This window comes from Amycolatopsis azurea DSM 43854, from assembly GCF_001995215.1.
GTDB lineage: Bacteria > Actinomycetota > Actinomycetes > Mycobacteriales > Pseudonocardiaceae > Amycolatopsis > Amycolatopsis azurea.
On sequence record NZ_MUXN01000009.1, the window covers coordinates 1 to 101,627 of the forward strand.

The following is a 101,627-nucleotide window of genomic DNA, read 5'->3' on the forward strand; positions in this document are numbered from 1 at the left end:
CAAGGAGGCCTTCACGGACCTTAGGACGCCCCCACCCCTGACAACTGTCACCCCCAGGTCGTGACGCGTGGCCCACGGCCGGAAAGCCTGAGCGCGACAAGCTCTAGGCATGGGAGAACAAGACATCACCGCGGGGGCGGCGGTACGACTTTCCGGCCTGCGTAAGCACTATGGCGACGTCCACGCCGTCGACGGCGTGGACCTCACGATCGCGCCGGGCGAGGTGGTCGCCCTCCTCGGCCCCAACGGCGCGGGCAAATCCACCACCGTCGACATGATCCTGGGCCTTTCCGTGCCCGACAGCGGCACCGTGAGCGTCTTCGGGCGGAAGCCGGGCGACGCGGTCGGCGACGGGATGATCGGCGCGATGCTGCAGGGCGGCGCGCTCGTCGAGGACCTCACGGTCGCCGAGACCGTCGGCATGGTCGCCGCGCTGCACCGCAAGCCGATGCCGGTGCGCGAGGCGCTGCGCCGCGCCGGGATCGAGGACATCGCGAACCGGCGCTCCACCAAGCTTTCCGGCGGGCAGAAGCAGCGCGTGCGGTTCGCGGTCGCGCTGGTGAGCGACCCGGATCTGCTGATCCTCGACGAGCCGACCGCCGCGATGGACGTCGGCACGCGCCGCGAGTTCTGGAAGTCCATGTACGAGTACACGAACTCCGGTCGCACGGTCCTGTTCGCGACCCACTACCTCGAAGAGGCCGAAGAGTTCGCCGACCGGGTCGTGCTGATGCGGTCGGGGCGGATCGTCGCGGACGGTTCGGTCGCGCAGGTGCGTGCGATGGCAGGGGGCCGCACGATCCGCGCGGCGGTACCCGCTGCGGCGGAGCCGGTGATCGCGGGGCTGCCCGCGATCACCGGGTTCGAACTCCGAGGCGGCCGCGTCGCGATCTCCAGCTCCGATTCCGACGCCACGCTGCGGGCCCTGATGACCGAAGTCCCCGAAGCGCACGACATCGAGATCAGCGCCGTCGGCCTCGAAGGCGCGTTCCTTTCCCTGACCACCGAAGACACCGAGGACGCCGTCCGATGAACCCGACCTATCTCAAGACCGAGATCGTCCGCACCTTCCGCTCGACGCGGTTCGTGTTCTTCGCGGTCGCCTTCCCGGTGCTGATGTTCCTGTTGCAGGCCAACGTTTTCAGCACCGCCAGCGTGGACATCTCCGGGGTGATCATGGTCAACATGATGGCCTTCGGAACCTTCTCCGCCGCGATGACGAGCGGCGCGAAACTGGCCATCGAGCGGTCCACGGGCTGGCAGCGCCAGCTGCGGTTGACCCCGTTGACCGGCACCGGCTACCTCGGTGGCAAGGCGCTGTCGGCGATGCTCGTCGCGCTTCCGTCGCTGCTCGTCGTCCCGCTGGTCGGCGTCCTGGTCCAGGGGGTCCACCTCGACGCCGCCGGCTGGCTGCGGCTGGTGCTCGGCATCTGGCTCGGCGCGATCCCGCTGGTGCTGCTCGGCCTGCTGCTGGGTCAGTTCGGCACGCCGGAGTCGATGCAGCCGATGAACATGATCGTCATGATGGGGATGGGCTTCCTCGGCGGCCTGTGGATCCCGATCGACGGGATGCCGTCGTGGATGGCCGACATCGCCCAGGTGACGCCGACGTACTGGCTGATCCAGCTCGTCCGGCCGGTGGTCACCGACCATCTCACGGTGAGCCTCCCGGCCGCGCTGGGTGTGCTGGCGGCGTGGACCGTGGTCCTCGGGGCGCTGGTGGTCAGGCGTTACCGTAAAGACAGTGCGCGGGTCTGAGAAAAGGGTGACCAGGTGAAGGACTACCCGGGCAGGGTGCAGACGGGTTTGAACAACCGTGAGAACTGGTGGTCGGACATGCCGCCGAGGACCGGCAGCGGACCCCGGCCGGGACGGTGGGCCATCCTCGGCATCGCCTTCATCCTGCCCAGCTTCATCCCCACCGCGGTCGAGCTGTTCAGCGATGGGGTGACCGGTGAAGAGCTGGTGATCGCCGCTCTCATGGTCGCCTACGGCGCCTGCTACGTGCTGTTCCCGCTCAGCCTTTCGCCTTCCCGGCGGAAGACGACCTACACCTTCTCGGTGGTGATGCTGCTCATCGGCATCGCCCTGGTGTTCCTGCACGACAACAACCCGTACATCCTGATCTACGCGACAGCGGTGCTGTCCTTCACCTTGCCGGCGGGGTGGGCGTTGATCCTGGACGGCGGTGCCCTGCTGCTGGTGCTGGCCGTCCACCTGGCCATCGGGAAAGACGACTTCGGTGACCTGGTGGCGACCACGTCGATCACGGCGGCGATGTTCTTCATGGCGAACCTGGTCCGCGCGATACGGAAGCTGGAGGCGGCGAACCGGGAGATCGCGACGCTCGCGGTGGCGGATGAACGCGAGCGACTGGCGCGGGACCTGCACGACATCCTGGGGCACAGCCTCACCACCATCACGGTCAAGGCCGGGCTCGCCCGCCGGATCCTGGAGAGCGGCAAGGACGATCCCCGCGCTCTCCAGGAGATCAGCGACGTCGAGAACCTGACCCGCAGCGCGCTCTCGGACATCCGCGCCACGGTCTCCGAGTATCGCGAGGTGTCGCTTTCGGCCGAGGTCGCCGGGGCGCGGGCGGCGCTGCGGGCGGCCGAGATCGACGCGGACCTCCCGCACGCGGTGGACAACGTCGATCCCGCCCTGCAGCGGACCTTCGGCTACGTGCTGCGGGAGGCGGTCACGAACGTGCTCCGGCATTCCGGGGCGAAACGGGTCAAGGTCCGCCTCGGCAAGACCTGGCTGGAGGTCGAAGACGACGGCGACGGCGGTGAGGTCACGGCCGGAAACGGCCTGCGCGGGCTCACCGAAAGGCTGGAAGCGGTCGGCGGAACCTTGACCGCGACGGCGCCTTCTGCGGGAGGATGGCTCGTCCGCGCGGAGGTACCGGAATCCGCCGTGCGGAGCGGCGCGCGGGCGTCGCTCACCGAACCGGCTGGAGGCTGCGCGTGATCCGGGTCCTGCTCGCCGACGACCAGGCCATGGTGCGTGGGGCGTTGGCCACCGTGCTCGGCCTCGAAACCGACATCGAGGTGGTCGCCCAGGTCGGCACGGGTGACGAGGTGCTCCAACGGGCGCAGGAAACCGCCCCGGACGTCGCGTTGCTCGACGTCCAGATGCCGGGAAAGGACGGCCTCGAAGCCGCCGCCGAACTGCACGGCGCGCTGCCGTCGTGCCGGATCATCATCTGCACCACCTTCGGCAGGCCCGGGTACCTCTCGCGGGCGATGGCGGCGGGCGCGGCGGGATTCGTGGTCAAGGACGCCCCGCCGGAGCAGCTCGTCGACGCCGTCCGCAGAGTCCACAGTGGACTCCGAGTGGTCGATCCCGCGCTCGCCGCCGAATCGCTCGCCACCGGCGCGAGCCCGCTGACCGGACGCGAGCACGACGTCCTCAAGGCGGCCAAGGACGGCAGCACGGTGGCGGACATCGCCGGTGCGCTGCACCTTTCCGAAGGCACCGTGCGCAACCATCTTTCGGCCGCGATCGGCAAGACCGGGGCGAGGACCCGGGCCGAGGCGGTGCGGCTCGCGGAAGAGCACGGCTGGCTCTGAGATCGACTCGCGGCTCTGCGAGAATCTCCCCCGTGAGTACCGCCGAACGGACCAAGCCCACCCGCGCGAACTGGGTGCGCCGGACCTTGGCGGGGTTCCTGCTGATCGTCGTCGCGGTGATCGGCGGGACGGCGTTCCGCGTTTGGCAGGTCGCGCGGGAGGACGTGCGCGACCAGGCAGACGTGATCGTGGTGCTCGGCGCGGCCCAGTACAACGGCAGGCCGTCGGAGATCTTCCAGTCGCGGCTGGCCAAGGCGAAGGCGCTGTACGACCAGGGCGTCGCGAAGGTCATCGTCACTGCGGGCGGCAAGCGGGCCGACGACAACTACACCGAGGGGCAGGCCGGCGCGCAATGGCTGCGCAAACGCGGCGTGCCCGCGTCGGCGACGTTGCCGGTCGGCGAGGGCAGTGACACCCTGCGCAGCCTGCGCGCGGTCGCCGAACAGGTGCAGAAGCGGGGCTGGAAGACCGCCGTGCTGGTCAGCGACCCGTGGCATTCCTTCCGCGCACGGGTGATGGCCGACGACCTCGGGCTGGAGGCCTGGACGTCGCCCACCCACAGCGGCCCGATCGTGCAGACCCGCGAGACGCAGGCCCGCTACATCGTCCGCGAGACCGGCGCGCTGCTGTACTACCGCCTCACGAGGTTCCCGGCGGAAGTCTGAACCCGATAAGTGTCGGTGATCGCGTTTAAGCTGGTCGCGTGGACACCTACACCGGGGCCGACAGGGCGCGCCTGCTGCCCGAGCGGCCCAAGGGCGCGGCGCTGGAGGGCGCGAAGGACGGGCGGAGTGCCTTCGCCCGCGATCGCGCGCGGGTGCTGCACTCGGCGGCCCTGCGGCGGCTGGCCGGCAAGACGCAGGTGGTCGGCCCCGGTGAAGGCGCCGAGGTCAGCGGCGTGCCCCGCACCCGGCTGACGCATTCGCTGGAGGTCGCGCAGATCGGCCGCGGTATCGCGGACGAACTGGGCGCGGATCCGGATCTGGTGGACACCGCCGGGCTCGCGCACGACATCGGGCATCCGCCGTTCGGGCACAACGGCGAGCGCGCGCTGAACGAGGTCGCGCGGTCGTGCGGTGGTTTCGAGGGCAACGCGCAGACGTTGCGGATCCTGACCAGGCTGGAGCCCAAGGTCCTGCTCGAAGGCGGGGCCGTCGGCGGACTGAACCTCACGCGCGCCTGCCTCGACGCCTCGACGAAGTACCCGTGGCCGCGTGAAGAAGGCAATCCGAAGTACGGCGTCTACGCCGACGACGCCGAGGTGTTCGCGTGGATCCGCGAAGGCGCGCCGGACCGTCGCACCTGTCTGGAAGCGCAGATCATGGACTGGTCCGACGATGTCGCGTACTCCGTGCACGACGTCGAAGACGGGGTGCTCGCGGGCCGGATCTCCTTGCGGGTACTGGCCGACGCCGAGGAGCGGGCGGCCGTGGCCGAGGCCGCGCGGCGGTTTTCGGACCAGTCCCAGTCCACTTTGGAGGGTGCGGCGAAGGAACTGCTCGACCTGCCGGTGGTCGCGGAACTCACCGAACCGGGACTCGACGGATCACTCAAGGCCCAGGTCGCGCTGAAGCGGCTCACGAGTGAACTGGTCGGCCGGTTCGCGACGGCGGTCGTCGGCGCGACGCGGGAGGTGTACGGCGAGGGCCCGCTCAGCCGCTACGGCGCGCGGCTGGTCGTCCCGGAGCAGGTCGCGGCCGAGGTCGCGTTGTTCAAGGCGCTCGCGCTGCGGTACGTGATGAGCGACAAACGGCGTCTCGCGATGCAGGACGGCCAGCGTCAGACGCTCGCCGAGCTGGTCGGGGCGCTGTGCCGTCGCGCGCCGGACGCGCTGGACGGCCTGTTCCTGCCCGCGTGGGAGGCCGCCCCGGACGACGCGGCCCGCCTGCGCGTGGTCGTCGACCAGGTGGCTTCGCTCACGGACGCGCAGGCGTACGCGTGGCACGCCTGGCACACCGGCCGCCACGGCTGAGGACGGCTTCGCCCAAGTACATGAAGGCCCCATCCTTGCGCCTAGGTACAGGATGGGGGCCTTCATGTACTGCGAGAGCGTCACCGCGGAACTCATCGACAGGAGACGGACGGGCCGGTCCACGGTACGGTCTGCGGCATGGGCGCTGTCGAAAGCCACCTCCGGTTTGGTCTGGACCTCTATCGGGTGCTGGCGAGCCGCGCGGAGAACGCGTGCTTCTCGCCGTACTCGATCGCGAGCGCGCTCGGCCTGGTGACGCAGGCCGCCAAGGGGAAGACCAGAGAAGAACTGATCGCGCTGCTCGGCGACCCGGACGAGCTCGCCGACCTGCTGGGCAAGGCCTCGTCGCTGCTCGACGACGGCCCTGAACTCGCGGTCGCGAACACGCTCTGGGCCTGGGACGGGCTCCCGCTCGAAGAGTCCTTCCGTGCGGAGATCGCCACGTGGCCGGGCGGCAAGGTCGAGAGCGCCCCGTTCGGCGACGACCCGGAGGGCGCGCGGCGGCTGATCAACGCCGACGTCGCCGAGGCCACCCGCGAACTGATCCCCGAGCTGCTCAAGCCGGGGACGGTCGCGCCGGACACCGTCGCGGCGATCGTCAACGCGCTGTATCTCAAAACCGCTTGGCACAATCCGTTCTCGCGTGACAACACCGCGCCCGCGGACTTCCACGCGCCGTCCGGCACCCGTACGGTGCCGACGATGTGGCTCGAAAAGCAGCTCGACCACACCCACGAGGACGGCTGGCAGGTCGTCCGCCTCGGTGCCGAGGGCGGGGTGGAGGCGATCGTCCTGCTGCCCGACGGCGACCTCGACGACGCCGAGCTCGACGCGGGCAAGCTTGCGCGACTGCTGGAGAACACGCGGTCCAGGACGCTCGCCCTGTCGCTGCCGAAGCTGGATCTGGACGTCGACAGCCCGCTGACGGCGAAACTGAAGGAGCTCGGCGTGCGGACGATGTTCACCGCAGGCGCCGATCTCACCGGGCTCGCCGACGACGACCGGCTCGAAGTGTCCGACGTCCTCCACCAGTCCGTGCTCCGCATCGACGAACAGGGCCTCGAAGGCGCCGCCGCGACGGCGGTGCTGATGCGGCTGACGTCGATCATGGTCGACGAACCGCTCGAAGTCACCGTCGATCGTCCCTTCCTTCTGCTCGTGAGGCACGCCTCGACGGGTGTGATCTACTTTCTCGCCCGCGTTGTCGAGCCGTGAGGATGGTCAGTGAGTCTTTTCCAGGCTGAGGCGGCGGACGTGGAGGCCGACGAGACTCCCACGAGACCCCGCCGGTTCGCGGCCGCCGACGCCGCCATCATGGGCGCCTTCGTGCTGTTCGCCTTCCTGCTCTACAACGGGCTTTGGCTCGATCTCGAAGAGGGCTATCTCTGGAACAGCGCGTCGGACCAGAACCTGTGGGAGTGGTTCTTCTCCGTCACCGCGGACAACGTGCTGCACCTGAGGAACCCGCTCAGCTCGCACTTCCAGAACCATCCGCTCGGCGTGAACCTGATGGCCAACACGGCCATGCTCGGCATCGGCATCCCGCTTTCGCCGATCACGCTCACCTTCGGCCCGACGCTCACCTGGGCCATCGCGCTCACCGGCGGTCTCGCCGGCACGGCGGCGGCCTGGTACTGGGTCTTCTCACGGCATCTGGTCACCCACCGGGTCGGCGCGGCCATCGGCGGCGCGTTCATCGGGTTCGCCCCGCCGATGATCTCGCACGGCAACGCGCACCCGAACTTCGTCGCGTGGTTCGTCCTGCCGTTCATCGCGCTGCTGATCTTCAAGATCGCCCGCGGCGAGCGCCCGGTCCGCAACGGGATCTTCCTGGGGCTGCTGGCGGCGTACCAGATCTTCCTCGGTGAAGAGCCGCTGCTGATCTTCGCGATGGCGTTCGCGATCTTCGCCATCGCCTATTTCGCGACGAACCACCGCGAGTTCCGGCCGATGGCGAAACCGCTCGGGATCGGTGTCGGCATCGGTGTCCTCGTGGCGCTCGTGCTGTGCGCGTATCCGCTGTGGTGGCAGTTCTTCGGTCCGCAGAGCTATCAGGCGATCGAACACGGCCCCGTCGGGAACGACACCGCCGCCTTCACCCGTTTCGCGACGCAGTCGGTCGCCGGGCAGCCGCAGGCCGCCGCGGACGTGTCGATGAACCGGACCGAGGAGAACGCTTTCTTCGGCTGGCCGCTGATCGTGCTGATGGTGGTCATCACCGTCTGGCTGTGGCGCGAGGTGTTCGCGCGGGCGCTGGCGATCTCGATGTTCGTGATGGCCTGGCTCTCGCTCGGCGTGCAACTCGTGGTGGTGCACGAGGAGACCGGGATCCCGGGGCCCTGGAAGCTCCTGTCGGAACTGCCGCTGTTCGAATCGCTGCTGGAATCACGGCTCGCGATGGGCTGCATCCCGCTGATCGGCGCGCTGCTGGCGCTGGCGACCGAGCGCGTCTACGCGGTCGCGTCGAAGCTGCCGGAAGTGCCGGGGGAGCGGCGATTCCCGTTGCGGCTGCTGTGGATCGGCGTCGTCATCGCGGTACTGTTGCCGATCGCGCCGACCCAGCTGATCGTGAAGGAACGGCCGCCGACGCCGAAGTTCCTCGCCGACGGCACCTGGCGGTCCTACGTCGCGCCCGGCGGGACCGTGGTGCCCGTGCCGTTGCCGAGTTCCGGCGAATCCGAGCCGCTGCACTGGCAGATCGACGCGGGCCTCGGCTACTCCATGCCGGAGGGCTACTTCGTTGGGCCGAGCGGTCCGGACGACAAACGTGGCCGCTACGGCGCCATCCAGCGTCCGACGTCGATCATCTTCGACCAGATCAAGCAGACCGGTGTGCCCGCGACGATCACCGAGTCGCAGCGGGTGCAGGCACTGGAGGATCTGCGGTACTGGAACGCCGACGTGCTCGTGCTGATCCCGCGCGAACACCAGGACGCGTTCCGGGCCACGGTGGATCTGCTGCTGCGGAAGCCCGCCGAGTTCGTCGACGGCGTCTGGGTCTGGGACGTCCGGACGATCACCCCCTGAGCATCAGGTCCAGGGGGCGAGCGGGTACCACGGCAGGATCCCCCGGAACTGGAGCATCCGCACGTCCCAGTAGAACAGCGTGAACACGCCGGTGAAGATCAGCGCGCCCGCGGTCAGCGCCACGATCCGCCCCGGCCTGGCCGCCAGCCAGCGCCGCAGCCCGCCGCCCGCGACGTTGACCAGGATCAGCAGGATCGCCATCACCAGGATGTTCCCCACCGATTGCAGCGTGAACGCCGCCGCGCCGTAGAGCGGGTTCCCGCTCTCCGCGGCGTCGCGGAAGATCTGCCGGAACAGCACCCACGGCCGTCCGATCAGGAACGCGCCGATCAGCGCGCCCAGGAACACCGTGCGCGCCCGCGCGGAGAACGGATCGCGGACGTACCCGAGCTGCGCCAATCCCAGGTACGTCAGTGAAACCCCGATGAGCCCGAACACCACCATCGACTGGACGTTGCGCGCGGTCAGCTCGCCCAGCGGCGCCTGGTCGCCGGTGAACTGCGGCATCTTCGTGCCCACCAGGCTGACGACGACGCCGTAGAGCGCGGACACGGCGATCATCCCGGCGGCCAGCAGCCGCAGCGGGGCGAGCGTCGCGCGGAACCGCGCCCAGCGGCCGCCTTCGGAGCCCAGCATCGGCGACATGGCCCCGAAAACCGCGACATTGCAGCCCGTGAACGTCCCCGCGAGACCGGACACGAACGCGTACACCACTCCCGTGACGACGCCGTCGATCGGCGACTGCGCGGGTTTGCCCAGCACGGTTTCGGTGACGCCACCGCCGATCACCGTGTCGACGAACTGCGCGGACCACACGGTGGTCAGCACGAAACCCGCGAGAGCGCTGACGAGCACCACACGCCGCCGGTTCACCTCCGTTTCGAGCGCGGTCATCGCGCACCTGCCGGACGGTGCACGACGAACGGTTCCGTATTGCCCTCGATACCCCAGGTACCACCGGAAACGCCGAGCCCGCTCCATTTCGAGCCCGCGAACGGCTCGTCGAGGGACATGGCCAGATGCTCGTTGACCCAGACCGTCCCGCATTCGAGCCGCATCGCGACCGCGGCGGCGTGCTCCTCGTCCGCACCCCACACCGATCCGCACAGGCCGAACGTCGTGGCGTTCGCGAGCCCGACCGCTTCGTCCACTGTGGAGCATCGTACGACCGGCAGTACCGGGCCGAACTGTTCCTCGGCCACCACCCGCATCCCGTCGTGCGCCTCGGCGAGGATCGCCGGGGCGAAGAAGTACCCGGGGCCGTCGAGCCGCCCGCCGGTGACGATCCGCGCGCCGTCCGACCGCGCTTCCTCGGTGAGACCGATGACGCGGTCGTACTGCGGCCGGTTGTTCACCGGGCCGATCTGCGTCCCGCGCGTCCGTCCGTCGCCCACCACGGCCTTCGCCGCCAAGGCCGCCAGCGCCTCGACGACGCCGTCGTACGCGGACCCGACGGCGTAGACCCGTTTGATCGCCATGCAGATCTGCCCGCAGTTGGCGAAAGCGCTCCAGAACAGTCTTTCCGCGACGACGGCCGGGTCGGTGCCGGGAAGGACGATCGCGGGATCGTTACCGCCCAGCTCCAGCGTCAGGCGTTTCAGATCGGCCGCGGCCGCGGCGGCCACGTGCTTCCCGGTCACGACCGAGCCGGTGAAGTTGATCTTCCGGATCCCGGGATGCGTGACCAGCCGCTCGCCGAGCGGATCCTGTCCGGTGAGCACGGTCAGCACGCCCGGCGGCAGCACCTCCGCCAGCATCCGGCCCAGGTGCAGGGTGGTGAGCGGGGTGTGCGGCGACGGTTTGAGCACCACCGTGTTCCCCGCGGCGAACGCGGGCGCGAGCTTCGCGACGGCCAGCTGCACGGGGAAGTTCCACGGCGTGATCGCGGCGACCGGGCCCAGCGGCCGCCGGTGCACCTCGGTCCGGCCGAGGGCCTGGGGTTCGATCCGCAGCCCGGCGAAGTACCGGAACCGCGCCGCCGCCCTGGTGAACTCGGCTTCGGCCTCCCTCAGCGGCTTCCCTTGCTCTTCGGTCAGCACGGGGGCCAGCACCGGTGCGGCCTCCTCGACGACGGCGGCGCACGACAGCAGCGCCGCGTGCCGGTCCGTGACCCGCCACGCCGGCCAGGCGTCGACGGCGGCGCGTACCGCTTTGTCGACATCGGCCGGTCCGGCGTCCGGGACGGTCGTGATCCGCTGCCCGGTCGCGGGATCCTCGACGGCGAGCATCAGTCCTCCGCGCCGAGCAGTTTGGACGGGTTCACCGAACTCGTCGTGTGGACCTCCTCCTTGGTGAGCCCGAAGGCCTCCATATGCGCGCGCAGCAGCCGCAGCGCCTCGACCGTGTTGGGGAACAACGGTTCCCCGGCGTCGCTGGACAGCGTGACGTATTCGGTGCCGAGCGCCTGGATGGTCCGGCACATCTCGGCCGGGTCGACGCCGAGCAGCGGCGAGATCTCGTCGTAGGTGAAGTTCAGGTAGACGCCCGCGGACGTGAGTTCCCGCATCTGCTCCAGCGAGAGATCGATGAACGGGCTGAACGGATGGTCGATGACCGCCTTCGTGATGCCCAGTTCGCGGACCTGTTCGGCCATCTCGAAGATTTCGGCGTGGGTCGCGTGCGCGAACGAGATCATCACGTCGTGGTCCGCGACCATCTTGAACACCTCGCGGTACTCGGGTTTGAGCTTCCCGCGCTCGTCGAGGGTGTACGTCCCGACGCGCAGCGCCTTGTCCCACGGCAGCGGATCGGTCCACACGCTGGGTTCCTCGCCCCACCAGCTGCTCATGCCGCCGACCTTGCTCAGGGTGTTGGCGCTGCGGAACACCGGCATCCACACCGCCGAGACGCCGTCGGCCAGCTGTTTGCGCGCCTGTTCCGGGATGGACAGGCCCATGGTGTCGGTGGTGATCCAGCCGGACCACAGCCGCGTCGGCGGCACCTCGGCCTCGTCGCACCACTTCCGTAGTTCGCCTTCGACCTCGCGGACGACACCGGCGGGACCGGCGACGTCGGTGCGCGCCCGCCAGACGATGCTCTTGAACAGCAGGCCTTTCACGCCGCTGGCGGACGCGAGTTTCGCGATCGACAGGCCGTCCTGCTGTCCTTCGTGACCGTGGCAGTGGATGTCGACGGCGCCTTCGACGCCGAACACCGCGGGCGGCACGAGGACGTCGCCCCGGTAGCCCATCCGGGCCCGGTAGGAGGACAGGAACCGGTCGTGCGGGGCGTTGTTCCGCCGCCGCAGCTTCGCCTCGGCGAGGTATTCCTTCTCGTCGTCCATCTCGGCCGCGTCGTTCATCTTCTCACCCGTCCTTCGGCGTCGTGGGTCGCGAAATAGCTTTGGGCGAGCCGTTTCCGGCGCGCGTCGAGCACCATGTAGGTGCCGAGCACCAGCTGGACCACGTCGCGCCGGACCTCCCCGGCGCGGTCCCGCACGCGGAGATACCGCAGCAGCAACCGATCCGAGCCGGGACCGTCCACCGGCCGCAGCACGCACGGCCCCCGGTTGGGGATCGAGCGGACGTGCGTCGCCGTGGAACTCAGGAGGTACCGCGACAGCACGGTCTTCGCGACCGCGCGCATCGTGGGCGGCACCATTCCCTTGGCGGGGCACGGACGGTTCGCGGTGACGCCGAACGGGATGTGGTTCGCCCGCGCCGCGCTCCGGTGCTCCCAGCGGTCCGGGTCGAAGTGCTCCGGATCGGTGAACCCGGTCGCGTGGAAATCCGCGTAGTTGAAGCACAGCACCGAACCGGCGGGCAGCGTCGTGTGTTCGTCGACGGTGATCTCGCCCGAGCTGATCCGGTGCGCGATCCCGAACAGCGGGTACCGGCGGAAGGATTCGGACAGGACCCGGTCGAGGTAGGCGTCGCCGGGTTCGGTGCGCAGGCGTGCCTGCACCTCCGGATGGTGCGCGATGGCCAGCAGCAGGTGGGTCATCGCCTCCGAGGACTGCACGACGGCGGTGTTGAAGAAGGTGCCTTGCAGGTACAGGACCTGTTCTTCGGGGGAAAGCCGTTGTGGCAGCGACAAAGGACGCTCGCGCAGCTTCTCCGTCAGATACCGGGTGAGTGCCGCCCGCCTGCCCATGTGCCGAAGCCCCAGGCATTTCAGCGCGGTGACGACGTCGGTCGCGTTGGCCACGATCAGGTCCCGCGCGTGCCGGGGACACGGTTCGCCGAACACCAGCTCGTAGTAGAACTCCGCCCAGATCGGCATCATCTCGTCGCGCAGGCGGACCAGCCGGACGCGCTCCGGCTTCTCGTCCAGGACCCGTTCCGCCGCCCGCGTGGCCCGTTCGGCGCTTTCGGCGTGCGGGCGCGCCAGGAAGCGCCGGGTGGCGCGGGCGACCTCGGCGTAGCGTTCGCCGGGTTCGAGATGTTCCTGGTGGACCTGCGGTCCCGGGGCCAGCCAGTACCAGAAGAGGTCGGACAGGACGGCGCCCTCGCTGCGGCCGTCGGCGTTCGGATGCGCGTAGACCTCGCGGAAGTGCTCGATCCCGACGGTGTCGCCGGGGATCGGCACCGCCTCCTGGCCGTTGACCCTGGCGAAGACCCAGTTGCGGAGCGCGGTCAGCGCCATGGCACCTCCTCCACCAGATCGCGGCGGACGGCGGCCGGGTCGGCGTACCCGCACAAGGTCAGCGCGTTGACGATTTCCCGGCGCAGCAGGTCCAGGACCTTGGTGACACCGGCCTCGCCGTCGTAGGCGAGACCCCAGACGACCGGACGGCCGATCGCCACCGCCCGCGCGCCGAGGGCGAGGGCCTTGACCACGTCCGTGCCTCGGCGGACGCCGCCGTCGAGCAGGACCGGGACGCGGCCTTCGACGGCGTCGGCGATCCGGGGGAGCAGCCGGATCGACGGCGGGGTGGTGTCGAGCTGCCGCCCGCCGTGGTTGGACACGATCACGCCGTCGGCGCCGTGCTCGACGGCGAGCCGGGCGTCGTCGGGATGGAGCACACCCTTGAGCAGGATCGGCAGCGACGTCGTCTCGCGCAGCCACTCGATGTGTCGCCACGAGATCTCGGGCGAGAGCACGACGTTGCGGACCTCGCCCGCCTGCTCGGCCAGGTTCGGGCATTTCATCCCGGGCGGGAGGTCGTGGAAGTCGTTGCGGTCGTTGCGTTCGTGCCTGCCGAGGGCGGGGGAGTCGGCGGTGACCACCAGCGCGCGGCAGCCCGCCGCCTCCGCCCGACGGACGATCGCCTCGGTGAAGCCCAGGTCGGGCTGGAGGTAGAGCTGGAACCAGATCGGCGGTTCGTGCTCAGAGGACACCTTGCGGGCCTCGGCGGCGATGTCCTCGATCGCCACCGTCGACAGCATCGCCGAGATCAGGATCGTGCCCGCGGCCGCCGCCGCGCGGGCGGTGGCGCGTTCGCCCTCGGGATGCGCGAGCTCGTGGAACGCCGTCGGCGCCAGCAGGACCGGCATCGACGCGCGTTCACCCAGGACGGTCACTTCCGGCGACGGCTCGCCCGCGCCGGTCAGGACCCGGGGGACGAGCGCGAGCCGTTCGAACGCGGATTCGTTGTCCCGCACGGTGACTTCGTCCTGCGCGCCGCCGGCGAAGTAGTCGTCGCGGACCTTGTCGAGCAGGGCACGGGCGGCCTGCTCGACCTCGCGGAGGTTGACCGGCCCGGTCACCGGACGGCCACCAGGTCGCGGACCGGGGCGCGGTACTCGGCCTCGCCCGTCCAGTCGTTGGCGACGTCTTCGGGGAGATGCCGCGTCTCGACGAGTTCGCCGTCGCGGTACCGGCGCAGCACGGGGTGCATGTACAGCGACTCGGTCGCGGGGTCGTCCTCCCAGGCCCGTCCCGCGCTGACGTCGAAGGGGTCGATTTCGGGATAGCCCGAGCCGTACTCCAGGGTGATCGTGACGAAACGCGTGCCGGGCCGCTCCGCGAGGGCGAGCCCGACCGGCATCTCCTCCAGCAGCCGGGACGTGCCGTCGTCGTTCAGCACCAGTACGTCGGCGAGGAAGCCGAACTGGTTCCACAGCCCGGAACTGCGGTTCACCCGGGCCAGGATCGCGCCCGCCACGACGTCCGGATCGGCGGGCAGGTCCGTACCCGGCCACGCGGTGCCCTCGTAGCGCTGTTCGAGCACGTGGTGCAGGGCGCGGACGCCGTAGCGGAAACCGTGCAGGACGCTGCTGGTGAACTTGCGGCGGTCGAGGACCTGGGTCAGCGTGCCCGCGAAGTACAGGCCGGGCACGGTCGCCGATTCCCAGGCCGGGGTCAGGTCGGCGAACCGGTCGTTCATCGTCAGGCGGGGGCTCACCCGATCGGTGAAGATGCCGGTGTCCATCCGGAACCCGGTGCAGGTGACGACCCGGTCGTAGACCAGTGTCACGGTCTTCGGCCTGCGGGAATAGCGGAGGGTCACGTGGTATTCCGCGTCGCGGAGCTCGATCCTTTCCACGGTGGCGTCGAGGACCAGGTTCTGCGATTTCAACTGATAGGTGTCGAGGAAGTTGTTGTTCACCGCGCGTAGATCGCCCGAGAAATGCGTGCGCCAGGCGAACCGGAGCGACTCCGGGCCGAGTACGTGGATCAGCGCCGCGTTCGCGACGAGATTGTCGGCGGTTTCGAACGCCGAGTTCCCCTTGCCGAGGATCAGCACCCGTTGATCGGTGAAATCCCGGGGATCTACCGAAACCTCGTCGTACGATTCCGTCGTTTCGATTCCGGGGATGTCGGGGACGAACGGGCGGGCCAGTCCGGTCGCGACGATGACCCGTTTCGCGGAGTAGGTCCTGCCGGTGTCGGTGGCGACCCGGAATTCGGTGTCCCGGTCGATCGAGGTCACCCGTGTCCCGTATTCGACCTGGACGCCCGTTTTTGCCGCGTAGTCGGCGAAGTAGTCGACCAGGAGGTCGGCAGAAGGGAAGTACTCCTCGGTGTAGCGGGTGAACCGCAGGTCCGGATCGTCGGACAGCAGGGAATTCCAGTCCATCCGGAGATTCAGTTCGGGATCGGTCCAGCCGGTGTGCGGTTTGTTGATCGAGATCAGTTTCCGGTGCCGCGGAAATGTGCGGAAGTACGAGCCGGGTGCGTCTTCCGCTTCCAGTACGACGTGATCTCTTCCGGCTCGCTGGAGGAAATGTCCGAGTTGAAGACCCGCCGGGCCCGCGCCGATGACGAGATAGTCCATGTGTTTCCTCCGAGGGGAGAGAGCGGAGGGATCGCCGAATAAACCGATGTGGCGGCACCGGTTTTTCGAGGGGGTTGCTGAACGACAGCGTACCTTCGATGATCGAATGGGGGTTCCGGCGAAAAGGCTAATCGTCACCTACCCGGGCGGACGATGACTAAAGTAGGTTCGACAGCGTACCGACAGTAAGTTCTTCATTTCGTCCCGTTCCCCGGGAATCGCGTTGGGCCGATCCATCGTTTTCCGATCTCTCTCCGTGATCGGAAAGGCCGGGTGGCTCACGTCACCGGCGAGCGGCTGTCACGTCCGCGTCCGCCGTCTCGTCCACCCGGTGATCGCAACCGTAGGAGGAGGACACCATGCCGCGTATTCCCGCCGTCAAGACCGCCGAAGCCGGCTTCCTGCTGAAGTTCATCTACAAGTTCGCCGGGAAGCGGTTCGGCGCCGTGCCCGAGCCGATGGCCGTCTACGCGCACCATCCGGCGCTGCTGCGGGCCAACGGCGTGCACGAGATGCTGGCGGAGAAGGCCAGCAAGACGCTGCCGTCGAACGTGCGCGAGCTGGCCGTGTACCGCGTCGCGACTCGGCTGGGCTGCTCGTGGTGCATCGACTTCGGGACCATGCTGCAACTGCACGAGGGCCTCGACATCGAACGGCTGAAGACCATCGACGACTACGCGAAGTCGCCCGCCTTCACCGCGCAGGAACGGCTCGCGCTCGCGTACGCCGACGCGATGACCGCGAGCCCGGTGACCGTCACCGACGAACAGGTCGCCGAGCTGGAACGCGAGTTCGGTCGCAAGGGTGTCATCGAGCTGACCTACCAGATCGGGCTCGAGAACATGCGTGCCCGGATGAACAGCGCGCTCGACATCACCGCCCAGGGCTTCACCTCGGGCGACGCGTGCAAGATCCCGCTTCCCTGATCCGTCAAGCGCCGACGCGGGCCCGGGCGGTGGTGAGCTTGTCCGGGTTCGCGACGTCGTAGATCTCCACGATCTTCCCGTCGCGGATGACGAAGGCGTCGACGTGCTCGTCGAGCGCCCGGTACCCCTCCGAAGCGGCCTGCGGCGGGATGTAGAGCCCGAGGTCGCCGTTGACCAGCGCGAGCCTCGCCTGCTCGATGCCTGCCGGGTCGTACATCCGCATGAGCCCCTGGAACAGCCGGGTGACCTTGTCGAATCCGGTGACCGTGTGGACCGCCGTGCGCGCCTTGCCGCCGCCGTCCCCGACGAGGACGACGTCCGGATGCAGCACCTCGGCCACCGCCTGGATGTCGCCGGTGAGCATCGCGGTCATGAACTTCTCGATGATCTGCTGCTGCTCGGCGAGCGCCGTCCGGGGCGGCGGGTCGGCGTCGGCGACGGCGCGGCGGCCGCGGGAACCGTGCTGGCGCGCGGCCTCGACCGTGCAGCCCAGGATCTCGGCGATCTCGCCGAACGGCACCGAAAACGCGTCGTGCAGGACGAACGCGACGCGCTGCTCGGCGGTCAGCCGGTCGAGGACCACCATCGCCGCCATCCGCATGCCGTCGTCGCGGACCGCGATGGTCAGCGGGTCCTCCGACGACGGCGTGCCCAGCGGGCCGAGCACCGGCTCGGGCAGCCACTCGCCGACGTACCGCTCGCGGCGCACCACCGCCGAGCGCAACCGGTCGAGGCAGATCCGGCTGACGACGGTGGTCAGCCAGCCCTTGTGGTCCTCGATGGCCGCGCGGCGGCGCTCGTCGAGGCCGCTCAGCCGCAGCCACGACTCCTGGACCGCGTCCTCGGCGTCGGCGAGCGTGCCGGTGAGCCGGTAGGCGACCGACACCAGATGGGGGCGCAACGCGGCGAAGTTCCCGGCGAGTTCGTCCAGGGCGGTGCTCATTCCCCGAGTGTGCCGCACAGCGCTCCGCGAGCGGCAACTAGAGTGATGAGCGTGGCAGGACGGATTCGGGAGAGCGACATCGCGGAGGTGCGCGAGCGCAACCGGATCGACGAGGTCATCGGTGATTACGTGGCGCTGCGCAGCGCCGGCGGCGGCAGCCTGAAGGGGCTTTGCCCGTTCCACAACGAGAAGACCCCGTCGTTCAATGTGCGCCCCACCCACGGCACCTTCCACTGCTTCGGCTGTGGCGAGGGCGGTGACGTGATCAAGTTCATCCAGAAGATGGACCTGATCTCGTTCGTCGAGGCCGTCGAGCGGCTCGCGGACCGCGCGGGCTTCCGGCTGACCTACGAAGGCGGCGGCGGAAGCGTCCAGCGCGATCGCGGCACCCGCGCCCGGCTGATCGAAGCCCACCGCGCGGCCCAGGAGTTCTACGCCGAGCAGCTGCTCACCCCGGACGCGCGCGCGGCCCGGGACTTCCTCTCCGAACGGGGTTTCGACGCCGCCGCCGCGCAGACGTTCGGCTGTGGGTACGCCCCGGCGGGCTGGGACAAGCTCACGAAGCATCTGCTCAACCGCGGGTTCGAGGTCAAGGAACTGCTCACGGCCGGGCTCGCGAAGGAAGGGCAGCGCGGGCCGATGGACCGGTTCAACCGGCGCCTGCTCTGGCCCATCCGCGACGTCGGCAACGAGGTCGTCGGGTTCGGCGCGCGGCGCCTGTACGACGACGACCGCGTCTCGGCGAAGTACCTGAACACCGCGGAATCGCCGATCTACAAGAAGTCGCAGGTGATGTTCGGCCTCGACCTGGCCAAACGTGAGATCGCGAAGCGGCACCAGGTCGTCGTGGTCGAGGGCTACACCGACGTGATGGCGATGCACGCCGCCGGGGTCCCGACGGCCGTCGCGTCGTCGGGGACGGCGTTCGGCGAGGACCACATGAAGGTCCTCCGGCGGCTGATGATGGACGACGACGCCTTCCGCGGCGAAGTGATCTTCACCTTCGACGGTGACGAAGCCGGTCAGAAGGCGGCGTTGAAGGCTTTCGAGGGTGACCAGACGTTCGCCGGGCAGACCTACATCGCGGTCGCCCCCGACGGCATGGACCCCTGCGAACTCCGGCTGGCGAAGGGCGACACCGCGGTGCGCGACCTGGTCGCGCGGCGGATCCCGCTGTTCGAGTTCGCGATCAAGAGCATGCTCAAGGCCTTCGACCTCGACTCCGTCGACGGTCAGGTCGCGGCGTTGCAGAAGACCGTGCCGATGGTCGCCGGGATCAAGGACCGCGCCAGCCGCGACGGCTACGCGTCGAAACTCGCCTGGTGGGTCGGCTGGCAGGACGCGGCCCAGGTGGTGAACCGGGTCCGCGGCAGCGCGGGGGCCACGGCGAAACGCAGCGCCACCGTCGAAGCCCGGCGGCCCGCCCCGGCGGCCACCGCCACCGCCGAGGAGGACCTGCCGAGGCCCGCGCCCGGCGATCCGCGGTTCATCGCGCAGCGCGAGGCGCTCAAGGCGGCGCTGCAACAGCCGATGCTCGCCGGGACCGAGTACGACGCGCTCCCCGAGGACGCGTTCACCCATCCGGTTTACATCGCCATCCACAAGGCGTTGCTGTCGGCCGGGGGAGCGGGTTCCGGGCTGACCGGGCCCGCCCTGCTCGACGCGGCCGCCCCGCACTGTCCGCAGGGGACGGTGCGGCGGGTGCTCAGCGAACTGTCGGTGGAACCCCTGCGCGCCAAGGGCGAGGTCGACTCGCGCTACATCTCCGCGCAGCTCGCGGCGGTGCAGGAAAGCCTGGTCGGCCGCCAGATCAACGAGATCAAGTCGAAGCTCCAGCGGCTGTCCCCGGTCGAGGCGCCGGACGACTACCGCGCGCTGTTCGGCGACCTCGTCGCGCTCGAGCAGTACCGGAAGGCGCTGAAGGAACAGGCCATCGGCGGATTGGACTGAGCATGGGCTGGCTGCGTCACCTGCTGGGTGAGCGTGTCCCGGCGGATTTCGACGGCACGCTGGACGACGGCGAGCACGTCGTCGGCGGCGCGGCGGTCGAAGGCGGCGGATACCTGCTGGTCACGGCGCTGGGCCTGTGGATCCCGGGCCCGCGGCGGGTCGGCTGGCATCTGGTCGGCAAGGCCGCCTGGTCCGACGGCGTGCTCACCCTGACCGAGTCCGAGGAGGCCGGGACCGCGGGGAAGGCCGTCCTGCTGGCCGACAAGACCCCGATCCGGTTCCGGCTCACCCGGCCGGGCAAGGTCCCGATCCTGCTGCGGCAGCGCGTCGATGGCTCGATCCGGGGACGGCACCGCAAGGACCTCGAAACCGGGGGAGCGTGGTTCGTCGAGCGCAAGGTCCCCGGCCAGGACGGCACGGTGTTGCAGGTGCGGCCCGATCCGGGCACGGACGTCGACGTGATCAAGGCGATCGCCGAGGAAGCGGCGGAGAAACTGGCCAAGCCGCGCGGCTAGCAGTACGCTCGTACTGTATCGCTGGGAGGCGCCATGTGGGATCCGGTCAAGTACCTCGACTACGCCGACCTGCGGGCCCGGCCGTTCTACGACCTCGTCGGGCGGATACCGGCCGAGAAGCCGCGCCGGGTCGCCGACCTCGGTTGTGGCCCCGGCAACCTGACCGCCGACCTGGCGGAACGCTGGCCGGACGCGATCATCGAAGCCAGTGACAGTTCACCCGAAATGGTCGAGGCCGCCCGCTCGCGGGGCGTCGACGCGCGAGTCCTCGACGTCAACGACTGGGAGCCCGAACCGGACACCGACGTCGTCATCTCGAACGCCGTGCTCCAGTGGGTCCCGGAACATCGTGTCCTGCTTCGTCGCTGGGTGGACCTCCTGCCGTCTGGGGCGACGCTCGCGTTCCAAGTCCCCGGCAACTTCGACGCGCCGTCGCACGCCCTGGTCCGCGCCCTCGCGCGCACCAAGGAATGGGCTCCGCGCCTGGCCGACGTCGTCTTGCGGGAGAACGAGGCCGTCGACAGCCCGCTCGGCTACGGGAACCTCCTCGCCGACGCGGGCTGTGCCGTCGACGCCTGGGAGACGACTTATCTCCAACGGCTGACCGGCGAGGACGCCGTACTCGAATGGATCACCGGCACGTCGCTGCGGCCGGTCAAGGAAGCCCTCCCCGGCGCCGACTGGGACCACTTCCGCGCGCAGGTCGCCCGCGAACTGGACAAGGCCTACCCGTCGCGGCCCGACGGGACCACGTGGTTCGAGTTCCGGCGCGTCTTCGTGGTCGCCGTCGTACCGTGAAAAGGCCCTCCACGTGCAGGTGGAGGGCCCTTTCGGCTTGTCGTGAGCGGGGTCAGCGCTGAGACCGTCCGAACCTCTCGCCGACCTTGGCGCGAGCGACCCCGGCGGCGCCCTGCACCATGGGGTGGTCAGCGACCTTGCGGTACGTCCGCACGATCTGCTCGTACCGTCCCCGGCCGGCCTTCGCGCCCAACACGTAGCCCGCGGCCGCACCCAGCAGGAACATCTTCATCCGAGTCCACGCCTCCGTTCGATCTTGCTCCGACTGTCATTGTCCCTCAAAACGCGAGCTTGACGAGGTGACGTCGAAAGTGGGGGGTGGGTGCGCGGGCATCCGAGGGCATGGGCTAAAGTTCTCTCATCGGTCGGAGCGATCCGGCTGGTACGGAGCACAATCCCCTGTAGCTCAACTGGCAGAGCATTCGGCTGTTAACCGGAGGGTTCTTGGTTCGAGTCCAAGCGGGGGAGCACAAGGCCTAGGTCATCTGACCTGGGCCTTCTTCGTTTCTGGGGTACGAGGGACGATGCACCTCGCGCTGAGCGCTCCGGTTTGGTGTCCCGGTGTCCCGGCGTCGCGCAGCGTCATCTTGCCTGCCCGTACTTCCTTTGCCATCTCGGCCAGTATCGGGTCCTGCCCCTTGGTCGCCGTCCGGAGCGCGAACTCGCGGACCGCGCCGAGCCTGCTCAGGTCCAGGTTCAGCGGTGGAATCCGGTGGCGTGGTCGTAGTCGCGGTTCTTCCCCTGATGCCGACGATGTCCCAGACCGCCATGACCCAGCCGTCCCCGGCGATCATCGCCACCGCTTCGAAGGGGGCGTCGAAGATCAGAGTGAGGGGTGTGTGGAAATAGAGACGGTGAACGTCCCTATTTCCACACACCCCTTCGTAACCGGACCGGTCACGCGGGACTGTAGTGACCAGAGCTCCGCGACGGCGGTCCACCAGGCGAGCGCGGGCTGACACGCGAAAGGGTTACTGTCCATAGTGGACGGACATGCTTGGGCCAGGTTGGTTCACGATAGGCGAACAGCGATCTGCCCGCGTCGAGGAATGTGCGCACCGCGCCGATGACATGATCCGGTCATGGCTCTCATTGAGGTAGCGCGTGGCGATATCACCGAAGAGAACGTGGACGCTGTGGTGACCGCTGCCAACGAGTCGTTGCTCGGTGGTGGAGGAGTCGATGGGGTCGTCCACCGGGCGGCAGGACCTCGGCTGGCCGAGGCGGGTGCTGCCATCGGGCCGTGTCCGCCCGGCGACGCGATGGCAACGTCGGCGTTCGATCTCGACCCGCCGGTTCGCCACGTCATCCACACTGTCGGTCCAGTCTGGGAAGGCGGTGACCAGGGCGAGGCAGAGACCCTGGCCTCGTGCTACCGCCGAAGCGTCCAGGTCGCAGATGAGCTCGGCGTGCGCAGCCTGGCCTTCCCCGCCATCGCCACCGGCGTATATGGATATCCCGCCGACCAAGCGGCGCACATCGCGGTCGCGACGCTCAGATCCACGCCGACTCACGTTCAGCGGATCCGGCTGGTCGCGTTTGATCAAGACACCTACGAGCACCTCACGGCCGCACTGCGAGGACAATAGACCGAGATCGCTGTCCGGGCCACGTACCGGGCTCGGCGAAGCCTTCTATCCCGGTGGGGACCCGCGGTCAGACTGCTTGAGCTGGTGTGCCCCGAGTGCCGCCCGAACCGATTCCGTTCCAAGGACTCCTGAAATGGCTGTTGGTTTCAACCAAATCGTCAGCCGACTTTGATTTGAAGTCCGATTCTCGTATTCATCACTCGGGTGCGCTGTCCTTACTGACGTCGTCGGTCGTCTCCTCCGGATCTTTTTCGGCGGAGAGCACGTCCGGGTCCGGGAGAGGCCGTCGAGGCTCTCGTACACCGGCCGCTCCGCCGGGACCGGCGCTGCGGAAACGCACTCTGACGCTGTCCCAGCGATACACGTGGTTGCCTGCCGGCGGGTCCTGCTCGGTGATCACCCACACGCCAGGCCAGGTCAGGGCGCCCAGCGGAGGGCCGTCCGGGTCTGGCTGCGCCAGGGCCACTCCAGCCTCGGACGCGACCTGGCGAGCGTCGCTGACCGTCATTCCCACGACGTCCGGAACGACGACGAGGTCCGCATGGCGGTGCCCACCCATGGACGAAGTATGGCGCATTGGGGCGCGCTCTCGACCTTTTGCGAGCCACTTTCGCCTCACCTGACACCCGTTCTGGACTTTTCGGCCGGGTGAGGGGAATAACGGGACATGGCATGAGAGTTCGACTACGCTGGCCACTCGGCCGGTTACGCTCGTGTGTTGATCGAGGGTGACGCGGTCGGGCCGGAGGGGCGGCCAGCAGGGGAGATGTCGGGCGACGGGGAGGGCGAGCCGACGTGTCATTGAATGTGGCCAAGTTGCTGCAGCAGGCAGGTGAGCTTGATGCCGAGCTGGAGCAGGCCCGGTACACCGGTCGATCTGCCGACGGTGTCGCGTCGGCGGTGGTGACCGGTCAGGGCAAGCTGGTGGACCTGACGATCGCGGATCACGTGATCCGGAGTTCTCATCCACAGCGGCTGGGACCGGCGGTGCTGGAGGCGGTGTCCGCGGCCCGGCGTGCGGCCGCTCAGGTCAGCGCCGCCAAGATGCGCGCAGTGGTGGACAAGGACCAGGAGTGGGTGCCCGAGCACACCCCTGGATCAGTGGTCGCGCAGCAGAATGACAGCGCGCCATCACCTGCTTCCCGAACTGCGACGGTGGCCGAGCCGCGCCGAACGCGACCTGAAGTCGAAGAGGAGAGTTTCGATCAGCTCGACTTCCTGGGCGATGACGTGGAGGACGAGGGGCGGGATCGCTGGTGAGCTACGAGAACGAGCTGTATCACCTGGCGAAAGAGATCGACGCGTCAGCGGCTGCGGTGGAGCAGGCTGCGGCGGGTGCGGCGCGCGATCGTGTCACGTGGACGTTGCCGGGCGAGTTGGGGTCGGTGACCGTGACCGGCGCCGGTGAACTGGTCGATGTGTCGGTGGACGTGGCCGCGATGAAGGACTACAGCGCGTCGAGTCTGTCTCGTCAGCTGTTGCTGGGGATTCAGCGGGCTGAGGAGGCCGCGGTCCGGAGGTATGACGCGGCGATCGCGGCGGTCCAAAACGAGGAGCGGCTGGTATGAGTCTTCCGGATCCGTTCGACCCTGGGCCCGGCAAGGGCTATCACGTCTATCCGGAGAAACTGCGGGCCGCGGCCGACGCCATCGCGGACGCGGCGGGCCTGCTGCAGACCTTCGCGGTGGTGAATCTGGCGGATGTCGCGCTCGGCCCGTACGACCTCGGTTTGCCGGGTACCGCGACGAGGCTGATGCCCGGGCTCAACGGCACGGGGACGGTGGACCGGTACAACGCGGCCATCGACACGATTCGGCGGATCACGGCCGAGAATTCGACCCAGCTCGCCGTGTTGAGCGCGGCCTTGGGCAAGGCCGCGAACCATTACGAGCAGCTCGATCAGGAGGCGTATGAGCGGATGAAGAAGCTGGAGGGTGAGATCAAGTGACCACACCCGATCCTGGCCAGGCCGCCGCGGACCTCGCCACCATGAACTACCCGGAGGGTGCGGACCAGAAGATCCGGCAGTACGCGGATCTGATCGGCGCGAACGGGATCATCGGACTGCTCGACAAGCTCCGCGTGTTCGTCGCCGGCGACCTGGAAAAGACGTTGAGGCTGGCCGAAGCGTTTGCCAGGGAGAGCAAGTTGAAGCACGTCGCCGAAATCGTCAACGACGCCAAGCTGTCGTTGACGGCTGCGTGGCATGGTGACGCGTACGATCAGTTCTCCCTGTATTCCGGGATGGTCGTCGACAGCTTGAACAAGGGCCAGGTCTCCATCACGAGCCTGACCAAAACGATGAGCGCGGTCGCTGTGACGGTGATCAGTACCTACAAGAATCTCTTGGTCACGCTGGGGAACTGTGCGGTCAGCTTGTCGGCGCTGGGCGGTAAGGTCGGGATTCTTCTCGGGAGCGCGCTGGTACCGCGCTGGCGCCACTCGCGGTCAAGGATTTCTTCGACGCGGTCAATTCGGCCTTCGAGAAGTTCTGGAATGAGTGCATCAAGTTGATCTCCGGCCTGATCACGGACATCGGGGCGCTGGTCGGGAGCAGCCTCGAGTTCACGGTCGTCGAAACCAACTTCCCCAAGATCCCGGATGTCGGCACGAGTGTCGAGGTGGTCGGGGAACCTCGCCGCTGGCGGGTCAAACCAGGAGCGGATCCTTCGTGAACCGACGACTGATCCGAGGGCTCGCCACGCTGATCGTCGGCGGATTTGCGGTGCTGGCCGGCTGCGGAACGAGCCCGCCGCCCCGGCCACCGGCACCGTCGGTGTCGGTCCCGCCGATCCCCGCACAGCTGAACGGCAACAAGTTCATCGCCGATCCGTGTTCGGCGATCACTGTGGATCAGTTGCAGAGCATCGGCTTCGGGGACGGCAGGCATGAGCAGACCCGGGAAGGCCAGTGCCTGATCGTGTTCGGTTCGTCGGTCGATGTGACCACATCATGGTTCCCGCCGTTGAGGACGAGCATCAGCACGCTGTACAGGGACCGTGTCATAGGCCGCGATACTGGCAATCACTGGGAAGAAGTCACGATCAACGGCTACCCGGCCGTGATCGTGGATGTCGAAGCGAACATTCCGAGCAGGCGGGACAAGGGGCCTCTGGCTTGCAGGCTGGTTCTCGGTGTCGATGACAGCACGTTGGTACACATCAAAGCCAACACATGGGGGAAGATCGAGGCCGGTCCTTGGCAGGCCGATCCCTGCGGCGCGGTCAAGAAGATCGCCGAGTTCGTCATCGACAACCTTCGCAGTTAGAAGCGGTCGCCGCATGTCGAGACGGCCGGATCGGCTCCGACCCCTTCGTGAAAGCGCCGGACAGCGGCGCCTCGGAGGCGAAGGAGGCCTTGCGATGAGCAAGGTGGTGCTGGATGTGTCGATGTCGCTGGACGGCTTCACCGCCGGACCGAACGTCCGGGCCGAGGAGCCCATGGGCGACGGCGGTGAACGGCTGCACGAATGGATGGCCGGGGACGGGCCCGACGCTCGCGCCTTCGAAGAGGTGAACGCGATGGTCGGGGCCACCGTCATCGGGCGGCGCACTTTCGACCTCGGCCTGCGTCCCTGGGGCGGGACACCGTGGCCCGGCGTCCCGGCCTTCGTTGTCACGCACCGGACCAGGGAAGACCTCCTCGGCGACAACGGCGGCACGTTCGCCTTCGACGGCCTGGAGGCCGCGGTCCGGCGTGCCAAGGACGCCGCGGGTGACAAGGACGTGCTGGTGATGGGCGCGGACGTCGCCGGGCAACTGCTCGGCGCGGGCCTGCTCGACGAGGTCCATCTCCACCTCGCCCCCGTGGTGCTGGGGCAGGGGACCGGCCTGTTCGCCGGGCGGCTGGGCGAGTTGATCCCGCAGGGGGAACCCGTCGCGGGGATCGCGACTCATCTGCGCTTCCGTGTCCGGCCCGCCGCAGGCTGAACTTGTCGACGAAATAGGTTCTCTTTCGCTCGGTAGTGCGGATCTTTCGAATTGCCGATACTGGGTGTTAATGACCGCGCCGCGGCGAATACGTCCGGATCGGTGTCCTGCCCGACATCGCCGGGTGACCGCATTGTTGCCGGGCTTCATCCTGCTGGCCGTGTCCGTGTGCGGCGGATATGCGGAATCGTGAATGCGCTCGAAGGGGAGGCGGGAGCATGGAACTGCGTCATTTCAAGTATTTCACGGCCGTCGCCGAGCAGGGTGGGTTCACCAAGGCCGCGAACATGCTGTTCGTCTCGCAACCGACCTTGAGCCAGCAGATCCGTGCGCTGGAAAGAGAACTCGGCGTGTCCTTGTTCCTGCGGGCACCGGACGGAGTCCGGCTGACCGCAGCCGGAGAGGTCTTTCACGGGCACGCCGAAGCCGTGCTGCGGATGGTGGACGAGGCCGCCCGCGCGACCCGGCGCGCGGGCGCGGAGCCGAACACACTGCGGATCGGGTGGTCCCCGCCGATCCCGCGTGCACTGCACGTGCCGATCGCGAGCGCGTTCTCCGCGGTGTACCCGCAGGTGCGGCTGTCGTGGCAGGAGACCACACTGCCCGACCCGGAGGGGCCGCTGCTCGACGGCGACGTCGATGTCGCGCTGCTGCGGCTGCCGGTGGACGTCGAGCGGGTGCTGTGGGAGCCGATCGCCGACGAGCCGTGCGGCCTGGCGGTTCCGGACGGGCATCCCTTGGCGGAACTCGAATCCGTCGGCGTCACCGAAATACTCGACGAACCGATGCCGAACGTCGGGGACGCCGTGCCCGAGTCCATGAAGCGATGGTGGCTGCTGCCCGGGTCTCGCAACGGGGAATATCCGAAGGCGGTGGGCGAGCCGGTCGCCACCGTGACGGAGCTGGCGTTGTCCGTCGTGCTGAACGGCGTGGTCTGCCCGGCTCCGTACCTCTACGTCAAGACCGCCGCCGTGCACGGGTTCCACGCCGTGGAGCTGCGGGACGGTCCGTGCTCGTCCACCGGTGTCGCCCGCCGCCGGGACGACCGGCGCGCGCTGCCGCGCCTGTTCTGCGAGCTGGCGGCCCGGGTCACGGCCGAGCTGCGGACATAGCCACGGCCGATCGCCGGATAGCCACAACGACTTCGACCCGGACCGGTGCCTTGGCCGATCCTCGAAGACATCGAGTACGACAGCACGACGGGAGTCCACCGACCATGACCGGAATCCGGCGCACCATGCTGATCACGGCAGCCGTGGCCGCGCTCGCCCTGCTCCAGCCGGTGCCCGCCCACGCGGGTACGGCGCTGTCCCAGCAGTTGTGCCGCGGCAACCAGATCGGCGCGATCAGGGACACGGCCCTGACCATCCTGAACGGTCAGCCGGTGAGCTTCGGCTACCGCGACCGGACGGTCGTCGGACCCGGCATCCCCCTCCAGGACGGGGACGTCGTGCGCATCCGGGCGACCGGTTCGATCAAGATCGACTCGTGGCCGTGGGGCCCGTCGTACTCACCGGCCGGTCATCCGACCGAGCGGACGAGAACGTTCTGGGGCGGGATTTCGGCGCCGTCGTACGGTCTCTACGGATTCTTCAACTCGACGGGAGCGGCGTTCCCGGTCGGGGCCGACAGCGGATGCGTGGTCTACCGCGGACCGCAGACCTGGCTATGGCTGGCGCAGAACGACGACAGGACCGTCGACAACAGCGGACGGTGGGACCTCACCGTCCGGATCTGGACCTTCTAGCGTGCCGTGAACCGCACCCTGGCGTTGCTGATCGCCGGGCTGGGCGCCTTCCTGAGCCTGGCCGCGGCGCCGCCCGCTGCGGTGGACGACCGCTTCGTCTTTTCCAGCAATCAGGCGATCGACGGCTGGTTCACGGTCGACGTCCTGGCCAACGACACCCCGCGGGGCGCTCAGGTCCGCGGGGTCGAGCTGGTGTCCGGTCCGACGGACGGCGTGGTGGAGCCGACCACCAGTCCCGTCGGGTTTCGTTGGCGCAAGGGATCTTCGACGACCGCCCGCTGGAGTTACCGGGTCGTCGACACGGTGGGCACCCGGAGCAACACGGCGACCGTGTCCGTGGGCGTGCGGCTCGGCCCGCATCCGCATGAAGACAGCTACCAGGCGATCTCGGGCGTGCTCCTGAAGGTCCCGGCGCCCGGCGTGCTGGCCGGGGACACCCACCCCGAGGGGGAGCCGCTGACGGCGGAAAGCCTGGCACGCAACGGTTTCACCGCGCGAGGTGGGCGGGTCGACCTGCGGCGGGACGGCTCGTTCGACTACGCGCCGCCGATCGGCTTCACCGGAACGGACTCCTTCGGCTATCGAGCGGTGGACCCGCAGAACGACGCGGCGGACGCGACCGTCACCATCGTGGTCCGGCCGAAGCCGGCCACGTCCACAACCGTGCCCACGCCGTCCCGATCCGATGATCAGCCGTCGGGCAGACCCGAGGTCACCGTCCACCTGCACGGCTATCCGGCGGATTGCCGGGCGAGCCCCATCATCGTCGGCGGCACGAGCCTGGACACCTGGCTCGACGAAGCGCGGCAGGGGCAGGGCGGAGGCGGCTGGGAGTTCATCGACCTGCACGCGTTCATCCCGGACGGTCTCGCGGCGGGCGTCCGCACCGTGGAGTTCCGGTGCGCCGGGAGCGTCCGGGCGGCCGGCACCATGAGGCTGCCGGCCGGACCGGGACTGACGACCTTCGAGCTGACCTGGAAGCAGAAACCTGGCTCCACCACCGCGATCCCGCAGACGACGGAGCCTCCCGGCCCTCCACCGCCGCCTTCTCCCGAGCCGCCCCAGGCGGAACGGCGCGGAATCCTCTTCATTCCCGTCCTGAGCGAGGTCCTGACCGATCTGCGATCCCTCGCGGAGAGCGCGGTGCAGACGGCGGCGATCATCGCGATCGTGCTGTTGCTGGAGACGGCGTTCCCGGCGGATCTGGTCAACAAGGTCATCGAAGTGCTGCGGACCAAGAGCATCCGGAAGCGGCTGGGGCCGGCGGCCCCTCGCGGCCACGCGTGGACGCGGACACTCGGCTACGCGGTGCTCGGCGGGGGACTGCTGGTCTGGGCCGACACGGAGATCAAGGCAGGCACCCTCGACTGGGGCGTCGTCGCGCTGAAGGCGGCGGCTGGTGCGGTCTCGCTGTCATTGGTGGTCGCCGCCTACGAGAAACCCAAGGATTCGCTGCTCGCCGCCAGTCGCGGACGCGGCCACCTCCGGGCGGTCTGGCTGGGGTTCCTCGTGGCCGCGGCGATGGCCACCCTGTCCCGCCTGCTGGACTCGCCCGTGCCTTACGTCTACGGACTGGTCGTCACCTTCTTCGCCGTCGTGGAGGCGAAGAAACGCGACCAGGGACGCGCGACCTTGGTCGGCGGGATCGCCGTCCTCGTGACCTGCGTCGGGCTCTGGGCGGCACTCGGTCCGCTGGTCGTCGCCGGACGGGAAGCGGCCCCGAAGTCGCCGGCCTACGGGATCGCCTTCGCGATCTGTGTCGTCCTCGCCGCGGGCGTCCAGGTCGTCGTCTTCGGGCTGCTCCCGATCAAGCCGTTGGACGGCTACGCGCTGAAGAGCTGGAGCAAGGTCGCGTGGTGGGCGCTTTACGTGCCCGCGGTCTTCTTCTACGTCCACGTGGTCCTCAACAGCGTGCATCCCACCCTCGCCGAAGACCCCTCCGGCGAGAAGGTCCTCGTGGCGTCCTGCCTGTTCGTGTCGGCGGGGTTGGCGAGTTTCCTCCTGCGCCGGCTCAAGAAGGTGTCCGAGCACTGACGAGACGGTCGCGCCCGGCTCCGTAACCGGTACCGGCCATGAGAAGGCTCAACGCGATCAGGAGAAGGAGAGCGCCGGTCCAGCTGCCGGTGACTTCGTGCAGGACACCCAGCAGCATCGGCCCGGTCGCCGCGACGAGATAGCCGATGGACTGGGCCATCCCGGCCAGTGCCGTGGTTTCGCCGGGTCCGCTGGCGCGCTGGCTTTGGAAGCTCAGGGCGAGCACGAGGCAGGCGCCGGTGCCCAAGCCGAGCAGTGTGCACGCCACGAGCGCGAGCGCCGGGACGAGAAGCAGGACCACGAAGCCGACGGCGACGACCACCGAGGCCGCGGCCGCGGTGAAGCGCTGATCGTGGCGGCCCCGGGTGAGCAAGGGCAGCGCCATCCCGGTGACCAGCCCGACCACCTGGTAGAAGAACAGCGTCCAGCCGCCCGCCGCGGTGCTCATACCCTGGTCGGCGAGGATGCTGGGCAGCCAGGCGATGGCGGTGTAGAAGACGAGGGATTGCAGGCCCATGAAGAAGGAAACCTGCCACGCCAGCCAGGATCCCCACGGCGTCCGGGCGTGTTTCCCGCGAGGCCGGCCACCATCGTCCGGCCGGGCCTCGCGCAGCCGGGGAAGCCACGCGACAAGAGCGGCGAGGGCGATCACCACTCCCCAGGCGAGGGCGGAACGCCAGCCTCCGGGGAGCACTTTGGCGAGCGGCACGGAAATCCCGGACGACACGGCGGCGACCAGACCCATGGCGGTGACGTAGAGGGCGTTGACGGTGTGCGCCTTCGGACCGGGTACGTGGGTGCGGATCATCGTCGGCAGCAGGACGTTCCCGACCGCGATCGCGGCCGAGAGGATCACGGTTCCGGCGAACAGGAAAACGAGCGACGGCAGGGACCGGAGCACGGTGGCCGCCGCCAGCACCGCGAGGGCGATCACGAGGAGGCGGGTGGTGCCGAACCGGTGCGAAGCACGTCCGACGAAGGGTGAAGTCACCGCGAACATGAGCAGTGGCACCGTGTTCAGGACACCGCTCGCCGAGGCCGTCAGCCCGGTGTCCTGCTCGATGGACGGCAGCAGGGTGCCCACTCCGGTCAAGGTCGCGCGCAGATTCGCCGCCACCAAAAGGATCGCGATCACGAGGCCGGCCGAAAGGGCGGGCGCGGTCCGGGCCGGATCGCTTCTCGTCGTTACGGGAGAGGTCATTTCCGCCGTTCCGTTCCGGCCTCGGTGAGCTTGACGATTTCGGCGGCGCGGTAACGTGCGCCGACTTCGTCGCGGGCCGCGATCGCCTCGACGAGACTCCGATGCAGATCGGCGTGCTGCGCGGCGGTCTCGCCGGACCAGGACGTGTCGCCGATCTGCTCGGCGACCGCTGCGCCGAGGACGTCGTAAACCTCGGTGAGCAAAGGATTCCCGCCCGCGTTCACCACGGCTTGGTGGAAGCGGACGTCGGCCTCCGCGGCGAGCGTCACCTCCTGGGAGACGGCGGTCGTCTCGGCCTCGTCGAGGAGCTGTCGAAGGCGGACGAGGTCCTCTTCGGTCCGCCGCACAGCGGCCAGGCCCGAGGCGTACTCCTCGAGCACCGCGCGCAGTTCCAGCACGTCGCTTCGCCGGGAGGTGGTGGCGCGCCTCATCAGGACCGAGTGCATCTCGCTCGACGCCCGGACGTAGGTTCCGTCGCCCCGCCGGGCTTCCAGCAAGCCCAGATGCACCAACGCGCCTAGCGCCTCGCGCACCGTCGTGCGCCCGACGCCGAGCTGCTCGACCAGATCGTGTTCGGGCGGGATCCGGGTCCCCACCGGCCAAGCGCCGGAGGCGATCTTCTCGCGGAGGGTGTCCACCAGTTGCGCCGACAGGCTCGCGACCCGGCGCGGCGCACGAAGTTCGTTCATAAGGCGACCCTAACACCGAATGTCTGACAATTACTGTGACGCGGGCGACCTCGGGTGGCGGCCGCGGTCGGTCAGCCGAGGCCTTCGGGGGTGACCAGGCAGAACGGATGTCCGACCGGATCGGCGTACACGCGGTAGCCGATGGGCTTGTCGGAACCGTCGAGGAGGGTGCCGCCGAGGGCGAGCACTTCCCGCTCGGTTTCGTCGAGATCGGTCACGAGCAGATCGAGGTGCAGCTGCTGCGCGGGCTCGCCCCGGAGCCAGTCCGGGCGGACGTGGTGGTCGGTGCGATGAAGTGCGAGGTCCGGCTGCCCGTCGCCCAGTGCGAGGTTCACGTGGTCGGCGCTGTCCTTGGTCCGGCTCACGCCCAGGAGCGCCTCGTAGAAAGGTGCGAGGGCCTGCGGGTCGGGGCAGTCCACCACCACGACGGCGATCCTTGGCCGCGGGCTTCGAATATGACGCATATCACATCCTATTTGTCCGATTACCGGGGTTCCCGGCGCCGACATGCTGCGGACGTACACATGGTCGACACCGGGAGGATTCCATGACCGAAGACAAAGCGGCGCCGCAGTTTCCGATGGCTCGGGCGGCGGGATGTCCGCTCGCGCCGGCGCCGGAACTGACCAGGCTGGCCGAACTCGATCCGGTGTCACGGGTGAGGTTGTGGGACGGCAGTACGCCGTGGCTGGTCACGCGGCACGAAGACGTGCGTGCGGTGCTGGCCGACCCGCGCGTCAGCGTCGATGCCACGCAACCCGCCTTTCCGCACACCAACCCGGTGAGCAAGGCCCGCGACACCCGGATGAAAACGCTGATGCAGATGGACGCGCCGGAACACGCCGCCCAGCGACGGCTGCTGACGCCGGAGTTCACGGTCAAGAAGATGGAGGTCCTGCGGCCCCGGATCCAGCGGATCGTCGACGACCTCGTCGACGAGATGCTCGCCGGTCCCCGGCCGGTCGATCTGGTCGAGGCGTTCGCGCTCCCGGCCCCGTCGCGGGTGATCTGCGAACTGCTGGGCGTGCCCTACGCCGACCGCGCCTACTTCCAGGGCGTGGCGCGCACGCTCGTCATGGACGAAGGCGATCCCCGAAAAGCCATGGCCGCCAGCGAAGAACTGAACACCTACCTGGAGAACCTGGTGCTGGAGCGGGGCGCCGACCCCGGCGAAGACCTGATCAGCGCCTTGACCGTCGGGCAATTCCGGACCGGCGCGATGACCTCACGCGAGATCGCGATGCTGGGCCAGCTGCTCCTGGTCGCCGGGCACGACACGACCGCGAGCATGATCACCTTGGGCACGATCGCGCTCCTGGCCCATCCGGAGCAGCTCCATGCCGTTCGGGACAGCGGAGATCCCGCGGTGGTGGCCAACGCCGTGGAAGAACTCCTGCGCCACCTGTCGGTCACCCATACCGAAGCCCGCCGTGTCGCGCGGGAAGACCTGGAGATCGGCGGCCGGCTCATCCGCGCCGGCGAGGGCATCATCGCGGTGAAGAGCACTGCGAACCGGGACCACGCCGTCTTCCCGGACCCCGGCACCCTCGACGTCCACCGCAAGACCCGGCACCATCTCGCTTTCGGCTACGGCAAGCATCTGTGCCTGGGCGCTCCGCTGGCGCGGGTGGAGCTTCAGGTCGTCTACGGCACGCTTTTCCGGCGCGTACCGACGCTGACATTGGCGAAACCGTTGAGTGACTTGGAGTTCGACGAGAACGCGATCTTCTACACGGTGCGGGAGCTGCCCGTCACCTGGTGATACGGAGGAGGGCGGCGACGTTCCCAATGTCGCATTCGAGACGCTCAGCGACTCAAATGCGACATTGGGAACCAGGATGGTCCTTACCGCTCACGAGTCCAGGGTTTCGGAGACGGCGCGCATGGCACGCCCGACCGCCTTCAGGTCCTCCGGCTCGATCGCGTCGACGAAGTGCTCGCGGACGGTGCGGAGGTTGTCCGGCGCCGCACGGCGCAGGGTCTCGTGCCCCTCGTCGGTGAGCCGTGCGCGCACGCCTCGACCGTCGTCGGTGGTCGTTTCCCGCTGGACCAGGCCGCGGACCTCCAGCCCGTTGACGCGATGCGAGAGCCGGCTCCGCGAGTAGTACGCCGATTTCGCGAGGTCCGCCATGCGCATCGAGCCGCCGGTGGCTTCGGACAGCCGCACCAGGAGTTCGTACTCCGCCAGGGAAAGCCCGTGCTGCTCGCGCAGCCGCCGGTCGAGCAGGTCGACGAACCGGACGGATCCTTCGATGAACGCACGCCAGTCGCGCTGCTGGTCGGTGTCGAGCCAGTTGGTCACGGTGCCCACGGTAACAGTTGACGCCTTCAACCACTTCGGTCTAGCTTTGGTTGAAGACTTCAACTAGATGGGGATCGTGATGACGAACGAAGCCTGGGTGATTCAGGAGAAGGACGCGGAGGTCGTCGAGAAGCCCGCGTTGTGGTTGCTGGCCGACGGCGAGCACACCGGCGGATTCCTCGGCGCGAACCGGCTTTCCTTACCCGCCGGGGAACCCGGCACGAAACCGCACTATCACAAGAAATCCGCGGAGGCCTTTTACGTGCTCGACGGGGCGCTGCGGATGTTGGTCGGCACCGAGACGGTCACGGTGGAGCGAGGCGGTTACGTGGTGGTCCCGCCGGGTGTCCGGCACGCCTTCGCCGCGCCGTCGGACATCGCCGCGGACGTCCTCATCACGTTGGCGCCCGGCGTCGAACGGTTCGACTATTTCCGTGTCCTGCCGGAGATCCTGCGCGGAAACGTCGCGCCGGAAGAGATCGAGCGCATTCACGAACGGTACGACGTCCACTTCGTCGACGCGCCGGAATGGGAGTGACCGGCGCTCCCGCTCAGGTGGAGCGCTGCTGTCGTTCCGCGGTTTCCCGTTGTCCGAGGTGATGGAGCATGACGCCGTGGTTCACGCGGCGGCCGAGGGTGACCGGGTCGTGTTCGCCCAAAGCGGTCACTGAAGCCTCGACGAGTGCTTGTTGCTGGTGTGCCGCTTCGCGGACGTTGCCGGAGTCGAGCAAAAGGTACGCAAGCAGGCTTTGGCTGAACAGGGTTTCCGAGTCGGTCGCGCCGAGCGCGCGGGTGCATTCGTCCTTCGCGGCGCGCAGCTCACGTTCGGCCTCGTCCAGGCGGCCGGCCCGGTGCAGGGCGAAGCCGAGAAGATTCCGTGCCTGCAACGTTTCCCGGTGATCGGCGCCGAACCGGCTCGCGGCGCGAGTGACGGCCTCCTGGCGTGTCGGGATCGAATCATTCTCCGACATACTGCCTCCCCTGATGTCGAAATACCCACTCGATTCGAGAGTACCGACATTTTCGACCTCTATCCTTTCGCCGTGTCCACCAGAGAAGGAGCGTCGGCCGACATGATCCGGACGCTGTGGCGGCGGATCGTGGACGTGCTGCGAGAACACGCCCCGGCCACCGCGCGCACGATCCGCCATCCGGGGCCGGTGGAAGATGTCCGCGCTCTCGAAAGCGTTGTCGGACTTCCTTTTCCGGCGGATCTCGTCGAATGGTGGGCGCTCATGGACGGAATCGACGATGGATACGATCAGCGAGCCGGGGATCTCGTGCCGAACGGCTTCGTACCCCTTTCGGTCACGCGAGCTCGCGAGGAATACGAGCGGCTCACCGAGTCGACCGCCACGGATCCGACGTGCTGCGGTCCGGACCGGACGCATCGGAACCGGGCAGGCGACGACGGCGGGCCGTTCTGTTCGGCGATGGTTCCCTTCTGCCGCGACCTGACCGGCGCCGTCTTGTGCGTTGACCTGCGCGATGGTGACGACCACGGCATGCTCGTGACGATGGCGCCCGGGGACGGTTTCGGCGCGACCCACTGGGGCAGCGTGACCGAGATGCTCGCCGAGATCGCCGAACGGCTCGAGGCGTATGCGCGCGGAGCCGAACTTCCCTACGGGGAGAAGCATCCGACGGTCGACCCTGAGGGAAAGATCCACTGGACCGAGTCGGCGGGCTAGGAGGCGTTGAGGCGGTCAGCCAGCTTCTCGCGGAGCTTGCTGCCTTCGGACCGGCCGAGCCGGTCGCAGAGGCCCAGTGCGCGTTCCCGGTCGTCGCGGGCCGACGCCGCGTCGCCCATCTCCTCGGCCACGGCGGCCCTGTCGCAGAGCGTGTCGATCTGGGCCTGCGTCAGCCCGATGCGTTCGTAGACCTCTTCGGCCTCGGTCAGGCGGCGGCGCGCGTTCGCATGGTCGCCCTGGCGGCGCAGGAACTTCCCGGATTCCTGGAGCGCGCGGGCCTGGCCCATCCCCGCGCCGTGGCGGCGGAACAGGTCGAGTGCCGTCTCGCAGTGGGAGAGCGCCCGGTCGATCGAGTCCAGCGCGGCCAGGTTCTGGGCCGAGCGCAGCAGGACGTACGCGTAGTTGGTGTCGTCCACCGGAGTGCGCGAGCCGCCGTGTTCCTGCGCGAAGTAGCGGACACACGCGTCGAACTCTTCGGCGGCGTCGTCGAACCGGCCGTTCCGGTACCAGTACGAGGCCCGCATCGTCCGCGCCACGTGGACCCCGAGCGGGTAGCCCGCTTCTTCGAACAGGCGCGCCGCCTCGTCGAACAGCTCGGGCGACGTGGCGAGACTGGTGTCGCGGGCGTGGGCGCTGGTCACGTACACCCGGGCCCAGCCCTGCTCGCGGCGATCGTCCGCCTCCTCTGCGGCGGCCCAGGCCCGCCGGGCCGTCTCGACGGACTCTTCCGCCTGATCGCACAGCGAAGCCTGCACCCAGGCCAGATAGTTCAGATGGACGGCCTCGTCCCGCTTGCTGCCGATCGCGACGGCCGAGTCCACGGCGAGCGCGAACACGGCGTACCAGGTGCTCGCCGTCCCGCCGATCTCCGAGTACCAGTGCATGGACTCGGCCAGGTCGAGGACCGGCCGGTGATCGCCCCGGGCGGCGAGGCTCTCGACCGCGGCGAGCCAGTTCTTCAGCTCGACCTCCAGCCATCGGCCCGCTCTGGAGTGATCGTCGAACGACGGCGTGGCGGCCGGGAGCGGGCTGACCCCGTCGGTCGGATGGAAGTAGCGCCCCGCCGCGGTCGCGGTGCGCACCAGCCAGCAGGCCAGCCGGTTCTCCGCGGCCTCGACGACTTCGGGTGCTTCTTCCCGGGCGAGCCGTTCGGTCGCGAAAACCCGCAGGAGATCGTGGAACTGGTACCGACCGTTCTCCGGCGACGTCTGGAGCAGGCTCGCGTCGGCCAGTTCCTCCAGGAAGACGGCGGCCTCGTCCTCGTCGGAGGCTTCGACGAGCGTCATCGCGGCCCCGACGGAGAAGTCCGCGGCCGGGACGAGCGAAAGCCGCCGGAACACCGCGGCGGCGTTGGGGCTGAGCTGGCGGTACGAAAGTTCGAACACGCTGCGCACGTCGAGATCGCCGGCGGTCAGCGTGGTCAGCCGCCTGCTGCGGTCGCGGAGCTGATCCACCAGGCGCGTCAGCGGCCAGGTGGGACGGCTCGCCAGCCGGTTGCCCGCGATCCGCAGCGCCAGCGGTAGCCGCCCGCACAGCTCGACCAGTTCGAGCGCCGCCTGCCGTTCCCGTGCGACCCGGCTCGCTCCGACGATGGCCGACAGCAGGACGAGCGCGTCGTCCTCGCCGAAGACGTCGACGGGGAGACGGCTCGCTCCTTCGAGCCCCACCAGCATCTGACGGCCGGTGATCAGGGTGAGGCAGCGGGGCCCGCCGACCAGCAGCGGGCGGACCTGGGCTTCGTCGGCCGCGTCGTCCAGCACGATCAGGGTGGCCCGGTCCTGGAGGAGGGAGCGGCACAGACTCGCCCGGTCCTCCGGATCGGCGGGGATGCGGACGGCGTCGATGCCCAGCGAGCGCAGGATCAGGTGCAGCACGTCCGCCGGATTCGTCGCTTCGGCGGACATCCCGCGCAGCTTCAGGAAAAGCCTGCCGTCGGGGAAGTCGACGGCGAGATTGTGCGCCGCGCGGACGGCGAGCGTCGTCTTGCCGGTACCGGGAGGTCCGCTCAGGATCGCGACCCGGCCCGACCGGCGGCGGCCGTCGCGCAGATCGGCGGCAAGGGCGCGCAACGCGTCGAGATCGCGTTCGCGTCCGGTGAGGTCGTCGACGTCCGCAGGCAGGACGCCGATCAGCGGTGACCCGTAGATCCCGAGGGGCGCGGGCGCGGCGACCGGCCGGGCGCGTCCCTGCCTCGCGGCCTTTTGCAGGGTGGTCAGCTCTTCGTCGGTCAGGGACAGCGACGCGGCGAGAGCTTCGATCGTCCGCCGCTGGGGACTCTTGGCGACCCCTCGCTCCATGTCGCTGATGGCCCGGACACTCACCCCGGACCCTTCGGCGAGTTCTTCCTGCGTGAGGTTCGCACGAACGCGGTGACCCTTCAGCAGCGACTTGAACGTCGTGGTCGCCCGTCCCGAGGCGGCGTTCGTCATGGGGCGAATTATCCACGTTCGGCGGGATCGCCTCCGATGACAGCGATCACTCCGGCGAGGTCTCGTAGCGGGTGGTGATCGCGATGGCGCGCTCGTGCAGGGAAGCACGCAACCACTGCGGCGACAGGGCTTCCGCGTCGGTGGCGAGCTGCCACAACGCCCATTCGGCGTGCCGGGCGTCCTGGAAGGTCACCTCCATCCGCAGCCACTCGTCCGCGTCGGTTTCCTCGGTGAGGACGGCCAGCGCGGTGCCCACCAGCTCTTCCCGCCGCGCCGGGCGCACCCGTGCCAGCACGGCGACCTGGTCGCCGCCGGTCCGGAACCGGGTGCTGCGCTCCTGCCAGGCGCGGTCGAGGTCGACCCGGTCCGCCCGGTGCGCGGGTTCGGGGAGTTCCTCGGCGGCCCGCAGCCGGGAGAGCCGGTAGGTGCGGTCTTCGCCGGCCCTCGTGGCCAGCAGATAACCCTGATCGCGGACGGTGACCAGGCCGATCGGGTCCACCGTGCGCCATTGCGGTTTCCGGCCCGCGGCCGCGTAGTGGATGCGCAGCTTGTGCCCGGCGAACACCGCGCGCCGGACCTCGGCCACGATCGCGTCGGGCACCTCCTCGGCGGCCACCCGGCGCGCGAGGAGGTCGGTCTCCGGGTCGACGAGCAGGCGCCGGGCCGCGCCCGCCGCGGTGTCACGCTGGGTTTCGGGCAGGGCGTCGACCACCTTGAGCATGGCGGAGGCGAGCGCCGAACCGAGGCCGAACGCCTGCGCGCCGCGCCGCGACCCGGCGATCAGCAGGGCGAGCGCCTCGTCGTGGTTCAGCCCGGTCAGCTCGGTCTGAAAACCGGGTAGCAGAGCGAAACCGCCGTGCCTGCCGCGTTCGGCGTAGACCGGGACGCCCGCCGCGGACAGCGCCTCGATGTCGCGCAGCACGGTGCGGGTGGAGACCTCCAGCTCGCGCGCCAGCGTCGCCGCGGACAGCCGGCCGCGGTGGCGCAGCAGCAACACCAGGGAGACCAGCCGGTCGGCGCGCATGCGAAAACTCTAACGGAATACACGACACAGGATGTCGTGTATTCGCTGCGAAGCTGCTCCCCATGACAAGCAGGACTGTGGCCACCGAGCCGAACGATCTGGGCAGGTTCTTCATCGAACGCGGCAACGCGGGTGAAGTCGAGGGGCTCGTGGCGTTGTACGAACCGGACGCCGTGCTGGCGTTCCCGCCGGGCAACCTCGCGACCGGGCACGCGGAGATCCGCAAGGTGTACGAGGAGTTCGTCGCGGCCGCGCCGGAACTCCTGCCGGGCAGGCAGCATCCGGCACTGGTGAGCGGGGATCTGGCGCTCACGGCGTCCACCCTGACCACCGGCGAGATGACCGTCGAGGTCGCCCGTCGTCAGCCGGACGGGTCCTGGCTCTGGGCCCTGGACCAGCCGGTGTTCGTGCCGTAATCGGGCGGTTCGCCGGTGACGGGCGCGAACCCGTCACCGGCGAACGGCGTCAGACCGTGCAGTTCCTCGACGTACCGGTGTTCACCTTGGCCCCGGTGAACTCCTCGATGATCGCGATGTTCTCCGGCGCGTAGTTCTTGGCGACTATCTTGGCCACGTCCGCGCTGCCGAGTTTGGCCGCGTAGGGCTCGGATTGATCCAGCCAGTACGCGGCGCGGAGAAACTCCACGAGCACGAATTCACGCAATTCCGGCTGGCCCTTGATCTTGGCCCAGTAATCGGGATACTTCGCCTTGGCGACCCGCAGATAGAGCTGGAGATAGCGGATGTTCGTGGCGACGATGTCCCTGGCGTTGCTCGCGCCGACTCCTTGGATGAACTCGGCGACGACGGACGCCGCGGGCAATCCCATGAGTCCCGCGTTGAGTTCCGCGATGACTCCTTGGATTTTGTACGACCCCTGCTGCTGGTCCCGCAGATAGATGTCGTCCATCGACTTGGTGAGATTGTCCGTGATCAGCGGCAGAATCTCGCGGCGGGCGAATCCGCCGTGGATCGGGACCTTCATCGCCTTGCGGGAGGCGTTGATCCACGCCGAGACGTACACGTCCCACGAGGTTCTCGAAGGATCCAGGTCCCACATGTGGGTTTCCTCGTGGATCGCCACCATCAGGGACTCGGCGAGCCCGTTGAAACTGGTCTTGGTGACGAACTGGCTGAAGTACTTGTCCTTGGCCTGGGCGATCGCGAGGCCCTCGCCGCTGGGCCATCGCCGTTTGTACACACCTTGGATCGTCTGCAACCACTTCGAAGACGTGAAAGCGGCCTTTATGTCACTTACATCGGCTTTCGGCTGCGAAGGCTCTTCATAACATATGGGAGCCAGTACTTTCGTCGTGTCCTGGGCGGACGCGGGGGCGGTCAATTGAGTGAGGGACAGAGCGAGGCATGCGGTCAGTACGGTAATACGATTGCGCATAGGGACCTCGGTTCACGGTAGGGGTTTTCCGTGGGTCGGAACGCAGTGTCCCCTGATCGTCACCGTTTCCTCAATGATCCAGCCCGTACTGCGGCTGGACAGGCTAGGAATTATGGCGGCGAACGGCCGAATCGTCAGTGGTGTTCCCGCCGTTTCCGGCCAGCCGGGATCGGCGCATGCCGTAGCCGAAGTAAATGAGCAGGCCGAGCGCCATCCAGCCGCCGAAGACGATCCAAGTGGCGCCGTCGAGACTGAGCATCATGTAGCCGCAGCACAGCACCCCGAGGATCGGCGTGACAGGGGAGAACGGCACGCGGAACGAGCGCGGCGCTTCCGGCTGACGACGTCGCAGCAGCAGGACGGCGATGTTCACCAGCCCGAAGGCGAACAGAGTGCCGATGCTCGTGGCGTCGGCCAGTTTCCCGAGCGGGATGAACGCGGCCAGCGTCGCGACGAAACCGGAGACCACCAGGGTGTTGATCCGCGGGGTGCCGGTCTTGGCGTCCACTTTGGACAGCGCCGCCGGGACCATGCCGTCACGGGACATCGAGAACAGGATGCGCGTCTGCCCGTAGAGGACGGTCAGCACCACGCTCGAGATCGCCACGATCGCGCCGACGGCGAGCAGCGCCGCCCACAGCGGGTTGTCGGACACGGCGCCGAGCACGTGCGAGAGCGCGGCTTCCTGGCCGTCGAACTCCTGCCACGGCAGCGCGCCGACGGCGGCGACGGCGACCAGGCAGTACAGCACGGTGACGATGGCGAGCGAGAGCAGGATCGCCCGCGGCAGGTCCCGCTGCGGGTTCTTCGCCTCCTCGCCCGCGGTGGAGGCCGCGTCGAACCCGATGTAGGAGAAGAACAGTTTCGCGCCGCCGGCACTCAGCCCGGCCAGGCCGAGCGGCAGGAACGGGGTGAAGTTCGCCGCGCGGACGGCGGTGAACGCGATCGCGCAGAACAGCACCAGTGTGCCGATCTTGATCACGACCATGATCGCGTTGGCCCGCGCGCTCTCCTTCGCGCCGGAGAGCAGCAGGACCATGGCGAGCAGGACCACGACGATGGCCGGGACGTTGACGATCCCGCCCGAACCCGGCGGCTGGCTCAACGCGTCGGGGATGGCGAAACCGAACGTCAGCCGCAGCAGCTCGTTGAGATACTGCCCCCAGCCGACGGCGACCGACGCCACCGAGACGCCGTATTCGAGCACCAGGCACCAGCCGCAGACCCAGGCGACCAGCTCGCCGAGGGTGGCGTACGCGTAGGAGTAGGACGAACCGGACACCGGGATCATCCCGGCGAGTTCGGCGTACGAAAGCGCCGAGAACAGCGCGGTGACGCCGGCGAGCACGAACGACAGCACGACCGCGGGGCCCGCCACGGGGACCGCTTCGCCGAGCACGACGAAGATCCCGCTGCCCAGCGTCGCGCCGATGCTGAGCATGGTCAGCTGGCTGAGACCGAGGGAGCGCTTCAGCGTGCCGTGATCGCTCTCGGCGATCAGGTCGGCGACCGGTTTCCGCCGCACCGCCGCGGCTCGCAGATTCATGCCGACGACCGTATCTGCCGCCCCGCGTGCCCTCCGCAGGGTGGCCTGGAGGGTGTCGCGAAAGCCACTTTCAGGACATCAGATGTCCTGAAAGTGGCTTTCGCGACACCCTCGACCCGCGGCCGGGCCGAGGGGCGGCGAGGGATGAGCGGGTCCCGAGCGCCTCGCCCGGGACGCTCACCGTCTCGAACGTGGCGCTCGGGACTTATTGAGCAGAAAGGCAAAGGTGTCTTGGCTGAGCCTATGCGGTGAAGTACTTCTCGAGGTGGTCTGAGTCGGCCTACGGGGGCCACTTGGCGTTCGAATGTCCATAAAGGACGCCTATCGAAGGCCAGATGTCCGTTTGATGTCTATATGCCTGAATTCGCACGCGGGTCGTGAGTGGTAAAGAGCGTTAGAACGCTCTTTACCACTCACGACCCTCTCGTACGACTACGCAAAGCGCCCAAATCAGGCACTTCGATCCCGGCTAGTGTCCTCTATAGACGGTCGTGTCCCGGGTTCGGTGCTGGCGACTCATCCAGCTTGATCGATCAGAGCGACGGTCACCGAAGGGCGCATTCCAGGATCAACTTAAGCTACGTGGCATGGGGTTCTAACCCTCTTTGTCGCTCACAACCCCAGTGCAAAGCGCCTAAAACGGACACTTCGCCCGGCGGGATGTCCCTTGTGGACGGCTGGCTGGGGTTCCCGTGAGCCGGTTCGGGCCGCGCCGCGAAGGCCCTGTTGAGAAGCCGATGGCGAGGGCTTGCTCGGCCGCGGACTCGATCGCGACACCTTTGCCTTACCCCTCAATAACGTGGCTTTCGCGACACCCGAACCCGACGGACACGTGAGCAATCGAGCACGACACGTTTGCCATACCCCTCAAGAGATCCCTGCGCGAACAGGTCCGACCAGCTGCCGGTCGTGTACCCGGCGCCAGAGCGCCAAGGAGACCACCGCGCCGCACAGGCAGAGGAACATGTCCCACTGGGTGTCCCAGACATCTCCTTGGGTGGCCAGGAAATTGTCCGCGCCCGACCCGGCGAGGAGCGCGCTGAACCACTCCACGAACTCGAAACAGGCCGAGATCGCCAGGCAGACGCAGACGGTCAGGAAAGCGACCCACCCGCCAGGTCGCAGCGGTGTCCGGCGCAGTAGCACCTCGCGGACGGCGATCGCGGGGACGAAGCTCTGGACGAAATGGGCGAACCGGTCGTAGTTGTTCCGCTGGGTGCCCAGCCACTCCTACACCCATTCCCCGACGGGGGTCTCGGTGTAGGTGTACTGCCCGCCGTAGCACAACACGATCGCGTGAAACACCAGCAGCCAGCAGAGCAGCCGGGTCAAGGGGAAGCGTCCGCGCAGCGCCACCACCAGCGGTAACCCGATCATGACCCAGACGACTTCCAGTAGCCACGTGCCTGGCGACTTCGCCTGGATCCCGGTCACCACGAGTGCCGTGAGCACCACGACGGCCAGCAGGACCCCTTCGACCCGGCCGACTCCGCGAACCACAGGGATCAGTTCAGCTTGCGCATGTCGGCGGGCAGGCCGCCGCCTGCGTAGACGTCCTCGGCGAGCTTCGCCAGCGCGGTGAGCGCGACGTTCTGGCTGAACGGCCCGTAGGACACCCGGGACACGCCGAGTTCCTGCGCGGTCGCCAGCGGGATCGAGCCCGGGACGCCGATCAGGTTCACCTTGCGCTCGCCCAGCGCCTCGACCAGCCTGCCGACCTGGGTCTCGTCGAGCTTGCCGGGCACGAAGAAGTTCGACGCGCCGGCGTCCAGGTACGCGCGGCCGCGGGTGATGGCCTCGGCCAGCACCTCCTCGGGGTCGCGGTCGCCCGCCCGGAGGAACGCGTCGGTGCGGGCGTTGAGCACGAAGTCGATCCCGGCGGACTGGGCGGCGGCGACCGCGGCCTCGACGGCCTTGACGGACTCGTCCAGCGGCTTCATCTGGTCTTCGAGGTTGCAACCGACCGCGCCGACCTCGATCGCGCGGGCGACCGTGCCGCCCGGGTCGCCGTAGCCCGCTTCCAGGTCCGCGGTGACCGGCAGGTCGCCCGCCGTCCGGACGATCAGCGCGACCTCGGAGATCATCAGGTCGCGGGGGATCTTCTCGCCGTCGGGGTAGCCGCGGGAGGCGGCGATGCCGTGACTCGGGGTGGCGAGCGCCTGCGTACCGGGGGTCTCGGCGACGACCTTCGCGGTGATCGCGTCCCAGACGTTGACGACGAGCAGCAGTTCGGGGGCGGCGTGCAGCTCTTGCAGCCGGGTGGCCTTCTCGGCGGTGGAAACCATGTCTTCAATCTAGAGGCCGCCGCAAGGCGAGGGGCCTCAAGACGCGGCGGTGAGGGCGCCGAGTCCACTCGCCTGGGTCCGCCAGTCCGTCTGGTTCGGTGTCCCGCCCGCCCAGCGCTGTCCGATCCGGTTCAGCGGATCGCGGTCCGACGTCCACAGGGAGTCGGCCTGTCGCTTCACGTAGTCACGGTAAGCCGGGGAGTTCGTCGCGACGGCCAGATCGGCGAGGAAGCGCATGAAGATGCCCTTGAACTGTTTTTGGTTGTCGTCACAGGAGTTCTGGCCGACGTCGCAGGATTCGGTGAGGACGCCGTCCCTGGTCAGCGCCGTGCCGTTGACCGCCGTGTCGCCCAGGCGCCGGGCCGCGTCGAGCCAGCGGGTCTCGCCGGTGGCCCGCCAGATCTCGACCAGGCCGCCGATGCCCAGGCCCTGGTTGTAGGTCCAGACCGTCTGGCCGTTGTTGCGGCAGTCCCGGGTGAGGCCGTCGTTGACCAGCCCGGACGCGTTGATCATCCCGCTGGCCAGGTACCAGTCCGCGGCGGTCCGGGATCGTTGCAGCCACACGGAATCTCCCGGCGTCCGGCGATGGACGGAAGCCGCGAGCCGCAGGTACAGACCACTGGTGACGGCGTTCTTGTAGGTCCGCTCCCGGTCCCACCAGACACCGCCGCCGCAGGTCCCCGGATCCCAGTACTGGTGCACGTACGCGGCGATCGTCGTCGCCATGGACAGGTACCGGGGATCGCCGGTGTGGTCGTAGGCGGCCACCCACGCCAGGCCCCACCAGGCGCTGTCGTCGATGGCCCGGCTGGCGAAATTCCCTTCGATGGCGTCGGAACTGCGCTCCCCGGCGGGGAAGACGCCGCGGTTCTGCTCGAAGGTCCGCGCGATGATCCAGTCGTAGCGGCGATCCCCGGTGGTCTTCGCGTGGTCGATGACCGCCGTCAGCGTCGCCGCCGAGTTCCACCAGCTGCTCGGCCACCAGCCCGGATACGGATCGTAGGAATACAGGAGCGCGTCGGCCGCCGCCTGCGCGCGGGCCGGTGCCGGACGGGCCACGCCGTACAGGAGCCTTCCTGATGCCCGGCTTCACGGCCGCAAGCGCGGACGGCGCCGCCGTAGTGGCGGCCCCGGGGATCACGCGTCGCGAACAACGCCGTCCGGCCGGTACTCGCGCCCGCGGCGACCGACGTCCGGCCCAGCGACGAACCGCCCGCCCAGCTCGCCCCCGCGTCCCAGGATCGGTCCAGCCAGATTTCGTCGCCCCGCGCGCCGGACTCGATGGTGCCCCACGCCATCGCGTTCCCGTCGACGTGCAGGCGGATCGTGCGCCCGAACAACGTCGTCGGCGGAACGGGCTGGGTGTCCCCGTCCGGCTGGGTCGCGCCGTCGCAGACGACATCGCAGACCTTCGGGTGGATCCACTCCGTGCAGGTGACCCCGGCGGCGTCGCCGCATACGCGGATCAGGCCGCGCCGGTGCTTCCCGGGGTCGGTCACGTTGTACATCAACGTTCTCGTGCCGGTCCAGGTGCCGGGAATGCTCGCTTTGCCCAGTAGCCCTTCCCAGGTCGCGCCGCCGTCCCAAGAGCGGTCGAGCCAGACCGAATCGCCGGCCACGCCGCGATCGATGCTGCCCCAGGCCATCCCGTCGGCGTCGGACGCGTGCAGCCGGAGCAACCGTCCGTTGAACACCTTGTCCGGAACCGGAAAAGTGTCCTGCTGCGCCTTCGAAGGGTCTAGAGTGTCGCAGGACAGCACACAGACCACCGCCGCGGCGGTCACCGGTTTCCCCGTCGGTACGGGAATCGCCGTCAGAATCAGGCAAAGCACGAGATGGATCAGCGATGACATCGTTGTCCGCCCTCGGGGTCGGCCGCGCACCGGATCTGGATGCCTTTGATGATCCGGGTTTCATCACCGGCCGGTCAACGGGAACCACCGGTCAGATCTCGGGACAGGAATCCTGTTACGCCTCACGCTCAGGCCGCGATCTGTAGGGATATCACTTTCGAGGGAGGTCTCGTGGAGCTGACCATCAACGCGGCGGGCGACGAACAGGCGCTGAACGAGTTCTACAGCTGGCTCCGTGAGGACGTGGACGTCGCCCGGTCCGCGACGATCAGCGCGGTGGGGTCCCGGGGCGCGGGGGAGATGGGGGTCTTCGAGGTCATCTGCATGTCCATCGGCTCCCTGACCGGGCTGGCGAACCTGGGCATCGCCTGGGGCAACTTTCTGCGCTCCCGCAAGGAAACGCCCCCGTTCACGATCACGATCGAGGGGGAGTTGACCGCCGAACAACGCGCCATGCTCCGGAACCTGGATCTCCCGCTGAGCCGCCCGGAGGACGTCGAGTGAGGTTGCCCGATCCACGGAAGTCGCGAGCCGTACTGGTCGGGGTTTCGGAGTACGCGACGCTCGAAGAACTGCCGGGCGTCGCGAACAACATCGAGACCCTGCATGACGCGATGACCGATCCCGAGTTGTGGGGGCTGTCGGAGGAGCACTGTGTCGCGCTGCTCAACCCCGAGTCCCCTGACGAGGTGATGGACGCCGTCCATCGAGCCGCGTCGGAAGCGACCGACGCACTGCTGTTCTATTACGCGGGCCACGGACTGCTCGACAACCGGTTCGAGCTGTACCTGGCGATGCCGGGTTCGGACAACGACCGGCTCTACCGTTCCGTCCGGTACGACGACATCCGGCGTGAGGTCGTCGGCACCGCCTTGTCCTGCTACGGCAAAGTGGTGCTGCTGGACTGTTGTTACAGCGGCCGCGCCATCGGAGGGATGGGCGGTTCGGTGGACGACCTGGCCGATCAAGCGCGCGTCGACGGTACCTATGTCATGACCGCGACGGCCGAGACGCGCAAGGCACTGGCGCCGCCGGGGGAGCGCTACACCGCGTTCACCGGCGCGCTCGTCGACAAGCTGACGCGCGGACTGCCCGACGGACCTGAACTCCTCGACATGGAGACGCTCTTCTACCACGTGAAGGCCGACCTCCAGGCCCGGCACTTTCCCGTGCCCCAGCAACGCAGCCGCAACGACGGTGCCGCGATCACCCTGGTGCGCAACCGGTGGAGCGCCGGGCGGACGATCGTGGAACGGCCGGTGGTCACACCCCGCTCGCTGCCCCGGCCACCCGCCGGTTTCGAGCCGTTCCTCAGACGTCGCCCGTCCGACGTCTACGCGGAAGTGCGGACACTGCGGGCGCACGAGCTGGGCGAGATCGCCGAGCAACTCCTCGTCGCGAGCGCCGCCCTGCGGCCGGATCAGGAGGTCGCGGCGATCGTCGGACTGCTCCGCCGGTCGGATGCGAGCAAGGACGTGGCGACGGTTCTCGAGGCCGCGTCCCGCCGCCCGCCCGAAGAGATACTGGGGATCCTGGACGCGCTGTACGACACGGAGCTTCCCGACGATGCGGCTCTTCTGTTGCGTGCGGCCGGATCCGGTCCGGTCGGCGACGTGGCGGCTCTGGCGCATCTGCTCCAGAAGCGGTTTCCCCTCGATCGTGACCTTGTCCGGCTCCTCGACGCGGCACTCGATGCCGCACAGGCCAGTTCCTCGCTGATCGACCTGGTCAACGCCCTGTGGGTGGCCGGGCTGCGTGAAGAGGTCGACAGCCTGATCGGGCGCACGGTGACTCGGTTGCCTGCCTCGGCGGTGCTCGCCTTGGCCGACGAACTGCGGTCCGTCGGCAGGGAAGAGGCGGCGTTCGGCCTCTACGCGGCGTCGGCGGAAGCGATGGTGTCGCGTCCGCCGGACGTCGTGGCCCAGCTCTGTCACGCGATGACCGAGGCAGGCCGTCCGGCGGACAGTGACGCGGTTGCCGAGGCGGTGATCGGCGGCACCGGCGACGTCGGTGGTTTGCTCGCGATCGCGCTCGCGTTCTGGGAGACCGGCCAGGAAGAGCACGCCGAGCGGGTGCTGACCCGGGCGGCGAAAGTCCTGCCGGACGACGCCGTGATCAGTTTCGTGGCCGAGTTGCGGGCCCACGGCCGAGACGACGCCGCGCACCGGTTTTGCCTGCAAGCCATGCTGAACCGCTCCGCTCGGTCCATTCGGGAGATCCTTGCCGAACTCCGGGACGAGGGCTGGCCGGTCCTGGCGAAGCAAGTGCTCGACGAGGTGAGCGCTCAGGTTTCGGTGGCCACGGTCGCCGAGTTCCTTGTTCTCTGCACGGCGGCGGACCGGCAACGGGTGCTGAGCCTGGCAGTCAAGCGCGAGCGAGAGTATGTGGCGAAGTTGTTGAAGTTGCTTCTGTCCGCGCATCCTGCCCTCGCTCGGGAATTCGCCGATCAGATCACGGCGAAGGCCGAGAACAGGACCGAACTGCTTCCCGTCGTCATCAAAGGCCTTGATTCTCGCTACAAGGAACAGGTGCTCGCGAGGGTCGTCGACAACAACGGAGGCCCCGAGCTCGTCACCTTGTTGAAAGCGTTGCCCGTGCCTGACGCGAAGTACCTGATGTTCCTCATCGTCAGAACCGGACAGGCGAAGTTCCTGTCGGTGGTGAGCGGCCTACCGGGGCGTGATCCGCACAGCTTCCTTCGCAGCCAGCCTGTCGAAAGACTTCCCGTACTGGTCAAGATGCTGCTCACTGTCCCCCACGGCAAGCGTTACACGGATGCCATGCTCGACGAACTCGCCGCGCCCGAACGGGGACTTCTCGCCGTCACTCAGGAGTTGTCGTATCTCTTCGACGAGAACGAGACGGTGGTCGGAAAGCTTCTGCTGGGCAGGACGTTGATCGGAAGGTCCTCCGACGACCTCAAGAACTTCGTCCAAGCGGTCCGGATCGAGGGTTGTTCGGCGGTACTGGCCGCCACGGCGGACTGGGTGAAGGAGCACTACGAGGAGGTCGGTGCGACGGACGGCATCCTTCGCCGTATCGGTCTTCCCGAGTACGCGAGTCGTCGCTCACTCTTCGGTAGACGAGCCAAGGACTGAACGTTCAGGTGCCCAGCCACCGCAACGTTTCCAGCGCCACCGCCACGTCCACCGCGTTCTCCGCCAGCGGTCGCGGAAGCAGCTCGTCGGCCCGCGCCAGCCGCCGGACGACGGTGTTCCGATGGGTGTAGAGCCGTTCCGCGGTCCGCGTCGTGTTGCCCAGTTCGTGCACATAGGTCCGGACGGTCTCGCGGGTTTCGGCGTCGGCGTGCCGGAGTTCGCCGAGGGTGTCGGCGATGAACTCGCTCGCCTGCGCCGGGTCACCGGTGAGCAGGACGAGCAGTTGGATGTCCTGGTACCGCGCGATCTGCTGCGGTGAGGTGAGCCGGGCGAGCATCCGCTGGGTGGCGGCGGCGTCCAGATGACTGCGGCGGAAGCCGTCGATCCCGCTGCCTGGCCGCCCGAGCGCCACCCGGACGTCGGGGTGCGGCGCGAGATCTTCGGCGAGCCGGTCCGCGCGCGGCGGGGTCCGGCCGGGGAGCCAGACCCACAGGGCGGCGGCGCTGGCGACGACGGTCAGCCGGTGTGAGGCGCCGCCGGCCCGCATGAGCGTCTCGGCGGCGGTTTCGAGCTGCTGGGACGACGGGGTGGCCGAGCCGCTCCAGACGATCGCGGCCGTATGCGGACCGGCGAGCGGGTAGCCCAGCTGGGCTTCGGCCCGCGAACGGCTGATCGGCGCGCCCTCCAGCAGCAGCGTGACGGTCGCCCGCCGCTCGGCGTGCGCGCCGCGGGTCAGTTCCGTGCGTTCGGCGGCCATCCGTTCGGACACCGCGGCGACGGTGTCCTCGATGAACGTCGTGATCGACAGCGACGAGACGTCCAGCAGCTCGCGGAGCAGGACCGGGTCCGACGTGAGGTCGAAGCAGATCTCGATCCAGCGCCGCCAGGCCACTCCCTGCGCCCGCCGGTAGGCGTCGAGGCCGCCGGAGTCGAAGCCGCGGCGCACCATGTCGCGGGCGCCTTCGAGCACTTCCTGATTCAGGTTGGCGGTGACCCTTTTGCCCGGATGCTGCACGTTGGCGGCGGCCCAGTGCAGGAGATTCGCCAGGTTCGCGCGTTTGGTCCCCTCGGTGAGCACGGGGTCCTCGGCGACCGCGCGCATGCTGCCCCCGCCGAGCGAGGCTTCGTGCAGCTCCTCGATCCATTCGGCGCGCGGATGCAGGACGATCTCCGCTCCCCGTCGGAAGAGCTCACGCGCTTCGGCGGACAGCGTCGGCCACGGCGATGCGGCACTTTGCACCATGGAGCCATCATGATGGTGCAGATAGTGCTAGCGCAATTCCCCCGCGCACCCGCATGGTGGGGAGAACCGAGACGAGGCTGGAGTACCGCATGACGACGAGCACACCCGTCGAGCACCTCGACGTGGTCATCATCGGTGCCGGGATTTCCGGGATCGGGGCCGCGCGCTACCTGAAGACCGAGAACCCGGGCAAGACGTTCGCCATCCTGGAGGCCCGCGGCACGTCCGGCGGCACCTGGGACCTCTTCCGGTACCCCGGCATCCGGTCGGACTCCGACCTCCACACCTTCGGCTACGAGTTCAAGCCGTGGCGGGACAAGCAGTCCATCGCCGACGCGCCCCGCATCCTGTCGTACCTGCGTGAGACGGTCACCGAGAACGGCCTCGAACCGAGCATCCGCTACCACCACAAGCTGCTCTCGGCCGCCTGGTCGAGTGACGAGGCCCGCTGGCTGCTCGAGATCGAGCGGACCGACACCGGCGAGCGCACCCGGCTCAGCGCGGGCTGGCTGTTCAACGCGGGCGGCTACTACCGCTACGACGAGGGCTTCACCCCGCGTTTCGAGGGCCGCGACCGGTTCGCCGGCACGATCGTGCACCCGCAGCACTGGCCGGAGGACCTCGACTACGAGGGCAAACGCGTCGTCGTGATCGGCAGCGGCGCCACCGCGGTCACCCTGGTCCCGGCGATGGCGGGGACGGCGGCGCACGTGACGATGCTGCAGCGCACCCCGACCTACGTCATGCCGGTGCCGCGCGAGGACAAGATCGCCAACGGCCTGCGCAAGATCCTCGGTGACGAGCGGGCATACGCGCTCACCCGCCGCAAGAACATCCGCAAGGGACTCGCGGTCTGGCAGTTCTGCCAGAAGTTCCCGAAGACCGCCCGCGGGCTCATCCGCTACGTCAACAAGAAGCAGCTGCCCAAGGACTTTCCGGTCGACGAGCATTTCAACCCGCCGTACGACCCGTGGGACCAGCGGCTGTGCGCCGTGCCTGGTGGCGACCTGTTCGCCGCCATCCGCAAGGGGCAGGCCGACGTCGTCACCGACAAGATCGCGACCTTCACCGAGAAGGGGATCCTGCTCGAATCCGGTCGCGAGCTGGAGGCGGACATCATCGTCACCGCCACCGGCTTGAACCTCCAGGTGTTCGGCGGGGCGAAGCTCAGCGTCGACGGCAAGCCGGTGATTCTGCCGGAAACGGTCGCGTACAAGGGAATGATGCTTTCGGACGTGCCGAACGCCGCCTTCGCGATCGGCTACACGAACTCGTCGTGGACACTCAAGATCGGCCTGCTGTGCGAGCACTTCTGCCGCCTGCTGTCGCATATGGACACTCACGGCTACGACGTCTGCCGCCCCGTCCTCGCCGATCCGGACATGCCGACGCGGCCGTTCCTGGACTTCGCCGCCGGATACGTCCAGCGCGCCCTCGACCAGCTTCCGCGCCAGGGCGACCGTTTGCCGTGGCTGACGTCGATGAGCTACCACTCCGACATCAAGCTGCTGCGCGCGGACGACATCACCGATCCCGAGCTGCACTTCTCCCGCGCGCAGGTCCGGGAAGCGGTGAGCTCGTGACCGACAGCTTCGCCGACCTGCCCGGCGGCCCCCGGATCTGTTACCGGGAAGAGGGCGCGGGCGACGGTGTACCGCTGGTGCTGATCGCCGGGCTCGGACTGGATCTCACGTCGTGGCCGCGGCCGATGATCGAGGGGTTCGCCGGCCGCGGCTTCCGGGTCGTCACCTTCGACAACCGGGACGCGGGCCGCTCGGACCGCATCAAGGCGCCGAATCCCGGCAAGCTCCGCCAACTGCTGGCCCGGCCCCTGCCGGGCGCCTACGACCTGGGCGACATGGCGGCGGACACCGTCGGCCTGCTGGACCACCTGGGCATCGAGCAGGCGCACCTGGTCGGCATGTCGATGGGCGGCATGATCGCCCAGACCGTCGCCGCCCGGAATCCCGGCCGCGTCCTGTCGCTGACGTCGATCTTCTCCACCACCGGCCACCGCAAGGTCGGGCAGCCCGCGCGGTCGACGCTGCTGCGCATGGCGAGGCGGCCGGCCCAGACGGTCGAGGAATCGGTCGTCGGGCATCTGGCGATGATGGGTCACCTCGGCTCGACGACTTTCCCGCTGGACAAGGACGTCGAGACGGCCTGGGCCACCGAGCTGTGGGAACGGGCTGGAGGGCGGCGCGCCCGCAGCGGCATCGCCCGCCAGATCGGCGCGATCCAGGCCAGCGGCGACCGCACCGCCGAACTCGGCCGGATCACTTGCCCGACGGTCGTCGTCCACGGGAACAGTGACCGCATGGTCCACCACAGCGGCGGGCGGGCGACCGCGGAAGCCGTGAACGGCGCCCGCTACGTCGAAATCCCCGGTATGGGCCACCACATCGCCCCGGGCCTCGTCGACCGGCTGGTCGAGCTCACCGCCGAACTGGCCCTCGATCCGGCAGGAGAATCCCGATGAGCAGCGTTCGCGGCAAGGTCGCCGTCGTCACCGGCGCCGGTTCCGGCATCGGACGTCAGCTGGCCCTCGAACTCGCGCGACGCGGAGCGCGCCTCGCGGTGTCCGATGTGGACGAAACCGGCCTGGCCGAGACCGTCGCCGAGGTCAAGGCCCTCGGCGCGGAAGTACAGGGCGCCGCCTTGGACGTCAGCGACCGAGCGGCCGTCCTGGAGTATGCGACCACGGTCGCCGGGCAATTCGGTGTGGTGCACCAGATCTACAACAACGCGGGGATCGCCGGCGGCGGGCAGACCGTCCTCGACGCCGAGTGGGAGCTCTACGACCGCACGCTCGCTGTCAACCTCTTCGGCGTCATCAACGGCACCAAGGCCTTCCTGCCGCATCTGATCGACTCCGGCGACGGCCAGGTCGTCAACGTCTCCAGCCTCAACGGTTTCATGGCCCAGCCGACGCTCAGTGCCTACTGCGCCAGCAAGTTCGGCGTCCGCGGGTTCACCGAGGCGTTGCGCACCGAGATGATCGCGGGCAGGCATCCGGTGCGGGTGACGGTCGTCCACCCGGGCGGGGTCAAGACCGGCATCGCCTCGGCGGCGCTGAAGGAAGCCGAAGCCCGCGGCATCGAGCCCACCGCCGAACAGCGGGAACGTGTCCGCGTGTACAACGAAAAGCTGCTGAAGATGCCCGCCGATCAGGCCGCCCGCATCATCGTCGACGGGGTCGAAGCCGGGAAACCGCGCGTGCTCGTCGGAAACGACGCGAAACTGGTCGACAGGCTGGTCCGCCTGCTGCCGCGGCTCTACCCGAAGCTGATCGTCGACTTCGAACGACGGCGTCTCGCCCGCTAGTTCAGGCGAACCGTTCCCACGCCGACTGGCGGCGCATGCCCAGCGCTTCGCCGATGCGGTCCCACGAGATACCGCGGCGACGGGCCTCGCCGACCCAGGACCGCAGGTCGTCGTCGACCAGATGCCGGATCGCCTCGATACGCGGCAGATGCGCGAGAAGAGCCGCGTCGTCGACGCCTTCCCAAACGGGTGTGGCGCGCTTCAGTCCGGCGGGTTTTTTCTTGACCGCATCGGCGCACAACACCACGCAGTCGTTGCAGATGTAGACACCGGCGCCGGCGACCAAGGTGTCGACGTCGTCGGCCGAACGTCTACAAAAGGAGCAACGGTTCACGGCGGATCCTCTCGTCAGGAGTCTCCTGACAAGTTAGACCCGTCAGGGTAGTCCTGACAAGCGGCCGGTGATCAGGCGCCGACGCTCCGATGTCCGAACAAGCCGAGCAGCCAGATGTAGCGGACGGCTTCGCGTGCCTGGCCGTAGGCGTCTTCGGTGCCGATCCAGATGGCCTGCGTGATCAGTTCGATGGTGGCGGCGACGACCGCGCGTGCGGTGAACGGCGGCGGTGCCGGCAGCGTGGGATCGGTGGCACGCAGCCATTTCGCCGTCTGATCGAAGACGGCTTCACCGGCGCGCAAGGTGTTCTCCCGTGCTTCGAGTCCCGCGTCGCCGAGCGCGTAGATCTCCAGCAGAGCGGCGCGGACGGCCGTGGGGCGCCGGTGCACGTAGTCGACGAGGAAGTCGCAGCACGCGGCGACGGCGTCCAGCGGGGTCGCGGCTTCGGCGCCCGCGGCGACGCCTTGCGCGATGAACTCGGCGGTGATCTCGCGGTAGGCGGCGAGGAACGCGTCCTGTTTGCCGGAGAACTGTTCGTAGAACGAGGTCCGGGACACGCCCGCGGTGGCGGTGATGTGGCCGACGGTGGTGGCGACGTAGCCGCGTTTGCCGGCGTTCTCCAGTACGGCGTCGATCAGCCGGGCTCGCTGGGTTCCGGCGACCTCGTCACGGCTGAGGTTGTGCGGCCCCTTCGGCAGCCTGCGGTGCTCGGTCACGTGCGGCACCGTACCGGTCCGGAAAGCCGTGAAGGCCTCCTTCCCTACCTTGAGAGTAGGGAAGGAGGCCTTCACGGACCTGTGCGGTCAGCTGACCGGCACCTCCGGGGCAAGGGAGTTGCCGGGCGCGATCTTCCCGCAGGTGGATGGCGCGGTCTTGCCGGCGAACCGGTCGTTGAGCCAGCCGATGGCCTGCGGCGCCCAGGCGACGGCCGCCCCGACGTGGCTCAGCAGGTTGTACTGCTCGAACTTGATCGACTTGTTGCCGGTGTCGCAGTACTGACGCGCGAGCGACCGCACGTCGCCGGCCACCATGACGCCGTCACCGGTCCCGATCCCCGGCGGGTTGCCGAAAGTGCCTTCCAGGACACCGTTGTTGCCCTGCGCGATGTATCCGGGCACGGTGGGCGTCGCGGCCGAGCCGAGGTTGATCTTGTTCACGGCCTCGACGTACGGCAGCACCTTGTTCGGGTTGGTGTACTCGGGCTTGACGAACTTCTCCCACGTCAGCCCGGGATAACGGCCGAGCGCGTCGACGATGGACGCCTTCTCCATGTCCTTGAGCACCTGAAGGCCGTAAGAATTCGCGTACGGCTTGAGATCGATGCCGAAGGAACGCGAGACCCCGATGAGCGCCATCGGAATGACACCGGTCCACGCGACACTGCCGTTGACGTACTTGAGATTGTGCGACGGCTTGACGAGCAGCCCGCCTTCGGTGAACCCGACCAGATTCTTGTTGACGTCGGGGGCGTAATCCGGCGCGAGCGCGGCGGCCCAGCCGGTCGCGATGGCGCCGCCCGAATACCCGATGAGACCGAAGCGGGTCTTGTCGTTCATTCCCGTTTCCGGTGCCTTCGTCGCGGCACGGATGGAATCCAGGGTGTTCGTGCCGTATTCCGGCCCGGCCGCGAAGTTCGCCTTCTGGCCCTCGGTGTCGGGAATGACGACGTTGTAGCCCAGTAGCAACGCGGGCGCGATGAACAGTGCCTCCGCGTTGGCGATCAGGCCGCCGAGCGAGAGGTCGCCGGCGATCGCCCTCGACGGGCCGTGCTCGGGGTTGAGCGAGTCGTAGAACGATTGGTACGAAACGGCTTTGGTGCTGTCGCCGGTGAGGCTGCGCACCACCGAAGTGACGTTGGCGGACGGCTTCCCTTGCGCGTCGGTGCTCCGGTAGAGCAACTGGGTCACCTTGAGCGGCGTGGAAATACCGACGACGTGGTAATTCAGCGTCCGGGTCTTCAAGACGGTTCCGGGGCTGTACGACGACAGCGGTTCACTGCCGCTGTAGGCGTAGAACGGATCTGTCGCAGGGGCGGCGGAAGCGGCTGGCGCGGCGGCGAAACCGACGATGACGGCGATCGCGACGGCCAGCAGGCGAGCGGGCTTTCGGGTCATGACTCCCCTTTGAATCATGAAGTGGATCACGTTTGGATGTTCGGAACCTACCAGCCGGTAACCGATGGTGTACAGGGTCGTACATCATTTATTCGCGCGAAATTGACACTTTTTCCGCCGGAGGTGTTCCGGTTTGGACGGAGCACGGCTCGGACAGGCTCCGGGTTGTGATCCAGCACAAAAACGGCAAGGCGATCAACGGCGTCAAGGCCGTCCGCAAGGACGTGTGGTCCGCGATGGCGCCGATGACGGGGCTCGCGAGGCCGCCGATGCTGACCGTCAGCCCGAGGGTGACGCCACTGGCCGTCCCGACGCGCGTGGGCAGGTAGTCCTGAGAGAGCGTGATCTGGAGGGAGAACGGGATGTACAGGCCCACCGCGGCCAGGAGGACGAACGGGAAGAACGCCGGACCCGGCACGAACACGACTCCCGCGACAGCCCCGATCGTGGCCAGGTACGACCGCCGCACCACGGTGACGCGGTCCCGGCGTCCGGCCAGCCTGCTGCCCAGCAGCGTGCCCGCGGCGCCGCCGAGGTAGAGCAGGAACAACGCGGCACTGCCCGTCGCCGTGCCGCCGCTGACCCGTTGCCGGGCGTAGAGCGAGACGAACGTGCTCAGTCCGACGAACACGATCGAGCGGAAGACGACGGCCATCGACAGTCTCGCGAACGACCTCCAGTCGTCGACGCCCGCGACGTCCGCGGACGAGCCGCCGGCCCGGGCGGTCTTGGCGAGCGCGCGCAGCACGGGCAGGCACAGCACGGAGCCGGCCAGCGCGGGCACGACGAGCAACGGCGACATCCGGAGCCCGCCGAGGGCCATGACCGCGGCGACGAGCACGGGCGCGGCGGCGAAACCGACGTTGCCGCCGAGGGAGAACCAGCCCATGGCCGTATGCCTGCCGTCGCCGGCGATTCTCGCGACCCGGGCGGCCTCGGGGTGGTAGGCGGCCACCCCGATCCCCGACACGGCGACGAAAACGAGCGTGAGCGCGTACGAGTCGACGAGTCCGCCCAGTCCGATGCCGAGGCCGCCGAGGAGCGTGGCCGACGGCAGCAGCCAGGGCATCGCCCATCGGTCGGTCAGCGCGCCGAACAGCGGCTGCGCCACCGACGACAGCAGCGACGCCGCGAGCACGATGCCCGACACCGCCGCGTACCCGTAGGCGCGCTCGGCGGCGAAGAACGGCACCAGCGCGGCCACCGAACCCTGGTACACGTCCACGCACGCGTGTCCCGCCGACAGCAGGAAGATCGCTTTGTTCCTCGACACCCCGTCATGCTCGCCGTGGGGCAGGGTGTCGCACTTCCGATAAAATGACAGACGATGACGGAAATCCGCCATATGCCCGAAGCGCCGACGCAGGTCCAGTCCCTGGCCTCCGGCACGACGATCGACGCGCACCGCCACGACGACCACCAAGTCGTCTACGCGGCCCGCGGCGTCCTGGCCGTCACCACGGACAAGGGCTCTTGGGTCGCGCCCGCCACCAGGGCCATCTGGGTGCCCGCGGGGACCGTGCACGCCCATCAGGCGCCTGGCGACCTCGAACTCCGTCTGCTCGGCCTGCCCGCCACCGTGAACCCGTTACGGCTGAACGAACCGAGCGTGCTGGCCGTCGGCCCGCTCCTGCGCGAGCTGATCCGCGCCTACACCGATCCGCCGCACGACGACACCCCGGAACGACGACGGCTGCGCGCGGTCCTGCTCGATCAGCTGCGCGCCTCGCCGCAACAGGCTCTGCACCTGCCGACGCCGGAAGACCCGCGGCTGCGCGCCCTGTGCGAGATCCTGAGCGCGGACCCGGCCGACAACCGGACACTGGCCGCACTCGGCACCCGGGTCGGAGCGAGCGATCGCACCCTGGCCCGGCTCTTCAAGGCCGATCTCGGCATGACGTTCCCGCAATGGCGCACGCAGCTACGGCTGTACCGCGCTTTGGCGCTCCTGGCCGAGAACACCCCGGTGACCACGGTCGCGCACGCCTGCGGCTGGGCGTCCACCAGCGCGTTCATCGACGTCTTCCGCCGCGCCTTCGGGCACACCCCTGGCACGCACTTCGATCCGTGACCGAGGAAGTTGCGTCAGCTGGTGGTGGCGCGTCGGTCACGGGGGCAACGGTGTCTCGTGCGCCTCGCTGGGGACGCTCACCGTCTCGAGCGTGGCGCTCGAGACCTCGTCGCCGGCCGCCCGGCAACGAGAAAGCGGGGCCGGTCCACAATGGACCGGCCCCGCTTCGTGTTCGGTTCTTTCTTACGCCTCGCTACGGCGACGACGCACCAGCAGCACCATCAGCACACCCGCGCCGAGGAGCGCGCCGCCGATGACCAGCGGCATGGTGGCGGAGGCGCCGGTGTTGGCCAGCTCGTTGCCGCCACCCGACTCGGCGCCACCGGGCGTGGTGGGGGCCGGGGTCTCGGTGACGGGCGCGCCACCCTGCTTCCAGCTCGCGGTCGCGTTCGCGGAGACCGAGGTCTTCTCGGAGTCGGCGACGATCAGCGACTGGGCGGGAACCTTGGCGTAGTTCTCGCCCACGAACAGGCGGCCGGTGTCGAGGTGGCCGCTCACCTTCAGCGAGAACGAGCCCTCGCCGTCCTTGGTGTCCTTGGGGACGTCGACGAAGACCTTGGTGCCGTCCTTGATGGCGGAGGCCTTGATCTCCTTGCCGTCGGCGTCGACGACCTTGACACCCTCGGGCAGCTTGCTGGTCAGCTCGGTGATGTCACCGGTGGTGGCCACGCTGAACGGGCCGATCTTGCTACCGGTCGCACCGGAGGCCTTGGCCGGGCCGATGTCGAGGGTCGGCTTCGGCTGCGCGCTGATACCGACGTTCTCCTTGCCGACGAGGTAGTCGTAGAGGGCCAGCACGTCGGCCGAGGCCGCGGGGTTGCCGTCCATCAGCGGCTTCTCGCGGTCGAAGTCCTTGCCGTCGCTGAAGTGCCAGACGGCCGCCTGCGTCGCGGTGACAGCCTCACCGGCGGACAGGCCCTCGTTGAACTTGACCCCGTTCTTGCCGAGCGCGCCTTCGATGGCCTTCACGCCGACAGCCGGGTAGCCGTGGTGCAGCACCCAGTTGATCTTCGCGTTGTTCTTGTTGAACGGCGACGAAGCGTCCGGGTACTTGTTCCACGGGCGCTCGATCATGTCCTGATCGGTCCGCATGTTCACTTCGATCTGGACGCAGTACATCTTGAGCTTGCTGCCGTCGGAGAGCTTGAGCTCGAACAGCTCCGGGACGTAGTGCTTGGGGTCCCCGAAGTTGACGCTGTAGCCCCTCTCGCCGGCCTTCTCGACGACCCGGCCCCGTGCCGCGCCATCCTCGGCGAGGGCGGCCGGAGCGGCCATCGTCAGCGCGACGGCCGCGGTGGCGACCGCGATCCCGCCGCGAACCAGAACTGACCTGCCGTGCATGTGTCTCCCATCCGAATACGGACCACGAATGCCAGTGCCGCGTGCGACCACAGGCCCCGACCGCAACGGCTCGCCCACATGGGGGATCAGTAATCCCATCGAGCGAGAGCGGAGCATACAGAAGTCATACACGTGGCTACTCCGGGGTATGGCTCATGTCCGAATTGCCCTGAAAGAAGGGTGAACGCCAGGGGAATGATCTTGGGCGAGTAGATGACCTTGCGTGGCGGGAGTCCGTGGCGGTCCTCGTCTCGCGAGGGCGGGGTTGGTCTGCATGGCAGGCGACTTGCTCCGATGGAAAGACTGCCCGAAAAGGGGATCTCGGCATGTCCTGGCGTGATTTTCCCGTCGACTCGGGTAGTACTTCAATTTGCCGGTTTATTTCCGTCTCCTTGCGCCTGGCGGTTTTGGGTATTCGTGTGCGCGGAAACGCGAATGGCGACGAGTGTCGAATGTCACAGTATGTGGCGACGGTGTCCCCGCCTCCTTCATTCGGGGGTGTCACCGACTTCGGTCTTGGTTCTTTCGGGTGGAAGTTCCAGTCTTGCTGGGGGGATCGAGCTCGGCGAGGTAGACAGGGAGGTTCGAGGATTGCGCGGGAGTTCTCGGGTGTGGCTTGACGTAATGACGCGACGGGGCTTCGTGTCCGGGTATTTGCGCGAACAAAAAAATGTGTCCGTGAGGGGGAATCACGAGCATGCGTTTCGCGGCGCGTAACCTGCGATCGTATTCGTCATGGGGTTCTGTATTCAGTGACGAAGAATCGTGGTCGGGCAATTCGAGGTCGGCTGGTCACCGGTCTGGGTGTCGTCATGGGAGATGACATCGGCACGGTGCCGTGGGCACCGGCCGTGACGTCATCCTCCGGCACCCCGGTTCCCCGGCAGCTGCCTCCGGTGCCGGCGCACTTCACCAGCAGGACCGCGGAGCTCGAAGCGCTCGACTCAGCCGCCGCCGGTCAGGAGGGCGACGCGGTCGACCAGCTGCCTGCGGTGACCGTCGTGGTCGGACCGGGCGGAGTGGGCAAGACCGCGCTCGCCGTCACCTGGGCGGTCCGGAACGCCGGGCGGTTCCCGTCAGGTCAGCTGTACACGGATCTCCGTGGGTTCTCCCCGGAGACAGCCGTCCCGCCCGAAGAGGCGCTCGGAGCGTTCTTACGCGCACTCGGCGTCCCTCCGGAACGGGTGCCGATCGAACTGGCCGAGCAAGCGGCGCTGTTCCGGACCACCACCGCGGGAATGCGGCTGCTTCTGGTGGTGGACAACGCGATCTCGGCCGCCCAGGTGCGGCCGCTGATCCCCGCTTCGTCGGGATGCGTCGTCGTGGTCACCAGCAGGTTGAGACTGGACGGTCTGCACGCGGAGGGCGCGCGGTTCGTCGACATGGCGCCCCTGCCGCAGGAGCACGCCGTCGAACTGCTGACCCGATCGGTGGGGAAGTCGCGAGTGGCCGACGAACTGTCCGACGTCACGAAGCTGGCGTCCCTGTGCGGCCGGCTGCCGATCGCGCTCCGCGTGGCGGGCGCGAGGCTGGCGTCGCGACCGAAATGGCCGGTGGCGAGGATGGTGGCCGAGCTTCGCGACGAACGACTGCGGTTGACGAGGCTGTCGCCGGTGGGCGAGGCGTCGTTGACTGCCACTTTCGACTCGTCGTATGCCGCCCTGCCGCCGCACGCCGCCCGGCTCTACCGGCTGGTCAGCGAACACCCGGGGCCGGCGGTCGAAGTGGGTGCCGCCGCCGCGGCCGCCCGGGTTTCCGACGACGAGGCCGCGGACGGGCTCCAAGTGCTCGCGGACGCCAGTCTCCTCGAGGAGATCGGCGTGAGCGGCTACCGCTTCCACGATCTGGTGCGGTTGCACGCGCGGGCGCTGCCCGACGACGACCGCTTCGAAGTGGTCCCGAGGATCGCGGAGTGGTACCTGCACCGGATGACCCGGGCGAACATGGTCGTGATCCCGATGCGATGGCGGATCAGCACTGTGCGCGCCCGCTACGGAGACTCACCGCCGTTGTTCGACACGGGCGTCGATGCCCTTCGCTGGCTGGACGAACGCCTGCCGGACGTCATCCGACTGCTCGACGAGACGTTCGCGCTGGGACAGGACGAACTGGCCTGGCAACTGTGCGAGGCTCTCTGGGAGCTCTTCCTCTATCGCAAGCACTATCAACTTTGGCTTCGGACGCACGAGGTCGGCATCGCCGCGGCACACCGGTGCGCCGATGCGGTCGCCGAAGCGCGGTTGCGATGCCAGCTGGCTCGCGCCTATCTGGATCTGGGACGGTTCGAAGACGCCGAAACCGAATGCTTGAAGGCGGCGGAGCTGGCGAGAGGAGCCGGAAGCCGCCACAACGAGTCCGTGGCCTTGGACCAGTTGGGCATGGCGGCGCAAGGTCGCGGTGACTTCGAGCGGGCGGTCGAGTACTTCGGCGAAAGCCTCGTGATCGAAGGGGAGCTCGGGATCGACCGTGGTGTCGCCCAGCGGCACCGCCGGATCGGCGAGGCCTTGCTCCAGGCGGGCCGGACCACCGACGCCGCCCGGCATCTGCGTCTCGCGCAAGAGATGTTCAAAGAGGCCGGCGACGTGAAGGCCGAGGCTTTGGTCGCCATGCCGCTGGCGCGGATCGAGGCGCGAGCGGGCGAGATCACCGCGGCGAAGCGTGAGCTCGAACGCGCCGCCGCGGTTCTCGACCAGTCAGGTTCGGCCGTCTATCAGTCCGATGTGCTGGTGGCGTTCGCCGAGGTCGCTGAGCTCGAGGGTGATCTCGCCGCCGCTCGCGGCCATCTGACCGAGGCACTGGACCTGTGCCGTCCGATCGGCGGGCTGCGGCTGGACCAAGCCCGCACCCGGCTGGCTGCTTTGGACGCACGAAGTGATCGTCCGCAGCGACCGGAGCCGACGGCGGGTGAGTGACCACAGATAGGCGCCCGCGCCCGCCAGTTCCGTGGACTCGCACGGGATGACGGCCACGTCCCCGGCACGGTCGCCGACGAGACAGAGCCCGGGGGAATACTCGACGGCGACGATCGTGAGGCCGGGCAGCCGGTCGAAGTCCCTCGCGATCACGGATCGGGCGTTCGCGACCGGATGCGGTCCGGTATGGACGAGCACGTCGACGAGAGTGGAACGGGTCCCGTCACCCGCCTCCGCCAGGAGGAACGAGGTCAGCACGGCAGCACCTCCGCCATCGGCACCGGGGACACCGGGATCGCCCGGGTGGGCTCGGGCAGGCCGAGGAGCCGGTACATCTCGGTGCGCAAGAGCGCTCCGGCGCGCCCCGGCCGGGACGAAAGCGATGCGCGCACCTGCTCGGCCACGCCAGTGGACTCCGCCTCACGCAGCTGGGGGAGAAGAGGACTGCCGGGTGTCCATCGCGGCGCGTGTTCGGCGATGACCGCGCTGGGCGTCCCGGGCAGCAACGCTTGGGTGCCGTCCACGGCGAGGAGCACCGATTTGCCGATGCCGGACGCGTAGGCGGTCACGGAGCCGTAGTCGCCGATGACGTGGTCGGCGGCGATCAAGGCCGCCCGCCAGCTTCCTTCCGGCCGTAGGAGGGTGAGCCCGGCCCGCAGACAGTCGGCCAGCCACGCTCGAACCTGCCAAAGGCTGTGATGCGACCAGATCTGGGGGTGCAGGACGCCGAGCACCTGGAACCGTTCGGCCGGGAGCTCGTCGAGAACTCGTTCGAACAGGTCGTGGTGACGTCCGAAGGCCGAGCGGTCGGACCAGGTCGACGTGACCACCACGAGACGCCGGTCGTCGGAGACGCCGAGGCCGCGCCGGTAGTGATCGCGGAAGGGAAGGCTGGCGGTGAGCCGATCCAGCGCGATGTCGCCCGCGACGACCGCGGCGGGAACCGCCCGGGGGCAGGTCTCGGCGAGGACGTCCATCTCGCGGTCGTGGACGAGCACGATCGAGTCGGCGCGAACCCGTCCTTCCCGCATCAGCTGGCCGGCCTCGAGTCCGATCTGGGGTTTCCAGTCGTGTCCGGCGCCCGGGGGCCGCCACGGCCGGTACTGGCCGAAGCCGCCACCGTGCGGGATCAGCAGCACCGGGCCGGCGACGTCGTCGATGCCACGCTGACTGGCGGCGAGGACGAGGTCGTATTCGCCGCGCAGTGCCTGGGCCCAGGGCAGGACGATTCCGCCCTGGGCCGCCACGAAGTCGTGAGTGGCGGGCCAGGACTCCCACTCCGGCACCGTGAAGATCAGCTGGACACGGTGGTCGGCCTCGAAGAGAGGGAGCAGATCGAGGAGCCGGTTTCCCGCGACCATGTGCGGGATCATCACCAGTACGGATTTGACGCCCTTGCGTGTCGCCCAGTGCAGATCGCGACTTCCCGCCGGACTGCGGACCCACGATGACTCGGTCATGACATTTCCCCTCGCTCGAACTCCGGTATCCGCGGTCAGCATGGGAGTGGGCGTGGAGAAAACGGCTTCGGCCGGTGGTCGGTTCATTGACAGATGATCAACGGTGATCGCGATAGTTTGACAATTATGGCGATGACCTGGTCTTACCCGCCGCCAAGTGGAAAAATCATCCGGCGGGACAGGGGTGGCGAACCCGGGTTCGCCATGGGGAAGGGGCGCACTCGTGGAAATCGCTTTGGGAATTCTCGGGCAGACGGCCATGCTAATGCACGGGAATGTGGATGTGAACTGGGCCGCCCGCCGGCCGAAGCAGGTGCTGACCGCGTTGCTGACCGCGCCCAACCGGCGTCTGCCGCTCGACGTCGTCGTGGACTGGGTGTGGGAAGAACACGAGGGGGCGCCACAAGACGCCCATTCCACGCTTCACCAGAACGCGGGCAAGTTGCGGCAGGTGTTCAACAAGAGATCCGTGCCCGCTGAAGTGAGTGTGGGCAAAGGTGGTTGCCTGCTGGAGATCGAGCCGACGCTGATCGATCACTTCGGCTTCCAGGCCATGATGGACAAGGCCCGCCGATTCCGTGAACTGGACCAGCATGACCGCGCGCTGAGCGAAGCGCTGACGGCTGTCCGGTTGTGCCGGGACGATGCCCTGGCCGATCTCCGGACCGAGCGCGCCGACGGATGGCGCACCCGATGGGACCGTAGCGAGTGGATTCCGGCCAACGCGTTCGTCGTGGCGGAACAATTGGCGCTCGGACAAGCGGAAGCCGCGGTGCGGAAACTGGCGGAACTCGAACAGGGTCACCCGATGGAGCTGAGCTTCGCGAAATTGAGAATTCGCGCACTGGCCGAGGCTGATCAACCCGCCGAAGCCGCGGACTTCTTCCGGGCGATGTATGCCCGTTACCGGGAAGCGGGGGAGACGAGGGCAGCGGAAGAACTGCGGGCTGTCAACAACGAGGTACTCATCCGGCCGGATCGGGTGATTTCGCGGCGTAAACCGATCACCCCCGATTCCGCTGCGCAAACCGAGCACGTGGTACGGCATTTGCCGCCGGACGTCGACGACGTCGCGGGAAGGGGCGATCTGATCGCGTTGCTCGACGCGTACACGACCGATTCCGCGGGCGCACCGCGTCGGGCCGTCGTGGTGGTGAACGGGGGCCCCGGGCTCGGGAAGACGACGTTGGCGGCCAAGTGGGCCCATCGTGCCGAACGGCGATATCGGCACGGCGCGGTCATGCTGGATCTTCGCGGTGACAGCCAGGCCGCGAAGGCCGACGCGGGCGAAATAGTCGACACGTTGCTGTCCTTGCTCGACTTCCCGGTCGATCAAGTGGTCAACCCGATCGCGCGCGCCGCGAAACTGAGCGCGCTGCTCGCCCGGCGGTCGATGCTCGTGATCCTCGACAACGTGCGCAGCTCCGATCAGGTCGCGCCGCTGCTGGGGGTGTTGTCGTCCTGCACGGTGGTGATCGTTTCGCGGTGGCGGCTGAAGTCCCTGTCGGCGAAACTGACCCCGCCGGTGATCAAGGTCGATCCTCTCGGTGACAGCCATTCCGCGGCCCTGCTGACCCGGCGGATCGGGCACCGCGCGCGAGACGACGCGGCGGGGGTCGAAGAGTTGGTGCGGCAGTGTCGAGGCAACCCGTTGGCGCTGACCTTGGTGGCGGAACGCGCCGCCTCCCGGGCGGGCACGCGGGTGCGGACCTTGGCGAGCCAATTGCGTGATGCCGACTTGCTGCTGAGCCTCGGCGACGAAGGAGATTGGCCGGGCACGAGCTTGAGGTCTGCATTCGCGCTGTCGTATCAGGACCTCGATCTCGCCGAACGGCGCGTGTTCGCGCTGATCGGCCTGCATCCGAGCACCGAGATGACCAGTGAGGTCATCGCCGCCGCAGACGGGCGCCCGGTGTCGGAGGTGCGACGCTCCCTCGACATCTTGGCGGCCGCGCACCTGGTCGAACACCCTGCCGACCTGGATCGCTTTCGCGTACACGATCTTCTGCATCTGTACGCCGCGTCCCTGGCCGCACAACTGTCCGATGTGGACCTCGCGCGGCGGAGGATGTTCGAGTTCTATCTGCGCATGGTCATCGACGCCTACCAGTTGACGTTCCCGCACAAGGAACTTCTGAGCATGCCGCCGACGGCGGCGGCGACACCGACGCCCGGGTTCCGCACTGTCGCCGAGGCACGGCAATGGGTATTGCGGGAACGAACTTCGATCATGGCGGTGATCGCGGCGTCAGAGGGGATCTTGAACGGTATCTCATGTTTTCTCCCCGCGATGACAACGGAATTCTTCATGTTGCAGGGAAGATTCCCTGACGCGGTCGAAGGGCTGACCATCGCCGTCAGGGTAGCGACGGCGCAAGGCGACGTGGGCTCGCTGTCGTCGTGTTTGAACGATCTCGCGGTCGTCCACATGCTCATCGGCGCCGACGACGCGGCCGAACAGTGCCTGCTGCGTGCGCTCGAACTGGTCGACGCCCACGGGATCGCGGTCGGGAGCGCGACGGTCAGGCTGAATCTGGCCCGTGTGCATCTTCATGCCGGGCGCGCGGCCGAAGCGGTCGAGAGGTACCGGAAGGTGCTGCCGTCCGTTCGCGAACTCGGCGAGCCGATGTTGTGCGCGATCGCGGAGCGTCGGTTCGCTGACGCTCTGGTCGAGATGGGCGGACATGAAGAGGAGGCGCTCGATCTGTATCGGGAGGCCTTGTGGCGCTGGCGTGAGGCCGGCGACCGCACCGAGATGCTGCGGGTGCACGCCACCCTCGGGGAATTGCTGGTCCGGCTCGGCAGGCTTGGCGAGGCGTCGGTGGAATGTCATGCCGGGAAGGCTTTGGCCGAGGCGAGTGATGACCTCCCGAGTTTGATGAAGCTCAATACGGCCCTCGCGCAGCTGCGGCACGCGGAAGGCGACGACGGGGCGGCGTTGCGGCACGCCAATCACGCGGTCGATCTGGCGAACAGATCGCAGCACGCGACCGGTCAGGCGCGGGCCTTGTCGGTCCTGGCGAGGATCCTCTGCGATCACGGCAACCCCGACGAGGCGCGGAGGCAGTGGCGGAACGCCGCAGAGCTGTACCGAGGCAGGGCGCGATTCGCCAGAGCCGACACGATCGAGGCCTTGCTGGCCGAACTCGATGCGCACGGGCCGCTTGTCCCGATGGCCCGTGAAGGTGAGGGGGACACCGTGGCGATGCCCTCGCCGCATCTCCGGATCCTCGGTGGAGGCCGTGCCTGAGCGGCCCGAATTCGTACCGGTGAGTAATCACCGAAAAGAGTGACGTCTTACTTGAATCTTCTACTCAAAGGTGTTTTTGGGACTGCCGTACCTGATTTAATTGCGAACATTCTTCGCTCTCGGGCTCCTTCTTTGACTACTTGTCAGTAGGCCAAGAAGTGGGGCCCATCTCGGCGTTGGTGATCCGGTCATGCGCTGCCGGCATTGCGAGTATCCGGCATTGGGAACTTGCGCTCGCGCAGAGTGAAACCGCATGTCAGACCATCGTGTGCCGTGTCGCCACGGTGGTGTGATGGGCCGCTTTTCGGGCTTGCGGGGGTATAGGTAACCTAGCTCCCGTCGCCCCACAAGGGGACCCCCGATCGGTACCTGATAAACCTGCGGAGAAACTCTTCGCGAGCTTAAAGATTCTACCTCGTCCGGCTGAGCCCGGCATGTAGCGAGTCGCGAGGAAGGAGCTAGCCGGCGTGAGTCCAAGTATTTGGATCGTGTACGTGATGCGGCGATAAACATCGCGTGCTGCGAGTGGGTCCCGGTTTCCTGGGTGCGGCGACGCCCGCCCGGGAAACCGGCCCCGGATTGCCGGGCAAGACGTGGCTATTGCCGCCCTCGGGGGCGAAGCACGACGCCCTCGGCGAGCAGGATCCGGCGGGTCTGGTTGTAGCTCATGCCATGGATGTCCGCCAGTTGCCGGATGCTCCGGCCGGCGAAGTAGGCGTTGACAAGTCCGGGTGGTGTAGGCGGAAGCTGGATCTTCGGCGGACGCAGCTTGACGCCCGCGGCCAGCAAGGTGGCCCGCGCCTTCCGGTAGCTCAGCCCGAAGCGCTCGGCCAGGTTCTCGATCGTCTCGCCCTCGTCGTAGAGGCGGACGAGTTCCTCTCTCGGCGAGCCGGGGTCATCCCCGTCTTCGGCAGGGCCGGTATGTTCGCCGGCGCCGTCATCGTCTTCGGTCATCGGATCATCGCCGCCCCGCGCAGGTGATCGATCGTCTTCCGACATGAGGCCCCTGGTGGGGCCGAGTTCAGCCCGATCCTCCAGTCAAGGGCACGGAGGCTCGGACTCACACCGCTAAGCGAGTGCTCCACCCGAATGTGGCCGCCTTCCTCGGTGTGCATGGTCTCCATTCCGCGTTTGCTTCGATGCATCTCGATAGCTCGAAGGTGGCGACTTTCGGCGGAAAGAAACCGACGAAAAGCTCGCGGATGGAGGTACCGCCACTGCTCCGCCCGCTGTTGAATTGGACCAGCTGAATTGGACCAGACCATTCGACGGTGATTGGAGTCCCCATGACGCGACGGCATCTCCGCCGGGGGTTGTCCCTGGTGGCCGCGCTCGCCCTGGCTGGAGCGCTGCTCCCGACAGCGAGCAGCGCGGAACCCCAAGAATCCCAGGCCGGACGGGCTGTTCCGCTCGGCGAGCTGACCGCCACGGCGACGCAGGTCGCGTCCGGGCTGGTCAATCCCACCGCGATCACGGCGCTCAACGACGGGAGCGGCCGGATCCTCGTCGTCGAGAAGAGAGGCGTCGTCCGGTCCTACCATCCGCAGACCGGGCTCGCCGCCAAGCCGTTCCTGGACATCAGCGACAAGGTGAACGGCGCGGACGTCGAACGCGGGCTGCTCGGGCTCGCGATCGCCAGGGACAAGCGGGTCTACGTCGCCTACACCCGCAAGTCCGACAGCGCGGTGACGCTGTCGCGGGTCCGGCCGGACACCGGTGAGCTCACCGAGCTGATCACCCAACCGCATTCCGAGTATCCCAACCACAACGGCGGCCAGCTGGCGTTCGGCCCGGACGGCTACCTGTACTGGGGGATCGGCGACGGCGGCGGCGGGGGCGACCCGCTGGCCAGCGGGCAGCGGCTGGACACGCTGCTGGGCAAGATCTTGCGCGTCGACGTCAACCGCGCGTGCCGTCCGCTGAAGTACTGCGTCCCGGCGACCAACCCGTTCGTCGGCGTCGCGGGCGCGCGGGCGGAGATCTGGGCGTACGGGCTGCGCAACCCGTGGCGCTTCTCCTTCGACCCGGCCGACGGTTCGCTGTGGATCGGCGACGTCGGCCAGGGCCGGTTCGAGGAGGTCGACCATCTCGCCAGGGGCAAGGGCGGCGCGAACTTCGGCTGGTCCTGCAAGGAAGGGCCGGTCGTGTTCGACCAGACCCGCTGCAAGGACGGTGTGACCTACACGGAGCCGGTGTTCCACTACATCTCCGGCGCGGAGGGCTGCGCGGTGATCGGCGGGCACGTCTACCGCGGCAGGAAGTACGCGTCGCTGGCGGCCGGGACCTATCTCGCCACCGACTTCTGTCAGGGAACGGCCTGGGCCGTCCGCAAGAAGGCCGACGGCACCTACGAAAGCGCCCGGATCGGCGAGTTCCCGCTCGACGCCACCACGCTCGGCACCGACCAGAACGGTGAGCTCTACCTGGCCGAGGAAACGCCCGGCGGGCTGCACCGGATCTCGTTCGCGCGCAAGGGCTGACGAAACTCCCCGGCCGCGTCCGCCCGGCGCGGCCGGGGTCTCATCCCGTCCTGGGCAGCCGGACCTCGACCGTCCAGCCGCCGTCCGGGGCGGGGCCCGCCTGCGCCGACCCGCCCAGTGCGGTGGCCCGCTCCCGCATCCCGACCAGCCCCATCCCGCCGCCGCCGTCCGGTTTCGGCCGCTGTCCGGCGGGACCGTTCGTGACGACGAGCGTGACCGTTTCCGGCGCGAACCCGAGTTTCACCGCGCGTGCCGCGCCAGGGGCGTATTTGGCCGCGTTCGTCAGCGCCTCCTGCGCCGCGCGGACGAGGGTGTGCGCGACACCGCCGCCGAGCGCACCAGCGACACCTTCCACCTCGAAGGGCACCGTCTCGCTCGCGCACAACGCGGCCAGGGTCTTCTCCAGCGGCAAGGCGTCTTCGCGCAGTTCGTGCACCGCTTGCCGCATCCGCCCGATGCCGTCCACCGCCAGCGACCGGGCACGGCGCACGGCATCGCTCGCCTCCGCGTCCCGTCCTTTCGAGCCGAGGGCGTCGGCCATGTCGAGTTGAAGGGCGATGCCGGTCAGCGAATGCCCGAGGACGTCGTGCAGTTCCCGCGCGATCCGTGTCCGCTCCAGCAGCGCGGCCTCCCTCGATTCGGACGCGGCCGCGCGCCGGGCTTCGGCCGCGGCGCGTTCGGCGTTGGAGAGCGCGTCCCGCCGGTCGCGGCGCGCGATGCCGAGCAGCACCGGCAGGCCCACCGAAAGCGCGAGCCACCACGGCCACACGTCCGTGTTCGGCGTCACCGCGCCGACCACCGCGACCGCCACCGCGCAGCAGACGGCGTCGAGGACGGCCACCGCGACCGCCTGGGTGCGCGAGGCGAGTTTGATCCCGGCGACCGCGGCGGCGAGATAGGCGAACATCGGCGCGAAGGTGTTCGGGGCCAGCGGCAGGAGCACCGCCGCGGACACGGCGTATCCGCTCGCGAGCAGGAGCCGCGCCCGCTGCGGGATCCGGTCCCACGGCAGGAACGACGCCAGGGCGAAGAGCGCGACGAGGACGAAGAGCACGGTGGTCAGCGGCCGGACGTGCACCTGCTTGGTGGAGATCCCGACCCCGGTCACGACGATCGCCGCCGTGATCAGGGCGGGCCGGATCAGCCTGTCGGCGACCCATTCGCGGCGGAGCACCGTCGCGTTTCCGGTCATCGGGGCTCCTGAGGGTGGAGAGGGTTCTCCACCCGAAGATACGGCCGCCGCCGCACGACGGCGCGCGTTCACCGCCATAGCGTCGGAGTGTCTTCGAAAACTTGCCCGAGGGGGAAACGATGAGCACTCCTGTCGAGATCGTCCTGATCGTCGCCGCGGTCGGATACGTCCTGATCCGCCGCATGGCCGGAGACGTCGCCGAAGCCAAGCGGATGCTGTTGCTGCCCGCGATCCTCGCCGTGATCGGCCTGTCCAATGTGGACGAAAGCGTGCAGTCCGCGACCGCGATCGTGTTCCTGGTGGGCACGCTCGCGGTGAGCGTCCTGTTCGGAGTCCTGCGGGGCGTCAGCATCCGGATCTACCAGCAGGACGGCGTCGCGCACATGCGCTATACCTGGCTCACGATCGCGCTGTGGGTCCTGAACGTGGGCGCCAAGGTCGGCGCGAACCTGCTGCTCGGCCTGATCACCGGGGTCGCCTCCGGCGGGAACAGTGTCATGCTGACCATCGGCGTCGGGATGCTCGTCGAAGGAGTCGTGGTGCTCGCCAGGGCGGTGCGCACCGACAGCCGTATCGTCTGGAAGAAGGGCGAGGACGGCAAGGCGCACACCACCTCGCCGTTCCTCGACGATTTGCAGGCCAGGATGACCCGCCGCTGACCGGAGGTACCCAGGTGACCGTGTCGCTCGTCGTCGTCGACGATCAGGCGTCCATACGGGAGGCCCTCGCGGTGATGCTCGACATCGCCGACGGCATCACCGTCGTCGCGACGGCCACCAACGGCGAGGAGGCCGTCGCCGCGGTCTCGAAGCACACGCCGGACGTCGTCCTGATGGACCTCCACATGCCGGTGCTCAACGGCGTCGAAGCGACCGGCCGGATCAAGACAGCGGCACCCGGCGTCCAGGTGGTGGTCCTGACCAGCCTCGACGACGACGAGTCGATCCTCGCCGCGCTCGAAGCCGGCGCGAGCGGCTACCTGACGAAGGAAGCCGACCGGGCGAAGATCGAGCAGGCCGTGCGCACCGCAGCCGACGGCCAGGTCGTCCTCGCCCCGGAGGTCCAGCGGAGGCTCCTCACGCTCGCGTCGCGCCGGTCGCGCGCGGTGGAGGAGGGGGACCGGTTCGGGTTCACCTCGCGGGAGAAGGAGATCCTCGGCCTGATCGGCGAAGGCCTGCGGAACCCGGAGATCGCCGAGCGGCTGGTGATCAGCGAAGCCACCGTCAAGACCCACATCAACAACCTGTTCGCGAAGGCGGGCTTCCATTCCCGCGCCGAAGCCGTCCGGTACGCGCTGAGCACCCCGGCTCCCGCGCCCTACCGCTTCCCCTGATCGCGTTTCATCAAGTTTTCATCATCGCTCCCTAGCGTGAAGCCGTCCGCTGGATTCGGCGATGGAGGGCGACGTGGAACAGGCATTCCCACCCGGAGGCGCGCAATGGCCGCCGCCGCAGGGCTGGGTTCAGCAACCGGTACCGGCTCCACTCGCCCGGAAACGCCGGTGGCCGCTCTTCGCCGGTATCGCCGGACTCGTGCTGGTGCTCGTCGCCGGACTGACGACCTGGCTGCTGTGGCCGTCGAAAGCGGGCCGCGAACCCTTCGAACAGGCGCTGGCCGGGCTTTCTTCCGCGCCGGCCGTGCGGAACAGCACCTCCGCGGTCGGCGGGATGATCAAAACGGACGTCAAGACCACCGCGTCCGGCGAGACCTCCGGCACGATGTCCTTCCAGGGCAAGAAGATGGAGATCATGGCCGTCGGCGGCAAGGTCTACTTCAAGGCGCCCGACGGTCTGCTGCCCGGGGCGCGAGGGGCGGCGTCGGAGGCTGGGGAGGACCTCAAGGATCGCTGGATCACCGGCGAGGACGCGCTGTTCGGACCGGCCCTGCGGCAGTTCGAGTCCCCGGAGAGACTCGCCACCCGCCTGCGCGAGGCGCTGGAGCGGGCGGGGGACATCCCCGAGGACCAGGACGAGACCGTCCGGGACGTCCCGGCGCTCAAGGCGAGCACGCCCGCCGGTGACCTGTACGTCTCGAAGGAGGCGCCGCACCGGATTCTCCGCTTCTCCTTGAAGATGCCCGGCGGGATGCCGTCCGTCCCGAGGGTGCCGACCATCCCGGACGCGGGCTCGCGGCCGCCGATGCCTTCGGGCGCGGGCCTCGGTGAGTCCGATGTGGACGCTTTGTCGCCGGAAGAGACCGTCGCCGTCTACGAAGATCTGATATCGAACACCAAGAAGCTGTCCGGCGCCGTCGACACCGGGGTGCGGTTCGACATGGACGGCGCGGCCACGGTCGCGTGCGGCGCCGCCGGCTGCACGGTGACCGCGAACGTGTCCAATTCCGCGTCGGCGAACAGCGGCGGAAAGGTCACCGGTCAGGTCAACGCCACGATGACCGCGAACGTGACCATCGGCGGCCGTGCGGCGGGCAGTTGCCGGAACACGGCGACCCTGCCGCTGAACGGCGCGGGTTCGATCAGCTGCGTCAACAGCGGCGCCGGTGGCGTCTTCTCGTCCGTCGAAGCCGAGAAGAAGGCCGACGCGGAAGCGCGGTCGAGGGCCTCGGGCGGCGTGCCGGTCCAGTACCGGATCGAGAGCATCGCGTCGGTTTCCGTGCTGGCCGAAGCGATCGGGCAGGTCGAAATCACCCGGCTCGTCGACGAGCTCGCGGAGCGGCGGTCGAAGCTCGGCGGCAAGTGACGCCTGCCGGAAAGAAGAACAGCGCCGGGCGAACGGCTTCGATGCCGCGCGCCCGGCGCTTTCGCGTCCCGTCGGTTCGGGTCAGTCCGTGCCGTATTCGATCGCGGCGTGGTCGAGCAGCTCGTCGTCACCCGAGGCCTTGCCGCGTGAGGCGATCACCTGCGCGCCGCCCGCGTCCATCGCCCCGATCAGCCCGGTCGACGCGGCCTGCGCGGCGCCGATCAGCGTCGGGTGCCCGCCGCCGACCATGCCGAGCCCGGCGTACTGCTCGAGCTTGGCGCGCGAGTCGGCGATGTCGAGGTTGCGCATGGTGAGCTGGCCGATCCGGTCCACCGGGCCGAACGCCGAGTCCTCGGTGCGCTCCATCGACAGCTTGTCCGGGTGGTAGCTGAAGAACGGGCCGCTGGTGTCGATGATCGAGTAGTCCTCGCCGCGCCGCAGCCGCAGCGTGACCTCGCCGGTGACGGCCGCGCCGACCCACCGCTGCAGCGACTCGCGCAGCATCATCGCCTGCGGGTCCAGCCAGCGGCCTTCGTACATGAGCCTGCCGAGGCGACGGCCCTCGTTGTGGTAGCTGGCGAGGGTGTCCTCGTTGTGGATCGCGTTGACGAGCCGCTCGTACGCCGCGTGCAGCAGCGCCATGCCCGGCGCCTCGTAGATACCGCGGCTCTTGGCCTCGATGATCCGGTTCTCGATCTGGTCGGACATGCCGAGCCCGTGCCGCCCGCCGATGGCGTTGGCCTCCAGGACCAGGTCGACCGCGGTGGCGAACTCCTTGCCGTTGATCGTCACCGGGCGGCCCTGCTCGAAGCCGATCGTGACGTCTTCCGGCGCGATCTCGACCTCGGGGTCCCAGAACCGGACGCCCATGATCGGGTTGACGATCTCGATGCCGGTGTCGAGGTGTTCGAGCGACTTGGCTTCGTGGGTCGCGCCCCAGATGTTCGCGTCCGTGGAGTAGGCCTTCTCGGTGCTGTCCCGGTACGGCAGGCCGTGGGCCTGCAGCCACTCGGACATCTCCTTGCGGCCGCCGAGCTCGCTGACGAACTCGGCGTCCAGCCACGGCTTGTAGATCCGCAGGGACGGGTTCGCGAGCAGGCCGTAGCGGTAGAACCGCTCGATGTCGTTGCCCTTGAAGGTGGAGCCGTCGCCCCAGATCTGGACGTCGTCCTCGAGCATCGCGCGCACCAGCAGCGTGCCGGTGACCGCGCGGCCGAGCGGGGTCGTGTTGAAGTAGGTGCGGCCGCCGTTGCGGATGTGGAAGGCGCCGCAGGCCAGCGCCGCGAGCCCTTCCTCGACCAGTGCGGCCTTGCAGTCGACGGCCCGCGCGATCTCGGCGCCGTAGGCCTTCGCCCGGCCCGGGACCGACTCGATGTCGGGTTCGTCGTACTGGCCGATGTCAGCGGTGTAGGTGCACGGCACTGCACCCTTCTCGCGCATCCACGCGACCGCTACCGAGGTGTCGAGGCCGCCGGAGAAGGCGATCCCGACGCGTTCGCCGACAGGCAGAGAGGTGAGTACCTTGGACATGATGGAAGTATATGCATACCGGTGTATGACCATGCAAGCCGGGGGTGAGCGGGGCAACTCGGTCGAGTGGTGGGGCCAGGTAGTCGGCCGTTGGTCCGTGAAGGCCTCCTTGAGGGACCCAGAGTCCCTCAAGGAGGCCTTCACGGACTTCCGGACGTCGTGTCCCATTCGTGACCTGTCCGTGGGGTCTTCAGGTACGAATATCTAGCGAGGGCTTCTGTCGGAATCGGCGATTTCCCTTGGGGGAAAAGGAAACCAGTCCGTTCGCCGGACAGTCGCGAATACCTGGCATGAAGACTTCGCGAGCCGCTCAGGGGCCACGTCTCCCGCTCTTCGGGGCGGCGCTGATCGGTGTCGTCGCCCTCGCCGTGGCCCTGGCGGCCGGTCACCTGGTGGCCGGGTTCATCAGTGTCAACGCCTCGCCGTACCTCGCGGTCGGCAACGGCGCGATCGATCTGACCCCGGTGGAACTGAAGGACTTCGCGGTCCGGACGTTCGGCGTCTACGACAAGCTCGTGCTGCTCGGCGGTATGGCCGTGGTGATGGTGCTGGCCGCCGCGGTCGCGGGGATCGCCTCTCGTCGTTCACCCGTTCCGGGGATCGTGCTGATCGCCGCGTTCGGGCTGGTGGGCGGGTTCGCCGTCTCGCGGCGCCCGGACCTCACCGCGGTCGCGTTGCTGGCGCCGCTGGCCAGCCTGGTCGCCGGGGTCGGCGTCTTCTTCTGGCTGCATCGCCTGGCCACGGCCAGGTCGCAAGCCGTGGAGGAGCCGTCCGGGGCGGCCCCGTCGCGCCGGTCGGTGCTGCTGGCGGGCGCGGGCGCCGTCGTGGCCGCGGGGGCGGCGGGCGCGGGCGGTCAGCTTCTCTCCGGGACGCGGGACGCGGAGTCTTCACGGACGGCCATCGGGCGGCTGGTCCCCGCCACGCCGGCACCGCCGATCCCGGCCGACGCGGATTTCGCCAAGCTGGGCACGCCGACCTTCCTCACCTCGAACCGCGACTTCTACCGCGTCGACACCGCGTTGTCGGTGCCGCAGGTCCGGGCCGAGGACTGGAGCCTGCGGCTGCACGGCATGGTGCGCAACGAAAAACGGTTCAGTTACGACGACATCCGCAACCGTCCGCTGATCGAACGCACGATCACCATGACCTGTGTGTCCAACGAGGTCGGCGGCACCTACGTGTCCACGGCGAACTTCATCGGCGTAGACCTCGGAGATCTGTTGCGGGAGGCCGAAGTCCTCCCCGGTGCCGAGCAGATCTTCTCCACCAGCGTCGACGGCTGGACCGCGGGCAGCCCGGTCGTCGCCGCGCTCGATCCGGAGCGGGGCGCGATGCTGGCGATCGGGATGAACGGGGAACCACTGCCGGTGGAACACGGTTTTCCCGCTCGAATGGTGATCCCCGGACTCTACGGCTATGTTTCGGCGACGAAATGGGTCAAAGATCTGGAGATCACCACCTGGAAAGCACGCCGCGCCTACTGGCTCGACCGCGGCTGGGGCGAACAGGCCCCGATAAAGACGCAGTCCAGGATCGACAGTCCGAAAGGATTCGAAACGGTCCCCGCGGGCAAGGTCCGGATCTCGGGTGTCGCGTGGGCACAGCACACCGGTGTCGAGCGAGTCGAAGTCCGGCTCGGCGCAGGCGGGAATTGGCGGCCCGCAACGCTTTCCCGCGAGGTGGGGCTCAACACCTGGCGGATGTGGTGGATCGAGTTCGACGTCCCGGCAGGTAGTCACCAGGTCACCGTCCGGGCCGTCGACAAATCCGGTTACACCCAGACCGACGCCCGCGCCGGAACCGTTCCGGACGGCGCGACGGGCTGGCATGTCATCAGTTTCACCGCGCGGTGATCGGCGTCACTCGAAAGAGTGGCAATCCGATTTCGCGGTAGATCCGAATACCCGGTAAGAGTCCGAAAAACAAATGGAGTGATTTTCCGTGAGCAAGCTTCGCGTCGCAGGAATCGGTTTCACCGCGGTCGCCGCGCTGGCCCTGACCGCCTGCAGTAGCAACGACAGCGCTTCGTCCGGCAGCTCCAACAGCGCCTCGGCACCCGCCCCGTCCTCCTCGATGTCGGCCCCGATGTCCAGCGCCGCCTCCGGTGACGGCGTCACCACCAACGCCGACGTGTTCGGCCCGGCCTGTTCGCAGCTGCCGCAGGGCAGTGCGCCCGGCTCGCTGGACTCGATGGGCCCGCAGCCGGTCGCCAGCGCCGCGTCGACCAACCCGCTGCTGACCAAGCTGGTCGCCGCGGTCAAGGCCACGAACCTGGTGGACACGCTCAACAGCCAGCAGGCCATCACCGTGTTCGCCCCGGCGGACCCGGCCTTCCAGGCGCTGGGTGACGCCAAGTTCAACGAGCTGGCCGGCAAGCCGGACGAGCTGGCCCCGATCCTCCAGTACCACGTCGTCGGCAAGCGTTACGACGCCAAGGGCCTGGAATCCGCCAAGTCCCTGGAGAGCCTGAACACCGCCGGCGGCCCGCTCAAGATCGAGGGTTCGGGCGACAGCCTGACCGTCAACGGCGCGAAGGTGCTGTGCGGCAACATCCCCACCAAGAACGCCACCGTCTTCGTCATCGACAAGGTGCTGACCCCGGGCACCAACAAGAACTAGGTCCCCACACGAAGATCGCGGTGGTCACACTCCAGAGTGACCACCGCGATCTTCCTGTGCGTCAGGGTGTCAGCGCGGCGGCGTCCACATCGGTCACCACGATCCGCAGGCTCGCCCTCTCCCACGGGGTTCCGGTCAGCACCGCGCGCAAGGCGGCACCGGCGACCTCCGTCAGCGGTGGGATCGGCACCTCCAGCGCGACGACGCGGATTTCCACGACGTTCTCGGAGATGTCGACGGCCATCACGTCGAGATCCCACGGCACCGCCGAGGCGGCGGCCGTGGTGGACGGTGTCGCCGCGCGCAGCCCCGGTACGTCGCGGAGCGTGCTCAGCAGCGACGCGGTCAGTTCGGAACGTGCGGTCACAACAGTCCTCCACGGATTTCGATGTCCAAAATGGACACCGAGACGGCCGACGGGGTGAGCCCGGTCGCCTCGGTGACCGCCTTGCCGACGGCGCGCTGCACCGCCTGCGCCGTCGCGGCGGCCTGGTCCAGCCCGGAGACCGAGAGATCGATCTCCACCCGGACATCGGGCGGATCGTGCTCGACGAACGCGCGGACCCCTTCGGTCGGCGCCGGTTCGAGGCCCTTGATCCGCTGCCGCGCTATCCGGGTCAGTGAGCCCGCCAGCCCGCGCAGCCCGGGTTCCAGGCGTACCACGCCGGGGACCTGCGCCGCGGCATGCGCGGCGACCGCCGCGATCACCGGCGGGGAGATCACCGTCTCGACCAGATGTCTGGCCGGGGCCTGCTCACGCGTCATAGATGTCCTCCACCACCAGGTCGAGCCGGGCCAGCCGGAGCCCGACCCTGGCGCCCGCCGCCGCCGTGACCCGCTCGCGGACCACGTCCAGCGAGCCGCTGTCGAAATCATGCGCGATCGCGACGCTCAGTTCCACGTCCACGGTGTGCGCGTCGGTCATGTCCGCCGTACGGAGGACACGGCACCGCCGCGCGCGGACGCCGTTCACCGAGTCCGCGGCGAACCGCAGCACCGCCGCGACCGCTTGATCGCTCACCCACACCTCGCCCGGTTCGGGGCTGGTCAGGGGCACCAGGTCCCGGCGCCGGACCTCGGCGCGGACGGCGGACATGATCCGGCTCGTGAGATCCGGCGACGGCTCGGCGTCGTCTTCGGCCAGTTCCCGGGTCAGCCCGCGCAGCACCCGAAGGCTCTCTCGGGTCGCCTGGCAATGCGGGCAGTCGAGTTCGTGCGCGTCCGCCCGGCCGGCGTCGATCTCGTCGAGCCGGTTCCAGACCTGTTCCACATCACGGCCGCACGGCAGCAGGTAGTCCTGGGTCGCGTGGTTCACCGCCATGGCGCCATCACCTCCGCCAACTGTGCTCGTGCTCGCGCGATGCGTCCGCGCACCGCGGTGGTGGTCGCCCCGATCGCCTGCGCGATCTCGTCGTAGGAACGACCGTGGACCTCGCGCAACAGCCAGCAGGCCCGTTGCTCGGCGGTCAGCTCCTCCAGCGCGCCGGTGAGCGCCGTCATCTGCGCGTTAGTCTCGGCCTCGCGATCCGGCCGACCGGCCGAACCGGCGGATTCCCGCTGGTCCAGTTCGACGTCGGCCACCGGTTTCCTTGCGCGGATCACGTTCAGGCACCGGTTGGTCGTCGTCCGGTAGAGCCAGCCGACGAACGCCGCGTCCTCCTGCAGCTGGTCGAGCCGTCGCCAAGCACCGAGGAACACCTCCTGGACGACGTCCTCGGCGTCCCCTTTGTTCCCCAGCATCCGCAGCGCCAGCCGGTACATTGGCCCTTGGAACCGCAGGACGAGCTGCTCGTACGCGCGGATCTCGCCGTCACGGGCCCGCGCCACCAGCGTGGCGTCGTCCAGCACCGTTTCGCCGGCGGCCGGTGCCTTCTCTCTCGCCGACGTCGTCATCGAGCGCACCTGTGCAGTGCCGCCATGCCGAAGCTCCCTTCCCGTCACCCACACCCGTGACACACGTAAGACACGGCTTCCCCGGAAACGTCACGCGGCAAACCGGATCCAGCCGACCACGGCGACGCCGATCACGCACCTCGAAGTCAGGTGATCGCCCGGCGGCGGAACGCCCAGAGACTCGCGGGGGTGAAAACGAGCAGCGCGGCGGCCAGGCCGGCGACGGAGAGCCAAGCGGGCAGATGAGCGATCTGCGGGGTCAGGGACCCGCGCAGGCCTTCGCTGACATAGGTCATCGGGTTCAGCGCGCACAGCGCCCGGAACCAGGGGACGGTGCCGAGTTCGGGGAAGGGGAACTGCGCGGAACCGGTGAACAGCAACGGGGGCATCACCAGCGAGAAGGTGATCCCGATCCGGGCGGCGGTGACGAGACCGCGCGACGCCGCCGCGAAGATCCGCTCGACGACGATCCAGGCGAGCGGCACGGGTGCCCGCAACCGGTTCTCGATGGTGCGGGTGGCGAACTCCATGGCCAGCGGGAAGGACGCGTTCTGGACGGCGGCGAAGAACGCGTTCAGCGCGACGAGCCCGGGCAGGAGCAGCCGCGCGTAGCCGGGCGGGGTGTAGCCGAGCGCGCCGAGGACCTTCCCGAACACCAGCAGCATCAGCAGGGGCTGCATGAGGACCTGGGCCAGGACCCCGCCGAGCTGCTTCCGCGTGATGAGCAGATCGTGCTCCAGCAGTCCCCAGAACACGCGCCATGGGCTCGGAGTCATATATGAAGCTTACGCTTGCTTATTTCCGGCAAAGACGATGTTGGGTAGCGAAGTTAGAAAGTGTTAGCGTCGTATCGTGAGTGAAGCAACGCAGGCTGCGGAGTCGGTGCGCTGGGCCGTTTCGCGGCTGTCGTCCCGCCTCCGCGCCGAACAACCCGGCGAAGACCGGAGCCTGAGCAGGCTGGCCGCGTCCGTGCTAGCGAACCTGCGGCACAGCGGCCCCCTGACCGTCAGCGCGCTCGCCGCGATCGAAGGACTACAGCCACAGTCCCTGACCAGGGTGCTCAACGCCCTCGAAGCCGAAGGCCGCGTCGCACGGCGTCCCGACGAGCACGACCGGCGGGCTCAGCGGATCGTGATCACCGAAGCCGGCCGAGCGGCCTTGCGCGGACATGTGCGCGACGGCAACCGGTGGCTGGCGCGGGCCATGGACGAGGCGCTGACCCCGGCCGAACAGGAGATCGTTCGGGTGGCGGCGGGGCTGCTGCTCCAGGTCGCCGAGCACGACGCGGGCGACGAGCGCGGATCGGGCGCCGCGCCGCCCCTGTGATCCGGCTCTGCTTCAGCCTTGCGCGACGAGCGCGGGATAGTCGTCGAGGGTGATGTCGGTGGCGAACTTGTCGGTCACCCACAGCATCCCGCGCAGCATGAGCGGCCGCTTGAACATCTGGTTGCGCAGCTTGATCCGCAGTTTCGTGGGCGGCGCGAGGAAGGGACCCGCGTTGGCGCTGCGGGCGATCCTGGCATAGCGGCGGAACTTCTCGTCGTAGCGCCGGAAAGCCGCCTCGTGGTCGCCGTTCGCCGCGGCGAGTTCGCCCGCGATGACGTACGCGGCCACGACGGCCAGCCCGGTGCCGAAGCCACCCAAAGTGTTGCCGTACGCCGCGTCGCCGAGAAGCGCGACGCGTCCGGAGGAGTAGCTGTCCATCGTGACGCGGCTGATCGAGTCCAGATAGACGTCGTCCGAACGCTTCACCGCTTCCAGCAGTTCGGGCACCCGCCAGCCGCCGTCGGCGAACGCGGCGGTCAGGATCTCCTTCTGCTGCTCCAGGTCGTACCGGTCGTAGCCGAGTTCGGGGGAGGCGAACACGAAGAACACGGGCGCCTTCGGCCCACCGGCGGCGGCCAGACGGCCGGGTTCGTTGTACAGCACCGCGGTGTCCCCGAAGTCGAGGCTTTCGCCGGTCTCCACCAGGGCGTAGTAGTGGCCGAGGTGCTCCACGTAATCGGCTTCCGGTCCGAACGCCAGCCGTCGCACGGCGGAGTGGATGCCGTCCGCGCCGAAGACCAGGTCGAACCGCCTCGGGGCGCCGCGTCGGAAGGTGACGTCGACGCCGTCGGCGGTCTCGGTCAGCGAAGTGATGGAGTCGCCGAAGACGTACTCGCAGTCTTGAGCGGTCCGCTCGTACATGATCCGGGCCAGGTCGCCGCGCCGGATCTCGACGTCGCCGCCGGTGAACTCGCCGGGCATGACTGCGAGGGGCCGCCCCTCGGCGTCGATGAAGGTCTGGTCGAGCCCACCGGTCTTGTGCTCGCGGATCTCGTCGAGGATGCCCATCCGCTCCAGCACGGTGCGGTGGGTGGCGCCCTTGAAATCGACCGCCTGGCCGCCGGTGCGGAGCTCCGGCGACCGTTCGACGACGGTGACCGCGTAGCCCTGGCGGGAAAGCCAGAAGGCGAGGGCGGGGCCGGCGATGCTGGCGCCGGAGATGAGGACTGTCCTGTTCGTCATGGCAGGAGCTTCGCGGCCGGCGTTGACGAAGCGCTGACAGTCCGCTGACGGTCGCCCGTCAGCTCCAGCCCGGCAACGGGAGGGTGAGCTGACCCGGGTCGTCCGGCGGCGCGGTCTCGTAGCGCGGCGGCGTCGCCGACAGTCCGATCGGGTTGCGGGTCAGCCGCACGGAGGTGCCGTCGGGCCGGGGCAGCTCGACCGTCGGGTTCAGGCCGAGCCGTTCCGCCAGGGCGAACGCTCCCGCGACGTCGTTGACCTCCCCGGCGGGCACCCCGGCCGCGCTCAGGTCCGCCGCCCACTCGGCGGCCGGACGACGACCGAAGTGGTCTTCGAGCAGCGTGCGGAGTTCGGCACGGTGCTCGACCCGCGCCGGATTGGTCGCGAACCGGGGATCGCCCGCGAGCTCCGGCAGGCCGATGACCTCGCACAACGCCGCGAACTGCCGGTCGTTGCCGACGGCGAGCGCGAGTTCGTGGTCGGCGCAGGGGACGAGTTCGTACGGGGCGATGCTGGGGTGCCGGTTGCCCATCCGCGCCGGGACGGTCCCGCCCGAGGTGTACGCGCTGCCCTGGTTGACCAGCGCGGCGAGCAGGCTGGACAGCAGATCGATCTCGACACGCTGTCCCTCACCGGTCCGGTCGCGGTGGCGCAGCGCGGCGAGGACGCCGACGCTCGCGAACAGCCCGGCCAGCACGTCGACGAGCGCGACGCCGACCTTCTGCGGCTCGCCCGCCGGGTCGCCGGTGATGCTCATCAGCCCGCCGACGGCCTGGATGAGCAGGTCGTAGCCGGGCAGCGCGGCGCCGCCGCCGGAGCCGAAGCCCGTGACGGAGCAATAGACGAGACCGGGATTCGCCGCCCGCAAGGCTTCCGGACCGAGACCGAGGCGGTCCATCACACCGGGCCGGAAGTTCTCGACCACGACGTCGGCTTCCAGCGCGAGCGCGCGGGCCTGGTCCAGGTCGGCGGGATCGGCGAGGTCCAGTGCCACGCTCGTCTTGTTCCGGTTCACCGACTGGAAGTACGTCGCCTGGCCCGCCGTGTCGTAGGGCGGACCCCAGCTGCGGGTGTCGTCACCGGTGCCCGGCCGCTCGACCTTGATCACCGTCGCGCCGAGGTCGGCCAGCAGCATGGTGGCGAACGGGCCGGCGAGCACCCGCGAGAAGTCGAGGACGCGCAGCGGGCCGAGTGCGGTTTCGGACATGGGCCCGACCCTAAGCGGCCGTCGGCGGCTTCGAAGTTGTGATCACGCTCACGAAAGGCCGGTTTTCCCAATACTTTCCTCTAGGTACCTACTATCTCCGCGAAGGTAGCTTCGGTCGCGTCAACGAAGAACGCATCGAGGAGCGACCATGATCGTGGTGACCGGAGCGACCGGGAATGTGGGCCGTCGGCTGGTGGAAACCCTTACGGCCGAAGGGGAAGACGTGACGGCGGTGTCGCGCCGGATCTCACCGGCGGACGTGCCGGACGGTGTGCGGACCGTCCAGGCCGACCTCGCCGAGACCGAGGGGCTGAAGGAGGTCTTCGCCGGCGCGGACCGGGTTTTCTTTCTGACTTCGGGAGAGTTCATGGCGGCAGGCGGTGATGTCGCGGAAGTCGTCGCGGCGGCCGGTGAAGCCGCGATCGTGTTGTTGTCCTCCCAGGGCGTCGGAAGCGGGCGGCACGCGCCGGCCTTCGAGGAGGCGGTCAAGGCGTCGAGTCGAGAGTGGACGGTGCTGCGGCCGGGCGGCTTCGCGTCGAACGCCTTCCAGTGGGCACCCGCGATCCGGGCGGATCGTGTCGTCGCCGCGCCGTTCGGCGACGTCGCGCTACCCGTCATCGACCCGGCCGACATCGCTGACGTCGCGGCCGCCGTACTGCGGGGATCCGGCCACCACGGCCGGACCTACGTGCTGACCGGGCCCGAGCCGATCTCGCCCCGGCGGCAGGCGGCGGACCTCGGCGACGCGCTGGGCGAGCCGGTGCGGTTCGCCGAACTGAGCGAAGACGAGGCGCGGACGGCGATGTCGGAGTTCATGCCGCCGGTGGTCGTGGAGGCGACGCTCGCCATCCTCGGCAAGCCGACGGAGGACGAGCAGCGGGTCAGTCCCGACGTCGAGCAGGTGCTCGGACGGCCCGGGCGGACCTTCGCCGAGTGGGCGGCCCGGCACGCTGCCGCCTTCAAGTGACCAGACCTGGTGACGCTGTGACTGCTGTTGCGCGTGGGGCGAACGTGGCGATCGCCGATTCCGTGAAGGACTCCTTGAGGGACCCAGAGTCCCTCAAGGAGTCCTTCACGGACCTGGCCTGCGACAGACCACGGCCCGAATCCAGCAGGCATCTGAGACCCCTGAGCAGAATCGCCACTCACGACCTACGCGAGGCGGATGAGAAAGTTCTCATCGAGTCCTCATCGGCGGCTCACCGGCGCCGGGCAGCCTGGACGGCATGCGAGTCCGAATCATCGTCCTGGCCGGGGTCGCCGCCGTCGTGGTGGCGGCCACCGGCACGTTCGCCGTCATCGCGGCCACCGCCGCCTCGCCGCCCGACCTCGGCCCGGCCGTCGTCGCCCCGGCTGGGCAGGCCGTCGGGCCCGGCGAGGCGGGCGCCCCGCCCGCCGTCGTCCCGCCCCGGCTGGCCGGGCACGACGACGACCCCGATGATGACGATGACCATGACGACGACGGTGACGACCATTTCGACTTCGACCTCGACGACTGAGCGGGGCCGATGAGCGCCCGCGCCCGGATCCTCGCCTGGGTCCTGCTGGTGGTGCTGCTCGCGCTCGCCGGCTCGCTGCTGGCGACCCGCACCGTCCTGCACAACCAGCTCGACCAGCGGCTCGACAACGAGATCGCGCACGAGACCGGAAAACTCCGGGCCTTCCTGGCGTCGCCGGACGCCCGGCCCGCCGGGCAGCCCGCCACCGTCGAGGCGATCCTCGGCCGTCACCTGGAACGGAACCTGCCCGAAAAGTACGAGACGTTCTTCTCGATCATCGACGGTGCCGCGTCGAGGCGGAGCGCCATCGAGCCGCCGGTCCGGCTCGACACCGATCCGAAGTTCGTGGCCGAGCTTTCCCGGGCCACGAGCCCGGCGTACGGCACGGTCACCACCGCCGTCGGCTCAGCGCGGTACGGCGTCGTCCCGGTGACCATCGAGGGTTCGCCGGGCCGCGGCGCGCTGGTGATCGTCGAGTTCGTCGACCACGCCGCGGGCGAGATCAACGACGTCGTCGGCGTGATGGCCGCGATGTCGGGCGCCGCGCTGGTGCTGGCCGGGCTGATCGGCTGGCTGGTCGCCGGCCGCATCCTCGCGCCGGTGCGGGAGGTCCGCCTGGCCGCCGAGCAGATCGGCGAGACCGATCTTTCCCGCCGCATCGAGGTCCGCGGCTCGGACGACGTCGCCGCGCTCGGGCGCACCTTCAACACGATGCTGGACCGGCTCGAAAGCGCCTTCGCCGGGCAACGGGACTTCATCGACGACGCCGGGCACGAGCTGCGCACCCCGATCACGATCGTCCGCGGCCACCTCGAGCTGATGGGGGAGGACCCGGAGGAGAACGCCGCCACCCGGCATCTGGTCCTCGACGAACTCGGGCGGATGCAACGGATCGTGGACGACCTGCTGGTCCTCGCGAAATCCGGCAGCCCCGACTTCCTCGCCCCCGGCGACACCGACCTAGCCGACCTCACCGTCGAGACCCTCGCCAAGTCCCGTCCGCTGGCCGACCGGGTCTGGCGGCTCGACGCCGTCGCCGAGGCGACCGTCCGCGCCGACGGCCAGCGGCTCACGCAAGCCTTGCTGCAACTGGTCTCCAACGCCGTCCGGCACACCGCGCCCGGACAGGAGATCGCCCTCGGCTCGGAGGTCACCGCGACTACGGCGCGGCTCTGGGTTCGGGACACAGGGGAAGGCGTGCCGCCCGATTCGCGGAGCCGGATCTTCGAACGGTTCAAACGCGGCAGCAACTCGAGCGGGGACGACGGTGCCGGGCTCGGTCTGGCGATCGTCGTCGCGATCGCCGAGGCCCACGGCGGCCGTGTCCTGCTCGACACCGTGCCCGGCGAAGGCGCGCGGTTCACCATGGAGATCCCTGTCGCGGGAGGTGCGGGCCGATGACCAGTGTGCTGGTGGTCGAGGACTCCGCCCGGATCGGCGCGTTCGTCGAGAAGGGCCTGCGGGCGCAGGGGTTCGCGACCCGCTGGGTGCGGACGGGTTCCGAGGGAATGACCGAGGCGTTGACCGGCGCGCACGACCTGGTCGTCCTCGACCTCGGGCTCCCGGACCTCGACGGCTCGGATCTGCTGCGCGCCCTGCGCGCGGCGGGCCGGACGGTGCCGGTGATCATCCTGACCGCGCGGGACAGCGTCGTCGACCGGGTCGCCGGGCTGTCCGGCGGCGCCGACGACTATCTGGCCAAGCCCTTCGCGTTCGAGGAGCTGCTGGCCCGGATCCGGTTGCGGCTGCGGGGAAATCCCGACTCCGAGCCCGCGGTGCTCCGCGCCGGGGAGCTCTCGCTCGATCTGCGCACGCGGAAGGTTTCGGTGGCGGGGGAGGAGAAGGACCTCACCGCCCGTGAGTTCGCGCTGCTGGAGACCCTGCTGCGCAACCGCGGGCAGGTGCTGTCCCGTGAGCAGCTGCTCGGCGGTGTCTGGGGTTTCGACTTCGATCCCGGCTCGAACGTGGTGGACGTCTACATCCGTTATCTGCGGGGGAAGATCGGCGCGGAGCGGATCGAAACCGTGCGGGGGATGGGTTACCGGCTCGGTGAGTCCTGATGAGACGGTTCTCATCGGGCTCTAACGGCGGTCTCTTTTTCGAGCGGCACAGTGGTTTCCATGACCACGACACTGCTGCATCTGGCCTTCGACCTCGTCGTCGCCGTCATCCTCGCCTACGGCATCTACGCCCGCCGCCACCACCGCGGTGACCTCGCCTGCGCGTACCTCGCGCTGAACGTCGGCGTCTGCGTTTCGGTCGCCGTGCTGTTGTCCGTGTCGACCGCGAGCGCGCTCGGGCTCGGCCTGTTCGGCGTGCTGTCGATCATCCGCCTGCGGTCCGATTCGATCAGCCAGCAGGAGGTCGCGTACTACTTCGTCGCGCTGGTGCTGGGGCTGGTGAACGGGCTGCCGTCCGCGGACTGGCGGATCGTCGCCGCGTTCAATGTGCTGCTGCTCGGCGTCATGTACGTCGCCGACCACCCTTCGCGCACGCGCGGCCCGCAGCGGCGGACGGTCGTGCTCGACACCGTGTACCCCGACGAGCAGACGATGCTGATGGAACTGCGGGCGAGGCTCGGCGGAACGATCGTGCGGCACAGTGTGTCCGAAGTGGACTATGTCCGCGAGGTCACCGTTGTCGACGTCCGGTTCCGGCCGGACGCCGCCCCGGTCGTCCACGGTGCTCCGGCGGGTCACCGGTGAGCGGGCGCGGAACGGCCACCGTCGCGGCGGTGGCCAAGGGACTTCCGTCGCTCTCGCTGGCCGAAGTCGTCGCCACGAGCGGGCTGATGAGCCGGACGGATCGCAAGTACGTCCTGTCGCTCAACGACTTCCTGGCCGTCGCCGAGGCGCTGTCGGCGCGGTGCCTGGAGATCGACGGTCAGCGAGTGTTCGGCTACTCGTCGACCTATTTCGACACGCCGGATCTGGCGATCTTCCGGGCGCACCGGCAGGACCGGCGGCGCCGGTTCAAGATCCGCACGCGCACCTACACCGACTCGGCCGACACCTACTGCGAACTCAAGGTCAGCGGACGGCGCGACGAGACGGTCAAGGTCCGCCGCCCGCATCCGGCCGAGGCGGCGCACGGCCTGACAGCGCCCGCGCTGACGTTCCTCGACGACGCCCTCACCGCCGCCTACGGCCGCCCCGCGCCCCGGCCGCTGGCTCCCGCGCTGGTCACCGACTACCGGCGGACCACTCTCATCACACGCGACGCTCGGATCACCTGCGACACGTCGCTGGTCTGGCGTTCCGGTTCGCGGAACCTCGCCGCCGGGGGTGACTTGGTACTGCTGGAAGTGAAGTCGGCCTCCGAGCGCAACAGTGTCACCGAGGCGCTGGCGAAACTGCGGATCCGGGAGCAGTCGGTGAGCAAGTACTGCGCGGGCCTGGTGGCGCTGGGGCTGGCGACCGGCGGGAACCGGTGGCGACCGGCGCTGCGGCGGCTCGGGGTGGCGCAGCCGACTGTCCAAAGAGGACCGACGAACGGCTAGGGGTGCTGCGGAGGTCGGTCGTCCAACTCTTCGGCGAGGATCGTGTCGACCTGGAGGCCGGCTCGCCGCAGTGCCCGGATGCTCGCCCTCAGTGACAACGCGGCGCCGAGAGCGGCCGCGAGACCGAGCCCGATGGCGATCGAACTCGCCACGAGCGCCTCCCTGCCGACGGGCGTGATGTCCAGGCCCGTCCCCGATGGTCAGCGTGTCCCGGGCGGCGAGCCGCCCGGTGTTGGTCTCTGCAACCTAGACGAGTCGGCTTTGCCCTGTGCGGGAAACCAACTGTTTGGCCTAGACCGCGTCCCGCGAGTCGTGCGACCTAGGGATCGTGGCAGGTGAGCGCTGTGATAACTTGGAGCGAACTGGGACTTCTGTGCGTTCGCAAACCCGCTGTTCGGGCTGGGACGGCTCCCGCGGAGGTGTCAGGACACCCTTGGGGCCGGTAGCTCAGTTGGTTAGAGCAGGGGACTCATAATCCCTTGGCCGTCGGTTCGAGCCCGACCCGGCCCACCACGTCAATATCGTTGCCGACCGGCAGGGATATTGACCCTTTCGGCGGCAATTTCGCCTTGGCGTTAATCGTGACTGGGCTCCGTTATGTCTCCGTTTGCTCCGGTGTGCTCTGCGGGGCCGGTTGGTGGCGTAGCAGCTTTTGCTTCCTAGCCATAACTGCTGCCGTGGGGACTTCGGCAGGTCCGGAGTTCTTTGCTTCCACGGCTGGACAAGCTGGTGTGGTCGCAGGTCGGCTGGTTCGCCGATTGCGCAGCGCTCCGGCAACGGCTCGCTGTGCCAGGAAGAGCATGAGCCCGGCTGCTGTGATGCTCGCTCCCAGCTAGATTCTGTCGGCGTGTTCCAGGAGTGCGGAACCGGCCAGCGGGGCGAAGACGGCGCCGAGGCTCCTCGACCGCGCCGGAGGTGGTTTTCCGTTGATGGAGAACGGTTTTAGGCTGTCGTCGAGGTGGTCGTCGGACACGCGATCATCCTCTTCGCTTGTCGCCGACACGCTCTCGGCCTGTTCGCAACTGCAGTCCTGGTAGCCTCTGTTTCTTTGGATGGGGGAGATGAGCGCAAGATGTCAAACGTGGAGTGCCTCGGCTATCTGAGACCCGGTCGAATCGCAGTGTTTGTCGCCGCGTCGGCAATGCTGTGGCTGGTTGGGTGTTCGTCGGACAAGTCTGTTTCGGCGCCGGAAGGCGAGGTCGCCGAGGGTGTGGGCCCGTCGTCCGCTGACCCGGCTACGAAGACGTCCGCTCCGGACGCTTCGTGTGCACTTCTCACACCGGCTGAGCTATCGATGCTTGCCGGAGAGGTGTCCGAGCCGAAGACTTTGGCTGTCGGCGGATTGCCCGCGTGTCACTGGGAGATTCCTGCCGGGGGTCGCGTCCAGGTGATCGGTACGTCAGCAGAAACATGGGCAACGCAATTGCCCGCAGCAATAGAGCAGGTGAAGAGGTCAGGACTGCTCGACGATCCGGAGACGACTCGCAAACTGGAAGCGGCTCGCGACCTGATCGCCTCAGGCAAGGGAATCGCGCCGGATCGTGCCTGTGAGCTGTTCTCTACGTTGCTGGAGGTCCAAGGGCTACCGGCCGGCAGTTCCCGCACCGTGAATCTGATTCCCACTCGGGAGAACCCCAAAGCCATCAACGGACAAACCTGCGGTGGAGGGAGATTTACGTCCGTCCAGGTCGTCGCTCCGAACCTGAGCGGCTCCGACGATGAGGTCTCAAGACTGTCGAGTGTGCTGACCAAGGCACACGAACGCAACCGCGGCTGAAAACCATCCAGTCGCGGTTGCGTGCAACATGGCGGAGCGTTTCCACTTTATCGAGAATTCCGACGTCGAAATCCTCTACCTGCGGTGCCGGGATTCCATGCATATTGGTGGCGATGCTGGTCGATGTGGTGTTCTCGGGACTTTCGGCGCTGTCGGTCGAGGGCGTCGAGGAAGTGGGCGATGCTGTGGCGTGCCCGGTCTGCGGGACGCTGCTCGGTCGGGAAGTGCCTGCGGGCGCGGATCGCCCGCCGGTAGCGGGCGTTGAGTGACTCGATCGCGTTCGTGGAGCAGATCATCGTTCGGATCTCAACGTCGTAGGCGAGGAACGGCGTGAACTCATCCCAAGCATTGCGCCATAAACGAATTACCGCTCCATGCTTCGCGCCCCATTTCTCTTCGAATTCGTCCAGGCGGCCACCGCGGCGTCCGGACTGGATGCGGTGTAGATGGGTTTGATATCGCGTTTCACCGCATCCGGTCCCGACGTGACACGAGCCGGAAGGTGTTGCGGATCAGGTGGGCAATGCAGGTCTGAACAATGGTCTGCGGCCAGACGTTCGCCACGACGTCGGGCAGGCCTTTGAGTCCGTCGCAGACGAGGAAGAACACTTCTCGCACGCCGCGGTTCTTCAGGTCGATCAGCACGCTCATCCAGAACTTCGCACCCTCGCCGCCGACGCCCATCCACAGGCCCAGGACGTCCTTATGAACGTCTACGGTGACGCCGATGGCGGCGTAGACGGGCCGGTTGGCGACCTGCCCGTCGCGGACCTTGACGTGGATCATGTCGATGAACACAGCGACGTACACCGGATCCAGCGGGCGGCTGGCCCAGTCGTTCATTTCGGCGACGACCTTGTCAGTGATCCGCGAAATCGTTTCCTTGCTGACCGAGGATCCGTAGATCTCGGCGAAATGCGCCGAGATCTCGCCGGTCGTCATTCCCCTCGCATACAACGACAACACGATCTCATCCACCTCGGTGAGCCAACGCTGCCGCTTCTTCACGATCTGCGGCTCGAACGTGCTCTCCCGATCCCGAGGAACGTCGATGCCGACCTCGCTCGCCGCATCCGACACCACCGTTTTCGGCCGAGTGCCGTTCCGGACATTCGTCGAGTCACGGTCCGGCTCAGCCTGGTGCTTCTCATGCCCGAGGTGCTCGGTCATCTCCTCGTTCAGCGCGGTTTCCAGCACGTTCTTGGTGAACAGCTTCAGCAAGGCCATCCGGGCTGGTCAGTGCCAACCCTCGCGCCTTCGCTTCGGCCACCATCGCCGCCGCGGCAGCCTGCTCCGGCGACAGCTTCCGCGCCGGCTTGGACTCACGCTTACGTGGACTCACAAGCTCCGATGTCATCACTCACAGCGCCCATCTCACCGGACCTCAGCCCGGCGTGTCGGGCCGGAAACGCCGATCTTGGAACAGTCCCGGACAGCGCACGCTCATGCCGTTGGTCGGTCGTGGGGACGACTAGGCACAGGCTCATCAGACGGCTCGGTCGGGCAGGGCAACTCCTCGATCACGCCTCTGTCCCGGCAGGCCGAGGCGCGATTGCGTCGATGGCGTTCGCTGCTGTGTTGGAGAGGACTGTCGGATTGTGGCGCTCAGGCTTGAGTGGTCTGACTTGAATTTGCTGTCAGCGGCGGTGAGGTGCTATGGGATGGTCGAGTGTTCCGCGGTGGGAGATGAAATGGTCGTCACCGGAATTCTCGGGTCGGTCGCGGGTCGGCAGTACGCGGAACCGGGGAATGATGAGAAGCGCGAAGAGACCCAGGCCGATTATCTCGACGAGGAATTTGGTTTCGTTGGGTACGAACTGCAGGTTGAGTGCAAGGTAGAGGAAGACCAGTATGCCGGTCAGGAGCTGGCGTGCGTTGGTGCGCTGGTTGTCGAGTGTGATGGCGACCAGCGCGATGACGAGTGGGGCGAGCATGACGAACACGCGCTGGGTGTCGGTGGCGACCATGCGGCCGGCGAGGCAGCACAGGATGAGCCAGCCGCCGGCGATGAGTAGTTCGTTGCGGGGGCCGTGTTTGCGGTACTGGTGGTAGAGGCCGTAGGCGAAGAGAATCCAGAAGAAGTGGAAGGTGTCGAACAGTGCGGCGTGTTCCCCGCGTTTGTTCGATGACAGTGCGAAGTAGATATTGGAGAGCAGGCCCTTGTTGGCCTGTCCGGATCCGAAGCCGTAGGTGCCGCCGATCAGTGACTGCGCCCAGAGGCGGAACGCGATGTAGGCCACGGCCGCGATGAGCACGGCCACGATTCCGGCGAGGACCTGTCGGTCGCGGAGTGATCGTGTGCGGGTCCAGGTCAGCAGGGGGTAGAGCGGCGCGAGGAGGAGGGTGGTCTCCTTGTTGATGGCGCCGAGGATGACGACGACGGTGAACCAGACCAGCTTGCGTCGGAGCAGCAGCCACAGTGCGACCAGGTAGAGCAGGTTGTTGAGCGGGTCGACCAGGTACGGGTTGCTGAAGGCGTAAGGGCCGTACCAGAAGGTGCAGCCGAGCGCGATCGCGGCGAGTGCCGAAGTGAACGTCTGCAGCTTGAGCTGCCTTCGACAGAACTCGAAGAACACCACGGTGCAGGCAAGTGTGATCACGAAGGTGAACCCGACCCACACGGTGTCGAGCGCCAGTCCGGAGATCTTGCCGCCCATGTGAACCAGCCAAGGGCTGAGCATCCGCAGCGCGAAGGGGTTGTCGACCTGGGCGCCGGTGTGCTCGGACATCGCGTAGTAGTTCAGTGCGTCGCCCCACGCCTTCTCGTGCGCCCGCAGTTCCAGAGGGGCGTAGGAGATGAAGTTGATCAACGACACTGTCGTCAAGATGAGATACACCACTACCCGTTGCCCGGTCGTTGTGAGACGGGTGTCCGAATAGTGCGAATCGGTTGCGATCACCCGTCTGAGGATAGACAGACGTCCACGTATGGGTGATGCGGGTGAATCGAGGCAAGTTTTGGTGAGTGATTTGCTCCCGCTTTGGCGAAGATGTCCCTTTTTGCGCAACGGAAAGGTAACGGTAGGCATTCACCACGTTGAGCGAGGTAACAACCGCGTGAGGTGACGACGATCAAGCTTGCGGACGAAAGCCCGGGGGCTTTCGACCAGCCCACCACGCCACCGACACCCCTCTCGGGGGCTCGTTGTCGTGTCCGTTTATCGCGGATGGGGTCCGCCTGACCGCGGGTCCGGTGCGGATCGGGATTGGTACGGCTTCACAAGAGCCGTGCATGACGAGGGGAACCATCGGTGCTCTGGATGTCGCGCGCCGCGCGGAGATCGAACGCCATCAGAACAATGACTTTCATGCTGGTCGCCGTGGTCGGCATCAGCGCTGTCGAGGCGGTGTCCGCCCCGCCTCGCGCGGCCGCAGCACCCGCTCCGATCAGTCCTCGGGATGTTCCGGTGCTGTCGCCGCCACCACCCGCGGCTGTGGCGCCGACTGCCCCGAAAGCAGGTGACTTCGCTGCTCAGGCCCGGTTGGACGGGGGAGCGGGGAGCCATTTCGACCCGGTGAGGTCCAAGCCGGTGTCGCGGTCGATGTTTACCACCGAGTACGTCAACCCGGATGGCACGCGTTCGGTGCGCGAGTCGACGCAGCCGCTGAACGTGCAGGACAAGGCCGGTCAATGGCAGCCGGTGGACACCACGCCGGACACAGATGCGGTGACCAAGCGCGCCGATGTCGACAACCATCCGCTGAGCCCTTCCCTCGCCGGGAAGGCCAACGATCCTTCCGTGCTGCAGATCGAGTCTGCCGGTCACAGCGCCAGTCTCGCGCTCGACCAGGCCGCCCCCGCAGCCGCGGTGGTGAAGGGCGACTCGGTGACCTATCCCGAGGTCGCTGCCGGCATTGATCTGGATTACGAGGTCACGCCGGGAGCGGTCAAGGAGACCATCAAGCTGAAGCGGCCGCCGGCCGACGGTCGTTCGTCGTGGCGTTTCAAGCTCACCACGGGTGACCTGACGCCCAAGCTGGACGCGCAGTCCGGGTCGGTGTCGCTGCTGGACAAGGCCGGGGCGGCGAAGTTCGTGATGCCGCCGATCGAGACCTGGGACTCCGCCGGACACGGGGAGACCGCACCGGCGATGACCGGCGGCACCTACACACTCGAGCAGACCGGCGCCGAGTGGTGGCTCACCGTCGCTGTCGACGCGAACTGGCTGAAAGACCCGAAGCGGGTCTACCCGGTCTCGATCGACCCCACCTTCACCTACGGCGTGCAGTACTCGTTCGCCTTCCGTTCCGATGGCTCCAAGTGCAACGACTGCGGTCTGCGGATCGGTAACAGCCAGGCCAACGGCGACACCTACAACCGGTCGGTCGCGCACCTGGACTACTCGCCGCTGTGGGGCAAGACCGTCGTCGGCGCCACCCTGGACCTCACTCGCAACACCAGCGTCGTCGGGTCGGTCAAGACCTGGAACGCGAACCTGTATCACGCGTCGGACAACAACTTCAACGGCGTGGGCCCCTACCTGGCGTCCGCGCTCGTCGGTGACGTCGGCTCTTTCTCCAGCACGGCGTTCACGAATTTCTTGCGGGACCGGGTCAACGCGCGCGACATCAACGTGTCGTTCATGCTTCTGGGCGCCGAGAACCCCGGAACCTGGACCTACAAGAACCTCAACGCCACCCTCACCGTCGACACCGGCTCCGCACCGCCCGCCGCGGTTCTCGCCGGGCCTGCTGACGGAACCGTCTCCACGTCGCTGACCCCGACCCTCGCCGTCAACCCGGTCACCGACCCTGACGGTGATCCGGTCAAGTACTGCTTCCGGGTCGCGACCGGTGCTGACGCCAAGTCCGGTGTCGTGGTCGAATCCGGTTGCCTGAGCACTCCTACCTGGACGGTCCCCGCCGGGATTTTGCAGGACGGTGTCGCCTACACCTGGCAGGCCCTGACCTACAGCGGCTCCACCACCACGACACCCACGTGGATCGGTCACCTCAAGGTCGATCAGCGCATCGGTGACCACGGGCCATCACCTGTGGACGCTGCCGGACCGGTCAACGTCAACCTCGCCAACGGCAACGTCACCACGTCGCAGGCATCGCCGACGTTCACCACCGTGGCCGGTACGGCCGGGGTGACGATGACCTACAACTCGCAGCAGAACGAGAACAAGGGCCTCAAGGCGTCCTATTTCGCCGACCTGTCCCACAACGGGCTCATCAATGACGCGCAACAGCCCGCGCTGGTCCGTACCGAGCCGCAGGTGAACGTCGACTGGGGAACGGACTCGCCGTTCGCGCCCGCGCTGGCCGCCGACTGGTTCGTCACCCGCTGGGAAGGCTTCTTCCAAGCCCCGGTCGCCGGTACTTACCAGTTCGCCGGTGTGCACGATGACGGCGCCGTGGTCTGGATCAACGGGGCGAAGGTCTACGACGTCGGTGTTCCCAGCGACGTGAACTGGACCCAATCCACCAACGTCACGCTGACCGCGGGGCAGCGGGTGCCGATCAAGGTGGAGAACGCCGAGGCCACCGGCGCGGCGAAGATGCGCCTGTTCGTACGGACTGCTGACAACACCACAGTGGCTCCGCAGATCGTCCCGGCGGATTGGCTCTACACCAACGACCTGCCCACCTTGCCGCAGGGCTGGACGCTGTCGGCCGACCTTGACGGTGACGGCTCGAGCTATACCGAGGCGAAGGTCGCCGATCAGACGATCGTGCTCACCGACGCCTCCGGCGCCAAGCACACCTGGACCAAGAAGAGCACCGGCGGATACACCCCGCCTGAGGGAGAGGACGGCACCCTCGCGCTCGACACGGCGGGGAAGATCACGCTGACCGACGGTGGAGACGTGTTCGTCTTCCGCGCGGACGGCAAGCTGGAAAGCCAGACCAGCGTCACCGACAGCCGCAAACCCGCCACACTGCAGTACATCTACGACGGGGCGCCCTCGCGGCTGCGGGAGATCAAAGACCCGGTGTCGCAGCGCTCGCAGATCCTGCGCTACAACCGTGCCGGCGACGACTGCTACGGCGCCGCCACCCCGCCCCCGGGCGCCGATGCCGCCGCACCGGCCCAGATGCTGTGCCGCATCAGCTACTGGGACGGCACCGAAACTCGCCTCTGGTACACCGCAGGCAGGCTGTCCCGAATCGAAGACCCCGGATCCGAGATCACCGACTACGGGTACAACAGTGCCAGCCTGCTGACCTCAGTGCGGTCGCCACTGGTCAACGACTGGATCGCGGCCGACCCCGCCGCCCGCGCCGGAGCCACCGACGTCCGGTCCGAGATCGCCTACGACACCGCGTCGGGCAAACCCAAGGCCACCAGCGTCCTTGCTCCTGCGCCCTTGCCAGGCCAGGCACGACCGCAGCGCGGCTTCGTCTACGACCCTGCCGCCAAGACCACCAAGGTCACCGTCGCGGGCCTGAATCCCGCGAGCGGCTTCTTCTCAAAGGTCACCTACGACGACGCCGACCGTCTCCTGTCGACCGCCGACGCGACAGGGAAGGTCACCAGCCAGACCTGGAACCAGAAGGACCTCCAGCTCAGCAAGACCGACGCGGCTCAGCGCGTATCGACCACCGTATACGACCACGCGGACCGGCCGGTCGATACCTACGGGCCCGCGCCAGCGTCGTGTTTCACCGGCCAGGTCCCGAGCGCGGCCTGTGCGAACACCGTCCCGCACAGCCGCACCGGCTACGACGAAAACCTCCCTGGACTCGCCGTCAACTGGTACGACAATGACAAGCTCTCCGGCGCCCCCAAGGCCTACACCACCGGTCTCGGAGTCGCGGACGGCTCGCTCGTCAAGAACTGGAACAGCGACGCCCCCACCGCCGGGATTCCGACGGATCACTTCTCGCTGCGCGCCACCGGGGAGATCGTGTTCCCGGCCGCTGGGAACTACACACTCCGTGTCTTGGCTGACGACGGTGTCCGCGTATGGGTCGACGACCAACTCGTCATCGACGACTGGCGTAACACCACCCCAGCCTGGCGTCAGGGCGTCGTGCAGAGCGGTGCGGCCGGCCAGATCAAGCGGATCCGGATCGACTACTACGAATTCGACCTGACCGCACAGCTGGAGCTGCACTGGACCACCCCGTCCGGTACCCAGCAGGCGGTGCCTGGCACCCAGCTGCGCCCCCGATACGGGCTAGCCACCTCCACCACCACCTCGGAATCCGACGGTGTGCCGGACAAGGTCGCCACCACCCGGCACAACGAGAACGGAGTTGACGCCGCTTACGGACTCGCCACCAGCAGCACGACCGGTAGCGGTGCCACCCAGCTGAAAACCAGCACGGCTTATGAGACACCCGGTACTGGGTATCTGCGCTCCACTTCTAAGACCATGCCCACCAACGCCGTCAGCACGCTGACCTACTACGGCGATACCGAAACCCGTGCAAATCCCTGTTACAGCGGCAGCCCCGCAACAAATCAGGGTGGACTGATGAAGTCCACGACTGGGCCCAATCCCGCCACCGGAGCACCCCGGACCGAAGAGCAGGTCTATGACGCGTCCGGTCGAGTGGTGGCGAGAGCCACGTCGGGCGCGTGGACCTGCACGACCTATGACAGCCGCGATCGCGCTGTCACGACGAAGATCCCCGCGAACGCTGCAGAAGGCGAGCGGACGGTCACAACCAATTATGCGGTTGGCGGTGACCCGCTCACCACCTCGGTGTCCGACGTCCACGGCACGATCACCACTCGAACAGATTTGCTTGGCCGCAAGGTTTCCTATACAGACGGGCATGGGACACGCACCGACTCCACCTACGACCTCGCCGGCCGCAGCGTCGAGGAGAAGGTGATTCCGCCGAACTCGGCCGACCAGCCACAGCTGACCACCACCACCTATGACGATGCCGGTCGAATCCTTACCACCAAACTCGGCACCACAGTTTTGGCGACTTCGACCTACGACGACGCTGGCGAACCCGGATCCGTCACCTACGCCAACGGCGCGTCCCTCACCAAGATGGACAAGAACAGCGCCGGTCAGGTCACCGCGCTGACCTGGAAGACCAGCGACAACAAGACCGTGGTCTCGCAGGTGACGCGGACCCGTGGTGGAACTATCATCGACGAGTCACTCGGCGGTGTCGACGCGCGCCCTGACGGTCCTAACTACCTTTACGACAGCGTTGGCCGTATGACCGAGGCCTATGTCAGGGGGCACCACTACACCTATGACTTCACCTCTGTCGCGGGCGCGAACTGTCCGATCGGTACGCAAGCCAACGCAGGGCTCAACACCAACCGGGTGCGGCTGCTCGATCAGACTACGGCAGGCATCGCGGAGACCGGTTACTGTTACGACGCCGTCGACCGGCTATTGGCAACTACCGGTGCATCGGCGAACACCGCGTTCGTCTATGACACTCATGGCAACACCACGCAGTTCACCAGCGGTGCTTCCACTACCTACTTGGGTTGGGACTCCGCCGACCGTAACCTGACCGCACGCATCACCGGCCCCGATGCCGCGGACCTGTCTTACGTTCGCGACTCCACCGGCAGGATCACCACCCGGTCGGCCACCCAGGGGGACACCACTGCGCAAGTTCTGTACTCGTACACGGCGGACGGCGACGAAAGCGACCTAACCCTCGGACCTGACAAACGCGTCATCACCCGCACCATCGCCCTCACCGGCGGAGTCCTGTACAGCCTCCCCGCGGATACAGCTGTCGCACCGACTTGGGACATCCCCAATGTTCGCGGCGACATTGTCCTCACCACGGACAACGCCGGTAAGCAGGTCGGTGACCTGCGGGCCTACACTCCCTACGGCGAGCCGCTGAACCCGGCAGGGGTTGTCGACAACGACTACGTCCCTGACAACCAGCCCGGCAATATGGACAACGGCTGGCTCGGACAGCACCAACGGCTCTTCGAACACGCCGGCGGGCTCGCCTTGGTCCAGATGGGCGCCCGCCCCTACAGCCCAGTCCTGGGCCGGTTCCTCTCGGTCGATCCTGTCGAAGGCGGATCTGCCAACGACTACGACTACGTCGTCGCCGACCCGATCAACAAGACAGACCTCAACGGCCAGTGGTGGTCCTGGGTCAGCAAAGCAGCCAGCTCGGTCAGCAGTTTCGTCAACCGGCACGCCTCGACGATCATCTCCATCGGGGTTGGAATCGGTGCCGGCATCGCCGCAGGCGCGATCTGTGCGGGAACAGCCGGGTTCGGATGTGTTCTTATCGCAGGCGCGATCATCGGCGCAGCCGGCAACGGAGCTGCTCAAACTGCGCTTGCGACGGCACGTCATCAGCCAGTGACACCACGTAAGATCGTCGGTTGGATGGCGTCAGGTGCTGCCGGCGGTGCACGTGCCGGTGTTCTGGGCAGACTGGGCTATTCTGGCCTCGGGGTCGCGGGCCGGTTCTTGCGGCACGGCTTCCGGGTCAGCAAATGGAGGCATCACGCCAGAGTGAGCAGGGCCCTCCTCAGAACTCGGGCAAATTGGAGGTTCTTCAGGTGAGTGGTCCCCTGAAGCGAGTCGCAGACGTTGTGACCGTGCTTGCGATCATCTGGGGCGCATGCTTCCTGATGACCTTGCCATTCGGTATCAGCGACCTTGGGTTCTCCCTCATCTTTGCGACTGTCTTGGCTGTGATACTGGTTCTCGTCGGGGGAATAGGCAGACTGATAAAGCGAGGCCTTGAAGCGAGGAAGCGAAACAAGTCAGGAAACTGACCTTCGTCGCTTGACTACAGGCTGGATGGCCTGCCGGGACAAGAATCCTCGGTGGGCCATCCGGCGCGTTCGTGCCGTCGCTGACTGGGGATCCGAAGCCTGTTCGTCAAAAGGGAAAATAACGACTTTTCAGGTTTAGCGCAGCGGTGGCGATAAACGATCCGGGTCTCCTCCGTTGTGCCGGGTCGGGTTCCCAGGTCGGCGATGACATAGTTCTCCCTCGATTCGCTGCAGATGAAGATATTGATATCGGCGCTTTCGTGTGTCAGGAATGACTTGGTTCGACGGTCCCGAGATGAAGTAATAGATGCACTGGCTTAGCGGCCGGAAAGGGAGATTCGATGACGGTTCACTTACTGCGCTCCGTGGCAGTCGCAAGTTCAGTAGTGGTTTTGCTTGCCGGACTGCTGCCAGTGGAGAACTCGCGCGCGTCGGCGGCAACCGCCACGACGCCGATACTGGCGACGACCGTTCCTGGGCACCCGGAAACGGACTACATGGGCTCCTCTGTTCCGAGGTTCGAACGTGTCGGCAAAGCCGGACGATCGGCTGCATCGATGAACGCTGTCGCGCCGGATGGTCTTCCAGGACTCGATGTCAGTCACTACCAAAACACTGTGAACTGGCCTGCGGTGGCGGCGAAGGGCGCCAAGTTCGCGTACATGAAGGCGACGGAGAGCACTACCTATCGTGATCCGACGTTCGCGGCGAACTATGCGGGTTCGGCGAACGCGGGCCTGAAACGGGGCGCTTATCACTTCGGGTTGCCGGACAAGGCTTCGGGTGGGGACCAGGCCAGGTTCTTTCTCGCGAACGGCGGGGGATGGGTCGGCGACGGAAAGACTTTGCCGCCGGTGCTGGATATCGAGTACAACCCTTACTCGACCGCGGACTGGGCGGGTTGGTGCTACAACCGGACGCCGGAGCAGGTCACGGCCTGGCTCACGGATTTCGTCACCACGGTGCACGACGCCGTCGGTCGCTGGCCGGTGATCTACACGACCCGCGGCTGGTGGAACCACTGCACCGGCAGTAACACGACCATCCCGGCCAATTCGCCGTTGTGGATCTCACCGGTAGCCTCCGACGCCGGCGGGCCACCCGGAATGCCCGCGGGCTGGACCGCGTACACCTTCTACCAATGGGCTAAATCGGGCACTTTCCCCGGTGACCAGGATGTCTTCGCCGGTACAATCGCACAGCTCGCCGCTTTCGCTGCTGGATCTTAAGCTCTTCCAGATTTGGCTATGCGGAGGTCATTTGAAGCTTTCGCTTAGAGCGTGTCTTACGTGGTGATCGGTGGCTGATGCGTCATGATCTTG

The 101,627-nt window shown here is 68.1% G+C and carries 93 protein-coding genes, 2 tRNA genes and 2 pseudogenes; 54 read left to right on the plus strand and 43 right to left on the minus strand.

From position 1 onward, the window contains the following. The first annotated feature begins 109 nt into the window (after positions 1-109). The 8 genes from B0293_RS13630 (at position 110) to B0293_RS13665 (ending at position 8,571) form a co-directional block, all read left to right on the plus strand. Positions 110-1,033, plus strand: a complete 924-nt coding sequence (locus B0293_RS13630; RefSeq protein ID WP_005165867.1) for an ABC transporter ATP-binding protein — start codon at positions 110-112, stop codon at positions 1,031-1,033. Then, a complete protein-coding gene (locus tag B0293_RS13635; RefSeq protein ID WP_005165866.1) occupies positions 1,030-1,758 on the plus strand; it encodes an ABC transporter permease in 729 nt (242 codons plus the stop codon). Before B0293_RS13630 ends, B0293_RS13635 begins: the two co-directional genes overlap by 4 nt. Before the next feature lie 15 nt (positions 1,759-1,773). Further along, positions 1,774-2,970: a sensor histidine kinase gene (locus B0293_RS13640; protein WP_005165865.1), complete on the plus strand. Its 1,197-nt coding sequence runs from the start codon at positions 1,774-1,776 to the stop codon at positions 2,968-2,970. Continuing rightward, on the plus strand, positions 2,967-3,572 hold the full coding sequence (locus tag B0293_RS13645) for a response regulator transcription factor (protein ID WP_005165864.1): 606 nt from the start codon (positions 2,967-2,969) through the stop codon (positions 3,570-3,572). Before B0293_RS13640 ends, B0293_RS13645 begins: the two co-directional genes overlap by 4 nt. A 32-nt stretch (positions 3,573-3,604) precedes the next feature. After that, positions 3,605-4,237 carry a YdcF family protein gene (locus tag B0293_RS13650; protein WP_005165862.1) on the plus strand — a complete coding sequence of 211 codons (633 nt, stop codon included), beginning with the start codon at positions 3,605-3,607 and terminating at the stop codon, positions 4,235-4,237. Positions 4,238-4,275: 38 nt separating this feature from the next. Next, positions 4,276-5,544 (plus strand): deoxyguanosinetriphosphate triphosphohydrolase, encoded by a 1,269-nt coding sequence (locus B0293_RS13655; RefSeq protein ID WP_005165860.1) that lies wholly within the window; start codon positions 4,276-4,278, stop codon positions 5,542-5,544. A gap of 138 nt (positions 5,545-5,682) precedes the next feature. Beyond that, positions 5,683-6,759, plus strand: coding sequence for a serpin family protein (locus B0293_RS13660; RefSeq protein WP_039919482.1), 1,077 nt, complete (start codon positions 5,683-5,685; stop codon positions 6,757-6,759). A gap of 9 nt (positions 6,760-6,768) precedes the next feature. Beyond that, positions 6,769-8,571, plus strand: coding sequence for a hypothetical protein (locus B0293_RS13665; protein ID WP_005165855.1), 1,803 nt, complete (start codon positions 6,769-6,771; stop codon positions 8,569-8,571). 3 nt (positions 8,572-8,574) lie between these two features. Here B0293_RS13665 and B0293_RS13670 read toward each other — a convergent pair whose 3' ends face one another. Genes B0293_RS13670 through B0293_RS13695 form a run of 6 tightly spaced genes read right to left on the minus strand, consistent with a single transcriptional unit; the run spans position 8,575 to position 15,730 of the window. Next, positions 8,575-9,465 (minus strand): hypothetical protein, encoded by an 891-nt coding sequence (locus B0293_RS13670; protein WP_005165853.1) that lies wholly within the window; start codon positions 9,463-9,465, stop codon positions 8,575-8,577. Further along, positions 9,462-10,799 (minus strand): aldehyde dehydrogenase family protein, encoded by a 1,338-nt coding sequence (locus B0293_RS13675; RefSeq protein WP_005165851.1) that lies wholly within the window; start codon positions 10,797-10,799, stop codon positions 9,462-9,464. The genes B0293_RS13670 and B0293_RS13675 overlap by 4 nt, the downstream gene beginning before the upstream one ends. Next, positions 10,799-11,872: a DUF6282 family protein gene (locus tag B0293_RS13680; RefSeq protein ID WP_005165849.1), complete on the minus strand. Its 1,074-nt coding sequence runs from the start codon at positions 11,870-11,872 to the stop codon at positions 10,799-10,801. Before B0293_RS13680 ends, B0293_RS13675 begins: the two co-directional genes overlap by 1 nt. Continuing rightward, positions 11,869-13,155, minus strand: a complete 1,287-nt coding sequence (locus tag B0293_RS13685) for a cytochrome P450 (RefSeq protein WP_005165847.1) — start codon at positions 13,153-13,155, stop codon at positions 11,869-11,871. Before B0293_RS13685 ends, B0293_RS13680 begins: the two co-directional genes overlap by 4 nt. Beyond that, entirely contained in the window at positions 13,146-14,219 is a 1,074-nt protein-coding gene (locus B0293_RS13690; protein ID WP_005165845.1) for an alpha-hydroxy acid oxidase, read from the minus strand. The genes B0293_RS13685 and B0293_RS13690 overlap by 10 nt, the downstream gene beginning before the upstream one ends. Then, a complete protein-coding gene (locus B0293_RS13695) occupies positions 14,216-15,730 on the minus strand; it encodes an FAD-dependent oxidoreductase (protein ID WP_005165844.1) in 1,515 nt (504 codons plus the stop codon). Before B0293_RS13695 ends, B0293_RS13690 begins: the two co-directional genes overlap by 4 nt. A 359-nt stretch (positions 15,731-16,089) precedes the next feature. Between B0293_RS13695 and B0293_RS13700 the strand changes: the two genes are divergently transcribed. Beyond that, a complete protein-coding gene (locus B0293_RS13700; protein ID WP_005165843.1) occupies positions 16,090-16,656 on the plus strand; it encodes a carboxymuconolactone decarboxylase family protein in 567 nt (188 codons plus the stop codon). 4 nt (positions 16,657-16,660) lie between these two features. On the opposite strand, the gene B0293_RS13705 is transcribed toward B0293_RS13700, so the two are convergent. Continuing rightward, on the minus strand, positions 16,661-17,599 hold the full coding sequence (locus B0293_RS13705; RefSeq protein WP_039919480.1) for a sigma-70 family RNA polymerase sigma factor: 939 nt from the start codon (positions 17,597-17,599) through the stop codon (positions 16,661-16,663). 45 nt (positions 17,600-17,644) lie between these two features. On the opposite strand from B0293_RS13705, the gene dnaG reads away from it, so the two are divergent. The 3 genes from dnaG to B0293_RS13720 are packed head-to-tail and all read left to right on the plus strand — an operon-like array spanning position 17,645 to position 20,862. Next, positions 17,645-19,549, plus strand: a complete 1,905-nt coding sequence (gene dnaG / locus B0293_RS13710; protein ID WP_039919479.1) for a DNA primase — start codon at positions 17,645-17,647, stop codon at positions 19,547-19,549. Between the two features lie 2 nt (positions 19,550-19,551). Beyond that, entirely contained in the window at positions 19,552-20,064 is a 513-nt protein-coding gene (locus tag B0293_RS13715) for a hypothetical protein (protein WP_005165836.1), read from the plus strand. A gap of 33 nt (positions 20,065-20,097) precedes the next feature. Beyond that, positions 20,098-20,862 carry a trans-aconitate 2-methyltransferase gene (locus tag B0293_RS13720; RefSeq protein WP_005165834.1) on the plus strand — a complete coding sequence of 255 codons (765 nt, stop codon included), beginning with the start codon at positions 20,098-20,100 and terminating at the stop codon, positions 20,860-20,862. A gap of 52 nt (positions 20,863-20,914) precedes the next feature. Here the strand turns inward: B0293_RS13720 and B0293_RS13725 are convergent, their stop codons facing one another. Further along, entirely contained in the window at positions 20,915-21,094 is a 180-nt protein-coding gene (locus B0293_RS13725; RefSeq protein WP_005165833.1) for a hypothetical protein, read from the minus strand. 163 nt (positions 21,095-21,257) lie between these two features. Here B0293_RS13725 and B0293_RS13730 point away from each other — a divergent pair. Further along, positions 21,258-21,330: transfer RNA gene (locus tag B0293_RS13730), tRNA-Asn, on the plus strand. Positions 21,331-21,944: 614 nt separating this feature from the next. After that, the gene (locus tag B0293_RS13735) at positions 21,945-22,451 is read left to right on the plus strand and encodes an O-acetyl-ADP-ribose deacetylase (protein ID WP_039919477.1); all 507 of its coding nucleotides are present in this window, start codon (positions 21,945-21,947) and stop codon (positions 22,449-22,451) included. A 196-nt stretch (positions 22,452-22,647) separates the two neighbouring features. On the opposite strand, the gene B0293_RS13740 is transcribed toward B0293_RS13735, so the two are convergent. Continuing rightward, on the minus strand, positions 22,648-23,010 hold the full coding sequence (locus B0293_RS13740) for a PASTA domain-containing protein (RefSeq protein WP_077241307.1): 363 nt from the start codon (positions 23,008-23,010) through the stop codon (positions 22,648-22,650). A gap of 248 nt (positions 23,011-23,258) precedes the next feature. On the opposite strand from B0293_RS13740, the gene B0293_RS13745 reads away from it, so the two are divergent. The 10 genes from B0293_RS13745 (at position 23,259) to B0293_RS13785 (ending at position 30,161) form a co-directional block, all read left to right on the plus strand. After that, entirely contained in the window at positions 23,259-23,711 is a 453-nt protein-coding gene (locus B0293_RS13745) for a YbaB/EbfC family nucleoid-associated protein (protein WP_143254562.1), read from the plus strand. Continuing rightward, positions 23,708-24,019, plus strand: coding sequence for a hypothetical protein (locus B0293_RS13750; protein WP_005165825.1), 312 nt, complete (start codon positions 23,708-23,710; stop codon positions 24,017-24,019). Before B0293_RS13745 ends, B0293_RS13750 begins: the two co-directional genes overlap by 4 nt. Next, positions 24,016-24,399, plus strand: coding sequence for a hypothetical protein (locus B0293_RS13755; RefSeq protein WP_005165824.1), 384 nt, complete (start codon positions 24,016-24,018; stop codon positions 24,397-24,399). The genes B0293_RS13750 and B0293_RS13755 overlap by 4 nt, the downstream gene beginning before the upstream one ends. Next, positions 24,396-24,965: a hypothetical protein gene (locus B0293_RS13760; protein ID WP_005165823.1), complete on the plus strand. Its 570-nt coding sequence runs from the start codon at positions 24,396-24,398 to the stop codon at positions 24,963-24,965. Before B0293_RS13755 ends, B0293_RS13760 begins: the two co-directional genes overlap by 4 nt. After that, positions 24,962-25,126, plus strand: a complete 165-nt coding sequence (locus B0293_RS44240; protein WP_005165822.1) for a hypothetical protein — start codon at positions 24,962-24,964, stop codon at positions 25,124-25,126. The genes B0293_RS13760 and B0293_RS44240 overlap by 4 nt, the downstream gene beginning before the upstream one ends. Continuing rightward, positions 25,123-25,719 carry a DUF3558 domain-containing protein gene (locus tag B0293_RS13765; RefSeq protein WP_005165821.1) on the plus strand — a complete coding sequence of 199 codons (597 nt, stop codon included), beginning with the start codon at positions 25,123-25,125 and terminating at the stop codon, positions 25,717-25,719. Before B0293_RS44240 ends, B0293_RS13765 begins: the two co-directional genes overlap by 4 nt. A 94-nt stretch (positions 25,720-25,813) precedes the next feature. After that, positions 25,814-26,380, plus strand: a complete 567-nt coding sequence (locus B0293_RS13770) for a dihydrofolate reductase family protein (protein ID WP_005165820.1) — start codon at positions 25,814-25,816, stop codon at positions 26,378-26,380. A gap of 218 nt (positions 26,381-26,598) precedes the next feature. Continuing rightward, entirely contained in the window at positions 26,599-27,492 is an 894-nt protein-coding gene (locus B0293_RS13775; RefSeq protein WP_005165819.1) for a LysR family transcriptional regulator, read from the plus strand. 104 nt (positions 27,493-27,596) lie between these two features. Further along, positions 27,597-28,127, plus strand: coding sequence for a hypothetical protein (locus B0293_RS13780; RefSeq protein WP_005165817.1), 531 nt, complete (start codon positions 27,597-27,599; stop codon positions 28,125-28,127). A 6-nt stretch (positions 28,128-28,133) separates the two neighbouring features. Next, on the plus strand, positions 28,134-30,161 hold the full coding sequence (locus B0293_RS13785; protein WP_005165814.1) for an FGLLP motif-containing membrane protein: 2,028 nt from the start codon (positions 28,134-28,136) through the stop codon (positions 30,159-30,161). Here the strand turns inward: B0293_RS13785 and B0293_RS13790 are convergent. From B0293_RS13790 to B0293_RS13800, 3 genes are all read right to left on the minus strand, one after another. Beyond that, the gene (locus tag B0293_RS13790) at positions 30,139-31,362 is read right to left on the minus strand and encodes a CynX/NimT family MFS transporter (protein WP_005165812.1); all 1,224 of its coding nucleotides are present in this window, start codon (positions 31,360-31,362) and stop codon (positions 30,139-30,141) included. The two genes, B0293_RS13785 and B0293_RS13790, sit on opposite strands and share 23 nt — an antisense overlap. Then, complete coding sequence (locus B0293_RS13795; protein WP_005165810.1) at positions 31,359-32,051, minus strand: FadR/GntR family transcriptional regulator; 693 nt, start codon at positions 32,049-32,051, stop codon at positions 31,359-31,361. The genes B0293_RS13790 and B0293_RS13795 overlap by 4 nt, the downstream gene beginning before the upstream one ends. Before the next feature lie 71 nt (positions 32,052-32,122). Next, positions 32,123-32,476, minus strand: a complete 354-nt coding sequence (locus tag B0293_RS13800; protein WP_005165808.1) for a VOC family protein — start codon at positions 32,474-32,476, stop codon at positions 32,123-32,125. A 122-nt stretch (positions 32,477-32,598) separates the two neighbouring features. On the opposite strand from B0293_RS13800, the gene B0293_RS13805 reads away from it, so the two are divergent. Beyond that, positions 32,599-33,813, plus strand: coding sequence for a cytochrome P450 (locus B0293_RS13805; RefSeq protein WP_005165806.1), 1,215 nt, complete (start codon positions 32,599-32,601; stop codon positions 33,811-33,813). A gap of 90 nt (positions 33,814-33,903) precedes the next feature. Here B0293_RS13805 and B0293_RS13810 read toward each other — a convergent pair whose 3' ends face one another. Further along, a complete protein-coding gene (locus tag B0293_RS13810; RefSeq protein WP_245192095.1) occupies positions 33,904-34,353 on the minus strand; it encodes a MarR family winged helix-turn-helix transcriptional regulator in 450 nt (149 codons plus the stop codon). A 79-nt stretch (positions 34,354-34,432) separates the two neighbouring features. Between B0293_RS13810 and B0293_RS13815 the strand changes: the two genes are divergently transcribed. Further along, positions 34,433-34,891 carry a cupin domain-containing protein gene (locus B0293_RS13815; protein WP_143254563.1) on the plus strand — a complete coding sequence of 153 codons (459 nt, stop codon included), beginning with the start codon at positions 34,433-34,435 and terminating at the stop codon, positions 34,889-34,891. A gap of 13 nt (positions 34,892-34,904) precedes the next feature. Here B0293_RS13815 and B0293_RS13820 read toward each other — a convergent pair whose 3' ends face one another. After that, positions 34,905-35,324, minus strand: coding sequence for a tetratricopeptide repeat protein (locus B0293_RS13820; protein WP_005165801.1), 420 nt, complete (start codon positions 35,322-35,324; stop codon positions 34,905-34,907). 72 nt (positions 35,325-35,396) lie between these two features. On the opposite strand from B0293_RS13820, the gene B0293_RS13825 reads away from it, so the two are divergent. Continuing rightward, the gene (locus tag B0293_RS13825) at positions 35,397-36,044 is read left to right on the plus strand and encodes an SMI1/KNR4 family protein (RefSeq protein ID WP_245192093.1); all 648 of its coding nucleotides are present in this window, start codon (positions 35,397-35,399) and stop codon (positions 36,042-36,044) included. Here B0293_RS13825 and B0293_RS13830 read toward each other — a convergent pair. Next, positions 36,041-38,473: an ATP-binding protein gene (locus tag B0293_RS13830; protein ID WP_005165798.1), complete on the minus strand. Its 2,433-nt coding sequence runs from the start codon at positions 38,471-38,473 to the stop codon at positions 36,041-36,043. The genes B0293_RS13825 and B0293_RS13830 overlap by 4 nt on opposite strands. Positions 38,474-38,519: 46 nt before the next feature. After that, positions 38,520-39,497 carry a helix-turn-helix transcriptional regulator gene (locus B0293_RS13835; protein ID WP_005165797.1) on the minus strand — a complete coding sequence of 326 codons (978 nt, stop codon included), beginning with the start codon at positions 39,495-39,497 and terminating at the stop codon, positions 38,520-38,522. 77 nt (positions 39,498-39,574) lie between these two features. Here B0293_RS13835 and B0293_RS13840 point away from each other — a divergent pair, with 77 nt between their 5' ends. Continuing rightward, positions 39,575-39,913 carry a YybH family protein gene (locus tag B0293_RS13840; protein WP_005165795.1) on the plus strand — a complete coding sequence of 113 codons (339 nt, stop codon included), beginning with the start codon at positions 39,575-39,577 and terminating at the stop codon, positions 39,911-39,913. A 49-nt stretch (positions 39,914-39,962) separates the two neighbouring features. Here the strand turns inward: B0293_RS13840 and B0293_RS13845 are convergent, their stop codons facing one another. The 6 genes and pseudogenes from B0293_RS13845 to B0293_RS43925 form a co-directional block, all read right to left on the minus strand. Next, on the minus strand, positions 39,963-40,697 hold the full coding sequence (locus tag B0293_RS13845; RefSeq protein ID WP_005165793.1) for a hypothetical protein: 735 nt from the start codon (positions 40,695-40,697) through the stop codon (positions 39,963-39,965). A gap of 298 nt (positions 40,698-40,995) precedes the next feature. Then, a complete protein-coding gene (locus B0293_RS13850) occupies positions 40,996-42,438 on the minus strand; it encodes an amino acid permease (protein WP_005165792.1) in 1,443 nt (480 codons plus the stop codon). An 867-nt stretch (positions 42,439-43,305) separates the two neighbouring features. Further along, positions 43,306-43,815 (minus strand): annotated as a pseudogene (locus B0293_RS13855) (DUF2238 domain-containing protein). 128 nt (positions 43,816-43,943) lie between these two features. Continuing rightward, positions 43,944-44,723: an isocitrate lyase/PEP mutase family protein gene (locus B0293_RS13860; RefSeq protein WP_005165788.1), complete on the minus strand. Its 780-nt coding sequence runs from the start codon at positions 44,721-44,723 to the stop codon at positions 43,944-43,946. A gap of 36 nt (positions 44,724-44,759) precedes the next feature. After that, positions 44,760-45,782, minus strand: coding sequence for a glycoside hydrolase family 76 protein (locus tag B0293_RS43920; protein WP_209437351.1), 1,023 nt, complete (start codon positions 45,780-45,782; stop codon positions 44,760-44,762). Then, complete coding sequence (locus B0293_RS43925) at positions 45,668-46,576, minus strand: hypothetical protein (protein ID WP_209437350.1); 909 nt, start codon at positions 46,574-46,576, stop codon at positions 45,668-45,670. The genes B0293_RS43920 and B0293_RS43925 overlap by 115 nt, the downstream gene beginning before the upstream one ends. 171 nt (positions 46,577-46,747) lie before the next feature. On the opposite strand from B0293_RS43925, the gene B0293_RS13870 reads away from it, so the two are divergent. Continuing rightward, positions 46,748-47,080 carry an effector-associated constant component EACC1 gene (locus tag B0293_RS13870; protein WP_005165783.1) on the plus strand — a complete coding sequence of 111 codons (333 nt, stop codon included), beginning with the start codon at positions 46,748-46,750 and terminating at the stop codon, positions 47,078-47,080. After that, positions 47,077-49,674 (plus strand): caspase, EACC1-associated type, encoded by a 2,598-nt coding sequence (locus tag B0293_RS13875; protein ID WP_005165781.1) that lies wholly within the window; start codon positions 47,077-47,079, stop codon positions 49,672-49,674. Before B0293_RS13870 ends, B0293_RS13875 begins: the two co-directional genes overlap by 4 nt. A 4-nt stretch (positions 49,675-49,678) precedes the next feature. Here B0293_RS13875 and B0293_RS13880 read toward each other — a convergent pair whose 3' ends face one another. Then, a complete protein-coding gene (locus B0293_RS13880; RefSeq protein ID WP_005165779.1) occupies positions 49,679-50,917 on the minus strand; it encodes a PucR family transcriptional regulator in 1,239 nt (412 codons plus the stop codon). 89 nt (positions 50,918-51,006) lie between these two features. Between B0293_RS13880 and B0293_RS13885 the strand changes: the two genes are divergently transcribed. From B0293_RS13885 to B0293_RS13895, 3 genes are read left to right on the plus strand one after another with little or no spacing between them, the layout of a single operon-like run. Beyond that, entirely contained in the window at positions 51,007-52,500 is a 1,494-nt protein-coding gene (locus tag B0293_RS13885; RefSeq protein WP_005165778.1) for a flavin-containing monooxygenase, read from the plus strand. Beyond that, positions 52,497-53,396, plus strand: a complete 900-nt coding sequence (locus B0293_RS13890) for an alpha/beta fold hydrolase (protein ID WP_005165776.1) — start codon at positions 52,497-52,499, stop codon at positions 53,394-53,396. The genes B0293_RS13885 and B0293_RS13890 overlap by 4 nt, the downstream gene beginning before the upstream one ends. Further along, the gene (locus tag B0293_RS13895) at positions 53,393-54,241 is read left to right on the plus strand and encodes an SDR family NAD(P)-dependent oxidoreductase (RefSeq protein ID WP_005165774.1); all 849 of its coding nucleotides are present in this window, start codon (positions 53,393-53,395) and stop codon (positions 54,239-54,241) included. The genes B0293_RS13890 and B0293_RS13895 overlap by 4 nt, the downstream gene beginning before the upstream one ends. 1 nt (position 54,242) lies before the next feature. Here B0293_RS13895 and B0293_RS13900 read toward each other — a convergent pair whose 3' ends face one another. The 4 genes from B0293_RS13900 to B0293_RS13915 all read right to left on the minus strand — a co-directional run bounded on the left by B0293_RS13900 (position 54,243) and on the right by B0293_RS13915 (position 57,962). Further along, positions 54,243-54,575 carry a ClpX C4-type zinc finger protein gene (locus B0293_RS13900; protein ID WP_052014593.1) on the minus strand — a complete coding sequence of 111 codons (333 nt, stop codon included), beginning with the start codon at positions 54,573-54,575 and terminating at the stop codon, positions 54,243-54,245. Between the two features lie 71 nt (positions 54,576-54,646). Then, positions 54,647-55,291 carry a TetR/AcrR family transcriptional regulator gene (locus tag B0293_RS13905; RefSeq protein WP_005165770.1) on the minus strand — a complete coding sequence of 215 codons (645 nt, stop codon included), beginning with the start codon at positions 55,289-55,291 and terminating at the stop codon, positions 54,647-54,649. An 87-nt stretch (positions 55,292-55,378) separates the two neighbouring features. Then, a complete protein-coding gene (locus tag B0293_RS13910; protein WP_005165767.1) occupies positions 55,379-56,689 on the minus strand; it encodes a lipase family protein in 1,311 nt (436 codons plus the stop codon). An 88-nt stretch (positions 56,690-56,777) separates the two neighbouring features. After that, the gene (locus tag B0293_RS13915; protein ID WP_005165766.1) at positions 56,778-57,962 is read right to left on the minus strand and encodes an MFS transporter; all 1,185 of its coding nucleotides are present in this window, start codon (positions 57,960-57,962) and stop codon (positions 56,778-56,780) included. Between the two features lie 54 nt (positions 57,963-58,016). Between B0293_RS13915 and B0293_RS13920 the strand changes: the two genes are divergently transcribed. After that, positions 58,017-58,760 carry an AraC family transcriptional regulator gene (locus B0293_RS13920; protein WP_039919472.1) on the plus strand — a complete coding sequence of 248 codons (744 nt, stop codon included), beginning with the start codon at positions 58,017-58,019 and terminating at the stop codon, positions 58,758-58,760. A 183-nt stretch (positions 58,761-58,943) separates the two neighbouring features. Here the strand turns inward: B0293_RS13920 and B0293_RS13925 are convergent, their stop codons facing one another. Continuing rightward, complete coding sequence (locus tag B0293_RS13925) at positions 58,944-60,101, minus strand: thioester domain-containing protein (protein WP_005165763.1); 1,158 nt, start codon at positions 60,099-60,101, stop codon at positions 58,944-58,946. An 812-nt stretch (positions 60,102-60,913) separates the two neighbouring features. Here B0293_RS13925 and B0293_RS13930 point away from each other — a divergent pair. Further along, positions 60,914-63,013: a tetratricopeptide repeat protein gene (locus B0293_RS13930; RefSeq protein WP_052014592.1), complete on the plus strand. Its 2,100-nt coding sequence runs from the start codon at positions 60,914-60,916 to the stop codon at positions 63,011-63,013. 251 nt (positions 63,014-63,264) lie between these two features. Here the strand turns inward: B0293_RS13930 and B0293_RS13935 are convergent, their stop codons facing one another. Next, positions 63,265-64,473, minus strand: coding sequence for a hypothetical protein (locus tag B0293_RS13935; protein WP_005165759.1), 1,209 nt, complete (start codon positions 64,471-64,473; stop codon positions 63,265-63,267). A 277-nt stretch (positions 64,474-64,750) separates the two neighbouring features. Here B0293_RS13935 and B0293_RS13940 point away from each other — a divergent pair, with 277 nt between their 5' ends. Next, positions 64,751-67,723: a tetratricopeptide repeat protein gene (locus tag B0293_RS13940; RefSeq protein ID WP_005165756.1), complete on the plus strand. Its 2,973-nt coding sequence runs from the start codon at positions 64,751-64,753 to the stop codon at positions 67,721-67,723. Between the two features lie 597 nt (positions 67,724-68,320). Here the strand turns inward: B0293_RS13940 and B0293_RS13945 are convergent. Then, positions 68,321-68,677 (minus strand): helix-turn-helix domain-containing protein, encoded by a 357-nt coding sequence (locus B0293_RS13945; protein WP_005165754.1) that lies wholly within the window; start codon positions 68,675-68,677, stop codon positions 68,321-68,323. 332 nt (positions 68,678-69,009) lie between these two features. Here B0293_RS13945 and B0293_RS13950 point away from each other — a divergent pair, with 332 nt between their 5' ends. Next, a complete protein-coding gene (locus B0293_RS13950) occupies positions 69,010-70,203 on the plus strand; it encodes a PQQ-dependent sugar dehydrogenase (protein WP_039919470.1) in 1,194 nt (397 codons plus the stop codon). A 40-nt stretch (positions 70,204-70,243) separates the two neighbouring features. Here the strand turns inward: B0293_RS13950 and B0293_RS13955 are convergent, their stop codons facing one another. Then, entirely contained in the window at positions 70,244-71,395 is a 1,152-nt protein-coding gene (locus tag B0293_RS13955) for a sensor histidine kinase (protein ID WP_039919469.1), read from the minus strand. Positions 71,396-71,514: 119 nt separating this feature from the next. Here B0293_RS13955 and B0293_RS13960 point away from each other — a divergent pair, with 119 nt between their 5' ends. The 3 genes from B0293_RS13960 (at position 71,515) to B0293_RS13970 (ending at position 74,094) form a co-directional block, all read left to right on the plus strand. After that, positions 71,515-72,054 (plus strand): hypothetical protein, encoded by a 540-nt coding sequence (locus tag B0293_RS13960; protein ID WP_005165746.1) that lies wholly within the window; start codon positions 71,515-71,517, stop codon positions 72,052-72,054. Positions 72,055-72,068: 14 nt separating this feature from the next. Further along, positions 72,069-72,728, plus strand: coding sequence for a response regulator (locus B0293_RS13965; protein WP_005165743.1), 660 nt, complete (start codon positions 72,069-72,071; stop codon positions 72,726-72,728). A 73-nt stretch (positions 72,729-72,801) separates the two neighbouring features. Further along, positions 72,802-74,094, plus strand: coding sequence for an SON protein (locus tag B0293_RS13970; RefSeq protein ID WP_245192090.1), 1,293 nt, complete (start codon positions 72,802-72,804; stop codon positions 74,092-74,094). An 81-nt stretch (positions 74,095-74,175) separates the two neighbouring features. Here B0293_RS13970 and argG read toward each other — a convergent pair whose 3' ends face one another. Then, the gene (gene argG, locus B0293_RS13975; protein ID WP_005165739.1) at positions 74,176-75,624 is read right to left on the minus strand and encodes an argininosuccinate synthase; all 1,449 of its coding nucleotides are present in this window, start codon (positions 75,622-75,624) and stop codon (positions 74,176-74,178) included. 290 nt (positions 75,625-75,914) lie between these two features. Here argG and B0293_RS13985 point away from each other — a divergent pair, with 290 nt between their 5' ends. Further along, positions 75,915-77,477: a molybdopterin-dependent oxidoreductase gene (locus B0293_RS13985; RefSeq protein WP_005165737.1), complete on the plus strand. Its 1,563-nt coding sequence runs from the start codon at positions 75,915-75,917 to the stop codon at positions 77,475-77,477. 88 nt (positions 77,478-77,565) lie between these two features. Further along, positions 77,566-78,243 carry a fasciclin domain-containing protein gene (locus tag B0293_RS13990; protein WP_005165736.1) on the plus strand — a complete coding sequence of 226 codons (678 nt, stop codon included), beginning with the start codon at positions 77,566-77,568 and terminating at the stop codon, positions 78,241-78,243. Between the two features lie 61 nt (positions 78,244-78,304). On the opposite strand, the gene B0293_RS13995 is transcribed toward B0293_RS13990, so the two are convergent. The 5 genes from B0293_RS13995 to B0293_RS14015 form a co-directional block, all read right to left on the minus strand. Continuing rightward, a complete protein-coding gene (locus tag B0293_RS13995) occupies positions 78,305-78,610 on the minus strand; it encodes a hypothetical protein (RefSeq protein WP_005165734.1) in 306 nt (101 codons plus the stop codon). Next, the gene (locus B0293_RS14000; RefSeq protein WP_005165733.1) at positions 78,607-79,008 is read right to left on the minus strand and encodes an Asp23/Gls24 family envelope stress response protein; all 402 of its coding nucleotides are present in this window, start codon (positions 79,006-79,008) and stop codon (positions 78,607-78,609) included. Before B0293_RS14000 ends, B0293_RS13995 begins: the two co-directional genes overlap by 4 nt. Then, complete coding sequence (locus tag B0293_RS14005) at positions 78,998-79,564, minus strand: hypothetical protein (RefSeq protein ID WP_005165731.1); 567 nt, start codon at positions 79,562-79,564, stop codon at positions 78,998-79,000. Before B0293_RS14005 ends, B0293_RS14000 begins: the two co-directional genes overlap by 11 nt. Next, positions 79,555-80,136 (minus strand): RNA polymerase sigma factor, encoded by a 582-nt coding sequence (locus tag B0293_RS14010; protein WP_005165730.1) that lies wholly within the window; start codon positions 80,134-80,136, stop codon positions 79,555-79,557. Before B0293_RS14010 ends, B0293_RS14005 begins: the two co-directional genes overlap by 10 nt. Before the next feature lie 146 nt (positions 80,137-80,282). Beyond that, positions 80,283-80,912 (minus strand): ABC transporter permease, encoded by a 630-nt coding sequence (locus B0293_RS14015; RefSeq protein ID WP_039919466.1) that lies wholly within the window; start codon positions 80,910-80,912, stop codon positions 80,283-80,285. 76 nt (positions 80,913-80,988) lie between these two features. Between B0293_RS14015 and B0293_RS14020 the strand changes: the two genes are divergently transcribed. Further along, the gene (locus B0293_RS14020; RefSeq protein ID WP_039919465.1) at positions 80,989-81,462 is read left to right on the plus strand and encodes a MarR family winged helix-turn-helix transcriptional regulator; all 474 of its coding nucleotides are present in this window, start codon (positions 80,989-80,991) and stop codon (positions 81,460-81,462) included. Between the two features lie 12 nt (positions 81,463-81,474). Here the strand turns inward: B0293_RS14020 and B0293_RS14025 are convergent, their stop codons facing one another. Both B0293_RS14025 and B0293_RS14030 read right to left on the minus strand, forming a co-directional pair. After that, positions 81,475-82,644 (minus strand): FAD-dependent monooxygenase, encoded by a 1,170-nt coding sequence (locus tag B0293_RS14025; RefSeq protein ID WP_005165727.1) that lies wholly within the window; start codon positions 82,642-82,644, stop codon positions 81,475-81,477. Between the two features lie 58 nt (positions 82,645-82,702). Next, on the minus strand, positions 82,703-83,848 hold the full coding sequence (locus tag B0293_RS14030) for a CaiB/BaiF CoA transferase family protein (RefSeq protein ID WP_005165726.1): 1,146 nt from the start codon (positions 83,846-83,848) through the stop codon (positions 82,703-82,705). A gap of 148 nt (positions 83,849-83,996) precedes the next feature. On the opposite strand from B0293_RS14030, the gene B0293_RS14035 reads away from it, so the two are divergent. The 6 genes from B0293_RS14035 (at position 83,997) to B0293_RS14060 (ending at position 88,846) form a co-directional block, all read left to right on the plus strand. Beyond that, positions 83,997-84,815 (plus strand): SDR family oxidoreductase, encoded by an 819-nt coding sequence (locus B0293_RS14035; protein WP_005165725.1) that lies wholly within the window; start codon positions 83,997-83,999, stop codon positions 84,813-84,815. A 259-nt stretch (positions 84,816-85,074) separates the two neighbouring features. Beyond that, the gene (locus B0293_RS14040) at positions 85,075-85,347 is read left to right on the plus strand and encodes a hypothetical protein (protein WP_077241310.1); all 273 of its coding nucleotides are present in this window, start codon (positions 85,075-85,077) and stop codon (positions 85,345-85,347) included. Between the two features lie 9 nt (positions 85,348-85,356). Beyond that, positions 85,357-86,748: a sensor histidine kinase gene (locus B0293_RS14045; RefSeq protein ID WP_005166226.1), complete on the plus strand. Its 1,392-nt coding sequence runs from the start codon at positions 85,357-85,359 to the stop codon at positions 86,746-86,748. Continuing rightward, positions 86,745-87,407 carry a response regulator transcription factor gene (locus tag B0293_RS14050; RefSeq protein WP_005166227.1) on the plus strand — a complete coding sequence of 221 codons (663 nt, stop codon included), beginning with the start codon at positions 86,745-86,747 and terminating at the stop codon, positions 87,405-87,407. The genes B0293_RS14045 and B0293_RS14050 overlap by 4 nt, the downstream gene beginning before the upstream one ends. A 60-nt stretch (positions 87,408-87,467) precedes the next feature. After that, positions 87,468-88,052 (plus strand): DUF4956 domain-containing protein, encoded by a 585-nt coding sequence (locus tag B0293_RS14055; RefSeq protein ID WP_039919561.1) that lies wholly within the window; start codon positions 87,468-87,470, stop codon positions 88,050-88,052. Beyond that, on the plus strand, positions 88,049-88,846 hold the full coding sequence (locus B0293_RS14060) for a polyphosphate polymerase domain-containing protein (protein ID WP_005166229.1): 798 nt from the start codon (positions 88,049-88,051) through the stop codon (positions 88,844-88,846). The genes B0293_RS14055 and B0293_RS14060 overlap by 4 nt, the downstream gene beginning before the upstream one ends. On the opposite strand, the gene B0293_RS43695 is transcribed toward B0293_RS14060, so the two are convergent. Further along, positions 88,843-88,998, minus strand: coding sequence for a hypothetical protein (locus B0293_RS43695; protein ID WP_005166231.1), 156 nt, complete (start codon positions 88,996-88,998; stop codon positions 88,843-88,845). The genes B0293_RS14060 and B0293_RS43695 overlap by 4 nt on opposite strands. 284 nt (positions 88,999-89,282) lie before the next feature. On the opposite strand from B0293_RS43695, the gene B0293_RS14065 reads away from it, so the two are divergent. Beyond that, positions 89,283-89,359: transfer RNA gene (locus tag B0293_RS14065), tRNA-Ile, on the plus strand. 319 nt (positions 89,360-89,678) lie between these two features. On the opposite strand, the gene B0293_RS43525 is transcribed toward B0293_RS14065, so the two are convergent. Continuing rightward, positions 89,679-89,819: a hypothetical protein gene (locus B0293_RS43525; RefSeq protein WP_005166233.1), complete on the minus strand. Its 141-nt coding sequence runs from the start codon at positions 89,817-89,819 to the stop codon at positions 89,679-89,681. Between the two features lie 99 nt (positions 89,820-89,918). Here B0293_RS43525 and B0293_RS44250 point away from each other — a divergent pair, with 99 nt between their 5' ends. Together B0293_RS44250 and B0293_RS43700 are read left to right on the plus strand one after the other, a co-directional pair. After that, positions 89,919-90,623: a hypothetical protein gene (locus B0293_RS44250; RefSeq protein ID WP_245192122.1), complete on the plus strand. Its 705-nt coding sequence runs from the start codon at positions 89,919-89,921 to the stop codon at positions 90,621-90,623. Between the two features lie 113 nt (positions 90,624-90,736). After that, positions 90,737-90,892 (plus strand): hypothetical protein, encoded by a 156-nt coding sequence (locus B0293_RS43700; protein WP_167334574.1) that lies wholly within the window; start codon positions 90,737-90,739, stop codon positions 90,890-90,892. Here B0293_RS43700 and B0293_RS14075 read toward each other — a convergent pair. Together B0293_RS14075 and B0293_RS14080 are read right to left on the minus strand one after the other, a co-directional pair. Then, positions 90,833-91,965, minus strand: a pseudogene (locus B0293_RS14075) (IS256 family transposase); the annotation flags it as partial. The gene B0293_RS43700 and the pseudogene B0293_RS14075 overlap by 60 nt on opposite strands. Before the next feature lie 295 nt (positions 91,966-92,260). Continuing rightward, positions 92,261-93,652 carry a hypothetical protein gene (locus B0293_RS14080; protein ID WP_209437355.1) on the minus strand — a complete coding sequence of 464 codons (1,392 nt, stop codon included), beginning with the start codon at positions 93,650-93,652 and terminating at the stop codon, positions 92,261-92,263. Positions 93,653-93,931: 279 nt separating this feature from the next. Here B0293_RS14080 and B0293_RS14085 point away from each other — a divergent pair, with 279 nt between their 5' ends. Both B0293_RS14085 and B0293_RS14090 read left to right on the plus strand, forming a co-directional pair. Continuing rightward, the gene (locus tag B0293_RS14085; protein WP_077241311.1) at positions 93,932-100,090 is read left to right on the plus strand and encodes a PA14 domain-containing protein; all 6,159 of its coding nucleotides are present in this window, start codon (positions 93,932-93,934) and stop codon (positions 100,088-100,090) included. Positions 100,091-100,646: 556 nt separating this feature from the next. Continuing rightward, a complete protein-coding gene (locus tag B0293_RS14090; protein ID WP_085939754.1) occupies positions 100,647-101,534 on the plus strand; it encodes a GH25 family lysozyme in 888 nt (295 codons plus the stop codon). Positions 101,535-101,627 lie beyond the last annotated feature (93 nt).

Bases quoted from the DNA above. Each gene is read 5' to 3' on its own strand.
- B0293_RS13630 (WP_005165867.1), top strand. From the start codon at position 110: ATGGGAGAACAAGACATCACCGCGGGGGCGGCGGTACGACTTTCCGGC.
- B0293_RS13635 (WP_005165866.1), top strand. From the start codon at position 1,030: ATGAACCCGACCTATCTCAAGACCGAGATCGTCCGCACCTTCCGCTCG.
- B0293_RS13660 (WP_039919482.1), top strand. From the start codon at position 5,683: ATGGGCGCTGTCGAAAGCCACCTCCGGTTTGGTCTGGACCTCTATCGG.
- B0293_RS13670 (WP_005165853.1), bottom strand. From the start codon at position 9,465: ATGACCGCGCTCGAAACGGAGGTGAACCGGCGGCGTGTGGTGCTCGTC.
- B0293_RS13675 (WP_005165851.1), bottom strand. From the start codon at position 10,799: ATGCTCGCCGTCGAGGATCCCGCGACCGGGCAGCGGATCACGACCGTC.
- B0293_RS13680 (WP_005165849.1), bottom strand. From the start codon at position 11,872: ATGAACGACGCGGCCGAGATGGACGACGAGAAGGAATACCTCGCCGAG.
- B0293_RS13685 (WP_005165847.1), bottom strand. From the start codon at position 13,155: ATGGCGCTGACCGCGCTCCGCAACTGGGTCTTCGCCAGGGTCAACGGC.
- B0293_RS13695 (WP_005165844.1), bottom strand. From the start codon at position 15,730: ATGGACTATCTCGTCATCGGCGCGGGCCCGGCGGGTCTTCAACTCGGA.
- B0293_RS13700 (WP_005165843.1), top strand. From the start codon at position 16,090: ATGCCGCGTATTCCCGCCGTCAAGACCGCCGAAGCCGGCTTCCTGCTG.
- B0293_RS13705 (WP_039919480.1), bottom strand. From the start codon at position 17,599: ATGAGCACCGCCCTGGACGAACTCGCCGGGAACTTCGCCGCGTTGCGC.
- dnaG (WP_039919479.1), top strand. From the start codon at position 17,645: ATGAGCGTGGCAGGACGGATTCGGGAGAGCGACATCGCGGAGGTGCGC.
- B0293_RS13715 (WP_005165836.1), top strand. From the start codon at position 19,552: ATGGGCTGGCTGCGTCACCTGCTGGGTGAGCGTGTCCCGGCGGATTTC.
- B0293_RS13720 (WP_005165834.1), top strand. From the start codon at position 20,098: ATGTGGGATCCGGTCAAGTACCTCGACTACGCCGACCTGCGGGCCCGG.
- B0293_RS13725 (WP_005165833.1), bottom strand. From the start codon at position 21,094: ATGAAGATGTTCCTGCTGGGTGCGGCCGCGGGCTACGTGTTGGGCGCG.
- B0293_RS13735 (WP_039919477.1), top strand. From the start codon at position 21,945: ATGGCTCTCATTGAGGTAGCGCGTGGCGATATCACCGAAGAGAACGTG.
- B0293_RS13740 (WP_077241307.1), bottom strand. From the start codon at position 23,010: ATGGGTGGGCACCGCCATGCGGACCTCGTCGTCGTTCCGGACGTCGTG.
- B0293_RS13755 (WP_005165824.1), top strand. From the start codon at position 24,016: ATGAGTCTTCCGGATCCGTTCGACCCTGGGCCCGGCAAGGGCTATCAC.
- B0293_RS13770 (WP_005165820.1), top strand. From the start codon at position 25,814: ATGAGCAAGGTGGTGCTGGATGTGTCGATGTCGCTGGACGGCTTCACC.
- B0293_RS13775 (WP_005165819.1), top strand. From the start codon at position 26,599: ATGGAACTGCGTCATTTCAAGTATTTCACGGCCGTCGCCGAGCAGGGT.
- B0293_RS13780 (WP_005165817.1), top strand. From the start codon at position 27,597: ATGACCGGAATCCGGCGCACCATGCTGATCACGGCAGCCGTGGCCGCG.
- B0293_RS13790 (WP_005165812.1), bottom strand. From the start codon at position 31,362: ATGACCTCTCCCGTAACGACGAGAAGCGATCCGGCCCGGACCGCGCCC.
- B0293_RS13795 (WP_005165810.1), bottom strand. From the start codon at position 32,051: ATGAACGAACTTCGTGCGCCGCGCCGGGTCGCGAGCCTGTCGGCGCAA.
- B0293_RS13805 (WP_005165806.1), top strand. From the start codon at position 32,599: ATGACCGAAGACAAAGCGGCGCCGCAGTTTCCGATGGCTCGGGCGGCG.
- B0293_RS13815 (WP_143254563.1), top strand. From the start codon at position 34,433: ATGACGAACGAAGCCTGGGTGATTCAGGAGAAGGACGCGGAGGTCGTC.
- B0293_RS13820 (WP_005165801.1), bottom strand. From the start codon at position 35,324: ATGTCGGAGAATGATTCGATCCCGACACGCCAGGAGGCCGTCACTCGC.
- B0293_RS13830 (WP_005165798.1), bottom strand. From the start codon at position 38,473: ATGACGAACGCCGCCTCGGGACGGGCGACCACGACGTTCAAGTCGCTG.
- B0293_RS13835 (WP_005165797.1), bottom strand. From the start codon at position 39,497: ATGCGCGCCGACCGGCTGGTCTCCCTGGTGTTGCTGCTGCGCCACCGC.
- B0293_RS13850 (WP_005165792.1), bottom strand. From the start codon at position 42,438: ATGAATCTGCGAGCCGCGGCGGTGCGGCGGAAACCGGTCGCCGACCTG.
- B0293_RS13860 (WP_005165788.1), bottom strand. From the start codon at position 44,723: ATGGTTTCCACCGCCGAGAAGGCCACCCGGCTGCAAGAGCTGCACGCC.
- B0293_RS43925 (WP_209437350.1), bottom strand. From the start codon at position 46,576: ATGTCATCGCTGATCCATCTCGTGCTTTGCCTGATTCTGACGGCGATT.
- B0293_RS13880 (WP_005165779.1), bottom strand. From the start codon at position 50,917: ATGGTGCAAAGTGCCGCATCGCCGTGGCCGACGCTGTCCGCCGAAGCG.
- B0293_RS13885 (WP_005165778.1), top strand. From the start codon at position 51,007: ATGACGACGAGCACACCCGTCGAGCACCTCGACGTGGTCATCATCGGT.
- B0293_RS13895 (WP_005165774.1), top strand. From the start codon at position 53,393: ATGAGCAGCGTTCGCGGCAAGGTCGCCGTCGTCACCGGCGCCGGTTCC.
- B0293_RS13910 (WP_005165767.1), bottom strand. From the start codon at position 56,689: ATGACCCGAAAGCCCGCTCGCCTGCTGGCCGTCGCGATCGCCGTCATC.
- B0293_RS13920 (WP_039919472.1), top strand. From the start codon at position 58,017: ATGACGGAAATCCGCCATATGCCCGAAGCGCCGACGCAGGTCCAGTCC.
- B0293_RS13925 (WP_005165763.1), bottom strand. From the start codon at position 60,101: ATGCACGGCAGGTCAGTTCTGGTTCGCGGCGGGATCGCGGTCGCCACC.
- B0293_RS13930 (WP_052014592.1), top strand. From the start codon at position 60,914: ATGGGAGATGACATCGGCACGGTGCCGTGGGCACCGGCCGTGACGTCA.
- B0293_RS13935 (WP_005165759.1), bottom strand. From the start codon at position 64,473: ATGACCGAGTCATCGTGGGTCCGCAGTCCGGCGGGAAGTCGCGATCTG.
- B0293_RS13945 (WP_005165754.1), bottom strand. From the start codon at position 68,677: ATGACCGAAGACGATGACGGCGCCGGCGAACATACCGGCCCTGCCGAA.
- B0293_RS13950 (WP_039919470.1), top strand. From the start codon at position 69,010: ATGACGCGACGGCATCTCCGCCGGGGGTTGTCCCTGGTGGCCGCGCTC.
- B0293_RS13955 (WP_039919469.1), bottom strand. From the start codon at position 71,395: ATGACCGGAAACGCGACGGTGCTCCGCCGCGAATGGGTCGCCGACAGG.
- B0293_RS13960 (WP_005165746.1), top strand. From the start codon at position 71,515: ATGAGCACTCCTGTCGAGATCGTCCTGATCGTCGCCGCGGTCGGATAC.
- argG (WP_005165739.1), bottom strand. From the start codon at position 75,624: ATGTCCAAGGTACTCACCTCTCTGCCTGTCGGCGAACGCGTCGGGATC.
- B0293_RS13985 (WP_005165737.1), top strand. From the start codon at position 75,915: ATGAAGACTTCGCGAGCCGCTCAGGGGCCACGTCTCCCGCTCTTCGGG.
- B0293_RS14000 (WP_005165733.1), bottom strand. From the start codon at position 79,008: ATGACGCGTGAGCAGGCCCCGGCCAGACATCTGGTCGAGACGGTGATC.
- B0293_RS14005 (WP_005165731.1), bottom strand. From the start codon at position 79,564: ATGGCGGTGAACCACGCGACCCAGGACTACCTGCTGCCGTGCGGCCGT.
- B0293_RS14010 (WP_005165730.1), bottom strand. From the start codon at position 80,136: ATGACGACGTCGGCGAGAGAGAAGGCACCGGCCGCCGGCGAAACGGTG.
- B0293_RS14015 (WP_039919466.1), bottom strand. From the start codon at position 80,912: ATGACTCCGAGCCCATGGCGCGTGTTCTGGGGACTGCTGGAGCACGAT.
- B0293_RS14025 (WP_005165727.1), bottom strand. From the start codon at position 82,644: ATGACGAACAGGACAGTCCTCATCTCCGGCGCCAGCATCGCCGGCCCC.
- B0293_RS14030 (WP_005165726.1), bottom strand. From the start codon at position 83,848: ATGTCCGAAACCGCACTCGGCCCGCTGCGCGTCCTCGACTTCTCGCGG.
- B0293_RS14035 (WP_005165725.1), top strand. From the start codon at position 83,997: ATGATCGTGGTGACCGGAGCGACCGGGAATGTGGGCCGTCGGCTGGTG.
- B0293_RS14040 (WP_077241310.1), top strand. From the start codon at position 85,075: ATGCGAGTCCGAATCATCGTCCTGGCCGGGGTCGCCGCCGTCGTGGTG.
- B0293_RS14045 (WP_005166226.1), top strand. From the start codon at position 85,357: ATGAGCGCCCGCGCCCGGATCCTCGCCTGGGTCCTGCTGGTGGTGCTG.
- B0293_RS14050 (WP_005166227.1), top strand. From the start codon at position 86,745: ATGACCAGTGTGCTGGTGGTCGAGGACTCCGCCCGGATCGGCGCGTTC.
- B0293_RS14055 (WP_039919561.1), top strand. From the start codon at position 87,468: ATGACCACGACACTGCTGCATCTGGCCTTCGACCTCGTCGTCGCCGTC.
- B0293_RS44250 (WP_245192122.1), top strand. From the start codon at position 89,919: ATGTCAAACGTGGAGTGCCTCGGCTATCTGAGACCCGGTCGAATCGCA.
- B0293_RS43700 (WP_167334574.1), top strand. From the start codon at position 90,737: ATGCTGGTCGATGTGGTGTTCTCGGGACTTTCGGCGCTGTCGGTCGAG.
- B0293_RS14080 (WP_209437355.1), bottom strand. From the start codon at position 93,652: ATGCCTACCGTTACCTTTCCGTTGCGCAAAAAGGGACATCTTCGCCAA.
- B0293_RS14085 (WP_077241311.1), top strand. From the start codon at position 93,932: ATGCTGGTCGCCGTGGTCGGCATCAGCGCTGTCGAGGCGGTGTCCGCC.
- B0293_RS14090 (WP_085939754.1), top strand. From the start codon at position 100,647: ATGACGGTTCACTTACTGCGCTCCGTGGCAGTCGCAAGTTCAGTAGTG.